The sequence below is a fragment of the Vibrio ostreicida genome, assembly GCF_013074385.2.
Classification (GTDB): domain Bacteria; phylum Pseudomonadota; class Gammaproteobacteria; order Enterobacterales; family Vibrionaceae; genus Vibrio; species Vibrio ostreicida.
Genome location: NZ_JABEYA020000007.1, coordinates 57,193 through 171,212 on the forward strand (window position 1 = coordinate 57,193; position 114,020 = coordinate 171,212).

At 45.0% G+C, this 114,020-nt stretch carries 114 protein-coding genes, 4 tRNA genes, 4 pseudogenes, 1 riboswitch and 1 other annotated feature (2 of these 124 only partly in view); of the genes and pseudogenes, 52 read left to right on the forward strand and 70 right to left on the reverse strand.

Going from position 1 to position 114,020, the window contains the following annotated elements; all coding sequences use genetic code 11:
• Window positions 1-839, forward strand: partial view of an MATE family efflux transporter gene (locus HLM86_RS11645; protein WP_076587564.1) — the 3' portion only. The gene continues 502 nt to the left of window position 1, outside the view; 839 of the gene's 1,341 nt are visible here — the last part of the coding sequence; the start codon falls outside the window, past its left edge; the stop codon is at window positions 837-839.
• Window positions 840-875: 36 nt separating this feature from the next.
• Window positions 876-1,334 carry a hypothetical protein gene (locus tag HLM86_RS11650; RefSeq protein ID WP_170882895.1) on the forward strand — a complete coding sequence of 153 codons (459 nt, stop codon included), beginning with the start codon at window positions 876-878 and terminating at the stop codon, window positions 1,332-1,334.
• Between the two features lie 314 nt (window positions 1,335-1,648).
• On the opposite strand, the pseudogene HLM86_RS20345 reads toward HLM86_RS11650, so the two are convergent.
• Window positions 1,649-1,774, reverse strand: a pseudogene (locus HLM86_RS20345) (transcriptional regulator); the annotation flags it as partial.
• Between the two features lie 89 nt (window positions 1,775-1,863).
• Between HLM86_RS20345 and HLM86_RS20350 the strand changes: the two are divergent.
• Window positions 1,864-2,013, forward strand: a pseudogene (locus tag HLM86_RS20350) (aminoimidazole riboside kinase); the annotation flags it as partial.
• Between the two features lie 177 nt (window positions 2,014-2,190).
• On the opposite strand, the gene HLM86_RS11665 reads toward HLM86_RS20350, so the two are convergent.
• Both HLM86_RS11665 and HLM86_RS11670 read right to left on the reverse strand, forming a co-directional pair.
• On the reverse strand, window positions 2,191-2,817 hold the full coding sequence (locus HLM86_RS11665; protein WP_254868799.1) for a cytidine deaminase: 627 nt from the start codon (window positions 2,815-2,817) through the stop codon (window positions 2,191-2,193).
• Between the two features lie 209 nt (window positions 2,818-3,026).
• Window positions 3,027-3,660: pseudogene (locus HLM86_RS11670) on the reverse strand (IS5 family transposase); the annotation flags it as partial.
• Window positions 3,661-4,184: 524 nt separating this feature from the next.
• Here HLM86_RS11670 and HLM86_RS11675 point away from each other — a divergent pair.
• Genes HLM86_RS11675 through HLM86_RS11695 form a run of 5 tightly spaced genes read left to right on the forward strand, consistent with a single transcriptional unit; the run spans window position 4,185 to window position 6,840 of the window.
• Window positions 4,185-4,691: a helix-turn-helix domain-containing protein gene (locus tag HLM86_RS11675; protein ID WP_170882897.1), complete on the forward strand. Its 507-nt coding sequence runs from the start codon at window positions 4,185-4,187 to the stop codon at window positions 4,689-4,691.
• Window positions 4,678-4,998 (forward strand): hypothetical protein, encoded by a 321-nt coding sequence (locus HLM86_RS11680; protein ID WP_076586854.1) that lies wholly within the window; start codon window positions 4,678-4,680, stop codon window positions 4,996-4,998. The genes HLM86_RS11675 and HLM86_RS11680 overlap by 14 nt, the downstream gene beginning before the upstream one ends.
• Window positions 4,999-5,001: 3 nt before the next feature.
• Window positions 5,002-5,634 carry a queuosine precursor transporter gene (locus HLM86_RS11685; protein ID WP_076586856.1) on the forward strand — a complete coding sequence of 211 codons (633 nt, stop codon included), beginning with the start codon at window positions 5,002-5,004 and terminating at the stop codon, window positions 5,632-5,634.
• Window positions 5,612-6,337, forward strand: a complete 726-nt coding sequence (locus HLM86_RS11690) for a metallophosphoesterase family protein (protein WP_170882898.1) — start codon at window positions 5,612-5,614, stop codon at window positions 6,335-6,337. The genes HLM86_RS11685 and HLM86_RS11690 overlap by 23 nt, the downstream gene beginning before the upstream one ends.
• Window positions 6,334-6,840, forward strand: coding sequence for a DUF2165 family protein (locus tag HLM86_RS11695; protein WP_170882899.1), 507 nt, complete (start codon window positions 6,334-6,336; stop codon window positions 6,838-6,840). Before HLM86_RS11690 ends, HLM86_RS11695 begins: the two co-directional genes overlap by 4 nt.
• A gap of 66 nt (window positions 6,841-6,906) precedes the next feature.
• Here HLM86_RS11695 and HLM86_RS11700 read toward each other — a convergent pair.
• A pseudogene (locus tag HLM86_RS11700) lies at window positions 6,907-7,041 on the reverse strand (phenylalanine--tRNA ligase subunit beta-related protein); the annotation flags it as partial.
• A 375-nt stretch (window positions 7,042-7,416) separates the two neighbouring features.
• On the opposite strand from HLM86_RS11700, the gene HLM86_RS11705 reads away from it, so the two are divergent.
• Window positions 7,417-8,925 (forward strand): DUF3360 domain-containing protein, encoded by a 1,509-nt coding sequence (locus HLM86_RS11705; protein ID WP_170882900.1) that lies wholly within the window; start codon window positions 7,417-7,419, stop codon window positions 8,923-8,925.
• A 534-nt stretch (window positions 8,926-9,459) separates the two neighbouring features.
• On the opposite strand, the gene HLM86_RS11710 is transcribed toward HLM86_RS11705, so the two are convergent.
• From HLM86_RS11710 to pheS, 12 genes are all read right to left on the reverse strand, one after another.
• Window positions 9,460-10,251: a metallophosphoesterase gene (locus tag HLM86_RS11710; protein ID WP_170882901.1), complete on the reverse strand. Its 792-nt coding sequence runs from the start codon at window positions 10,249-10,251 to the stop codon at window positions 9,460-9,462.
• Window positions 10,251-11,189, reverse strand: a complete 939-nt coding sequence (locus tag HLM86_RS11715; protein WP_170882902.1) for a DMT family transporter — start codon at window positions 11,187-11,189, stop codon at window positions 10,251-10,253. The genes HLM86_RS11710 and HLM86_RS11715 overlap by 1 nt, the downstream gene beginning before the upstream one ends.
• Entirely contained in the window at window positions 11,186-11,746 is a 561-nt protein-coding gene (locus HLM86_RS11720) for a hypothetical protein (protein WP_170882903.1), read from the reverse strand. The genes HLM86_RS11715 and HLM86_RS11720 overlap by 4 nt, the downstream gene beginning before the upstream one ends.
• Window positions 11,685-12,446 (reverse strand): ATP-grasp domain-containing protein, encoded by a 762-nt coding sequence (locus tag HLM86_RS11725; RefSeq protein WP_170882904.1) that lies wholly within the window; start codon window positions 12,444-12,446, stop codon window positions 11,685-11,687. The genes HLM86_RS11720 and HLM86_RS11725 overlap by 62 nt, the downstream gene beginning before the upstream one ends.
• Window positions 12,447-12,452: 6 nt before the next feature.
• Window positions 12,453-13,232, reverse strand: a complete 780-nt coding sequence (locus tag HLM86_RS11730) for a TIGR01458 family HAD-type hydrolase (protein WP_170882905.1) — start codon at window positions 13,230-13,232, stop codon at window positions 12,453-12,455.
• 19 nt (window positions 13,233-13,251) lie between these two features.
• Window positions 13,252-14,100 carry a hypothetical protein gene (locus HLM86_RS11735; RefSeq protein ID WP_170882906.1) on the reverse strand — a complete coding sequence of 283 codons (849 nt, stop codon included), beginning with the start codon at window positions 14,098-14,100 and terminating at the stop codon, window positions 13,252-13,254.
• 2 nt (window positions 14,101-14,102) lie between these two features.
• Complete coding sequence (locus HLM86_RS11740; RefSeq protein WP_217702169.1) at window positions 14,103-14,903, reverse strand: hypothetical protein; 801 nt, start codon at window positions 14,901-14,903, stop codon at window positions 14,103-14,105.
• Window positions 14,855-15,139, reverse strand: a complete 285-nt coding sequence (locus HLM86_RS11745) for a hypothetical protein (RefSeq protein WP_170882908.1) — start codon at window positions 15,137-15,139, stop codon at window positions 14,855-14,857. Before HLM86_RS11745 ends, HLM86_RS11740 begins: the two co-directional genes overlap by 49 nt.
• The gene (dcd, locus tag HLM86_RS11750) at window positions 15,136-15,717 is read right to left on the reverse strand and encodes a dCTP deaminase (RefSeq protein ID WP_170882909.1); all 582 of its coding nucleotides are present in this window, start codon (window positions 15,715-15,717) and stop codon (window positions 15,136-15,138) included. Before dcd ends, HLM86_RS11745 begins: the two co-directional genes overlap by 4 nt.
• A gap of 14 nt (window positions 15,718-15,731) precedes the next feature.
• Window positions 15,732-16,253 carry a dCTP deaminase gene (locus tag HLM86_RS11755; protein ID WP_170882910.1) on the reverse strand — a complete coding sequence of 174 codons (522 nt, stop codon included), beginning with the start codon at window positions 16,251-16,253 and terminating at the stop codon, window positions 15,732-15,734.
• 679 nt (window positions 16,254-16,932) lie between these two features.
• Window positions 16,933-19,338, reverse strand: coding sequence for a phenylalanine--tRNA ligase subunit beta (gene pheT, locus HLM86_RS11760; RefSeq protein ID WP_076586867.1), 2,406 nt, complete (start codon window positions 19,336-19,338; stop codon window positions 16,933-16,935).
• 18 nt (window positions 19,339-19,356) lie between these two features.
• Window positions 19,357-20,340, reverse strand: a complete 984-nt coding sequence (pheS, locus tag HLM86_RS11765; protein WP_076586869.1) for a phenylalanine--tRNA ligase subunit alpha — start codon at window positions 20,338-20,340, stop codon at window positions 19,357-19,359.
• Window positions 20,341-20,623: 283 nt separating this feature from the next.
• On the opposite strand from pheS, the gene HLM86_RS11770 reads away from it, so the two are divergent.
• The gene (locus HLM86_RS11770; RefSeq protein WP_076586871.1) at window positions 20,624-21,727 is read left to right on the forward strand and encodes a PQQ-dependent sugar dehydrogenase; all 1,104 of its coding nucleotides are present in this window, start codon (window positions 20,624-20,626) and stop codon (window positions 21,725-21,727) included.
• A gap of 1 nt (window position 21,728) precedes the next feature.
• Here HLM86_RS11770 and HLM86_RS11775 read toward each other — a convergent pair whose 3' ends face one another.
• The gene (locus HLM86_RS11775) at window positions 21,729-22,307 is read right to left on the reverse strand and encodes a TetR/AcrR family transcriptional regulator (protein WP_076586873.1); all 579 of its coding nucleotides are present in this window, start codon (window positions 22,305-22,307) and stop codon (window positions 21,729-21,731) included.
• Between the two features lie 139 nt (window positions 22,308-22,446).
• Between HLM86_RS11775 and HLM86_RS11780 the strand changes: the two genes are divergently transcribed.
• Window positions 22,447-23,487 (forward strand): alkene reductase, encoded by a 1,041-nt coding sequence (locus HLM86_RS11780; RefSeq protein WP_076586875.1) that lies wholly within the window; start codon window positions 22,447-22,449, stop codon window positions 23,485-23,487.
• A gap of 93 nt (window positions 23,488-23,580) precedes the next feature.
• On the opposite strand, the gene HLM86_RS11785 is transcribed toward HLM86_RS11780, so the two are convergent.
• The 7 genes from HLM86_RS11785 to uvrY all read right to left on the reverse strand — a co-directional run bounded on the left by HLM86_RS11785 (window position 23,581) and on the right by uvrY (window position 27,317).
• Window positions 23,581-23,656: transfer RNA gene (locus HLM86_RS11785), tRNA-Gly, on the reverse strand.
• 16 nt (window positions 23,657-23,672) lie between these two features.
• Window positions 23,673-23,759 (reverse strand) — tRNA-Leu (locus HLM86_RS11790).
• A 62-nt stretch (window positions 23,760-23,821) separates the two neighbouring features.
• Window positions 23,822-23,897, reverse strand: a tRNA-Gly gene (locus HLM86_RS11795).
• A 3-nt stretch (window positions 23,898-23,900) separates the two neighbouring features.
• Window positions 23,901-23,974: transfer RNA gene (locus tag HLM86_RS11800), tRNA-Cys, on the reverse strand.
• Between the two features lie 232 nt (window positions 23,975-24,206).
• Window positions 24,207-24,764, reverse strand: a complete 558-nt coding sequence (pgsA, locus tag HLM86_RS11805; RefSeq protein ID WP_076586876.1) for a CDP-diacylglycerol--glycerol-3-phosphate 3-phosphatidyltransferase — start codon at window positions 24,762-24,764, stop codon at window positions 24,207-24,209.
• A 76-nt stretch (window positions 24,765-24,840) separates the two neighbouring features.
• A complete protein-coding gene (uvrC, locus tag HLM86_RS11810; RefSeq protein WP_076586878.1) occupies window positions 24,841-26,673 on the reverse strand; it encodes an excinuclease ABC subunit UvrC in 1,833 nt (610 codons plus the stop codon).
• Window positions 26,673-27,317 (reverse strand): UvrY/SirA/GacA family response regulator transcription factor, encoded by a 645-nt coding sequence (gene uvrY / locus HLM86_RS11815; protein ID WP_076586880.1) that lies wholly within the window; start codon window positions 27,315-27,317, stop codon window positions 26,673-26,675. Before uvrY ends, uvrC begins: the two co-directional genes overlap by 1 nt.
• Before the next feature lie 447 nt (window positions 27,318-27,764).
• Between uvrY and HLM86_RS11820 the strand changes: the two genes are divergently transcribed.
• Window positions 27,765-30,128, forward strand: coding sequence for a DNA polymerase II (locus HLM86_RS11820; RefSeq protein ID WP_076586882.1), 2,364 nt, complete (start codon window positions 27,765-27,767; stop codon window positions 30,126-30,128).
• A gap of 18 nt (window positions 30,129-30,146) precedes the next feature.
• On the opposite strand, the gene HLM86_RS11825 is transcribed toward HLM86_RS11820, so the two are convergent.
• The gene (locus HLM86_RS11825; RefSeq protein WP_076586884.1) at window positions 30,147-30,914 is read right to left on the reverse strand and encodes a nucleotidyltransferase domain-containing protein; all 768 of its coding nucleotides are present in this window, start codon (window positions 30,912-30,914) and stop codon (window positions 30,147-30,149) included.
• A gap of 135 nt (window positions 30,915-31,049) precedes the next feature.
• Here HLM86_RS11825 and efpL point away from each other — a divergent pair, with 135 nt between their 5' ends.
• Both efpL and HLM86_RS11835 read left to right on the forward strand, forming a co-directional pair.
• The gene (efpL, locus tag HLM86_RS11830; protein ID WP_076586886.1) at window positions 31,050-31,616 is read left to right on the forward strand and encodes an elongation factor P-like protein EfpL; all 567 of its coding nucleotides are present in this window, start codon (window positions 31,050-31,052) and stop codon (window positions 31,614-31,616) included.
• Between the two features lie 2 nt (window positions 31,617-31,618).
• Window positions 31,619-31,939, forward strand: a complete 321-nt coding sequence (locus HLM86_RS11835; protein WP_076586888.1) for an HI1450 family dsDNA-mimic protein — start codon at window positions 31,619-31,621, stop codon at window positions 31,937-31,939.
• 121 nt (window positions 31,940-32,060) lie between these two features.
• On the opposite strand, the gene ihfA is transcribed toward HLM86_RS11835, so the two are convergent.
• On the reverse strand, window positions 32,061-32,357 hold the full coding sequence (gene ihfA, locus HLM86_RS11840) for an integration host factor subunit alpha (RefSeq protein ID WP_076587566.1): 297 nt from the start codon (window positions 32,355-32,357) through the stop codon (window positions 32,061-32,063).
• 565 nt (window positions 32,358-32,922) lie between these two features.
• On the opposite strand from ihfA, the gene HLM86_RS11845 reads away from it, so the two are divergent.
• The 6 genes from HLM86_RS11845 to HLM86_RS11870 all read left to right on the forward strand — a co-directional run bounded on the left by HLM86_RS11845 (window position 32,923) and on the right by HLM86_RS11870 (window position 35,661).
• Window positions 32,923-33,165, forward strand: a complete 243-nt coding sequence (locus HLM86_RS11845) for a hypothetical protein (protein ID WP_076586890.1) — start codon at window positions 32,923-32,925, stop codon at window positions 33,163-33,165.
• A 139-nt stretch (window positions 33,166-33,304) separates the two neighbouring features.
• Window positions 33,305-33,856: a septation protein A gene (locus HLM86_RS11850; protein WP_076586892.1), complete on the forward strand. Its 552-nt coding sequence runs from the start codon at window positions 33,305-33,307 to the stop codon at window positions 33,854-33,856.
• An 86-nt stretch (window positions 33,857-33,942) separates the two neighbouring features.
• The gene (yciA, locus tag HLM86_RS11855) at window positions 33,943-34,341 is read left to right on the forward strand and encodes an acyl-CoA thioester hydrolase YciA (RefSeq protein WP_076586895.1); all 399 of its coding nucleotides are present in this window, start codon (window positions 33,943-33,945) and stop codon (window positions 34,339-34,341) included.
• A gap of 111 nt (window positions 34,342-34,452) precedes the next feature.
• Window positions 34,453-34,749: a YciI family protein gene (locus tag HLM86_RS11860; RefSeq protein WP_170882911.1), complete on the forward strand. Its 297-nt coding sequence runs from the start codon at window positions 34,453-34,455 to the stop codon at window positions 34,747-34,749.
• A 1-nt stretch (window position 34,750) separates the two neighbouring features.
• Window positions 34,751-35,149, forward strand: coding sequence for a GspS/AspS pilotin family protein (locus tag HLM86_RS11865; protein WP_076586899.1), 399 nt, complete (start codon window positions 34,751-34,753; stop codon window positions 35,147-35,149).
• Window positions 35,150-35,436: 287 nt separating this feature from the next.
• Entirely contained in the window at window positions 35,437-35,661 is a 225-nt protein-coding gene (locus HLM86_RS11870; protein ID WP_170882912.1) for a hypothetical protein, read from the forward strand.
• Between the two features lie 51 nt (window positions 35,662-35,712).
• Here HLM86_RS11870 and HLM86_RS11875 read toward each other — a convergent pair whose 3' ends face one another.
• Complete coding sequence (locus HLM86_RS11875) at window positions 35,713-35,961, reverse strand: DUF1289 domain-containing protein (RefSeq protein ID WP_076586905.1); 249 nt, start codon at window positions 35,959-35,961, stop codon at window positions 35,713-35,715.
• Window positions 35,962-36,135: 174 nt separating this feature from the next.
• On the opposite strand from HLM86_RS11875, the gene HLM86_RS11880 reads away from it, so the two are divergent.
• From HLM86_RS11880 to HLM86_RS11900, 5 genes are all read left to right on the forward strand, one after another.
• Complete coding sequence (locus HLM86_RS11880) at window positions 36,136-36,576, forward strand: META domain-containing protein (RefSeq protein WP_170882913.1); 441 nt, start codon at window positions 36,136-36,138, stop codon at window positions 36,574-36,576.
• A gap of 197 nt (window positions 36,577-36,773) precedes the next feature.
• Window positions 36,774-37,916 (forward strand): ABC transporter substrate-binding protein, encoded by a 1,143-nt coding sequence (locus HLM86_RS11885; RefSeq protein WP_170882914.1) that lies wholly within the window; start codon window positions 36,774-36,776, stop codon window positions 37,914-37,916.
• Window positions 37,917-37,943: 27 nt separating this feature from the next.
• A complete protein-coding gene (locus tag HLM86_RS11890; RefSeq protein ID WP_170882915.1) occupies window positions 37,944-39,650 on the forward strand; it encodes an ABC transporter permease in 1,707 nt (568 codons plus the stop codon).
• Window positions 39,616-40,263, forward strand: a complete 648-nt coding sequence (locus tag HLM86_RS11895; RefSeq protein WP_076586913.1) for an ATP-binding cassette domain-containing protein — start codon at window positions 39,616-39,618, stop codon at window positions 40,261-40,263. Before HLM86_RS11890 ends, HLM86_RS11895 begins: the two co-directional genes overlap by 35 nt.
• Window positions 40,256-40,861 carry a CDP-alcohol phosphatidyltransferase family protein gene (locus HLM86_RS11900; RefSeq protein ID WP_170882916.1) on the forward strand — a complete coding sequence of 202 codons (606 nt, stop codon included), beginning with the start codon at window positions 40,256-40,258 and terminating at the stop codon, window positions 40,859-40,861. The genes HLM86_RS11895 and HLM86_RS11900 overlap by 8 nt, the downstream gene beginning before the upstream one ends.
• 75 nt (window positions 40,862-40,936) lie before the next feature.
• Here HLM86_RS11900 and HLM86_RS11905 read toward each other — a convergent pair whose 3' ends face one another.
• The 3 genes from HLM86_RS11905 to HLM86_RS11915 form a co-directional block, all read right to left on the reverse strand.
• On the reverse strand, window positions 40,937-41,869 hold the full coding sequence (locus tag HLM86_RS11905; RefSeq protein WP_076586918.1) for a class I SAM-dependent methyltransferase: 933 nt from the start codon (window positions 41,867-41,869) through the stop codon (window positions 40,937-40,939).
• Between the two features lie 12 nt (window positions 41,870-41,881).
• On the reverse strand, window positions 41,882-42,577 hold the full coding sequence (locus HLM86_RS11910; RefSeq protein WP_170882917.1) for a TIGR01621 family pseudouridine synthase: 696 nt from the start codon (window positions 42,575-42,577) through the stop codon (window positions 41,882-41,884).
• A gap of 113 nt (window positions 42,578-42,690) precedes the next feature.
• Window positions 42,691-44,121 (reverse strand): sodium-dependent transporter, encoded by a 1,431-nt coding sequence (locus HLM86_RS11915; RefSeq protein WP_076586922.1) that lies wholly within the window; start codon window positions 44,119-44,121, stop codon window positions 42,691-42,693.
• 403 nt (window positions 44,122-44,524) lie between these two features.
• On the opposite strand from HLM86_RS11915, the gene cls reads away from it, so the two are divergent.
• From cls to HLM86_RS11935, 4 genes are all read left to right on the forward strand, one after another.
• On the forward strand, window positions 44,525-45,979 hold the full coding sequence (cls, locus tag HLM86_RS11920) for a cardiolipin synthase (RefSeq protein ID WP_076586924.1): 1,455 nt from the start codon (window positions 44,525-44,527) through the stop codon (window positions 45,977-45,979).
• Between the two features lie 83 nt (window positions 45,980-46,062).
• The gene (locus HLM86_RS11925) at window positions 46,063-47,268 is read left to right on the forward strand and encodes a cystathionine beta-lyase (RefSeq protein WP_170882918.1); all 1,206 of its coding nucleotides are present in this window, start codon (window positions 46,063-46,065) and stop codon (window positions 47,266-47,268) included.
• A gap of 230 nt (window positions 47,269-47,498) precedes the next feature.
• The gene (locus HLM86_RS11930) at window positions 47,499-48,422 is read left to right on the forward strand and encodes an esterase/lipase family protein (protein ID WP_076587568.1); all 924 of its coding nucleotides are present in this window, start codon (window positions 47,499-47,501) and stop codon (window positions 48,420-48,422) included.
• A 1-nt stretch (window position 48,423) separates the two neighbouring features.
• Window positions 48,424-49,284: a lipase secretion chaperone gene (locus HLM86_RS11935; protein ID WP_170882919.1), complete on the forward strand. Its 861-nt coding sequence runs from the start codon at window positions 48,424-48,426 to the stop codon at window positions 49,282-49,284.
• A gap of 22 nt (window positions 49,285-49,306) precedes the next feature.
• Here HLM86_RS11935 and HLM86_RS11940 read toward each other — a convergent pair whose 3' ends face one another.
• From HLM86_RS11940 to pspA, 7 genes are all read right to left on the reverse strand, one after another.
• Window positions 49,307-49,864, reverse strand: a complete 558-nt coding sequence (locus HLM86_RS11940; RefSeq protein ID WP_076586932.1) for a DNA-3-methyladenine glycosylase I — start codon at window positions 49,862-49,864, stop codon at window positions 49,307-49,309.
• Between the two features lie 62 nt (window positions 49,865-49,926).
• Window positions 49,927-53,028 carry an efflux RND transporter permease subunit gene (locus HLM86_RS11945; protein ID WP_170882920.1) on the reverse strand — a complete coding sequence of 1,034 codons (3,102 nt, stop codon included), beginning with the start codon at window positions 53,026-53,028 and terminating at the stop codon, window positions 49,927-49,929.
• Window positions 53,021-54,106, reverse strand: coding sequence for an efflux RND transporter periplasmic adaptor subunit (locus HLM86_RS11950; protein ID WP_170882922.1), 1,086 nt, complete (start codon window positions 54,104-54,106; stop codon window positions 53,021-53,023). Before HLM86_RS11950 ends, HLM86_RS11945 begins: the two co-directional genes overlap by 8 nt.
• Before the next feature lies 1 nt (window position 54,107).
• A complete protein-coding gene (locus HLM86_RS11955) occupies window positions 54,108-55,139 on the reverse strand; it encodes an efflux RND transporter periplasmic adaptor subunit (protein WP_170882924.1) in 1,032 nt (343 codons plus the stop codon).
• A gap of 147 nt (window positions 55,140-55,286) precedes the next feature.
• The gene (gene pspC, locus HLM86_RS11960) at window positions 55,287-55,706 is read right to left on the reverse strand and encodes an envelope stress response membrane protein PspC (protein ID WP_170882926.1); all 420 of its coding nucleotides are present in this window, start codon (window positions 55,704-55,706) and stop codon (window positions 55,287-55,289) included.
• Window positions 55,669-55,902 (reverse strand): envelope stress response membrane protein PspB, encoded by a 234-nt coding sequence (pspB, locus tag HLM86_RS11965; RefSeq protein ID WP_076586946.1) that lies wholly within the window; start codon window positions 55,900-55,902, stop codon window positions 55,669-55,671. The genes pspC and pspB overlap by 38 nt, the downstream gene beginning before the upstream one ends.
• A 139-nt stretch (window positions 55,903-56,041) precedes the next feature.
• Window positions 56,042-56,710 (reverse strand): phage shock protein PspA, encoded by a 669-nt coding sequence (gene pspA / locus HLM86_RS11970; RefSeq protein ID WP_076586949.1) that lies wholly within the window; start codon window positions 56,708-56,710, stop codon window positions 56,042-56,044.
• A gap of 208 nt (window positions 56,711-56,918) precedes the next feature.
• Between pspA and pspF the strand changes: the two genes are divergently transcribed.
• The 7 genes from pspF (at window position 56,919) to HLM86_RS12005 (ending at window position 64,093) form a co-directional block, all read left to right on the forward strand.
• Entirely contained in the window at window positions 56,919-57,920 is a 1,002-nt protein-coding gene (pspF, locus tag HLM86_RS11975; RefSeq protein WP_076586952.1) for a phage shock protein operon transcriptional activator, read from the forward strand.
• 124 nt (window positions 57,921-58,044) lie between these two features.
• Window positions 58,045-59,664 (forward strand): ABC transporter substrate-binding protein, encoded by a 1,620-nt coding sequence (locus HLM86_RS11980; protein ID WP_170882929.1) that lies wholly within the window; start codon window positions 58,045-58,047, stop codon window positions 59,662-59,664.
• The gene (locus HLM86_RS11985; RefSeq protein WP_170882931.1) at window positions 59,664-60,626 is read left to right on the forward strand and encodes an ABC transporter permease; all 963 of its coding nucleotides are present in this window, start codon (window positions 59,664-59,666) and stop codon (window positions 60,624-60,626) included. The genes HLM86_RS11980 and HLM86_RS11985 overlap by 1 nt, the downstream gene beginning before the upstream one ends.
• On the forward strand, window positions 60,613-61,500 hold the full coding sequence (locus tag HLM86_RS11990) for an ABC transporter permease subunit (RefSeq protein WP_076586956.1): 888 nt from the start codon (window positions 60,613-60,615) through the stop codon (window positions 61,498-61,500). The genes HLM86_RS11985 and HLM86_RS11990 overlap by 14 nt, the downstream gene beginning before the upstream one ends.
• Window positions 61,500-62,498: a peptide ABC transporter ATP-binding protein gene (locus HLM86_RS11995; protein ID WP_170882941.1), complete on the forward strand. Its 999-nt coding sequence runs from the start codon at window positions 61,500-61,502 to the stop codon at window positions 62,496-62,498. Before HLM86_RS11990 ends, HLM86_RS11995 begins: the two co-directional genes overlap by 1 nt.
• On the forward strand, window positions 62,495-63,280 hold the full coding sequence (locus HLM86_RS12000) for a peptide ABC transporter ATP-binding protein (RefSeq protein WP_076586961.1): 786 nt from the start codon (window positions 62,495-62,497) through the stop codon (window positions 63,278-63,280). Before HLM86_RS11995 ends, HLM86_RS12000 begins: the two co-directional genes overlap by 4 nt.
• A 27-nt stretch (window positions 63,281-63,307) precedes the next feature.
• Entirely contained in the window at window positions 63,308-64,093 is a 786-nt protein-coding gene (locus HLM86_RS12005) for a DUF2927 domain-containing protein (protein ID WP_076586963.1), read from the forward strand.
• A gap of 6 nt (window positions 64,094-64,099) precedes the next feature.
• On the opposite strand, the gene HLM86_RS12010 is transcribed toward HLM86_RS12005, so the two are convergent.
• Together HLM86_RS12010 and HLM86_RS12015 are read right to left on the reverse strand one after the other, a co-directional pair.
• Window positions 64,100-64,489, reverse strand: a complete 390-nt coding sequence (locus HLM86_RS12010; protein WP_076586967.1) for a DUF2750 domain-containing protein — start codon at window positions 64,487-64,489, stop codon at window positions 64,100-64,102.
• Between the two features lie 69 nt (window positions 64,490-64,558).
• A complete protein-coding gene (locus HLM86_RS12015; protein WP_076586969.1) occupies window positions 64,559-65,464 on the reverse strand; it encodes a manganese-dependent inorganic pyrophosphatase in 906 nt (301 codons plus the stop codon).
• Window positions 65,465-65,650: 186 nt separating this feature from the next.
• Here HLM86_RS12015 and HLM86_RS12020 point away from each other — a divergent pair, with 186 nt between their 5' ends.
• Window positions 65,651-66,868, forward strand: coding sequence for a putative manganese transporter (locus HLM86_RS12020; protein ID WP_170882943.1), 1,218 nt, complete (start codon window positions 65,651-65,653; stop codon window positions 66,866-66,868).
• 16 nt (window positions 66,869-66,884) lie between these two features.
• Here HLM86_RS12020 and HLM86_RS12025 read toward each other — a convergent pair whose 3' ends face one another.
• The 3 genes from HLM86_RS12025 to HLM86_RS12035 form a co-directional block, all read right to left on the reverse strand.
• Window positions 66,885-67,376: a hypothetical protein gene (locus tag HLM86_RS12025; protein WP_076586973.1), complete on the reverse strand. Its 492-nt coding sequence runs from the start codon at window positions 67,374-67,376 to the stop codon at window positions 66,885-66,887.
• Entirely contained in the window at window positions 67,360-68,154 is a 795-nt protein-coding gene (locus HLM86_RS12030) for a winged helix-turn-helix domain-containing protein (RefSeq protein ID WP_076586975.1), read from the reverse strand. The genes HLM86_RS12025 and HLM86_RS12030 overlap by 17 nt, the downstream gene beginning before the upstream one ends.
• Window positions 68,155-68,288: 134 nt before the next feature.
• Complete coding sequence (locus HLM86_RS12035; RefSeq protein ID WP_170882944.1) at window positions 68,289-69,707, reverse strand: EAL domain-containing protein; 1,419 nt, start codon at window positions 69,705-69,707, stop codon at window positions 68,289-68,291.
• Window positions 69,708-70,231: 524 nt separating this feature from the next.
• Between HLM86_RS12035 and HLM86_RS12040 the strand changes: the two genes are divergently transcribed.
• A complete protein-coding gene (locus tag HLM86_RS12040) occupies window positions 70,232-71,203 on the forward strand; it encodes a GlxA family transcriptional regulator (RefSeq protein ID WP_076586979.1) in 972 nt (323 codons plus the stop codon).
• A gap of 303 nt (window positions 71,204-71,506) precedes the next feature.
• Window positions 71,507-72,247, forward strand: coding sequence for a winged helix-turn-helix domain-containing protein (locus HLM86_RS12045; protein ID WP_076586981.1), 741 nt, complete (start codon window positions 71,507-71,509; stop codon window positions 72,245-72,247).
• A gap of 93 nt (window positions 72,248-72,340) precedes the next feature.
• Here the strand turns inward: HLM86_RS12045 and HLM86_RS12050 are convergent, their stop codons facing one another.
• Window positions 72,341-73,222 carry an EAL domain-containing protein gene (locus tag HLM86_RS12050; RefSeq protein ID WP_170882946.1) on the reverse strand — a complete coding sequence of 294 codons (882 nt, stop codon included), beginning with the start codon at window positions 73,220-73,222 and terminating at the stop codon, window positions 72,341-72,343.
• Window positions 73,223-73,696: 474 nt separating this feature from the next.
• Here HLM86_RS12050 and HLM86_RS12055 point away from each other — a divergent pair, with 474 nt between their 5' ends.
• Together HLM86_RS12055 and HLM86_RS12060 are read left to right on the forward strand one after the other, a co-directional pair.
• On the forward strand, window positions 73,697-75,652 hold the full coding sequence (locus tag HLM86_RS12055; RefSeq protein WP_170882948.1) for an alkyl/aryl-sulfatase: 1,956 nt from the start codon (window positions 73,697-73,699) through the stop codon (window positions 75,650-75,652).
• 9 nt (window positions 75,653-75,661) lie between these two features.
• Window positions 75,662-76,117, forward strand: coding sequence for a hypothetical protein (locus tag HLM86_RS12060; protein WP_170882950.1), 456 nt, complete (start codon window positions 75,662-75,664; stop codon window positions 76,115-76,117).
• 132 nt (window positions 76,118-76,249) lie between these two features.
• Here the strand turns inward: HLM86_RS12060 and hisIE are convergent, their stop codons facing one another.
• The 9 genes from hisIE to HLM86_RS12105 form a co-directional block, all read right to left on the reverse strand.
• On the reverse strand, window positions 76,250-76,900 hold the full coding sequence (gene hisIE / locus HLM86_RS12065) for a bifunctional phosphoribosyl-AMP cyclohydrolase/phosphoribosyl-ATP diphosphatase HisIE (protein ID WP_009848800.1): 651 nt from the start codon (window positions 76,898-76,900) through the stop codon (window positions 76,250-76,252).
• Complete coding sequence (gene hisF / locus HLM86_RS12070) at window positions 76,897-77,670, reverse strand: imidazole glycerol phosphate synthase subunit HisF (protein ID WP_170882952.1); 774 nt, start codon at window positions 77,668-77,670, stop codon at window positions 76,897-76,899. The genes hisIE and hisF overlap by 4 nt, the downstream gene beginning before the upstream one ends.
• Window positions 77,652-78,389: a 1-(5-phosphoribosyl)-5-[(5-phosphoribosylamino)methylideneamino]imidazole-4-carboxamide isomerase gene (hisA, locus tag HLM86_RS12075; protein WP_170882954.1), complete on the reverse strand. Its 738-nt coding sequence runs from the start codon at window positions 78,387-78,389 to the stop codon at window positions 77,652-77,654. The genes hisF and hisA overlap by 19 nt, the downstream gene beginning before the upstream one ends.
• 43 nt (window positions 78,390-78,432) lie before the next feature.
• Window positions 78,433-79,047, reverse strand: coding sequence for an imidazole glycerol phosphate synthase subunit HisH (gene hisH, locus HLM86_RS12080; RefSeq protein WP_170882956.1), 615 nt, complete (start codon window positions 79,045-79,047; stop codon window positions 78,433-78,435).
• A 9-nt stretch (window positions 79,048-79,056) separates the two neighbouring features.
• Window positions 79,057-80,145, reverse strand: coding sequence for a bifunctional histidinol-phosphatase/imidazoleglycerol-phosphate dehydratase HisB (gene hisB / locus HLM86_RS12085; RefSeq protein WP_076586999.1), 1,089 nt, complete (start codon window positions 80,143-80,145; stop codon window positions 79,057-79,059).
• Window positions 80,146-80,274: 129 nt separating this feature from the next.
• Complete coding sequence (gene hisC / locus HLM86_RS12090) at window positions 80,275-81,315, reverse strand: histidinol-phosphate transaminase (protein WP_170882958.1); 1,041 nt, start codon at window positions 81,313-81,315, stop codon at window positions 80,275-80,277.
• A gap of 9 nt (window positions 81,316-81,324) precedes the next feature.
• The gene (hisD, locus tag HLM86_RS12095; protein ID WP_076587003.1) at window positions 81,325-82,626 is read right to left on the reverse strand and encodes a histidinol dehydrogenase; all 1,302 of its coding nucleotides are present in this window, start codon (window positions 82,624-82,626) and stop codon (window positions 81,325-81,327) included.
• The gene (gene hisG, locus HLM86_RS12100; RefSeq protein ID WP_170882959.1) at window positions 82,626-83,522 is read right to left on the reverse strand and encodes an ATP phosphoribosyltransferase; all 897 of its coding nucleotides are present in this window, start codon (window positions 83,520-83,522) and stop codon (window positions 82,626-82,628) included. The genes hisD and hisG overlap by 1 nt, the downstream gene beginning before the upstream one ends.
• A 40-nt stretch (window positions 83,523-83,562) precedes the next feature.
• Window positions 83,563-83,696: a sequence feature (His leader region), on the reverse strand.
• Between the two features lie 176 nt (window positions 83,697-83,872).
• Window positions 83,873-85,474 carry a Na+/H+ antiporter NhaC family protein gene (locus HLM86_RS12105; protein WP_076587007.1) on the reverse strand — a complete coding sequence of 534 codons (1,602 nt, stop codon included), beginning with the start codon at window positions 85,472-85,474 and terminating at the stop codon, window positions 83,873-83,875.
• A gap of 110 nt (window positions 85,475-85,584) precedes the next feature.
• A riboswitch (Lysine riboswitch) is annotated at window positions 85,585-85,767 on the reverse strand.
• A 586-nt stretch (window positions 85,768-86,353) separates the two neighbouring features.
• Here HLM86_RS12105 and HLM86_RS12110 point away from each other — a divergent pair.
• Entirely contained in the window at window positions 86,354-86,761 is a 408-nt protein-coding gene (locus HLM86_RS12110) for an H-NS family histone-like protein (RefSeq protein WP_076587009.1), read from the forward strand.
• A gap of 74 nt (window positions 86,762-86,835) precedes the next feature.
• On the opposite strand, the gene HLM86_RS12115 is transcribed toward HLM86_RS12110, so the two are convergent.
• Both HLM86_RS12115 and HLM86_RS12120 read right to left on the reverse strand, forming a co-directional pair.
• Complete coding sequence (locus HLM86_RS12115; protein WP_076587011.1) at window positions 86,836-88,140, reverse strand: inosine/guanosine kinase; 1,305 nt, start codon at window positions 88,138-88,140, stop codon at window positions 86,836-86,838.
• 210 nt (window positions 88,141-88,350) lie between these two features.
• On the reverse strand, window positions 88,351-88,620 hold the full coding sequence (locus HLM86_RS12120; protein WP_076587013.1) for a hypothetical protein: 270 nt from the start codon (window positions 88,618-88,620) through the stop codon (window positions 88,351-88,353).
• A 184-nt stretch (window positions 88,621-88,804) separates the two neighbouring features.
• Here HLM86_RS12120 and mnmA point away from each other — a divergent pair, with 184 nt between their 5' ends.
• From mnmA to purB, 3 genes are all read left to right on the forward strand, one after another.
• A complete protein-coding gene (gene mnmA, locus HLM86_RS12125; protein WP_076587015.1) occupies window positions 88,805-89,926 on the forward strand; it encodes a tRNA 2-thiouridine(34) synthase MnmA in 1,122 nt (373 codons plus the stop codon).
• 30 nt (window positions 89,927-89,956) lie between these two features.
• Window positions 89,957-90,574: a high frequency lysogenization protein HflD gene (gene hflD, locus HLM86_RS12130; protein WP_076587017.1), complete on the forward strand. Its 618-nt coding sequence runs from the start codon at window positions 89,957-89,959 to the stop codon at window positions 90,572-90,574.
• Window positions 90,575-90,718: 144 nt separating this feature from the next.
• Window positions 90,719-92,089, forward strand: coding sequence for an adenylosuccinate lyase (gene purB, locus HLM86_RS12135; RefSeq protein ID WP_076587019.1), 1,371 nt, complete (start codon window positions 90,719-90,721; stop codon window positions 92,087-92,089).
• Between the two features lie 85 nt (window positions 92,090-92,174).
• Here the strand turns inward: purB and HLM86_RS12140 are convergent, their stop codons facing one another.
• The 9 genes from HLM86_RS12140 to htpX all read right to left on the reverse strand — a co-directional run bounded on the left by HLM86_RS12140 (window position 92,175) and on the right by htpX (window position 99,266).
• The gene (locus tag HLM86_RS12140) at window positions 92,175-92,702 is read right to left on the reverse strand and encodes a DUF3833 domain-containing protein (protein WP_076587021.1); all 528 of its coding nucleotides are present in this window, start codon (window positions 92,700-92,702) and stop codon (window positions 92,175-92,177) included.
• A gap of 1 nt (window position 92,703) precedes the next feature.
• Window positions 92,704-93,252: a chalcone isomerase family protein gene (locus HLM86_RS12145; RefSeq protein WP_342745380.1), complete on the reverse strand. Its 549-nt coding sequence runs from the start codon at window positions 93,250-93,252 to the stop codon at window positions 92,704-92,706.
• Window positions 93,209-93,733 (reverse strand): DUF2878 domain-containing protein, encoded by a 525-nt coding sequence (locus HLM86_RS12150; protein WP_076587025.1) that lies wholly within the window; start codon window positions 93,731-93,733, stop codon window positions 93,209-93,211. Before HLM86_RS12150 ends, HLM86_RS12145 begins: the two co-directional genes overlap by 44 nt.
• Window position 93,734: 1 nt before the next feature.
• On the reverse strand, window positions 93,735-94,973 hold the full coding sequence (locus HLM86_RS12155) for an SAM-dependent methyltransferase (protein WP_076587027.1): 1,239 nt from the start codon (window positions 94,971-94,973) through the stop codon (window positions 93,735-93,737).
• Window positions 94,966-95,793 (reverse strand): DUF1365 domain-containing protein, encoded by an 828-nt coding sequence (locus HLM86_RS12160; RefSeq protein WP_083949305.1) that lies wholly within the window; start codon window positions 95,791-95,793, stop codon window positions 94,966-94,968. Before HLM86_RS12160 ends, HLM86_RS12155 begins: the two co-directional genes overlap by 8 nt.
• Window positions 95,793-97,067, reverse strand: a complete 1,275-nt coding sequence (locus tag HLM86_RS12165; protein ID WP_170882960.1) for an NAD(P)/FAD-dependent oxidoreductase — start codon at window positions 97,065-97,067, stop codon at window positions 95,793-95,795. The genes HLM86_RS12160 and HLM86_RS12165 overlap by 1 nt, the downstream gene beginning before the upstream one ends.
• Window positions 97,068-97,078: 11 nt before the next feature.
• On the reverse strand, window positions 97,079-97,804 hold the full coding sequence (locus tag HLM86_RS12170; RefSeq protein WP_076587031.1) for an SDR family NAD(P)-dependent oxidoreductase: 726 nt from the start codon (window positions 97,802-97,804) through the stop codon (window positions 97,079-97,081).
• Window positions 97,801-98,220 (reverse strand): nuclear transport factor 2 family protein, encoded by a 420-nt coding sequence (locus tag HLM86_RS12175; RefSeq protein ID WP_076587033.1) that lies wholly within the window; start codon window positions 98,218-98,220, stop codon window positions 97,801-97,803. The genes HLM86_RS12170 and HLM86_RS12175 overlap by 4 nt, the downstream gene beginning before the upstream one ends.
• Window positions 98,221-98,402: 182 nt before the next feature.
• Window positions 98,403-99,266 carry a protease HtpX gene (htpX, locus tag HLM86_RS12180; protein ID WP_076587035.1) on the reverse strand — a complete coding sequence of 288 codons (864 nt, stop codon included), beginning with the start codon at window positions 99,264-99,266 and terminating at the stop codon, window positions 98,403-98,405.
• 320 nt (window positions 99,267-99,586) lie between these two features.
• Here htpX and HLM86_RS12185 point away from each other — a divergent pair, with 320 nt between their 5' ends.
• Window positions 99,587-99,754 carry a hypothetical protein gene (locus HLM86_RS12185; RefSeq protein WP_170882961.1) on the forward strand — a complete coding sequence of 56 codons (168 nt, stop codon included), beginning with the start codon at window positions 99,587-99,589 and terminating at the stop codon, window positions 99,752-99,754.
• A 59-nt stretch (window positions 99,755-99,813) separates the two neighbouring features.
• On the opposite strand, the gene bioD is transcribed toward HLM86_RS12185, so the two are convergent.
• From bioD to bioB, 4 genes are read right to left on the reverse strand one after another with little or no spacing between them, the layout of a single operon-like run.
• On the reverse strand, window positions 99,814-100,500 hold the full coding sequence (gene bioD, locus HLM86_RS12190) for a dethiobiotin synthase (RefSeq protein WP_170882962.1): 687 nt from the start codon (window positions 100,498-100,500) through the stop codon (window positions 99,814-99,816).
• Window positions 100,497-101,300, reverse strand: coding sequence for a malonyl-ACP O-methyltransferase BioC (bioC, locus tag HLM86_RS12195; protein ID WP_076587039.1), 804 nt, complete (start codon window positions 101,298-101,300; stop codon window positions 100,497-100,499). The genes bioD and bioC overlap by 4 nt, the downstream gene beginning before the upstream one ends.
• The gene (locus tag HLM86_RS12200) at window positions 101,300-102,460 is read right to left on the reverse strand and encodes an 8-amino-7-oxononanoate synthase (RefSeq protein ID WP_170883002.1); all 1,161 of its coding nucleotides are present in this window, start codon (window positions 102,458-102,460) and stop codon (window positions 101,300-101,302) included. The genes bioC and HLM86_RS12200 overlap by 1 nt, the downstream gene beginning before the upstream one ends.
• A complete protein-coding gene (gene bioB / locus HLM86_RS12205; protein ID WP_076587042.1) occupies window positions 102,432-103,484 on the reverse strand; it encodes a biotin synthase BioB in 1,053 nt (350 codons plus the stop codon). Before bioB ends, HLM86_RS12200 begins: the two co-directional genes overlap by 29 nt.
• A gap of 127 nt (window positions 103,485-103,611) precedes the next feature.
• Between bioB and bioA the strand changes: the two genes are divergently transcribed.
• Window positions 103,612-104,892: an adenosylmethionine--8-amino-7-oxononanoate transaminase gene (bioA, locus tag HLM86_RS12210; protein ID WP_170882964.1), complete on the forward strand. Its 1,281-nt coding sequence runs from the start codon at window positions 103,612-103,614 to the stop codon at window positions 104,890-104,892.
• Between the two features lie 99 nt (window positions 104,893-104,991).
• Here the strand turns inward: bioA and HLM86_RS12215 are convergent, their stop codons facing one another.
• Both HLM86_RS12215 and HLM86_RS12220 read right to left on the reverse strand, forming a co-directional pair.
• Complete coding sequence (locus tag HLM86_RS12215) at window positions 104,992-105,651, reverse strand: DUF2057 family protein (protein ID WP_076587047.1); 660 nt, start codon at window positions 105,649-105,651, stop codon at window positions 104,992-104,994.
• A 77-nt stretch (window positions 105,652-105,728) separates the two neighbouring features.
• Window positions 105,729-106,754: a porin gene (locus HLM86_RS12220; RefSeq protein WP_170882966.1), complete on the reverse strand. Its 1,026-nt coding sequence runs from the start codon at window positions 106,752-106,754 to the stop codon at window positions 105,729-105,731.
• Between the two features lie 518 nt (window positions 106,755-107,272).
• Between HLM86_RS12220 and dinG the strand changes: the two genes are divergently transcribed.
• From dinG to HLM86_RS12245, 5 genes are read left to right on the forward strand one after another with little or no spacing between them, the layout of a single operon-like run.
• Window positions 107,273-109,342: an ATP-dependent DNA helicase DinG gene (gene dinG, locus HLM86_RS12225; protein ID WP_170882968.1), complete on the forward strand. Its 2,070-nt coding sequence runs from the start codon at window positions 107,273-107,275 to the stop codon at window positions 109,340-109,342.
• A gap of 17 nt (window positions 109,343-109,359) precedes the next feature.
• Window positions 109,360-110,139, forward strand: a complete 780-nt coding sequence (locus tag HLM86_RS12230) for a sulfite exporter TauE/SafE family protein (RefSeq protein WP_076587053.1) — start codon at window positions 109,360-109,362, stop codon at window positions 110,137-110,139.
• Window positions 110,136-110,684, forward strand: a complete 549-nt coding sequence (locus HLM86_RS12235; protein WP_076587056.1) for a primosomal replication protein — start codon at window positions 110,136-110,138, stop codon at window positions 110,682-110,684. The genes HLM86_RS12230 and HLM86_RS12235 overlap by 4 nt, the downstream gene beginning before the upstream one ends.
• Window position 110,685: 1 nt before the next feature.
• Window positions 110,686-110,850, forward strand: a complete 165-nt coding sequence (gene rsmS, locus HLM86_RS12240; protein WP_076587059.1) for a pleiotropic regulatory protein RsmS — start codon at window positions 110,686-110,688, stop codon at window positions 110,848-110,850.
• Window positions 110,847-111,983: a cupin domain-containing protein gene (locus HLM86_RS12245; RefSeq protein WP_170882970.1), complete on the forward strand. Its 1,137-nt coding sequence runs from the start codon at window positions 110,847-110,849 to the stop codon at window positions 111,981-111,983. The genes rsmS and HLM86_RS12245 overlap by 4 nt, the downstream gene beginning before the upstream one ends.
• Window positions 111,984-112,036: 53 nt before the next feature.
• On the opposite strand, the gene HLM86_RS12250 is transcribed toward HLM86_RS12245, so the two are convergent.
• Window positions 112,037-114,020: the 3' portion of a methyl-accepting chemotaxis protein gene (locus tag HLM86_RS12250; RefSeq protein WP_170882972.1), read on the reverse strand. It continues 134 nt past the right edge of the window; only the last 1,984 of its 2,118 coding nucleotides appear in the window; its start codon lies beyond the right edge, outside the window; the stop codon is at window positions 112,037-112,039.

Genomic DNA, 114,020 nt, shown 5'->3' on the forward strand with positions numbered 1-114,020 from the left:
TCAACGTACCTATCAGCTATTTGCTTGCTTTCCAGCTAGAATTAGGCTTGGCAGGACTTGGGGCGGGTACTGCTTTGGCAGCGTTTATCGTAATGCTAGGCTACGGCTACTGGGTGTTTAAACGCCCTGAATACATGCCGTTCGCACCGTGGAAAAATACACAAGAATACTCACTATCATTGCTTAAACCTTTACTGGCGATGGGTTTACCTATAGCACTGGCTGCGCTTCTTGAACACGGCCTGATTTACGGCGGTACCTTGATGGCAGGCACCATCAGCATCGCCGCGCTCGCATTGCACCAAATTCTGCTGCAATGCCTAAGCTTCACTTGGAACATCAACTTTGGTTTCTCTCAAGCCGCAGCAATTCTGGTTGGGCAGGACTACGGTGCGGAAGACTATGACGGTATTAAGCGTACCGCCCTACGTAGCTTTGGTCTGACGACAGTGATCAGCGCAGTGCTGGCAGGTGTGTTTATGTTATGGCCTGCGCTGATCGGCTCCATTTTCAATCTGGATGCCGAGCTTTCAACACTGCTCGTCGCCGTTCTTTGGGTAATCGCGCTCTCTTTTATTGTTGACGCATGGCAACTACTGGCGATTAACCTGCTTCGCGGTATGAAGATTGTTGTTGGCCCGACTGTCGTCACCGCTGTTGGCTACTGGCTGTTTGGTCTGCCTACTGCATGGCTGCTACTGCCAGACTTTGGTTTAGGTGGCATCTGGGGCGGTATCGGTATTGGTCTAGGTGTAACTGGTGTACTGCTACTTATTCAGCTACTGTTGGCGATTAAGAAGCAACGCAATACAGATCCTCTTGCCCTAGCCATGGGTTAGTCGGTAGTATCGCTTCAACCATGAGTGAGAGAAGCGATGACAGACCTCGATATTGAATTTGAACACATTTTTCTGGAAGTAAAAGCCGAACGCTGGCACAGCATCGAACGATTCTATTTTAGCTATTTTTGCTTCCGGGAAAATTACCTCACTAAGAAAGGCAAGCCAGATTGGGAACTCGCTCGTCAGCGCTGCCTACGTTCCAGCTCCCTCACTATCATTAAACACGCTGAGCTTGAACCGCTGGTTCCACACGATGTGATCACCGGAGAAATTAAACGTTACTGGCGAGATGGTATACTCACGCCGCGCGCATTACGTCGAATTCTGGATAACTTACTTCACTATGTAACTATTTCTAAGCAAGAGCTCGCAGAACTAAAAAAAGCTGGCCTACAGAAGGCAATGCCAGCTTGTTGGTATAGCAGTAAAACAAAAAAATCAAATTTAAGGTTTAAAACTCTGAATATCTGTATTGAACTTCACAGTCAATAACGACTAGCTTGAGCCGTGAGAAAATTGAACTTGCGTTATATCGACCCAGTTTTGTATTCCAACATAGTCATTCGTTGGATCAGTTAAACTCCCACTTGTCTGTTGACTAAATATACCATTACCTGGAGCGTAATCGACACTTGGCGATGTTTCAGCATCATTTATCGTTATATTTACGGGAGTGGAAGGGGTTATGGCTTGAATTTGTTGTTTCATCTCCGCCCATATACTGCTGTTACTTGTGACATTTAGGTCTTTATTAAGCCGAAAGCCGAGTGATCTTTCTGTGACAACATTATCCTTGGTTAATGTGTAAGTTCGCAGTCCTGTTCAACCGAGTCAATTTTTACAGGTAAACAATCCAGAATGTCGTAGTTATCGAAGGTCGCCAAGCGAATATCTTCACCCAGCATGTTCTTCTCGGTCAAAAAACGCAAAACCCATGTTCTCTAGGTCTGGAATAACTAACCCTACGGTATAGGTCTGCTTAGACTTGAGCGCTCTGGCGTAGATACTCAGCTTGTAATAATTGTCTCAACATAATAACTGGCAGCAACTGGAAGTCATTTAGTCTGCAGTAAAATGGGCCAACGGCTGTGGCGCACTTGCCACTACGCAGAAAGGCGAGATGACTGCCCTACCTTGCTATCAGGCACTTGAAGAATATATCCAGAAGTAGTGGAAAAGAAGCTCTGGATAACAAAAAAGGCAGAAAAATCTGCCTTTTTTGTGTATCAGTCATAACCGCTAAAAATTAGCAAAGTAGGCTAGTCTGAAAATAGAGTGTTCTGATTTATTAGCTTCTAAAAAACTTCAACTGTATCTTTGTAAACGAGCTAACGTCGTTTCTTTTTACTTATAGATATTCAGTTAATCTTTCACCGGCTCGTTCTAAAGCAAGGTGTACAACCTTTGTAATTTCAGGGTACCCGTTATCAGGATCATCCCAGTCAACATTTTCAGGCAAAGCAACCTGTTCATTAATTTGGTGATCCATAACAATCTTGTTGTCCGATAAGTCCACCAGCTTTACATGAGTAGAGACATAACCTCTCGGTTGACTAAGCGGTATGAAGCCGTAATAGTCCCGAATAGTACCGGATGCCAAAACCTGAATAACAAGCAAATGACTTGCAGAGTATTGCTCTTTCAATTCGGCTAAATCATAACCGAAAAAACCATCCTTTTGCTGAGCTTTTGGAAGTTTATCAGCGTCAGAGGTTTTGTAATATTCTGGAAGTACTTCACTTGTACCGCCTCGCAGTTCAATTAGTTGAACAATAGCCGACTTACTTAGCTCAAACTTGTCATGGGATAAGGTATGAATATGCGATTCAACACCATCAGTGACAATCTCATTGATTGCCATATCAAGTAAACCTTCCCCACCCATGCGGTGCGCGTCCATCTCTGGAGGCTGAACAAATGCAATTGCGATATTTTTCTCTCCCCCCGTCTCCCAGAAGTTTGTTGGTATATCCATAGCCTTCTTAGATACACATCCCGAAAGGAATAGAACAAAAAAAAGACAACTGATCAGCTTTACAATTCTCATTGAGTTATTCTCTGGATTATTAAGAGAGCGCAAACTAATAACCAAGACATATAGACGCAATGATCAAAATACAATCGTGATTCAGGTCAACATTTTTTGAAAAACGCCGATTGGTTCCAGTTATTTTACAAGCAAAACGCTTCATTTCTGGGATGGCCCTTCTCCCAAAGAGCAGCATTCTTTCTAGGCGGTATTAACGGAGTACAACCTTCTTTTTCAGAGTCTCATGGCAGTTTTTTATGCCATAAGCGCCATCGGCCAAGACGGCAATGACCTTTCGGCGCAGAGAGTTGAACAACGTTGGTAGGACTTCACTATCACCAACATTGACAAGGCTGACTTCTGCACTAATCGCTTCGTGAGTATCTACAGCTAGGTGCAGTTTGCACCATGCTTTTTTACTTTCCACTCACCCTCGCCAAAGACTTTGAGGCCTGTAGAGTCAATGGCTATATGACAAATAGCCCCTCTAGAATTATTGCGATATTTGATCGGAACCGTCTTCGAGCGTTTACTCATAAAGGTGTGGTCAGGGGACGTCAGAGGCACATTAAATAATTCGAAGACCGAGTCAATAAAGCCTTGAAGTGCCCGTAGTGGCAGAGAGAAGATGCCCTTAATCATCAAGGCAGTTTCAATCACTGTATCTGAGTACTGGAAGCCTCTACCACGCTTACCATGATGGGTTTTGCATTGCCATGCCTCATCTATCCAGAACGTAACTGAACCACACTTGCAAAGAGCCTTATTGTACTCCGCCCAGTGAGTTATCTTCTTTTTTGCTTAACCCATGTCACCGCCGTTCTACCCATTACAAAGGATCAGAGCGCAGGATTTGACAAAGGTTCAACTGATTTAGGCAAAAACGCCCTTGTGCACTATCAGCCATAAAGATATTGTTGACATTTACAACGGAAATAAGGTCGTGTCTCTAAAAATTCGATATTCGAGCCTATCACACTGAATAAAGAGTATACGCCAATAGTCAAACATCAAAAGTTTTCAGAAATTTGCACTTAAGTGAATTCTTACTCTTGTATCATCTTGCCTATATTGAGGTCCGATTCTTACATAGACAAGCTAAAATACAAAATAATAATTCAAACGACATTGATTACCTTTCAAATCTTGTACTCCGTGAGGAAGTTAATGCTTTTCAGATCACCTAAATCATTGAAAAATGGACATTGATACTGGATTAATTTTGCAAAAACATTTAGATTTGTGTAACAAACTTAAATAAAGGTGATTTGTTTAATTATATAAGAATCAACATTAAGCCTGACTGAATAATAATGATAGATAAAATAATAAACCTTATAGCCAGAAGTAAAAAAGGGACTGGTGGAGTTAAGTTGCTTGCCCAAGAAATGGGGATTAAGTACAGTACGCTGTACAGCCTATATTCTGGCAAGAATAGTAACCCCACCATTGATACGGTTGGAAAGATTTGTGATTACTACAACATCACTTTCTCCGATCTTTCTGATGAAGCAGAAACACCTCATCATTTTGATTCTTTACACCCTGAAATTGTCAGGCTGTCTCAACATGAAGGTGTGGATATATTCATTAAAAACAATCACCTTATTGATACTTTACCCAAAAACAGCCAGTTGATCTTTGAAAAATTCACACCTCCTTTGAAAAACAAAAATCACTATATTTGTCTCACAGAAACTGGTGAAATTGTCTTGAGAAAAGCCATTGAAGAAGATAATAACTTTTTATTTATCTCTTCCAATAGAATATTTCACAAGAATGATTGTCCAATAATGCAACTTAAGAATGTCAAAATATAACTTTTTCAAAATAAGAATAAAACGTTCTCGACTCTATTCTATCGATGGATTGGTGGGGTTTATAGATAAAGAGATTTTTCGACACGCTTATATTGACAAACACGACGTCGATCTTCACAACGGAAAGTATTCAATTTCTGACAAACGGATCCGTGCGATCAATGTAAAAGAAAAAACCATCGAAATGGAAATATCTGATATTCCAGTGACTGTGACGATGAAAAGCCTGCTTACCCCTTCAATCAGACAAGAGCTCAATATTAGTAATGAAAACTTTGTCGCTATCTATCGCCAAATGGAGCAATAATCAATGAACGTACTAGAAAGATCGACCATGCTTGCGACTCTCGGTCTGTGCTGTTTCCTAACCGCTTCCAACATGGCTGCAGCAAAAGCGGTTGAATTCTTCGGTATCCACCTAACTGCGGGATTCTTCACCTATCCGTTTGTTTACCTCTTCTCTTCCATCATCATGGCGACACGCTCTCCAGATGTGTACTTCAAATGTATTACCTTTGCCTATTTCGGTTATCTGTCGTTTATCAGCCTGATGTACATTGCAGCGATTCTGCCCGGCGTCAACGCCGAGTCGACTTACAACAAGAGTTTTGACCTAATCTACAGCCTAAGTAACTACCGCATTTATTTATCCTCATTGTGCGCCTACTTCGTTTCCATGTTTTTGTTTGGTGTACTGTTCAACTCACTGAACATTGAAAGCATCGCAATCAGAATTGCGTTGGCGACACTGATCGTCGCCCTCGCCGACGTAAACCTATTCCTAATCCTTGCCTTCTGGGGCGTGAAAGAAAGCAGTTTACTGCTGGATATTATGTTCTGGGCAAGCATTAAAAAACTCGTCGCACAGCTAGTTCTATTGGGTCCTACCCTCTTAATTATCAATCTTATCAGGAATAAACATGAATACTGTGTTTCAAATTAGCGATTGCCATTTGAGCGATGAGTCGAGCTTCCAAAATCTAGAAAAGGCGTTGAGTGTTGCAAACGCTGATAGCGACTGCGACACTATTCTACTCACAGGTGATATCTGTTGTGGCCCTAAACCAGGCGATTATACAAAACTGCTAAGCTTTGTTTCCAAACACGTTAATAACAAACAAGTTTACGCCATTGCGGGTAACCATGACGATATCGTTTTGATGAAAAATGAGCTGAAAGGCTCTTTGATTCAGGTGGTGGATCAATGTGAGATTGCAGGGCGTGATTTCATCTTCCTCGACTCAAGCCAGAAGCCTATTGATGCTCGACACCCTCTCGGCTCAGGCAGAATAGACAATCGTGGAATCGCTCACCTGAGAAAGCAAATCCGCAAAAAAAAAGCCCCCATTGTGGTCATGCATCACCCAATCATACGTGTTGGGTCAGAGTGGATGAAAGCCATCTGCCTTGAGAACGACCAGCAAATATTCAATATCCTTAGGCAATCTGGTGTCAGAGAGGTTATTTGTGGCCATGGCCATGATCATATCACCTGCACCAAAGAAGGCATCACACAGTACATGGCGCCAGCAACCGCTTATGGATTTGATCACTCTATTCCAGAATACAATCGAAGTGAACGTATCGGAATGAACAAATTTACTATTTCAAAACAAACAATAACTGTAAATGAGGTTGTGCTATGAGATTAAGCTTGGTTCTCGATATTTCGAAAGCCGTTGTCGCGATGTATGTAGGGTTATTCTGCGTGCTGGTCAGCTATAATAATGTGATTGACTACAATACAAACTTCCAGTTTGTCCAGCATGTATTGGCTATGGACCAGATGAAGGCATTTTTTACAGGCGATAACCTGTATGGACGTGCCATCACTTCTACAACACTTCACACCGTGTTTTACAATCTGATCATCGCACTTGAATTCCTTGCGGGCGCTTTGTGCGTTATCGGTGCTGTAATTATGTTCTTCAAACGTGAAGCGGACGGATTCTCCAAGGGTCAGGCTTTCTATGTGGCCGGTGTCACCGTCGCTTTAGGTGTGTGGTATTTCGGTTTCGGTGTGGTTGGCGCTGAGTGGTTCTCGATGTGGGCAAACTCATGGAATGGCCAGATGAAGGCATACACCTTCGCTATGTTTATCATTCTTACGTTGATTTATGTCCTGATGCCAAGACCAAATAACGACTAGTTCATTACTAATAGCAATAAAAACCCTGCTGATTGAGCAGGGTTTTTTCTATCTAATCACAAGTAATTAGTCGCGTAGCGACGCACCAAACTTCTCAGATACGTGAGCCACGATAGCGTCAACCGCACCAGTAATATCAGCATCTTCTAGCGTACGCTCAACTGACTGTAGCGTCAGTGCAATTGCTAGGCTCTTCTTACCTTAATATCTAACCTCTTCATACTTTCAGGCTAACTCTACGACTAATGTCTAACTAACTGAGACTATTTGTTTTTTTCAGTTTGGTTTAAGGTACTAACAACTTCAATAATTGCGTTTATTTATAGGGTAATTTGTTCTTTATCTTTAACAGTGAACCTCAAGCTTTTTACACCAATACCAACGATATTCTTGCTTGTTTCCGACCCTATTCTTAGTCAGTCATCTTCACTTTTTAATAATAACTCAAGTTACACCTAATAAAGATTTGTCGCATTCTTTGTAGCAAACACTAACTACTCCGCTACCTCTTAATACCGGGAGTAAGTTACGTTTGTTGGAACAACACACCTCAGAGTGTGAACGAAAGGAATCAAAATGAGCAGTACTTTAGAGTCCGTACATATAAGAACAGATAAGCCTCAAGCCAGTGAGGATGAACTAACTTATGAACAACAACACAAACCAAGCTCTGAATTTGAGTCCCGAGAGCAGTATCTAGAGCACGAATTGCAAATCATGTCACCTAAACGCTGGCGTCCAAACTTGCCGTTTAAAGATTATCGATTTGAGATTGAAGACACCATCCCAGCAATGGCGGCGACCATTGGTAAAGTGGTAATGGTGGGCGCTATTGCAGCAACCTTTGCCGGAGCTCTAGGGCTAAACGAAGGGTTTATTCTAGAAAATGTTCGTTATGAATTACTTATCGCATCAGTTTTCATTATTCTTTTCTCTGGTTTTTTATTGCCAACCGCCAACCTCGCAGGTACACACGGCCCACTCATCCCTTTAATTCCGATTGTTGTTGCCGCTGGCGGACACCCGATGGCCTTTGGCTTGCTGATTGGCGCTTTTGGCTTATTGTTGGCCATCAGTAAAGGTGGCAGCATGTTGGCAAATCTCACCAGTAAAGGTGTGTGTGGTGGCTTATTGCTCTACCTAGGCTTTGTTGGGACCGTTTCTCAAGTCAAAAAGCTATTTGCTTGGGCTGAAGGCATTGGTATGAGTCACATTGCTTTCGTCGTGATCTTTTGTACCATTATTTTGTATGCGCTATTGGAACATTTCCGTAAGCGTTGGCTAGCAGTACCTCTTAGTTGCTTGCTGGGTGGCACGTTAGCTTTTGCGATGGGCGCACCGTTTTCTTTCCAAACCGAGCCTGGTTTGCCTCATATGAACCCTATGTATTGGTGGGGAGAAGATACTGGTTGGATGCTTGGCCTACCGACAATTGAACACTTCATGGTGGTATTGCCGTTTGCTATTTTAGCAGTGGCTATGTGGTCACCGGACTTCTTAGGACATCAGGTCTTCCAAAAAATCAGCTACCCGGAACGTACCGAAAAAGTACACATGAATATTGACGATACCATGACCACGGCTTCTATTCGTCAAACGTTTGGTTCTTTGCTCGGTGGCACTAACTTTACCTCTTCATGGGGGACTTACATCGTACCAGCGGCTATAGCTAAACGCCCTATTCCTGCTGGCGCTTTGCTGACGGCTCTGTTTTGCATCATCGCTGCAATTTGGGGCTACCCGATGGATTTAGCTATCTGGCAACCTGTACTTTGTGTTGCACTAATCGTTGGTGTATTCATCCCATTGCTAGAAGCTGGCATGGAAATGACGCGCGAAGGGAAAACCACTCAATCTGCCGCGATCGTTGTATTTTCATCAGCGCTGGTAAACCCTGCATTTGGTTGGTCGCTCACTATGCTGTTAGACAACTTAGGCTTAGTCGGTTGTAAAGAACGTAGCGGTGAACTGAGCAAGATGAGCCGCTGGGTGTTGCCAGGCATTATGTTTGTTGTACTAACAAGTGTGATGGCGTTGGTTGGTCTTCTTCCAGAGATACCAGCGATTATTCCAAGCTTTCGCTAACCGTTAGACGCGAGTTAAAGCCAATGGGTATTTAACTTCTCGGCCATCTCCGAAAAACACAAAGGCCTCGCTATTGCGAGGCCTTTGATTTTCTTAGGAGATGATCAGTCAACTCATTTCTGCCCCATTCAGAGCTTGCGCAACAGTACACATGGAAGTCCAGCCAGAAATTAGCCCAACTTTTACTAATGACAGGTTGAGCGAAACCGATGCACGGGATCTTCCAATTTCGTTCCCAAACGGTACGCCCAAGCTGAAATCAGCGTTTGCATTGTTATGCAAATTTGCTAGGAGCGATACCGCGTAAATGGACATAAGCGCTCGGGCAATTCGGGCATAACTTCCTCCTGAGATAACTTTTAGTGTGGCAAAAACCTGTAAGATAAGGAAAGTAACTTCTCAATCCACGTACTCTTAAGCGCTGGTCATCACTAAACGAATGCATCTATAGAGACTTTGAGTAAAACACGATTTCGATAAAAAACTCCAAAGGTGTTGGACAATCCAACACCTCCCCACACCAAGTTTCTTGTTTCACTTTATTAAGCTTTGAGGTTTCAAATTGCTGGAGACAAAAGAAGATAAATGAATAACTTGAGTATCAATCTCACCGTCAGCCCGGAATACCAATTCACGATACCCAGGCCCGAGTTCTGCGACTTCCGCTTTCTCACGACCTTGAACAAACTGAACACAAGTTGAAGGACTGCCATAGAAAGCGACCCCCTCTTGTATGGCTGAGAACGTTTGGTGGATGTGTCCAGTGATGACTGCCCGAATAGCAGGGTAGTCTCTCAACCAGGCAAGAAAGGTATCCCGGTCGCGTATTTGGTACTGATCTATCCAAGCACTACCGGTTGGAAGAGCGTGATGGTGCATAAATAATGCAACATGTTGTTCTGAGTGGCGAGTCAATAATGATGTAATTCTTTGGTACTCGTCAGTTCCAATGCCGCCATCATCAAAACCTTGTCGATGAGTATTCACGAAGATAAACAACCAATTACCCAAACGCAACGACTCACAGTAAGGCATGCCTTTCAACTCACTCGTCATATTCTCAAGGTTGTCATGGTTACCAGGCAGGCAATGTGGTTCGTGCACATTATGTTGATGGCATAACGCCTTAAAGTGTTGGTATGACGCGGGAGAGCCATCCTCTGAAATATCTCCCGTGACTACCACTGCATCCGCAGTGGGCGCATTGATCGCCCGCATAGCTTGTGATGATGACTGGTAAGTATTTACGTCTTTTAATTCAAACGAGAGATCCTCTGCTAAGTGTAAGTCGGACACTTGGATTATTCGAACGTCGTTATTAGCCATTAGTTTCTTCCTTCATCCGATTTATTTGAGAAGGGGAGCTTTACACTACTTACTAGAAAGTTGTTGACGGTCGACACCACAATGATAACGCACCCTATTACCGACCATAACGAGAGCGATAGTCTGGAATCGAACCCTTGAAAACAAAGCGTCATCAGTGGGCCAAGCGCTAACAGCACTGAAACGGTGAAAGGTGATGAGTTAATAATCCCTTTCTGAAGGAGCCATAACGGGACGAGAACACCAAAAATCCCAACCAATAACAACCCAAACAGGTCTGGTATAGTTTGAACCGTCAAACTCGGACCATTAAAAGCAGCAAAGCCTGACACTGCTATTAATAGGTAGAAGCGATGAGCCATCAGTTGGCTTGCATCCCAATTCTTGTCTGCTAATCGTTTGGTTGAGAGGGTGGTTAGCACTTGTCCGAAACCACCGATGAGAGCTGCGACCAAACCAACCACGATATGAGTTTGACTGACATTTTGCACAGCGGATTGCTCCGACACGGATGCCCAAGCCAGTACGATGGCCCCAATAATAATCCCCGTGGAGGTGACCACCTGACGCAATGACATTGCTTGTAAGAGGATGAGACCACTCAATACGACAAACAGTGGCCCAATGCCACCCATTAACGCACTGACGATCGCAGGTTCGATATAGCGCAGCGCAAAGTAGTAACCAATCCAGCTCAAACTACTCGCAATATTCAGCAGCAGTAAGGGCCTGATCGAATCACGAGAGATACGGGTTGCTTTGGAACTTTGTGTGATCCTTAGGCGCAACAAGAAAAAGACACTTGTCGCTAAAAAGCTCCAGAACAATAAGGTAAACGGATGCAAGGTTTGAAGTAACCATCCTGATAACACCGCGTTGGCGTTCGCCATTAGTAAAAATGCTAGCACGAACAGCGCGCCAGTTTGCGAATGACTCATGAGCTTTCCTTTACAAAGTGCGCATCTTCATACGCTGAATCGGTATAGAAATCAATTCGTATCTCCTCAAACAGGCGACTCGCCAACTCAATGGCTTCTTGCTGAGATTGGCCAGTCACACCAATATAACCAAACATATCGTTACCCTCGGGAGGACGACGATGTACATCCCCAGGTTTTGCGAGGATGGCCAAATTAAACACTTGTGGATGATTGGTAACGAGATCAGGCACGCGAATATCTTTGATACGACCTTGTCGACTCAGCATCGTTAATCCCACGGCAACTTTTCCGGTCGGAGGCAAGGTTGCGCGCGTTGGTAGCTGATTTGTTGCGACTAGGTAGGCTGTTGTTATTGGACAATAGTCGTAACTTAGTTGCGCCATCTTAGAGAGGCTACCTCCTCCGACCCGCGCGGCGATTTCAACAATATAGGGGAGCCCCTGGTGGAAGCGAAGCTCGGCATGGACTACACCATGTGTTATGCCCTGAGCTTCAACGCCGGCTTGCAAGGCTGCATGCAGTGGGTGTTCGATACAAGTCGTTATCAAAGACATCGAGTTCAACAGAGAGACGATCTGCAATAGAACCGATATGAGCTTTCCCCTCGAAAACCCAGGCTTCGATACAGTGTTCAGAGCCAGATAGATACCCTTCAACCAACATGGCGTTTGGCCCTAGGGCTTCACTGATCGCTTCATGGACACAATAGGAGTAGGCTTGATTGGCCGCACTCGCAACGGGAAAGCGATCTTTGAGTGTCTGCTCATCACGGATTAGGTATACATGTTCTGCATTGCCGCCTAATGTGGGTTTAATGATCACCGGGTAGCCAATAGTTTCAGCGGCCTTCAATCCAGACTCTAGCGAATAACATAACTCGAATTCTGGACTGGGTGCTCTATGGGCGTGATGCGCTTGCCGCATGTAGTATTTATTCCGGCTTTTTGCCGCAGCATCTAACGAAACGCCAGGTAACAATAAATCGTCCGCGATCGCAGCGGCCGACAAAACAGAGGCCTCATCAGTGGTGATTACTGCAGCAAACCCGATCTCCTGATGCCATTGACGAGCTACTTCAACCACTGTGTCTAATGTCTGGGTAGGCAGATATTTCACCCCGGCAAAATGGGGGTATACCGATGCTTGATGTGCCATAGTAAGATGATAAACCTCTGCCCCATTTTGGCGAAAAATATCATAACGAGCATCAAACACAGTGCCCCGAGAAGTGACTTCGATATTCAAGAGTTTCATTTTTTCTTACTCCTCGCTTGCACACATAGTGATTACATCACCGACATTATGTAGCAGGCAATCACTACTCAGGTCATGCTCACTCATCTGTTCCGGTTTAAATTTACCCGTTGTCACAAGGAACCCTTGGAGACCCGCTTGTTTGGCTCCCAGGATATCACTGGACACATCATCTCCAATCACAATGACTTTTTGCTTAGGTAAGCTCATGGATTGCAGAGCCCCCTGAAACATTTGCGGCGCAGGTTTCCCCGTCACTATGGCTTCCTGATCACAAGATCGTTCCAGAGCCAGGGTAAAAGCCCCGCTGTCTAGCCACGTTTTACCATCTCTAAAGAAAAAACGATTTCGGTGAAATGTGATCAGTTGGGCACCATTTCTCATATAGTTGAAAACGCGATTCAGCACGTCATAGTCAAACCCTTTATCCAAATCGCCCATGACAACAAAGGCAGGGTTCTCGGTTGTCTGCGCTATCCCAGCAAACTGATCCTCAATCTCTTCAGGGATCGCAAGATAGCCCGCTTTACCAACGTAGTTTTGCTTAAGAAAATGGACACACGCGCCCACTGAGGTCAGAATCTCGCTATCTTGGACTTCAAAACCTAACTCTCTTAGCACCTTCCCCAATTGCTCAGGTGTTCTTCCTGTCGTGTTGGTAACAAACCGTAGTTGTACACCCATGCTGCGAAGACCGTTCACAGCGTCTGTTGCCCCAGGAAGAGGCTGATTATTGAGAATAAGTGTGCCATCAATATCAAAAATAACACCTTTAAATTGAGTCATAGGAAAAACCTCCTCCGGGCTAAGAAATGATCATTAAGCCTGCATAGACCAGCATAAATACTGAGAAGACATGCTGAAAAAAGTGTTCATTCATCGATTTGAAAATTCGATTACCAATGCTTAGGTACGTGACCGCGGCTACCCCACATGAGATCGCGGTTGTCGCGCTTACCTCTAAGACATTGAGTACACTCAATGTGCTAAGTTGCACCAATCCAAACAACAAATACCCGGTTACAATCCAACTCAAGACCTCTTTCTTATAGTTGTGTTTCGACACCGCATACGCAGAAAGCAGACTGCCACCCATATTTGAAAGGCCATGTACCGCGCCCATGATGAACAAATACGACCGAGAATGACGGGTAATGAATGCCTGTAAACGATTCGAAATGCGAGTGGAAAAACGCGACAGAGCAGCAAAGAGCAGAATCGCTGCGATCCCTTTTTCGTAATAGCATTCGAAGTTATTGCTGAGCAGGTAGTGCTCTTTGAATAATGAGCTCAATGCATCAAACAATGTGCCTTTGTTGACGTCTAGCGGCAGGGCAGGCTGCTGATAAAATTGCGTTGTGAACACTTCAACTCTGTGCACTAAGTGCGTAACTGTGGCTGCTGAACCATCCAAAGACACTAGCGCTAGAGGGACAGTACGCTCACTAAGGTTGGCTTTTTCCACTTGATCGCTGACCGGTGCAAAGTCCGAGTCCAGAATTGGTGATTCTATTGCAGACACATCGCAGAGTACGGTTCTATGCGATAAGTTGTACTCCTCAGGGAGAGATAGAAAATACAACGTTTTTTCTGCTTCTGAAGGGTACTCGTCGTGACGAATCTTCCAACTGCCTAAAACAATAAATTGTGCCATGATTACTTCCCTTCTTGTTGTTGAGCCAAATAGGTATTACGCGCGAAATCGAGTTTAGAAAATAAGTCTTGTTCAAACTCTATGCCTTGCTGGGTCAAGAAATCTTTTACGTAGGCACAAATTACTTCGTACTCATCCATGACTTTTTGGAAGTCAAACATTGTACGAGAGCGGCAGTACTCGACTTCGCATTGAGAAAACGCGTATTTCTCAGGCTCGTCCAAATTCCGGCAAATATCGAAGTACACGCCGAAAATATTACCGGTGTCGAGTGACTCAAAGTTCACATCAAATCGCTTTCTACGAAACGGAGCCATGCGCTTGACTTCGCCTTGCGCCAGTTCCGTTGCTTTGCTTTCAAATTCGGCATCGCTTAATTCGCAGTCATAGTGGATGGTTTCTTTTCTTAGTTCTGTGTTCTCCTCAAACCATTTTTGCTTTACAGCAACTTTGCCGTTTGTTTGTGGAATAAACGAGATGTAGCCTTTCGATGCAGGTTCGATGACTTCAAATAGGTGATTATCGTAATCAAATACCTGAATATCCATATCCAGTTCAGGTACAAAACCAGGCAGTTTTCCTTCAAGATTAATCGAACGATACAACGCCGTATTCAAAGCCCATGTGTCAGGAATATTTTTAAAGGTGTACTTTCGTTCTAATTCCATATCGTGTTTCCAGCGGGTGTACCAACACGTATCATTGAGGAGATGACGGTATTTCAATAATCGAGGGTAAGCTTGCTCTAAGGCGGTTACACAGCGAGTCCATCCGCTCTCTGACGCCTCTGACTCCCACGGCATCTCTGCATACTTGAGGAAAATCGTTCCGTGGTGCGCCGTATCGTTGAAGTGATCATGATATGTTGTTCGATGTTAGTTACGGCGAGCTTTACTTCGTAAAAGTGCTCTAGCCATGTCGACAACTCTTTTTCTGTAACTAACGTCAGTGGAGGCACAGGGTGGTGTTCGGAGAGCATTGCCATATGTCGGAATTTACCTGGTAAGCCTTCCATAGAGTGAAGCATCTCAGTCATCATACGGACTCCACGCAATCGACTAAGGATGGAACTTCCATCTGGTTTCGTTGCTTCAGTCTATCGTGAAAGTCGATATGTATACGCGACTCAATCGGTCCATCCGCACTTTGATATTTGCCGTCATACAACTCAACCTCACCAGAGGTATGCCAGAACATCATTTGACCAATATTCATGCCGTAATACACTTTAACCGGGTGAATACAAAACAGTTGAATAGTCCACTTTCCAACAAAACCAATATCACCAAGGGGCGCGGAGAGGTTGATGAACATCCCCATACGAGCAACAGATGAACGAGCAGCGTAGGTTGGTACAAAGTTTTCACTGCCCATTGTTTCAATCGTCTCGGCGAGATAAAGTTTGCGAGGTTGCAAAACCAGTCCGTCATCTCCAAGGGTTATTTCGTCGACCGGGTTCTCTTTCGCAGGGTCGATCAAATCATTTCGGTATACTTTTAACTTTCTACCCAAACGGAAGTTATAGCTGTTTGGGTTTACATTCTCTTTTAAAAACGGCGAGACAATAATCTCCTTACTATTGACTCGTTTTTCTATCTCTTTACCTGTTAAAATCATCAGTTTTCCTCACATTAGCCTTTAAAGTCTTGATGGATCCTCGACGCAATTACATTTCTCGACCCTTGGTAACGTCCTGCGTAATGGGATAAGTCACCGAAGTTCTCCCAAAAACAAATTTTGCCTATCTTCATACCGGGATAAACGACAATGGGTTGGGCTACTAAGATTTCTAGAGTCCAGTTAATCATCGCACCGGTATGGCCAAGAGGCGCACTGGTTTGAATGAACATTCCACATCCCGCAGTAGAAAAATTGGCGTAAAGCTCGCTAGCACAGGTGTGACTGCCCATTTTTTCGAGCGTGGACGCCAGATAAAAACAATCTGGGTTCAAGACATAGCCCGTGGTAGGAATTTTGATTTTTCGATTCTTGTTCTGTACCAAGGAATCAACTACATCATTGGTATATTCGATCAACGTATCACTTAAATGAAATGAATAAGAATTCACATCTAGATCGTTTTCATCAAATGGAAATATCTCAACATCCCCACTTTCAACTAAAGTTCTTATTTTTCTTGAAGTAAGAATCATTTTAAAGGATCATCTTCATATATCTTAAAGGAGACGAGCAAAATCTGATAAATTTAGCGTAATCACAATACTCGTCGATTAGTTTATTTTTCAATCAATATGATTGATAAGGCAACCTAAATCGATCAATGTATAATCAACACAAGCAAGTATGATAAACATCAGAGTTATTCTTGTAAAGAAATAAAATTCACATTAATTGCATTGATATTCTCCAAATTAAGAGTTCGGTCAATCCTGATTGACAAAAAAGTGTAGTGGTACTTCAGTTTTGGGATTAAAACTAATCAAAAAATAGGCTGTGTTTTGACCTGATATTCAGAAATGTAGGGCAAGTTATGATGGGATTTATTGGTTAAAAACCAAACTATCACGCTTATGAGGCAAGGCTATTTAGAGCGTTAGTTAGATACCGCATTCTTTGTGGTGAATCCAGCATAAAGTAAATCTGCGAACACAGCTCTCTGATGCAAGCTTTTGTAAAACTCCTATCAAAATCGCCACTTGAAGCAACGTTAGTATCCTGCATTTTGGGATACAAAAAGTTATTCAAGGACAGCTAAATTAGAAAAACCACTGATAAGTTTATGTCCAATTGCGAGTTAGCACCCTACTCTTTATCCAACAAAAAAGGCCTCGCTATTGCGAGGCCTTTGGTTTTCTATCTAATCAGTAGTGATTACTCACGCAAAGACGCACCGAACTTCTCAGATACGTGAGCTACGATAGCGTCAACCGCACCAGCGATGTCTGCATCTTCAAGCGTGCGCTCTACAGATTGTAGTGTTAGTGCGATTGCTAGGCTCTTCTTACCTTCTTCAACGCCTTTACCAACGTAAACGTCGAACAGTTTCGCGTCTTTCAGGAACTCGCCACCTTGCTCTAGACACGCTGCAACGATGTCGCCAGAAGCTACTGCTTCATCAACAACGACCGCGATGTCACGACGGTTAGATGGGAACTTAGAAAGCTGAACTGCTTCAGGAATCACTTTAGTGTTGATTGCAGACCATTCCACTTCGAATACGATAGTACGGCCGTTTAGACCAAACTTACGCTCAAGCTCAGGATGAACGGTACCAATCACACCAACTTGCTTGCCATCAACGATAATAGCTGCAGATTGACCTGGGTGAAGCGCAGGATTCGCTGCTTTGTCTTCAGCTGAAAGCGCTGCGAAAGAGTAAGCTACTTCGTTTGCTGTTAGCTCAAGAACCGCTTCTAGATCGCCTTTCAGATCAAAGAAATCAACGGTGTTAGTTTCAATGTCCCAGTGCTCTTCGCTGCGAGTACCTGCGATAACACCTGCAAGCATAGGCTCTTGGCGCATACCGTTTTCAGCAGACTCACAAGGGATGAAACGTAGGCCGTATTCGAATAGACGAACACGTGGCTGTTGACGTTTCTGGTTGTGAACCACAGTGTTTAGTAGACCTTGGATTAGGCCTAGGCGCATTGCTGACATATCCGCAGAGATTGGGAATGGCAGGATTAGCGGCTCAACACCTGGAACAACAAGCTTTTGCTGCTCTGGTTCAACAAAGCTGTAAGTAATCGCTTCTTGGTAACCACGGTCAACCAGTAGGGTACGAACGCGTTTAAGCGGAATGTTCGCTTCAACGTGGTCGTGCATCTTAAGTGCTGCTGCTGGATTTTGGTTAGGAATGTTATCGTAACCGTAGATGCGACCGACTTCTTCAATTAGGTCTTGCTCGATAGCAATGTCAAAACGCCATGCCGGCGCTGTGGCGACCCAGCCAGATTCGGTTGTTTCTACCGTTAAACCTAAACGTTCTAGAATTTCAATCACATCACGATCAGCGATATGATGCCCAAGCAGGTTATCTAATTTAGTCCGACGTAGTGCGACTGTATTTGGCGTTGGTAAGTCAGTTTCAGATTCAACCGCAACGACGGGAGCCACTTGGCCTCCACAAATTTCCACGAGCAGTTCTGTTGCACGTTCCATGGCACTTGCTTGCAATGCGTAATCCACACCGCGCTCGAAACGCATTGACGAATCAGTATGCAGACCGTAGCTACGTGCGCGGCCACGAATATGGTCTGGTGCAAAGAATGCGCACTCCAACAGCACATCTTTCGTTTGATTGGTCACACCAGACTCTTCACCACCAAAGATACCAGCGATAGCAAGCGCTTTGTTTTGGTCTGCGACAACTAGGGTATCTGCGTTTAGCTCAGCTTCGTTGCCGTCTAGAAGAGTGAGCTTCTCGCCCTGCTCTGCCATACGTACTACGATGCCACTTTCAATCTTAGCTAGATCGAATGCATGCATTGGCTGGCCTTGCTCTAGAAGAACAAAGTTAGTGATATCAACAACTGGATCGATAGAGCGAATACCACAACGGCGCAGTTTCTCTTGCATCCACAGTGGCGTTTCCGCTTGAACGTTTACGTTCTTAACCACACGGCCAAGATAACGTGGACATGCAGCAGGTGCTTTCACTTCGATAGAAATCGTGTCGTCAATCACTGGCGCAACTGGGTTAACCGCAGGCTCAGTCACGTCAGTACGGTTGAGTACGCCAACTTCACGCGCCATACCACGGATGCTGAAACAGTCAGCGCGGTTAGCCGTTAGGTCTACGTCTACCGTTACGTCGTCAAGACCTAGGAATTCGCGGAAATCAGTACCGATTACAGCGTCTTCTGCTAGCTCCATGATGCCATCAGATTCAACGTCAATACCTAGCTCAGAGAATGAACACAGCATGCCGTGTGATGGTTGACCACGTAGTTTTGCTTTTTTGATTTTGAAATCGCCGGGCAGAACAGCACCAACGGTCGCAACCGCAACGTTGATACCTAGGCGGCAGTTAGGTGCGCCACAAACGATGTCTAGTAGTTCTTCCGCGCCGACATCTACTTTAGTGACACGTAGTTTGTCAGCGTCTGGGTGTTGACCACACTCAACCACTTTACCGACTTTAACGCCAGTGAAAGAACCAGCAACAGGCAGTACGTCGTCTACTTCTAGACCCGCCATTGTGATTTGGTGTGTAAGTTCGTCAGTCGATACCGTAGGGTTTACCCACTCACGAAGCCAAGATTCGCTAAATTTCATTGTGATGTATCCCCTGGATTACTTGAACTGTTTTAGGAAACGAAGGTCGTTCTCGAAGAACGCACGAAGATCGTTTACGCCGTAACGAAGCATAGTTAGACGCTCAACGCCCATACCAAATGCAAAACCAGAGTATTTCTCAGGGTCGATACCAACGCTGCGAAGTACGTTCGGGTGGACCATCCCACAACCTAGAACTTCAAGCCATTTACCGTTCTTACCTTTCACGTCAACTTCAGCTGAAGGCTCAGTGAATGGGAAGTAAGAAGGACGGAAACGAACTTCAACTTCTTCTTCAAAGAAATTACATAGGAAGTCGTGCAGGATGCCTTTAAGCTGTGCGAAGTTTACGTTCTCGTCGACTAGCATGCCTTCCACTTGATGGAACATTGGCGTGTGCGTTTGGTCGTAGTCGTTACGGTAAACACGGCCCGGTGCGATGAAGCGGAATGGTGGTTTACCCTTTTCCATCGTACGGATCTGAACGCCAGACGTGTGAGTACGTAGCATGAGATCTGGGTTAAAGAAGAAGGTGTCATGGTCAGTACGCGCTGGGTGATCTTCTGCGATGTTCAGTGCATCAAAGTTATGGAATGCATCTTCAATCTCAGGACCAGACTCAGTGTTAAAGCCTAGCTCACCAAAGAACTGTTCAATACGTTCAACGGTACGAGTAACAGGGTGAAGACCGCCATTCTCGATACGACGACCCGGCAGGGTAACATCGATAGTTTCTTCAGCCAGCTTCGCTTCTAGCTCTGCACGTTGCAGTGCGTCTTTGCGTGCGGCAATCGCTTGTTGAACTGCCCCCTTCGCTTTGTTGATCTCTTGACCAGCAGTACGGCGCTCTTCTGGTGGCAGTTTACCTAGGCTTTGAAGTTGAGCCGTTAGCTCACCTTTCTTACCCAGATACTGAACACGCACTTCATCAAGTGCGACTAACGAATCTGCAGCGTCAATTGCCGCGTTCGCGTTAGCAATGATCTCTTCTAGATGTTGCATCGTTTCCTCATCTACCTTTGGTTGTATCCACAAGGTTTCCCGGACGGGATTTTTAGTCGTTTTAATAGCGCTACATAGTAACCAAAGCGACGTCTAAATCCAATCTGAAATCCATATTCCTTTCTTCCATCAGCAAAAAAACACGGGTACGATTCGCTGACATCATTTTGTTCCCTCATTGTTTGTCGCTAGCGGGTGACGATAAGAGTCACTAAGGTCTATTGGTCAATGCTTCCGCTGACCATGCTACACTCAGACAGAGTGTGACAATCAAGATAAATCGATGCAAAAATTCCTCCCTATTTTTATCCTTGGCGTCATTGCCTTAAACACCGCAGTCAAGGCGAACAACTATGAGACCGAAACCATTGCGACAGATCTCCGTGTTCCTTGGGGAATGACATTTGTCGATGCCGACACATTACTGATCACCGAAAGAAACGGTGGGATCCTCTCGATAAACATACTCACGGGTAAAAGGTCGACCATGCTAAGCATACCGAGTGATCTCGTTGCTCAAGGTCAAGGGGGATTGCTCGATATCGCGGTATCGCCTTTTGAAACCGGTGTCGTGTACCTGACCTACAGTAAGCGTATTGGCCACGTTACAGAAACAGCATTGGCCTCTGCAAACTTCCTTGATGGGCAACTGTCAGAGTGGCGCGATCTCTTAGTGACTCGCTCTGCTTCTGCAACCCATCGCCACTTTGGAAGCCGACTTACCTTTGATAACCAATACATATTTATGAGCGTCGGCGACCGCGGCGAAAGAAACAACGCTCAAGACCTTGCGACCCATGCCGGAACCATTCTTCGCCTGATGCCAGATGGTTCAGCGGTTCAATCGAATCCGTTTTATGACCACCACAATACCCAAGCCGAAATATGGAGCTTCGGCCATCGCAACCCTCAAGGACTTTACTTTGACACACATACAAAACGTCTTTGGGCCATAGAACATGGACCCAGAGGTGGAGATGAAATTAACCTGATTAAAAAAGGGGCAAATTACGGCTGGCCAAAGACTTCACATGGCCAAGAATATTGGGGGCCGATTGCTGTAGGAGAATCGCGAGAAAAACAGGGTATCGAGTCTCCAGTCAAAGTCTATGTTCCATCCATCGCCCCGTCCAGTTTGCTGCTTTATAGAGGAGGCAACTATCCTGAGCTCAATGGAAAGCTATTGGCCCCCGCTCTTAAACTCACTCATATCAATGTCATTACGCTCGACAAGAATAATCAAGCGGTAGACGAACGTCGCATTTTAGACGGCCTTGGAGAGCGGATTCGTCACATCATTGTAAGCCCTAACGACAAACTGATATTCAGTACAGACAGAGGCAATATCTATCGTTTAACACCCACAGCCCGACAGCCAGCGGAATAAACTAAAGCTTAAGATACTCCAGCAATTCATCCTTTAGGCCGCGTAATACGCCCTCTTGAGGCTTGGTATGAGATAACGTTCTTATTCCGTATATCCCCATAACGAGAAACTGAGCCAGTTGCGCAGCTGACTTATTGAGGGTGAGATCACCACTTTGCTGCCCTTCTTTAATCTTTGCTTCAATAGATTGTTGCCAATCTTGAAGCATTACCCCAATTAAGGTTTCTATCTCATCATCTTGCTGAGCCAATTCACTCAATGACTTTTGCAGTAAGCAGTCTTTGATAGTATCCGTTTCACATTCGTCAACAACGTTGCTGAGGTAAGCAGCTAAACCACTTAAGATCGTCGGCTGGCTATCAAATAAGAGAGTAAACTCTTTGGTTCTGTCATCACAGTACTGGGAAAGAGCCGCAATCAATAAACCTCGTTTATTTTCAAACGCGCAATAAAGAGATCCAGGGTGGAGTCCAGTCACCGCTTTAAGATCTTGCATACTCGTCTTAGCGTAGCCTTTCGCGACAAACGCCTCCATCGCAAATCGTAGTACTTCTTCTCGATCAAACTCTGCACTGCGCATGTTTCTACATTATCCAATTGACCATTATTTGGGGATTTTACCGCATTTTGAATGAACATTCAAAATACTAGTTGAACGCCTATTCAAAATAAGATAAGTTGAATGGACGTTCAAGATAAGACATCAATGAAGGAACAGTATGGATATTCTATTTCAACCCGCCGAGCTCAACAACACTATCACACTCAGCAATCGCATTATTATGGCTCCCCTAACCCGATGCATGGCTGATGACGCTTTGGTGCCGACCAAAGCCATGGTTGATTACTATGCGCGTCGAGCCGACACCGGCTTGATCATTAGTGAGGCAACCATCATACGACCTGATGGGCAAGGCTACCCTAATACTCCGGGCATTTACACTAGCGAACAGATCCTTGGTTGGCGAAAGGTCACTGATGCGGTCCACAGCAAAGGTGGTAAAATCTTTGTTCAGCTGTGGCATACCGGCCGCGTCGCCCACCCTTACTTTTTCGATGGTGATTTTGTTTTGGCTCCTTCTGCCCTTGCTATTAAAGGGACAGTTCCACGAATGCGTGAATTAGAATATACGTTACCAAAACCTGCCACTGGGGAAGAGATAGAGCAACTCGTAAAGGATTACAAACAAGCCGCGATCAATGCAATGGAAGCGGGATTTGATGGCGTGGAAATACACGGAGCAAATGGCTACTTGATCGATCAGTTTCTCCACTTTAGCAGTAACCAGCGTAATGATGAATTTGGCGGCAGCCCCGAAAATATGGCCCGTTTTCCACTTCAGGTAATCGATGCCGTCATTGATGCCATTGGCCAAGACAGAACCGCATTGCGTCTCTCTCCAGGGGCCTACTTTAATATTGACGAAGACCCTCAAGATCGTCAGGTGTTTGATTACTTACTTCAGCAACTAGAAACCCGAGATATCGCCTATCTTCACGTTGGCGTTTTTGACGATAGTTTGGCATTTGAATACCTCGGAGGCACAGCCTCTGAGTACATACGCACGCACTACAGCAAAACACTCATGGGAGTAGGTGGTTTTACGCCTGAAACGGGCAGCCAAGCATTGCACGAAGGTCGGTTTGATTTACTGGCAATAGGTAGGCCATTGATCGCAAATCCTGATTACGTTGCTAAAATCAAACAAGGCTCAGAACTCACTCGTTACTCCGACGAAATGCTCGCCGAACTGTACTGATCACTCAAGATAATGGGGGCCCAATGCTAAGGCCCTCTTTAAGAAGAAAGAATAAAAAAAGCCCTAGACGATGGTCTAGGGCTTTCAATATTGTGGAGCGACACACGAGGTTCGAACTCGTGACCTCAACCTTGGCAAGGTTGCGCTCTACCAACTGAGCTAGTGTCGCATTATATAAGGTTAGATGGTGCCCCGGGCCGGACTTGAACCGGCACAGCGCGAACGCCGAGGGATTTTAAATCCCTTGTGTCTACCAATTCCACCACCAGGGCACACAAATCTAAATTTGTGATGGAGACACCATCTGGATACTAAACTGTTAATATCCTAAAACTGGAGCGACACACGAGGTTCGAACTCGTGACCTCAACCTTGGCAAGGTTGCGCTCTACCAACTGAGCTAGTGTCGCAAATGGAGGCGCGTCCCGGAGTCGAACCGAGGTCCACGGATTTGCAATCCGCTGCATAGCCACTCTGCCAACGCGCCTTACTTGTCCCAGAAGCCAAACTCTATGTTTACCTTCCTCTTGGGTACGGAGAGAATTGTACGGATTCGGACTACTGAGTCAACCCTATTTTTAATTTTTTGAATCGTTTGTCTAATTAACACTCAAAACCTTCCAATTTTCTCAGTTTACTATCAGAAATCGTTAGATTTTAACTAAGTAAACAAGCAAAAACTGAGGCTAGGAGTAGCATACGGCCTAGGCTGATTTGGTTTAATGATGTTCTTCATTAAGTAAATCATCTTTTGCGGCAAGGAGGTACTGCGCCATAGACCAATAGGTCAGCACAGTTGCAATATACAGCGTCGCGTAGCCAAGCCAGACCATCCAATCGTCGTATCGCCAGATAAGGACCCAAAGAGCAAACATTTGGCTAAGCGTTTTTACTTTGCCCACCCAAGAAACCGCAACGCTGGCTCGTTTGCCAATTTCAGCCATCCACTCTCGAAGCGCAGAAATGATGATTTCGCGTGCAATCATGGTGACCGCAGGAATAGTGATCCAGATAGAATGGTAATATTCCGTGACCAAAATAAGCGCTGTTGCCACCAAAACTTTATCCGCAACCGGATCAATAAAAGCGCCAAAACGGGAAGTTTGACCTAGCTTTCTCGCAAGCATTCCGTCCAGCCAGTCAGTAAACCCTGCAACCCAGAATACCATTGCTGCCGCAAATGGTGACCAACTGTATGGCAGGTAAAAAACCACGACAAATACTGGAATAAGGAAAAGTCGTAACAAAGATAAAATGTTAGGGATATTTAAACGCATATTTATTGGGGCTCTTATCGTTTGCGTATTGCTCTGTTCACTGCTCAAACAGGGCTCTTATGGTGCGGGATTTTTCCTATTGTTTCAATGCTTGATAAATATTTTCTGCTAAAGAAACACTGATGCCAGGCACTTTAGCGATTTCTTCTACCGTTGCGCGCTGAAGTTCCCGCAATCCCCCCATGTATTTAAGCAAGGACTGACGACGCTTAGGCCCAACTCCTTCGATCCCTTCTAACACACTGGTTTTTCGAGTTTTTCCACGCTTTGCTCTATGACCTGCTATCGCGTGATTATGACTTTCATCACGAATATGTTGCATTAAATGCAGAGCCGGAGCGTCACTGGGGAGATGAAACTCCTCGCCATCGGACGAGAGTAATGTTTCCAACCCGGGCTTTCGGGTGACACCTTTCGCAATACCAATCAAACGAGGTCGTTTAGGCCAATCTATCCAGTATCGGGTGATAATCTCCAATGCTCGGTTCAGTTGCCCTTTACCACCATCAATAAACACGATATCTGGTATTTTGTCCACCTCAAGCTGTTTAGAGTACCTACGGTCCAATGCCTGTGCCATCGCGGCATAGTCGTCACCACCTGTAATACCGCTGATATTATAGCGGCGATACTCTTGCTTAACTGGGCCTTCATGATTGAACACTACGCAAGAAGCTATTGTACTTTCCCCCATAGTGTGAGAGATATCAAAACATTCCATGCGCCCAATCGGATCCATAGCCAATACGTCACCAAGCTCTTTGAAACGCTGAGAAATGGTCATCTTATGATTAATTTTTGTGGTAATTGCACTTAAGGCATTGGTGTTTGATAGCTTAAGGTAGCGTCCACGCATGCCCTTTGGACTTATATGAAATTGAATATTGCGGCCAGCAATATCACTCAAAGCTTGCCCTAAGGATGGCAAGTCATCGAATAAAGAATCGTTGATGACAATCCTGCCTGGAATGGTACGAGATTCATTATGATTGAGATAATACTGTGTTAGAAAACTGCTAAACACCTCTTTCTGATTCGTTTGATTTGGTATTTTAGGAAAATGACTGCGGCTTCCTAAAATCTTACCCTGACGTATCATCAAAATATGAATACAAGCGACGCCCTTTTCTTGCGCAAATCCCAATACATCCATCTCCTCTTGCGAGTTATCACAAACGGACTGTTGTTCCTGAACGCGCCGAATCGCCTGTATTTGGTCTCTTAAAACCGCAGCGTCCTCAAACCTAAGTGACGCACTGGCCGCTTCCATTTTTTCTACCAACATAGTCAGTACTTGTTGATCTTTTCCCTGCAGAAATAAGCGTACTAAATCCACCAGTTCAGTGTAATCTTCATCAGAAATAAGCCCACTGACACAAGGTCCAGCACAACGACCAATTTGATACATTAAACAAGGGCGAGTGCGATTCCGATACACCGTATCTTCACATTGCCTTACAGAGAAAATTTTTTGAATGAGGTGTAAGGTTTCCCGAACCGCACCCGAATCAGGATAAGGTCCAAAGTACTCGCCTTTGCGCTTTTTTGCCCCTCTGTGCATTGATAACCTTGGATGCACGTGTCCGCTGATAAAAATATAAGGATAGGATTTATCGTCACGCAACAAGACGTTGTACTTAGGAAGGTATTGCTTTATGTAGTTATGCTCAAGAATCAATGCTTCCGTTTCAGTGTGCGTAACGGTCACATCGATTTTGGCGATATTACTGACTAAGGCTTGAGTTTTTTCACTGTCAACTTTACGACGAAAATAACTGGAAAGGCGTTTTTTGAGATCTTTCGCTTTACCCACATATATGATCACAGCCTCAGCGTTATACATCCTGTATACACCGGGCTGATTAGTCACCGTGCGCAAAAAAGAAACCGAGTCAAACGTCGTATTCACTACAACGTCTCGGTGTTTAACATTCCATGACGAATAGCGAGATGAGTCAGCTCAACATCACCACTAATATCCAGTTTGCTGAACAAGCGATAACGATAGCTATTAACCGTTTTAGGGCTGAGATTGAGTTGCTCAGAGATGTCTGTCACTTTCTGACCTTTTGTAATCATCATCATGATCTGCAACTCACGCTCAGAGAGATCGGCGAATGGGTTTTCAGAAGCTGGTGAGAACTGACTTAAAGCCATTTGCTGAGCAATCTCTGGAGAAATATAGCGTTGACCGCTATTCACCACACGAATCGCGTTGACCATTTCATCTGGCCCTGCTCCTTTAGTCAGGTAGCCAGACGCTCCTGCCTGCATCACTTTAGTCGGAAACGGATTCTCCGTATGAACAGTTAACACGATAATTTTCAAATCTGGGTTGAAACGCAGGATCTTCTTGGTGGCTTCCAAGCCACCAATACCCGGCATATTCATATCCATCAAAATGACATCAGCATGATTGCCTCGACACCACTTCGTGGCGTCTTCACCGCTTTCAGCTTCCCCTGCTACGTTCATTCCACGGACGTCTTCAATAATACGTCGTATCCCTGTGCGAACCAGCTCGTGATCATCTACAAGGAAAACACTTATCAAACTTGTATCTCCACACTTTTAAATTTTGGCTCTACACCCACTCTAGCCAGTGGACGTTTCATTAATGTGCATTCTAACTCAAATTGCACCGTTTTCTTACCCTGAATATGTGCTCAAACGCAAACTTTAGCAAGTACTTATTTTTGTATCTGCTGTCACCCATGCAATAAACATAAAAATCAATAGCTTGTTAAGCAAATCATGAGTCTTACTTAAAGCATGGACATCCGCTCAAAAGCTCCCCAGATTCATTGTAATTATGAGTAATACGACTTAACTCTATCCACTAAAATATGTACAGCCGCCGCTCCACTGAATTTCTTGGGTAATACAACCCATCATCGCGTTCTCGATAGGGATATCTATTATTAATCAATCTGCAGATTATGCTAAGCTGATGAGACGCAATATCAATGAACCTATCGTTTCCATTTCAGAGCAGTACTCATGTCTATTCAACACGGTTTTTTACTCACTCGACACGCTAGAGATATTGCTGGCTCAACGCAAATCGATTTATGGTTAACCACAGACCAAGGGCCAGTAGCGTTGTCGATAACCGGTGAAAGACCTGTATTCTTTATTGCTCAATCCGAGTTAGCTTCGGCGCAAAACATCGCAATCAGCGCCTCAATCTTTGCCGAAATCACCGCCCTACCTCTGCGGGATTTCAACGGTATAGAGGTGGCGGCGTGCTACTGTCGAACCGTAAAAGAAAGCCGATTATTAGTCCAAAGATTTAAAAACCAAGAGATCAATGTGTTGGAAGACGACATCCGTCTTGCTGATCGTTATCTGATGGAGCGCTTTATCAAGGGAGGGATTGCATTTACTGGAACGCAAAACACTCAGTCCAGCTTTACGCAATTCTCAAATGTTCGCTGCCGCCCAGACAACTACACCCCAAATATGAAGGTGGTCTCTCTTGATATCGAATGCTCAGAGAAAGGGATATTGTATTCAGTGGGGCTTGACAGTCCCATGGATAGCCGAGTCATTATGATAGGCAGACCAGAAATCGCGGAAACAAAAATTGACTGGGTTTCTACTGAGAAAGATCTTCTCATTGCCCTTTTAGCTTGGTTTGAAAAATTTGACCCCGATATCATTATTGGCTGGAACGTTATTGATTTCGATTTTCGTTTGCTGCATAAACGAGCCGAATGGAATCAGATTAAACTCACGCTAGGGCGAGGAAAACAAGCCAGTTTCTTTCGCATATCAAAGACAACCAATCAGGCGTTTATTTCGATTCCCGGACGCGTTGTTATCGACGGTATCGATGCCTTAAAAACCGCCACCTACCATTTTAAAAGCTGGTCCTTGGAATCGGTTTCTCAGCAGCTACTCGGGGAAGGCAAACAAATTAATAATGTTCATGATCGCATGAATGAGATCAACAATATGTTCAGGCGTGACAAACCTTCACTGGCAAAATACAACCTAAAGGATTGTATACTGGTTAATAAGATCTTCGACAGTACTGATTTACTGGAATTTTCTATCGAGCGCTCAAGGTTAACTGGCATCGAATTAGATCGTGTCGGAGGCTCTGTCGCTGCCTTTACCAACCTCTATTTACCCCAAATCCATCGGGCCGGCTACGTGGCCCCAAACCTCGATGCTCAAAACTGGGTCGCGAGTCCAGGGGGGTATGTCATGGATTCGGTACCCAATCTTTATGACTCGGTGCTGGTCCTTGACTTCAAAAGCCTTTACCCGTCGATAATACGCTCATTTCTTATTGACCCTTTGGGCTTGATTGAAGGGTTAAAGTTAGAAACGGGCAAACTGGAACATCAAGCTGTAGAAGGTTTTAGAGGGGGTCAGTTCCATCGCCATCAACACTTTCTTCCAGACATGATTGAGACACTTTGGGCGGCAAGAGATACAGCAAAGCGCAATAACGCCATGGCCTTTTCACAAGCGATCAAGATCATCATGAATTCATTTTATGGTGTCTTAGGTTCTTCAGGTTGCCGCTTTTTTGATACACGGCTGGCATCAAGTATTACCATGCGTGGGCACGAAATCATGAAACAAACCAAACAGTTGATTGAAAGCCGTGGGTATCACGTTATTTATGGTGATACCGATTCAATCTTCGTCTCTCTAAACGGCCAGTGCTCGCAGAGAGAAGCCGACAAGATCGGGAATGACTTGGTTAACTATATCAACACGTGGTGGAACGAGCACCTCAAGGAGGTTTACAATCTTACTTCGATGTTGGAAATCGAATATGAAACCCATTATAAGAAGTTTCTTATGCCGACCATTCGCGGTCAAGAAACGGGCTCGAAGAAGCGCTATGCTGGACTGGTTGGAGAAGGAAACGAAGAACAACTTGTTTTTAAAGGCCTAGAAAGTGCCCGTACAGATTGGACACCGCTCGCGCAGCGTTTCCAACATCAGCTCTATTCCATGATTTTCCGCAATCAGGACCCAAGTCATTACATCAGAGATATCGTCGAGCGGACCTCGTCAGGTGAATTTGATGATGAACTCGTTTATCAAAAAAGGCTGAGAAGGCGATTGCATGACTATCAAAAAAACATCCCGCCTCAGGTTCGTGCAGCACGTTTAGCGGATGAAATCAACGGCCAACTTGGCCGCCCACTTCAATACCAGAATAAAGGCAATATCGAATATGTCATCACTCTGTCCGGTCCAGAACCCAAAGAGTACCGCCGAAGTGAAATCAACTATCAGCACTATATTGATAAGCAACTAAAGCCAGTTGCCGATGCTATTCTACCTTTTGTTGGTCTCGACTTTGCTTCTCTAAGTGAGCCACAACTCGGGCTATTCTAATCGGTACAATAGACGTTGCTAGCCAATTTTGAACTCCGTCTTTTTGTACTGTTGAACTAACCATTCGCCAAACCCATCTAAGATGCCAATGACCGAGCGTTTGGCGATAACCCGTCCAGATAAAAGGATGCCCAGTCTTTCAATCTCAATTTTCTTTTCCGGAAAATAGCGTAGAAAGTGGCTCCCACATTCAATCGGATCGTCAAACCAATTTTTATCTTTGTACATGACAAGTGAGTAGCTTGCTCGAAGTAGTTTTTTCGCTATGATTTTCTGTGTTTTAATTTGCTCTTGCTCTGATGCAGAGCGAACGATGCGGTTTCGATAGACGGAGACCCAATCTTCCACATCCATATTCCAGTGCTTCGCGATTTCCCAACTCGGCTCGTAGTCACCAAAACATTCAGATAGATCCTCACCGTACACACACACTGAGCAATGACGAAGCTGAAATCCCCACGAAAAAATGCTGTCTAAACTGGCAACGTCTTGAACTCGCGTATTTTTCAATGACACTTCAGTAATAAACGGATGAGACTTTTGAAAGCGCCATTTAATGGAATTAAACAACGTTGTTCTGGTGTCACTAAAACTCTCATGCGTCACCACAAGGACATCTAAGTTCGATACATTCGGCTTGCCTCGCTTGCGTGCGATGCTACCGTAAATGTAAATGCTATGAAGATTGTCTGCGAGCCCTCCTTTAAGAAAAGTGACAAGATCATGGATGGCCGGCTGATACCGTTCCTGAAAAGGTTGTTTAGGGTCGATGACTGAAAGATGCATTTCTTTGATAACAATATGTTTAGTCGTCAGATACCCTAATGTTCGCCTACAAGGTGATACGAATCAAGATATTCCTTCCGTCAGACACTATGTATATAATACAGAGACTCGATTTGATATTAAGGAAATACCTGTATGCCAAAGGCAAGTGAGCTAAAAAAAGGTTTTGCGATTGAATCTCAAGGCAAGACGCTGTTGATTAAAGACATTGAAATCACCACGCCTGGAGGTCGCGGAGGCGCAAAGATTTACAAGTTACGCTGCAATGAGCTTTCAACGGGCACACGAGTTGATGAACGTTTCAAGTCAGATGATGTCGTAAACACGGTAGACATGCATAAACGTGGGGTTTCTTTCTCCTACATCGACGGAGACGAGTATATCTTTATGGACACTGAAGATTACAGTCAATACACATTCAAGCGCGCGGAAATCGAGGATGATTTACTGTTGATCACTGAAGAAATTCAAGGTCTACACGCGATTATTGTCAATGGTAATGCTGTTGGCTTAGAGCTTCCTGCTTCAGTCGAAATGGTGATTGAAGAAACAGATCCATCAATAAAAGGAGCTTCCGCGTCTGCACGCACCAAGCCAGCTCGCTTTTCTACTGGCCTAGCCGTTCAGGTGCCTGAGTATATTGCAACGGGTGATCGCATCATCATCAATACAGCAGAACGCAAATACATGAGTCGAGCTTAATCATGACTGAACTTATTTCATACGACGATACCATCGAAACCGCCTATGACATCTTTTTGGAAATGGCGCCAGACAGCCTAGAGCCCGCCGACGTTATCATTTTTACAGCACAATTTGATGAACATGGTGCCGCTGAACTGGTTGAAATCGGAGACGATTGGTCTGAGGAGGTCGGCTTCGACGTGGATAAAACACTCTATGCCGAAGTACGGATAGGACTGGTCAATGAAGACAATGATGTCTTGGATGACATTTTCGCAAGATTATTGATATGTCGTGACCCAAGTCAACAATTTTGCCATATTCTTTGGAAGCGAGACTGAAACGTCCAAATATAAGGAAAAATGACAGCTAAAAGACGAATCACGACCTTTTTCGTCTTTTAGCCGCTTAGCATTTTCCAACGACAACGCAACCGCGTTTGGAGCAGAGAGTGCCTTCTCGTTAGTCTTTTAAGCCCGTCGTTTCTACGCGGGCTTTTAATTTCTGGCCTGGGCGAAAAGTAACCACGCGACGAGCACTGATTGGAATGTCTTCACCCGTTTTGGGGTTTCGACCTGGACGTTCGTTTTTCTCTCGAAGATCAAAGTTACCAAAGCCAGACAGTTTTACCTGTTCGCCACTTTCCAGAGCCTTACGAATTTCTTCGAAAAACGCTTCAACCGTTTCCTTGGCATCCCGTTTACTGTATCCGAGCTTTTCAAACAGGTTTTCAGCCAAATCGGCCTTTGTGAGCGCCATAAAACTTTCCTCAAAGCTGTATTTAACATTGCTGCCAAAACGGCAGCGCCAAAGCATTTTGTCCAGCCAATCAACAACATATCGGCTTTACTTGGGAAAGTGTATGCCAACCTTATGATTTTCGCCAACTTTTTTATTAATTGAACGCAAAATAACCCGTAAAATCAGCACTATAGAGCAGTTTCAATTTAGAATATTACCTCCGGATAACGCTAGTATTAGTCAAAACCTCAAAAGATTTATCTATATTTTTGAATATAAATCGAATGATATTCCCATTTAATGACAAAAAAGTTAATACCTTAAATCACTTAAAATCTTCAGGGAATCTCGTTCAGTCACCGCCCATTTGTGGGCAACTTGTCCAAAAGACTCAGAACAAGGCCGTATCGCCCGTTGACACACTTGAATAATGAACCTATTTCATCGCACTGTCTTTTGGGGCACAAGTCTTTCACTAGAAGGCTCCAACTTTGGCACTCATTATGCTTAAGCAAACAAAGTGGCAAAATTTTGTCTTGCCGCATTCAGGCCTTAGGGCCTGTCAAGTTAATGGAGGCTGTTTATGAACATTCATCGCCATACTTATTATCGACTGATTCATCATGGCATTAAGAGTTTACTCGTTGAACGAATTGGGCATTTTACTGAGAACGAGTATCACGACTACCTCAATCATATGACGGGCAAATCCAGCTGTTTTTCGATGACGGATGAGGAGTTACAAGTGGCTGTCATAAACCTGAGGGATGAAGGCTACCTCGGTGACATGAAAGTGCCACACAATAGCCTCCGAATACCTCAGTAATGCCTTTACGTCAGTTTGGAATTTATCCTCTGAGCTGACGGAATCAACAGAAGTTTGTTTCAGATTGTCTCTAAAGGCTTTGTCAATCATCCATATTTCGTTAGACTGGAGGTAATTTTAGAATTTGCAGATCGAAAAAATGAAACAACTGATTGATTTTATTCCACTGATTATCTTTTTTGCCCTTTACAAAATGTACGATATTTATACGGCTACTGGGGCGCTGATTATAGCCACAGCAATCCAAGTGGTTGTGACCTACGCTATTTACAAAAAAGTTGAAAAAATGCAATTAGTCACTTTTGTCATGGTTGCTCTGTTTGGTGGGATGACTATTTTTCTGCATGATGACAACTTCATTAAGTGGAAAGTCACCATTGTTTACGCTCTCTTTGCCATTGGCCTAGCGGTTAGCCATGCGATTGGTAAGTCAGCCCTTAAAAGCATGCTGGGGAAAGAAATCAGCTTACCTGATGCGGCATGGACTAAAATCACTTGGGCTTGGGTTGCGTTCTTTTGTTTTTGTGCCGGCCTGAATATTTATGTCGCATTTGAGTTGCCTCTCGATGTTTGGGTGAACTTCAAGGTATTTGGCTTACTAGCAGCAACTTTTGGTTTCACTCTGTTGACAGGAATTTACATCTATAAGCATTTGCCTAAGGATAAATCTCAGGCAAATTCTGGTGAATAGCGCTCCTTTATTGATATAATTGTTTTTTATCTTCTTTGAGTTAGCAGCGGCCATTTGGCCGCTGCTTCGTTTTTATGGATATCGATATGAGCCAACTAACCACCTCTCCGCGTGGGCAATTACTTCTTCGTACCTTAGCCATGCCTGCTGATACCAATGCCAATGGTGATATTTTTGGTGGCTGGATCATGTCCCAACTCGATCTTGCAGGTGGTATTCTCGCCAAGGAAATTTCGCGTGGAAGAATCGTCACAGTATCCGTTTCCAGTATCACGTTTAAAAAGCCCGTTAAAGTTGGCGATGTCGTTTGCTGCTATGGCGAATGTACCAAGATTGGCACCACTTCGATGAGTATCGACCTTGAAGTATGGGTAAAACCTGTCAAAGAACATGGTGTAGAAGATCGTTTTATGGTTTGTGACGCAACATTTAACTACGTGGCTATTGATAGCGAGGGCAGACCTAGACCCATCAAACCACACTGAATTCACAATTTAAGTTCGGACACCCTATAAAAAACTGTTACATTCTGTAGAGTTAAATAGAATCACTCAATAAGCAACCTAGGTTGCTTATTTATCAAAAGGACATTAAATATGTGGTATGTAATTTTTTCTCAGGACGTGGACCATTCATTGAACAAACGACGCGGTGCGCGCTCAGCTCATCTAGAACGTTTGCAACTTCTTCAATCTGAAGGGCGTCTGCTGACTGCGGGCCCCATGCCCGCTATTGATAGTGAAGACCCCGGAGAAGCCGGATTTACAGGTTCGACCGTGATTGCCGAATTTGAGACGTTAGAGCAAGCGCAACTATGGGCGAACGCGGATCCGTATATTGAAGCGGGTGTCTATAAAAACGTCATTGTTAAACCTTTCATAAAAGTATTCTAGAATGAAACTTTACATCGCTTTAGCGCTGCTTAGCGCTTCAATCCTATCCGGCTGCGCTTCACAAGAAACACAAAAACAACGTGAACTCGAATTACTCGCCAGTAGCAGAGCCACCTTGTTATCATCTGAGTTACCAATGGAAGCTGGTCCTCTGTCGATTATGAGAGCCAGTGCAAAGGGAACGATGATTGAGATCATGATGGTGTACAATCAAGACGCAAATGGAGCAAAACCCCTCAAGCAGGTTATGCAAGGCAGTATTAATAGTTATTGCACCACCCCAGACACTAGGAACAATTTGGACGTTGGGCTGAGTTATCGACTCAAAATGCGCAACAGTCGAGGCCAGCTTATGGTCGATGAGGTCATTACGTCAAAAAACTGTTTGTCAAAACAATAAAGATTGTCCCCTCATCGAAATCGAGACCTTGTTTACAAGGTCTTTTTTTACCAGCCATTTCTGGTTCGTCATCAAGCGATGTTATTTATGAATTTTTTGTGACAAGTTAAACGACCGTCTTTCAGATTCGAATCTCCTAACTGTTTAATCAGTTTCACAATACCTTCATGAGAGCCCACGAAAAACATGTTTTTTTAGCCACATGGCGGCCTGACAGACATTCACCCACCATTGACGCTGATTGATTTGCCTTCTAACTTTTTTAAACAAGTAAGGGAGGATCACCTATGAAACGTGCCAGCAATTCCTATCGTCTCCAACTGATAAAAGAAGTCGCCACACGGCAAGAGCGTTTACATTGCGAAGATCCCATGGTCAATTACATCCAGCAACTTTTGGACGATTCTAAATCCGACCCCTTTCAACAATCCAAAAATAGCGCGCGATTCAGTGGCAGTCACTTCGATGACAATACCGGCGGGTGGATCAGTGATAAGTGGGGCGTTAAATAAGGCGTTGTCGACCGTTCTCGTAGACAGTGACCGATTGCACTGAGGGGTTCGTTAGAATAGAGGTTGTTGGGGAGAAGCATCATCGAGGTCATTGTCTTGACTCGACCCACTTTTTAACTGTTTCCGGCGATAACGTTGCCGACACAATTTAATAACGTGAAGCTGCTCAGACGGAGACATATCTAACCAAGTAAAACGTTCTTCACGTTTACGCATACAACCTTTACAGTAACCTTTTTCGTCAAGGCTACACACGCCAATACAAGGGCTGGGTACTAAAAAGAATTCTAGTTGCTCCATCTGAGCCTCACCTATCATGACAACAATAACGATCAATACGCTATCACCTGGAGCCCGATTAAGGCAGCACTTTACTTTATTATGATCGCACTCTAAGCATAACGCTATTATGACAGAAGCTACGCTTTTTAAATTATAATCGAGGCCAATTCGTCAAATTCGGAGCCCATCAAAATGAAATCTAAATCACAAACGATGCTTTTAGCACTCTCTCTTTCTGTTCTCGTCACTGCCTGTGCCAACAACCAACACTCGCAAACCGTAGCCAGTCAAGATCTCCAACACCACAGTTGGGAGTTGGTGAGTATGGATGGAAAAACGCTTGCTCTAGAACAACATCAAAAAAGACCCACCCTTGAAGTAGGCGAAACGCTAATGACAAACGGCAGTGCTGGCTGCAATAATTTTTTTGGTCAGGCAGAACTCAAAAACAATCAGTTTCGGATTGATAAAATGGGCATGACCATGAAGATGTGTATGGGTGATGCCATGACACTAGAACGCACATTTTCTCAATCTTTATCCGAGTGGAGCAATATCACTCTTGACGATAACTTCATGATCCTGACAAACGAAACACATACTCTGACCTTTAGGTTGAATGACCAAAAATAATCGGATGGACAGGGGGAACTGGCCGTCGCCTAAATCTGCCGCTTTCCCCTCTCATTGACAGCTCCCTTCTTAATTACCCTACCGACTTTGCACCGAATAGATAAAAAGTTTTTATTTTTCAGTCATAATGAATAGAAATTGGCGATAGCACGGTCTATCAACAAGGTTCCATCAAGATACTAAAGACAAGGACTCTTATGTTAAGGCTGAACACGGTTATTTTTTCTTTGCTACTTTCTTTCAATAGTCTGGCTCAAGAAAGCTGGCAACAAACGGTCGAAGCCGCGAAAGGGCAAACGGTCTACTTTCATGCTTGGGGTGGAAGTCAGGAGATCAACAACTATCTTCGCTGGGCGGATAAAGAACTGCAAAAACAATATGATGTTACTCTCAAACACGTCAAAGTAGCCGACATTGCTGAAACAACGACTCGTCTGCTGGCAGAGAAAGCAGCAGGTAAAGACACCTCCGGCAGTGTTGATATGGTGTGGATCAATGGCGAAAACTTCAAATCAATGAAGAACAACCAGTTATTATTCGGCCCCTTTGTTGAACGTTTACCAAGCTGGAAGTATGTCGACAAAACCCTACCGGTCGACAGTGACTTCTCCGAGCCCACTGAGGGTTTAGAAGCGCCTTGGGGTGTTGGCCAGCTCGTATTCATTCATGATAAAATGCGCCTGAGCAATCCCCCCGCCTCGTTTAACGAATGGTTAAGTTATGCGAAAGCCTACCAAAACAAACTAAGTTACCCTAGACCACCTGCATTTCATGGTACGAGTTTTCTTAAAGCCGCGCTGATTGAACTCACCGCAAACGATCCAGCACTCATGAAACCAACCGATCAGGTCGATTTTAACTCGGTTACCGCCCCCCTTTGGCGCTACTTGGACGAGTTCCACAAAGTAGCCTGGCGCCAAGGAAAACAATTCCCAGCCAGTTCAGCAGAAACGCTACAGTTACTCGACGATGGTCAACTCGATCTTGCTATTACTTTTAACCCCAATTCCGTTTATTCTGCTCAGGCGAATGGCAATTTATCCGAGACCACATTGGTTTACGCGATGGATGGCGGTGCCTTATCAAACATTCACTTCCTTGCCATTCCATGGAATGCAAACACTCCTGAAGGAGCACAGGTCGCCATTAATTTTTTATTGAGTCCTGAAGCACAATCTCGCAAAGGGGATCTCATGATTTGGGGGGATCCCTCCGTATTGCAAAACCAGTACCTTAGTGGAAGTGCAAAAAACACAAAATTATTCAAGTCGTTGTCTGAACCCCATCCTAGTTGGCAAGCAGCGTTGGAAGCAGAATGGCAAAATCGCTACGGTAACTAACAGTTGACGACCAACAATGAGAACAAGATGCTAAGAGTCACCTACCTTATTCTGATATTGATATGCATTTTACCCACCTTCCCGGGGTTGGTCAGTGTGGTCATCTCCTCATTCGGTTATGTGCCCACCGTGGGTCTGTCTGACTTTTCGCTCTCCAGCTATCATGCTTTTTTTGACTGGCCTGGGATCTCTACATCAATCAGCCTGACTCTATTCAGTGCCATTGTTAGCACCTGTGTTTCCTGTTTAATGTGCTTTTCAATTTTACAAAGCCTGTGGCTCAACCGACACTGGCGCAAAGTCGAGGCTTTATTGTCTCCTCTATTGGCGATGCCTCACGTCGCTTTTGCCATTGGCTTCGCGTTTCTATTCGCCCCCACTGGCATGATGGCGCGTTTACTGGCCGCCCTTTTTGGGCTTAATGTCGATACACAAAATCAAACGTGGTTGATCCATGACCCCTATGCCTTGGGTTTAACGATTACCCTGTCATTGAAAGAAATACCATTTTTGTTGCTCATGAGTATTCCTGTTCTACAACAGATTAAAATCGACAGACTGTCTAAAATGAGTGCATCTCTAGGTTATTCACCGAGTCATATGTGGTGGAAAGTCGTACTACCACTATGGCTACCTAAAATGCGTTTCGCATTGTTCGCGGTGATAGCCTATGGCGCTTCGGTGGTCGACCTAAGTTTAATTCTTGGCCCCACAAACCCTCCGACACTGGCTGTCTTGGTATGGCAATGGTTTAACGACCCTGATCTCTCTCTCATTCCAAGAGCTGCATCCGGGGCAGTTCTTTTATTGATACTGGCCAGTAGTTTACTTGGTTTTGTTGTCATTATAGAAAAAATGACGCTGGGATATTTTGGTCGATGGCAATATTCAGGTCGATCTGGCGTTCGTTTACCGGGAAAAACCCTATTTACAGTGTCGACGTTACTCGCTTGTCTGATTTTTCCTTTGACGCTCCTATGGAGCGTGGCACATCGCTGGCGCTTTCCAGAAATCATCCCAACGAAATTCAGTGGTCGCTTTTGGAGTAACGAATGGATAAATATCTTGCCAACCATTCTTCAAAGTCTTGAAATTGCGTTATTAAGTGCGTCTTTCGCTCTTCTGTTCGCCGTTGTTGCTCAAGAATGTCGCGTTCGATTTCGTGTCTATTTACCAAGATACGTCATCGCACTTCCTATGGTTGTTCCGCAGCTTTCGATTCTTTTTGGAATTCAGATCACCACTTTATATTTGTCTGGTGACAGCTACTATATCTGGGTGATCTGGTCACACGTTTTTTTCGCGTTTCCGTTTGTCTACCTAGCACTGGATGGGCCTTGGCAAGGTTACGACAATAACTATACAAAAGCCGCCCTAAGTTTGGGAAAAACCCCTCTTTTGGTCTTTATTCAAATTAAAATGAAACTTCTTCTGCCCGCTGTACTTTATGCTTGGGCGGTCGGTGCGAGTGTCAGCTTGGCACAATATCTTCCAACCCTCATGTTGGGTGGAGGTCGTATCACCACGATCACGACAGAGGCGGTGGCTTTATCAAGTGGGTTTGATCGCCGTGTCACTGCAATCTATGCGATCTGGCAAGCAATCCTGCCGTTTGTTTTTTTCTTATCCGCCATTCTAATCAGCAAGCTCTCTTTACGACAACCTGTATACCAACAAACCACTAAGGATTCTAATACACATGACGCTGTGTCTCGAAAACCTCGCCATCCGTAAGTTAACCGGCGAGTCTCTGTTTTCCCATGTGAATATTGACGTTGCCGCAAAAGAGGTGGTGTGCTTAATGGGTCCAAGTGGATGCGGTAAGTCAACATTACTCAACCTGATTGCTGGTCATTTAAGTCACGAATTTGACTATTCAGGACGGGTTCTCTTAGACAACACCGACTTATCGCAACAAGAGCCTCACCTGCGTCAAGTCGGAATCCTATTTCAAGACGACCTACTCTTTCCACACCTCAACGTATGGCAAAATCTTGCTTTCGCTTTACCCAATATGATCAAAGGTCGTGATCGGCTGACGCAAGCAATGTCAGCTTTAGAGAAGGTTAACCTAGCAAAACTTGCTCACTCATTCCCCGATCAAATTTCAGGTGGACAAAGAGCACGTATCAGTTTGCTAAGAATGCTGTTAGCCAAGCCTAAATTAGCCCTGCTTGATGAACCATTCAGTAAGCTGGATAAAACATTAAGAGTTGAATTTCGTGACTGGGTCATAGCGCAACTTATTGAAGCGAGTATCCCAACGTTGATGGTCACGCACGATATCGACGACGTGCCGTTAAATGGTCGCGTCATATCATGGCCATGGAGAAACGACCATGCTTGACAAATTTAGTATCAAAATCATTCGTTCTCCCCTCGCCTTAGTTGCGGCTGGTTTAGACCGATTGAATATTACTGCAAACCAGACAACCGTAACGGGTTTTTTTCTTGGTTGCCTCGCGTTACCTTCCCTCGCCTTACAAGAATATAATGCCGCCCTGTTATTTATTATCCTTAATCGAATTTGTGACGGTCTCGACGGCGCATTAGCTCGCCGCCACGGAATTACAGACGCGGGGGGGTTTCTCGATATCAGCCTCGACTTTATCTTTTATTCTTTGATACCTTTTGGGTTCGTTCTTGCCAATCCCGAACATAATGCTATCGCAGGCGCATTTTTGATCTTTGCCTTTATCGGGACGGGATGCAGCTTCCTAGCGTTCGCGGTCATGGCGAGCAAACGCAACATTGATAATCCCGTCCATAAAAGTAAATCGCTCTATTATATGAGTGGGCTAACAGAAGGGACCGAAACGATCGCATGCTTTATTCTTTTTTGCTTGTTTCCTGAGTACTTTGCCATTCTTGCTTATGTGTTTGGATCCGCCTGCTGGTTTACGACCTTCACTCGGCTTTATTCCGGCTTTCACACTTTAAAATAGCATGGAAATCCTTTTAGGCTTCCTAACCGATGTCTGTTTAAACCTATCATAAAGAATGGCACATTCCGGAAATATTTAGCGAAATAGCATGACTTTAAGGCCGGCCTCACTATCCACATCTGCAAATTCAGGAGGGTTGGTTAGACGCTCAACAAAATCAAGCGCTGGCGCTTCGTCTTTCATCGTTTCAATAAGGAAATCACTGCCAACCTGAGGTGAATTGACGCAAGCGAGGACTTCTCCTTGCTCAGATAAGAGTTCAGGTAAGCGCCGTAAGATCTTCTTGTAGTCGGTGGTTAACGCAAAACTGCCTTTTTGAAACGAAGGGGGGTCAATAATGACGAGATCATAAGGGCCCGTATTTCTGATTTTCCCCCACGACTTAAAGATATCGTGGCCAATGAACTTTACCTGCTTTACGTTGTGTTCATTCAGTCTATGATTATCTCGTCCTTTTGATAAAGACGATTTCGCCATATCCACATTAACAACCAGCTCAGCACCTCCTTCTATCGCTGCAACAGAAAACCCACAAGTGTAGGCAAATAAATTCAACACCTTCTTCTGCTTACTGTTGGCTCTCACCCAATCTCTTCCAAAACGCATGTCGAGAAATAGGCCGAAGTTTTGGTTTCGTCCAATATCCAATTGATATTTTAACCCAGACTCTCGTACAACTGGGCTAGTATTGAGTTCACCAACCAGCACTTCAGAAGGCGTCCCTTGGGCATAGCGATGTTGGATTACAATACACCGCCCGCCTTTCTCTTCCCAAACGGGCGTGGCCGACAGAGCAATCAGACCTTCTTGCAGAGCCCTAAGAAAATCGTCATCGATGTCTCTGAACACACTGACCAAAAGTTGTTTATCAACCCAATCACAGGTAATTTGTTCTAACCCGTGGTATCGACGTCCTCGGCCATGGAACAAGCGTCTGACTTCCCCTGATGTCGCCGACAAAGCATCGTGAATTCTCTCAAAAAAAATGGTGAGTTGTTCAGTCTTCATGCTGACTCCTATTTATGTGTTTATTTTTGGCCATGGGAGTGCCCAAGGCGATAACCAAGATTCAATCCCCTGACTCACAGGTGTTTGATTCCATTCTCGCCCAAGATAAACCTGTTCTCTAGGATCGCACACCGTTTCAAACTTTTGACCTTGGTAAACAAAGCGCAATGCAAAAGCATGAAGGTAACCTCGATCCGATACACAGGTAGGCGAATAAATAGGATCGCCAAGGATGGGTGACCCTACCGATTTTAATGCCACTCGAATCTGGTGCGTTTTGCCTGTATGCGGCTTGCACAGGAATAGACGCTCACCCGGCATCGCCGCAACGGAAAAAAACTGCGTCACCGCGGGGTTTTGTTGCGAACTGAGCAACTTCCACGCAGAACGTCGAGATGGGGTCATATCACCACGAATAAGCCCCTGTTTTTTTGAAGGCTTTTTACTGCCGATCGCTAGATAGTATTTCTCAACACTACGCTGAGCAAACTGCATAGAAAGTTCTCTTGCTGCAATGGCGTTTTTGGCGAGGAGTAAGAGTCCAGAGGTCATTTTATCCAGTCGATGCACCAGATAAAGTTTATCGTCACCTGTGATTTGGGCAACCTCTTGCAACAACATCGTTTCCCCATTGTCTTTATGGACGGAAACATTGGGATGCTTGTTAATAACAACGAAGTCAGAATGGGAAAAAACGATATCAAACATAGGAAGGCTCCACTTTGGGAGCCAAATTATACCTGTTCTAATGGGCAATACCAGCACGAGATAGATCGAAAAAAGGGAAGCGGAACCGCTTCCCCAATCCTTCAATATTAACGTTACAGCTTTCTAGAGAAAACACCCGCTAGCGCGATAATACCAATTCCGAGCAGCATAATTTCACCTTTACCACTATCAAAGCCCGATTTGATGCCCATCAAGGCAACAATGGCAATCGCGACCGGAATCACGTATTTAACTAGATTGTACCAAAGGCCAAACAAAGGAAAAGAGACTTCTCCTCCGTTGGTGATTTCCTTTTCAAGTTCGCTACGGTTTAGACGCCAACCCGCAAAGATACAGACCAACATACCACCCACCGCCAAAAATATTTTATCCGTCAGAAGGTCAAAAATATCAAAAGCGCCATTATCAAATAGAGTTGGGCCCAATCCACCAAGAGACAAAGAAGCAAACACACACAAAATCGCCATCACGCAACTGGATAGCATAACAGCGACTGGACGTTTCATTCCTTTTTCATCAATAAGGTAGGCCACCACAACTTCTAGCAAAGAGATTGATGATGTCAAAGCAGCCACCGTCAGGCCAACAAAGAACAATAAGGCGAGAAGAAGTCCAACGAGGCCACCCATTTCGGCAAACAACTGAGGCACAACAACAAAAACAAGCCCCGGTCCAGCGGCAGGCTCCATACCAAAGGCAAACATAGCAGGAAACATAGCAATCCCCGCTAAGATAGCAACGCCTGTATCCATCGCGGTCACCATCGCGGTCGTTTTAACGAGGTTTTCTTTTTTCTTGAGGTAGGAGCCATAAGTCATCATACAACCCATACCCAAGCTTAAAGAGAAAAAGGCCTGTCCAAGTGCCGCAAGCACCACATTGCTGTCAACTTTCGTAAAATCTGGCTTAAAAAGAAACTCTAGACCGGCCATGGCACCTGGCAGCATGAGACCTTTCACCGACACAACAATTAGGATAAAAAACAGTAATGGCATCAGGATTTTTCCTGCTTTTTCTATGCCACCCGATATTCCTTTTATCACAATAACAATATTGAGAAGGAGATAGATTGCCATCCACATCAGCGGCTGTATGGGGTCGGAAATAAAACTCCCGAAGCTATCGCCTATCGTATCTGGTGTACTGAGTAGTCCCCCACCCACTTTGAATATATAAGCTAATGCCCACCCACCGACAACAGGATAAAAACCCATAATGAGTAAACCACTAACAACACCGATCACTCCCGTAAAAGTCCAACCTCTGTCGGTCGTTTTAAAAGCGCCAACGGCTGAAAGCCCAGTCTTACGACCGATAGCAAACTCGGTCAGCATCACGCTAAAACCAATAAAAATAACGAATATCAGATAAATTGCAACGAACGCACCGCCACCACTCTCTCCTGCAGTGTAAGGAAATTTCCATATATTACCTAAACCAACAGCAGATCCTGCTGCGGCCATAACGAAGCCTAATCTAGACCCCCAGTTATCACGGGATTGTGCACTTTTACTCGTAGTCACGGTTACTCCATCAAATCTTTTATCAGTTGTACTGTTTCCATTCGGGGTACCCATGAATGTGTAAATTAATAATTACAACCATGGAAAATTTGGATCAGCCCCACATCATGGCAAGTAAACCAGTTTACATTTACAATTGGAACCCCAAGTATTGTAAATTATCAACAATACACCTAAAAACACCTCCAACTGCCTACTTTTTGTCCGTTACGTGGAATTTAACATCTTGGTTACATTGGATTAACATAGTAATTCTCTTTTGCGACTTTATCCATCCATATGTGCCAAATCACACAGAAGTTATCGAGCGGATCAAATGTTTGTTGTTGTAACGCCCTGCTCGAATTACTATCTCAGTTAACGAGTCTAGTGACTCAAACGATTGATCTTATGGGATAATTGAATGGAAAAGTTCTACCACTTCCTTACATTAGCGGGTTTTGTCATCTACTGGATACTGGTTGCCGGTGTCACCCTACGGGTTGTTCTCAAGCGAAGAGCGGTCAGCGTTTCACTGGCTTGGCTCATGATCATTTACATTATTCCAATTGTCGGGGTTGGCTGTTACTTTTTATTTGGTGAACTCAATCTCGGCCGCAAGCGTGCTGAGCGCGCAAAAGTCATGCTCGCTCCTTTTGCCAAATGGTTCTCTCGCCTCAATGACTGTCTAGCGCATGATACTCAAAACTTCGGGCGTCATATCTATCGTATCGATGAATTATGTAACAATCGACTTGGGCTTCCCGCACTGAGTGGAAACAGTTTGTGTCTACAAAGCTCCCCGAATGACATTCTCCATTCGGTTATCGATGATATAGAAAAGGCAACCACCAATATTCGCATGGTGTTCTATATATGGCACCCTGGCGGCCTTGCCGACGCCGTCGCCTCTGCACTGATCCGCGCAACTAAGAGAGGGGTAAATGTAAAACTGCTGGTTGATTCAGCGGGCAGCCCTCACTTTCTCCGCAGTCACTGGGTGGGCATGATGCGTTCTGCGGGTGTTGAAGTGATCCAAGCGTTGGAGGTAAGCCCGTGGCGTTTATTCCTTCGTCGTCTCGATCTAAGACAACATCGAAAAATCATCGTTATCGATGATACTATCGCTTATACAGGGTCGATGAACCTTGTCGACCCTGCATTTTTTAAACAGGACTCTGGTGTTGGGCAATGGATAGACATCATGGTCAGAATAACGGGACCAACAGTCAATGTCCTTGCGGCTATTCACTGCTGGGATTGGGAGGTCGAAACAGGGTTTCGGGAACTGCCCAATTGGCCCGATTGTCAACCCAATCACAATGAACCTCAGCACCCCGTTCAGGTCGTCCCCTCTGGTCCTGGTATGCCAGAGCATCTCATATCTCAAGTCTTAACCCTCGCCATCAATCAATCTAATCACTCGGTACGTATTACTACCCCTTACTTTGTACCGAGTTCTGACTTGCTTGAAACGTTAAAAATGACCTCACAACGCGGCGTAGATGTGGAATTAATTATCCCAATAAAAAATGATTCTCTGATGGTAAAATGGGCTTCTCGGGCCTTTTATACTGAGCTTATGGAAGCGGGGGTAAAGATCTACGAATTCTATGGCGGCCTTCTCCATACTAAATCGGTGGTTATCGATCAGCAGTTTTGCTTAGTGGGTACCGTCAATATGGACATGCGGAGTTTGTGGTTAAATTCAGAGCTCACCCTCGCGGTTGATGACGAGGTCTTTACTAAGCAAATGTTTCAACTTCAGAAAAAGTATATGGAAACGGCCCATTTGGTTAACTTATCGCAATGGAACAAACGTTCGATGTACTCTCGATTTCTAGAACGTGTTTTCTACTTATTCAACCCTTTACTGTAAACCCAATCTTATCTTTCTGACTCTTGCTATTCCTTGCCCACCATGGTTTAAATAGGGCAAGTAATCTAAAGGAAGGACGAACAATGTCTGATGGTAAACAAACCCAAATGGTCGCTGCGGGAAGAAGTAAACAGTGGACCAAGGGCGTGGTAAATCCACCAATCCAACGGGCCTCGACAGTGGTTTTTGATACGGTTGCTGAAAAACAGTACGCAACGTCTAATAGAGCCAATAAAACCCTATTTTATGGACGCCGCGGTACCCATACTCACTTTGCCCTTCAAGATGCGATGGTCGAAATTGAAGGTGGTACTGGCTGCGCGCTCTACCCATGTGGCACCGCGGCCATTTCAAACGCCATTCTTTCGTTTGTTGAAACAGGTGATCATTTGCTCATGGTCGATACTTGTTACGAACCCACTCGCGACTTCTGTGACAAAATTTTAAGAAAAATGGGGGTGGAAACGACCTACTATGATCCTGTGATTGGTGATGGGATTCGCAATCTAATTCAACCGAATACCAAAATTCTATTTCTCGAGTCCCCAGGATCTATTACGATGGAAATTCAGGATGTGCCGACTCTGGCGAGAATCGCTCACGAAAGCGATATCATTGTCATGTTGGATAACACTTGGTCCGCGGGCGTCAATTTTTCTCCCTTTGAGTATGGTGTCGATATTTCAATTCAGGCTGCCACCAAATATATCGTAGGTCACTCTGATGTCATGCTTGGAACCGCAGTTGCGAACGAAAAACACTGGGATCAATTGCGTGAACAAAGCTATCTCATGGGTCAGTGTGTTTCCCCAGATGATGCTTACTTGGGCCTCAGGGGCATTCGAACGTTGGATGTACGACTTCGCCAACACGCAGAAAGTAGCCTGAAGGTCGCACAGTGGCTTCAAAGCCGTCCGGAAGTGGATCATGTCCGCCATCCGGCTTTGAACGACTGTCCAGGACACGAGTATTTTAAACGCGATTTTTCAGGCGGAAATGGGCTATTCTCGTTTGTCCTCAAAACCAGCTATCCAAGAGCAACCACTGCCCTACTCGATGGTATGACTCACTTTAGTATGGGTTACTCATGGGGAGGGTTTGAGAGCCTAATATTGGCCAATGAGCCAAAAAGCTTTAACAACCTGAGAACCGTCGCCAATCCCAACTTCGACGGTACGCTCATTCGGCTTCATATTGGGCTGGAAGCTGTCGACGATTTAATTGCCGACCTTGAAAAAGGCTTTGAGAGGTATGCCACTTTGCTTCCTAATCAGGATTCAAGCCGATAACTCGGATTAAGTGAATAGGCCCCCAAACGGGCCTGTTTATTTTCCCATTATTTACTTTACTATCAGTAATTTACCAAGCCAATGTTGTTAATAGAATGTGTTTATTTTAACATCTGGATCACAAATACATCGATCGTTTTTTATACAAGTTTCGCTTAGTTCCAAACTTCTAATAGTGTTTAATTACTCATCAGAGGTCAAACCAGAGGGAACGAGTTTTGAAACAAAAAATAAAAGCCGCTTTACTTTGTATTTGTAGCTTAGCACTTTCGGCAACAGCCAGTCACTCAAGTGCCAGTGGTTACACACAAACAAAATACCCCATTGTCCTAGTACACGGACTGTTTGGGTTCGACACCCTTGCTGGCCTCGATTATTTCTACGGTATTCCCCAAGCCTTGACGCGAGGTGGAGCCAATGTCTACGTCGCACAAGTTTCAGCGATCAATAGTACTGAAGTTCGTGGAGAACAGTTGCTCAAGCAAGTCGAAACACTGCTCGTGGTGACCGGAGCAGACAAGGTCAATTTAGTCGGTCATAGCCATGGCGGACCCACAGCGCGTTACGTTGCATCTGTCAGCCCTCACCTCGTCGCATCAGTCACCAGTATTGGTGGAGTCAATAAAGGGTCCAAGGTGGCAGATATTGTACGGGGCACAATTCCTGAAGGATCTATTTTAGAAAAATTAGGCGTAACGCTCGCGGGGGGGTTGACGACATTAATTAACTTCTTGTCAGGTGGCAGTGATTTAGAGCAGGAAGCGCTGGCCTCTTTAGCCGCATTAACGACCGAAGGGTCTCTCTTATTCAATCAACACCACCCAGAGGGTATTCCCTCGACTGCATGTGGTGACGGAGATTGGCTCGCAGACAACGGCGTTTACTATTATTCATGGACAGGCTCCCGAACTTTCACCAACCTTCTCGATCCAACAGATGCAGCCATGACCCTTCTTGGATTAGCATTTGGTGAACCCAACGACGGCTTGGTGAGCGCTTGCAGTACCCACCTTGGGAAGGTGATCCGTGATGACTATAAGATGAATCATCTCGATGAAATTAACGGGCTGATCGGCATTCACCATTTATTCGAAACGGATCCCGTCACCCTCTACCGCCAACACGCTAATCGCCTCAAGTTACAAGGTTTATAGTATGAAAAAGACCGTACCCACTCTGATACTGTTGATCGCCGCCATCAGTGCTGGGACGGTCTATTTTTTTAACGACAATGCCGATACCAGCCCCATTTCTGTGCAAGCCAACTCCCAACAAGATACGGAGGTAGATGGTTCGTCACAAAGAGACTTTTTTGACTATACCCTGAGTAGCTTAGGGGAGCAGGAGCTCGATCAAATCAAAGCCAGAGTAGAAAAGAATGATTTTGTGACAAACGGAGTGACTTTAGATCCGGTTCTCTTCGACAGATTTTTAAAGTATAAGCAAGCACTTACGAGTCTAAACCCAATAACGACACTAAAGCTAACATACCTCGATCTGGAGCAATTTCATCAACAAATTATGGCACTGCAACAACACTATTTTTCCGAAGAACAGATTCAAATGCTGTTTGAAGAAGAAAACAGGCTAAGGCAACTGTCTATCGAGAAATTACTGATAAAAAGTGAGCATCTCGATACGCCAACCCAGTTACAAAAGTGGCGTGAAGCACTCGCAGACCAACCAGAGTACATTCAGAAAAGTGCGCGCAACAATGAGTTGTTGATAAGCTTGACCCAATCATCACAACTGGACTTGCAGCTCAAACACTTAACCCGAGTGGAACTTGTCGGAGAAGTCGTAGCTGGTCAGCTCCTCGACTTAGACAATCAGCACCAGCAGTTTTCTGCCCAGTTCGACGGCTATCTCATAGAAAGACGCACTGTTATAGCGGATCCCGCCTTAACGGATGAAGACAAAAAAGGTCACATTGACGCGTTGAGGCAACAATATTTTGCCTCTTCTCAGCAACGTCGGGTTCAAGCGCTAGAACGTATCCATGATAACGGACATTAAGCAGAGTCAACGCATGTACTTTTCAACGGTACTTTTTACAGCAATTGACGAGATGATCGTCAACCATGCCTACCGCTTGCATAAAAGCATAGCAAATCGTTTCACCAACAAACTTGAAGCCGTTCTTTTTCAGAAATCGGCTCATGGCCCTCGATTGTTCAGTGGACGTTGGCACGTCAGTCATACTTTGCCACTGGTTAATGACAGGGCGCCCGTCAACAAATTGCCACATCGCATTCGACAGGCTGCCATACTCATCTATCAAAGACAAAGCCGAGCGAGCATTATTAAACACCGACTGAATTTTGCCTTTGTGTTTTACTACATCGTAGTTAGCAATAATCACATCCGCTCGAGCTTCACCGTATTGCGCTAACCTATCTAGCTGGTAATCCTCAAATGCAACTCGATAACCCTGACGTTTTTTTAGGATAGTTAACCAACTTAATCCTGCTTGAGCGCCTTCGAGAGTAATAAATTCAAATAGAGTCCGGTCGTCGTATACTGGTACACCCCATTCTTTATCATGATATTCACGTTCAAGTTCGTGATTCATTGCCCATGCACATCGAATATCCATGATGTTCCTTCTTGTAAAGTGCCCCTGACCAAAATGCAGGGGCAAGATCATATAACGCTGAGTTAACTTGGCACTCTAACGCGGTGAAAAATACGGTACAGGACCGGTACGACTATCAGCGTAAGCACGGTCGCAAAGCCCAGTCCAAACATAATAGTCACAGCCATTGGCTTGAAAAAAATGTCTGGTAATAATGGAATCATACCCAATATCGTTGTAATGGCTGCCATGCAAACTGGACGCACACGGCTCAATGCCGCTTCGACCACGGCAACATAAGGGTCCTTGCCGGATTGCATCTCAATTTCGATTTGATCAAGCAATACTATACCATTTTTCAATAACATACCGGATAGGCTCAAAAACCCAAGTAGCGCCATAAAGCCAAAGGGAGTGTTGAGTACCAAAAGGCCAGTGGTCACACCAATGATCGCTAGTGGAACCGTCAGCCAAATAATGAGCGGCTCCTTTACGGTATTAAACAATAGCACCGTGACGAGGAACATAAATAGATAACCCATTGGCATCGTCGTAAACAAAGAAGCTTGGGCATCGCGTGATGACTCATATTCACCTCCCCATTCTAATGAATACCCTGAGGGCAACTCAATCGCCTCGATTTTGGCTTGAAGTCGTTTTTGCAATGTCGCCGCCGTCTCTTCCCCCAACAGGTCTGGGTCAGCCATAACAGTCAGCATTCGTTTCCGATTTTTGCGCACGATAATGGGGTCTTCCCAGCGCATATCGTAGCCCAGTGTCACTTGCTGCAATGGTATATATTCACTTAACGCAGGACTCCAAATCTTCATCCCTTCAATATTTCGAATATCTACACGTTCTTGTTCCGGCAATCGAGCAACTATCGGCATTAACGTGGTGCCATCACGATATACTCCAACGGATTTCCCAGAAAAAGACATCGCCAATAAATCATCAACATCCGACTTTGTGATACCGTAACGTCTGGCTTGACCTTCGTTAAACTGAGGCTCGAGTATTTTCGTTCTTTCCCGCCAATCATGACGGATGTTACTCGCCCCCGGATCCGCACTCATAATGTCTTCAACTTGTCGCGCGATGCCACGTAATATCGTCGGGTCAGAGCCAATAATCCGAGCTTCAATTTTTGCTCCACCACCTGGGCCAAGTTCTATCTGCTTAAGTTTGTATTCAATTTCAGGGAACGTTTTCTCAAGATGGACCCTAAATTTCGCCATCAAATCCGATAACTGTTTATAGTCGGTGACTCTGGTTGTGATTTCACCGTAAGCGGCATAACTTTTTTCAGGCGCATAGGTCAGCATAAAGCGTTGCAAGCCTTTACCCGCGGTGGTGGTAATATGATCGACACCTTCTTGATCTGATAACCACGCTTCCAAAGCTTTGAGCTTAGTATTCGTGGCTCTAATGTCTGTGCCTTCGGGTAACCAAATATCCGTTTGGAATATGGGCGTGGTTGAAGAGGGGAAGAACGCTTGCTTAACAAAAGCGAAACCGTAAATACTCACGATCAGACCCAATACGGAAACAGCAACAGTGAGCCAAGCTCGCTTCATACAAAATTCAAGAAATGATTTATAGATCATAAAAATCATTCCATTGTAAGGATCGTTGTTTTCACCTTGGTTTTTGAACGTCTGTCCTTTGAAGAACAAATCTGCGAAAAAAGGCGTCAGTGAAATAGCCGTGAACCAGCTGAGCATCAATGAAATGAGCAACACGCTAAACAAAGTCCCGCAATACTCACCTGTCGCATCTTCCGACAAACCAATCGGTGCAAAAGCAGTAACCGCTATAACGGTTGCACCAAGAAGTGGCCATTTGGTTTGAGTAACGATATCCGTAGCTGCCTGAATCCTTGTCCGACCTTTTTGAGTGCCTATCAGTATCCCTTCCACAATCACAATCGCATTGTCCACCAGCATCCCTAAGGCAATAACCAGCGCTCCCAATGAAATCCTCTGCAAATCGATCGCAAAATAATTCATAAAGATAAACGTGCCAAGCACAGTCAGCAGTAGAATGAGCCCTATCAATAAGCCAGAACGTAGGCCCATGAAAAACAACAAAACGATAATCACGATCGCGACAGCCTGTCCCAAGCTGACAATAAAACCACTGACGGACTTATCCACTTCTTTGGGCTGGCTGTATACTTCGGAAATACCAACGCCGACTGGCTGCTGATATTTGAGTTCTGCTAAACGCCGATCAAAGCGTTTACCCACTTCCACAACATTGACACCTTGGGCAAAAGATACGCCGACATTCAGCGCTAATTTACCATTGAATGTCACTATGTTATCCGGCACATCAACAAAACCTCGCTTAATCTGCGCAACGTCACGCAAGTAGATAAGCCCCTGAGCACCACTTTCAGTAATGATTAAATCACCCAGCTGATCAACATTTTCGAACTCTCCTGTCGGTTGAATTCGGATATATTCACTGCCCACTCGAATTGCCCCTGCATCAGAGACCACATTCTGAGTCGACAAAAGGTTAAAGACGGTCGTAGGTGACAAACCTAAACTACTAAGCCGCTTCATTGACACTTCAATGAATACTTGCTCTTGTTGCTGCCCAGATACCGATATTTTACTCACTCCATCTATTAGCTCCAGCTCTCGTCGGAGGTAATCGACATAGTCCAATAGCTCTTTATAGCTATACCCTTCTCCAGTCACAGCAAGCAAAATACCGTAAACGTCCCCAAAGTCATCAATGATTTTAGGATCATTGACACCGGGTGGTAACTGACCTTTTAGATCATTAACTTTACGGCGCAATTCATCCCAGATTTGAGGCAAATCATCCGGTCCGTAGTTATTTTTCATCGTGACGGTGATCTGAGACAAACCTCGACTAGAAATGGAGTTAACCTCATCCACATACATCAATTGCTGAATCGCTTTCTCGATGGGGTAGGTCACCTCTTCTTCTACCTGTTGAGGTGTCGCTCCAGGATAGGAGGTCACCACCATGGCATCTTTAATCGTAAAGGCTGGATCTTCGAGCTGCCCAAGACCAAAAAAGGCAGCCACGCCTCCAATAAGAAAAATAAGTGATATCATCCAACTGATGACTCGATTGCGAATAAAGTAAGCCGCAATACCTGTTATATGCTCATCTTTTTCACGTGCTGGATTATTCGATTCACTCATTGCCTATCTCCTGATCAACGACGTCCACTTTGGTTCCCTGCCTCAGTTGAGAAACCCCAGCAGTCACGACCTTTTGGTCCTGCTCAAGGCCTTCCAGAATTTGTAAATCTCGCTTTGATACTTTACCTATGGTCACTTGCTGTTTTGATACGGTATTGTCCGCCCCAAAAACCCAAACATATTTATTACGCCTATCGAGAGGATCGCCATCAGCATTAAAAACGGCTTCAATAGGCACCAAGACACCAGCTCTCATGTTAAGGCCCGCATTCTCACCCTGTGAAGTCACTTCCACTGCCATACCGTCAAGAATTAATTCCTGTTGAGGCATGGGTAACGTAAGAGTAACGGTAAAGGTCCCTGTCTTGGGATCGGGCTCGGTAGTAAACTCTTTGATAGATGCGGAGTATTGGTTTCCACTGGGCACTTTTACCAAAGCTTGAACTTGAGAAAACGTTTCTGGGTCAGGTTGATTGACATACAACCGGTCAGGGAGCTGAATAAGAACTTCAACCTCATCTAAACTATGAATATTGACCATTTGTTGGCCAACCTGAATATTTTCAAATTGTTCAACATTCACTCGTGAGATAATACCGTCAACCGGTGCCAGTAACTGAGTAAAAGACAGCCTCAATTTAGCCAACCGTAATTCTTCATAAGCAATTTGGCGGTTGGCTTCAATCTCGTCAAATTGCGACTTGGCAAGCAACCCCTTGTTTACGAGCGGCCTAGAGCGCCTGTACTGACTGTCAACAACACTAAATTTGGCCGTCGCATTATCCACATCCAGTTGGTAATCCGTTGGGTCTATTTCGGCAAGCACATCTCCCTTTTTGACCTGATCACCTTCTTTAACATTCAATTGATTGAGCTCCCCTGCAACTCTAAAGCTCAAATGAGATCGTTGTGCGGCATTGGCTACCGCAGGCAGGTAGAGGTTTTCATCCCCAATGCTAGGGCCAATTTGCTTGATTTTGACTTTGGGTAGGCCAAAGTCAACATACTGCGGCTCACCACCACAGCCCGCGAGAATTGCTGCGGCGGTGACAATGCCTAATCGTATCCACTGCGTCATATTACAATCCTCTCTCTTTGATCCATTCTCTGACTTTTATACCTGACTCAATACCGTTGACACCCGATATAATGATCCTATCGCCATCATTGATACCGCTTTCTACCTGCCGCTTTTGATTGAGTTCAATCGCTGCTTTTTCAACGATACCGTCAGGCCTAACACGCCAAACACAGAATTTTCCGTCTTCCTCGAAAATCGCAGAAGCGGGGATTTGTGTCGCGCCACTAGAGTCAACCTTGACATCGACTTGCCCTACCATACCGGGCAAAATACCAACATCACTTGGCCGCTCCATCACCATAGTGACCTTGTAGGAGCCCGTTTTTGGATCCGCTTCTGTATCTATTTCCTGAAAGGAGAGCTCATACCGCTGTGCCGGGAAGGCATCAAATTTCATGGTCGCGGTGAGGTTAATGCCGCTAGCGAAACGATTCAGTAAATGGTCAGGAAGTTGGAACACAATTTTCAATAACTGATTGGTTTGAATATTCATCACACCTTGCTTGGCTGCAATGAACTCGAAATTCTCTGCCGGAATAATAGAGATGGTGCCATTGTAAGGGGCGACAAGTCGGGTATAGCGCAATTGCGCGCTGGCTTGCTCCAATGTTGCTTTGGCGGAATTGTGATTCGCCTTCGCTTGGTCATAATCTTGCTCGGAGACGACTTTGTCATCGCGCAGCTTTTTATAACGTTGAAATTGCACATCTGCCAAACGAAACTGAGCTTGAGCCTGCTTCTCCAACAAAGAGTATTCGTCAGGATTCAGTGACGCCAGCACATCGCCTTTACTCACCGCTTGTCCTGCAAGGACATCAATAGATTGAAGCTGGCCAGGAACACGAAACGCCAGCACCGCTTTATCTCCCGCTTCAGATGTCGCTGGAAATTGCCTTTCAAATTGGGTATTACCCACTGTCACGGTAAACAGTTTTGCTGGTCTGGAGTCGGGTTCGGGGACAGGAGGAAGCGCCTCACCACAACCATTGAGGCCAATGGCGATGGTGAGAAGTGCGAAAGTTTTGTGCATGTCAATCATCCGTTTGTCACTGGTAGCTACAAAGATAGATGAATGATGGCGTCACTGCCAGAAGGATACCAGTGAATTGTTATGAAAATTAATCATTTGCTAACATTAATCCCCTACAAGCACTGAAGGATAATGGTCACCACTAAGTTATAAATTTTTGAACGCTTTATCGACTTTAAACGTTTCAGAAGTGACATAAGCTTCCAGTCCACGAACCTTATATTCAAGCGTATCGAAGTCTTTTTCTATCGTATCCAACAAGGCTTCAGGCGTCTGTCCTTGTTGCCAAGGCTTACTTTTGAGCTTATGTTCTTGCTCTGACTTGATCGATTCCACGTAATTAGCGGGTTGTTTTTCCAACATCAACGTCATTGCAATATAAGCAAGTAAAACAAGGAAGCTCCCCCCCAGTAAAGCAGCGGAGATGACTAGAATTCTAATCAACCAAACCTCGGTTCCAAAATAATTGGCGATACCAGCACACACACCCGTGATTTTTCCATTTACGGGATCTCGATACAATTCACGCCTATTCATAGCGACGTCTCCAGTTGGGCGTTTCTTCATCTAAGATCCGTTCTAGGGTGTCCACTCGCTTTTTCATGTGCTCTGCTTTTTCTGACAGGTCTTTCAACCGTTGAAAGTCATCCTCGGTCAATCCTCCGGCGGTTTTCTTTTTACTTCGGTAATGAAGCAGCAACCACAAGGGGGCAACAAAGATCAAAAAGACAATCAAAGGCCCTGCAATAAAAAACGACGACATAAGCGACTCCTAAAGGCAATACAGTTTAAGCCTCAACTCTGCCTTAAACTGTTATAAATTCAAATAATTAAAGTAATGCATTCAAAAAATAATTAAAGAAGGTTTTGGTGAATCTACTCACGCGCCCATTCTTTCTCCGTTATTTTTTTTCTTTCATTTTGTTTTTGAGATTTTCGAGTTCTTTTTCAATGTCGTCCTGAGCTCTGAGCTCCGCAAACTCTTGATCGAGCGATTTACTGTTGCCGCTCTGAGAATAAACCTCCGCTTCCGCTTCAAGTTCATCAATTTTTCGGGAATATTGATCAAACTTTGCCATGGCTTCCGATGCTCTTGCCGTATGAAGGTGTTTCTGAACATCTCGACGACTAGAAGCGGTTTGCGAACGAATGGCTAAGGCTTGTTGCTTTGCACGGGTTTCGGCAATTTTACTCTCCAACTTGCCTATCTCTCCCGTCAGCTTTTCAATGGTCTCATCCACCAACGTTTGCTCCGTTCGAAGGCTCTTCAACACATCCTGTAACTTCTGTTTTTCAATCAAAGCCGCGCGAGCAAGCTCTTCACGCTGCTTAGTCAAAGCGAGTGTTGCTTTTTCCTGCCACTGGTTACTTTGCTCTGCGAGTGTCTCAATTTTTCGTAGTAATTCTTTCTTATCAGCAATCGCTTTGGCGGAATTGGTTCGAACTTCAACCAATGTATCTTCCATCTCTTGAATAATGAGGCGGATCATTTTTTCGGGGTCTTCCGCTTTATCGAGTAGTGCGCTTATATTGGAATTTACAATATCGGCGAAACGAGAAAAAATACCCATAATTTGGCTCCTTCAACTGTGCTCAAACGTCATTGATGACTTGGTTAAATCAAATATTTTAGTGTCCATGATGGACATATTATCAAGATGCATGCCAGATTTTATTATCATAAAAAACAATGATTTAAATAAAAAAAATCTACAGCCGTTGCATTGAGTAACGTTTTTTACTAACAATAGGTAAATTTGACCACATGGAACGACGGGAATGCAACAAAACCTTATCGGCGAGTCCCCTGCTTTTCTTACAGTACTGGATAAAGTCTCAAAACTGGCGGTCATCAACCGCCCCGTTCTTATTATTGGTGAACGTGGCACAGGCAAAGAACTGATTGCCCAACGAATACACTATCTGTCGAAACGATGGGACCAGCCGCTTATCTCACTCAATTGTTCAACTCTGAGTGAAGGTCTGATTGATTCAGAGCTGTTTGGACATGAGCAGGGAGCGTTCACTGGGTCGAAAGGAAGGCACAAAGGCCGATTTGAGCGTGCCGAAGGTGGCACATTATTTCTCGATGAACTGGCCACAGCCCCACTCCTGGTTCAGGAGAAACTGCTAAGAGTTATCGAATATGGGCAGTACGAACGAGTGGGCGGTCATCAACTTCTCAATGCCGATGTACGATTAGTCTGCGCCACCAACGCCAACCTTGTCGACATGGCAAAATATGGTCAATTCAGGCCAGACTTACTGGATCGACTCGCTTTTGATGTGCTCCACCTTCCCCCACTTCGAGAGCGACAAGAAGACATTCTTCAACTCGCCGAATATTACGCAATAAAAATGTGTCGCGAACTCAACTACGACTATTTTGTTGGTTTCTCACCGAGCGCAGAGCAAGCAATGCAACATCATCAGTGGCCGGGTAATGTCAGGGAGCTCAAAAACGTGGTTGAACGAGCGGTATACCAGCATGGTCAAGGCCAGCAACCGATTGAGCACCTGATTTTCGACCCTTTTTCCAATCAATGGTCAGCCCCAAGTGAAACAACCCAAGAGAATATTACGTCTCTTTCTGCCCCTCTTAGCCAGATTGAATTTCCCATCGATTATAAAGCTTGGCAGGAAAACCAAGACATTGCCTTACTCAACGTTGTGCTTGAGAAAAGCAAATTTAACCAACGCAAAGCAGCCGAGATGCTTGGATTGAGCTATCATCAGCTTAGGGGAATGATCAGAAAATACGACCTGTCTAAGGTTTGTTGACGACGCCGACCCTAAGCCGCTAATAGATGTCATAAAAAGCGTAAAGTAATCATGGTAAACCACTGAGATATTGAGGCATAATCTACCACTCTGTTATGCGTTGTCTCTGGCAATTGTTCGTTCTATGAAAGCATTCTTCAAACTGACATTAAGTATCTTTGGCATCACCTTGCTTGCAGGCTGTGGTGAAAAGCTAGATCACAATAAAATTCGCCAGAATGGCTTTGTCTATTGTGGGCAGGCCGGTCCCATCAGTTTTAACCCTCAACTGGTCGAGAGCGGCATTTCTTCAGAGACACTCAGCCCTCAAATCTTCGATACGCTTCTGACTCTCGATTCAGAAAACTTTAAACCGACACCAAACCTTGCAAAAAGTTGGTCAGTTAATGATGAAGGCACAGAGTATACATTTAACCTGCGTGATGATGTCGAGTTTCAGACCACCCATTGGTTTACCCCGTCTCGACCAATGAATGCACGTGATGTCGTTTTCAGCTTTCGGCGCATTATTGACCCCTCCAATGCTTTCCATTATGTCGGTAGTGGTCTTTATCCTTGGTTCAGTGGGATCGACATTCAAAATTTGCTTATCGATGTCCAAGAGATGTCTGAATATCAAGTTCGGTTTAGGTTGAGCCGTCCGGACAACACGTTTTTGCCCAACATTGCCACCAGTCATGCCGTTATCCACTCTGCCGAATACGCAGCGTCTCTTTCAGAAACGGACCAAAAAGAAAGGCTAGATACTCACCCAGTCGGCAGTGGCCCTTTCTATCTAGCTGATTATCAGGTCAATGATTTAATCCGGCTAAAACGTCATGACCGTTACTGGAAGACCCACCCCAAAATGAAGCAAGTGGTGTTTGATATATCACATCGCGGTACAGGCACCTTGGCCAAACTACTGCGCAATGAATGTGATGTGTTAAATTCTCCGCTTTCAAGTCAGATTCCGATCATACGAGAGCACAGTGATATCACGCTAATGGCTAAGCCGGCGATGAATATTTCGTTTATCGCGGTCAATACGACGCATCCGGCACTCAAGGACGCACGTGTCCGCAAAGCGCTCAATTACGCCATCAATCGGCAAAATATTCTCGATTCGGTCTACTATGGAACAGGCACACTCGCCTACTCTGTTTTGCCGCCTAGCTCGTGGGCCTACCTCAAAGACAGTGTCCAAATTCGATACGATAGAAATTACGCGATAGCCCTTATGAAAGAAGCAGGATTCGCAAACGGCCTAAAGCTAACGATGTCAGTATCGCTTGAGCCACGAGCCTATAACCCCAGCCCACGTAAAACCGCCGAACTCATCCAGGCGAATTTGGCAGACATCGGAATTACCTTAACCTTACTGACCGATGATAGGTATGACCGGACCAACGTCGCCAACAATGCCAATATAGATATGTATCTGACAGGCTGGGTGGCCAATACCGGAGATCCGGATAACTTCCTAAGGCCCCTACTCTCCTGTGATTCGAAACGCGTGGGCCTCAATGTTTCAGGTTGGTGTAACTCAGATTTTGATTTCCTTCTTGATTTAGCGTTGGAGGTGGATAAACCGCGTTACCGACTTAACTTATATAAACAGGCCCAAAATATCTTAAACGAAGAGTTTCCCGTTATCCCTCTCAGCCATGGAATGCAATTCCAAGCTTATGACAATTCATTGCAGGGGTTTAAGGTCAACCCATTTAATGTGCAACCTTTTGATACTGTAGAGAGAGTGGAATAATGTTTCTTTACACACTGAAAAGGATCAATCTGTTTATCATCACTCTGCTGATGTTAACACTGGTCGGCTTTTGTCTCCTTAGGTTAGATCCCAGTTATCCTTGGGCTTCGCAAAACTTTTGGGTCGGTTGGAGTACCTACATCGTTGAGTTGACGCATTTAAATTTCGGCCTCAACAAGAGCGGTGTCCCCATTTCATCTGAACTGGCACTGGTATTCCCTGCGACGCTTGAACTTTGCCTTATCGCCTTCCTTATCTCTTTAATGGTGGGGATTCCAATCGGAACGCTGGCGGGAATGAAACAAGGTAAGTGGATTGATACCGCCATCTCCTTTACATCGATGTCGGGGTATTCCGCCCCCATATTCTGGGTGGCCTTACTGATGATTATGGCGTTTTCGCTTCACTTTGAGATGTTTCCTGTCGCAGGGCGCTATGATCTACTTTACGACATCGAACACATGACTGGCTTTGCCATCATTGACGCCTTTCTTGCTCAAGGCCAATACCGAGCCCACGCTCTGCAAAGTGTCCTAGAACACCTGATACTTCCTTGTTTAGTGCTGGCTTTAGCCCCAACAACCCAAGTGATCGGTTTGATGCGTTCTTCCGTCGCTGAAGTCATGAGTCAGAACTATGTCCGAGCGTCGAGAATCAAAGGCCTTGCTACACATGAAATTGTAACCCAGCATGTGCTGAGAAACGCCATTCCCCCGATCATCCCAAAAATTGGTGTACAGCTTTCCAGTATGCTTACTTTAGCCATCATCACAGAATCAATATTTAATTGGCCAGGGATAGGACGATGGTTGTTAGATGCGTTGTCCAACCAAGATTACGCCTCTATTCAAGCAGGGGTGATTGTTGTGGCGACATTAGTGTTAACCGCCAATATTCTTTCCGATTTGCTCGGTGCAATGGTCAATCCTTTAGTAAGGAAAGAGTGGTATGCTAAGCGATAATATCTATCAAGAAGAAAAGATTCCAACCCAGTTTGAACGATTCTGGCGCAGTTACCGAGAAAATAGCTTGGCGATGTTCGGACTCTGGTGCCTACTGTTTATTATTTTTATCACTTTGACCTCACCTTGGTTAGTCCCTCATGATCCTCAAGCACAGACGGGTGAGTTGTTAGTCCCTCCTTCTTGGGATCCACAAGGTACAATCGACTATTTTCTAGGAACCGATGATTTGGGCCGTGATATTTTATCGCGATTAATTGTTGGTTCCCAATTAACCTTTGGCGCCGCCGCCATTATTACGGTTATCGCAACAGCCTGCGGTTGCCTCATAGGTATTGTTGCCGGAATGACAAGAGGTTTTATATCAAGCCTTTTGAATCACCTTCTCGATACCGTCATGTCAATACCTTCATTATTGTTGGCCATTATCTTCGTGGCCTTTCTTGGCTTTGGTGAATTCAATATCTTGCTTGCTATCTGCCTTGCCCTTATCCCTAGGCTTGTCCGGTCTGTTTATATTGCTGTTCACACTGAAGTAGAGAAAGATTACATCATGGCCGCGCGCCTTGATGGCGCCAATGACTTTTATTTGTTGTGGAATTCGATTTTGCCCAATATTCTGGTCGTGATTGCGTCTGAAGTTACGTTGGCTTTATCTATCGCCATTCTTGATATTACAGCATTAGGGTTTCTTGGCCTCGGCGCTCAAGCTCCCAGTACTGAGTGGGGAGCCATTATCGGCGATTCTGTTGAGCTTATCTATCTGGCGCCTTGGACTGTCACACTGCCAGGTCTTGCCATTATGTTTGTCGTCATCACAATTAATTTGGTTGGCGAAGGCGTTCGTCAAGCGCTCAATGCGGGGATCGAATAATGCCGTTACTAGATATTCGTCATTTGACGATCGAAATTGAGACGCCTCAAGGGTTGATGAAAGCGGTCGACCGCATGAGCCTCACGATGAATGAGGGTGAAATCCGTGGTTTAGTCGGAGAATCTGGCTCAGGGAAAAGCCTAGTTGCCAAAGCCATTGTCGGAGTATGTAAAGACAATTGGAAAGTGACTGCGGATAGAATGCGCTTAGGTTCGATCGATTTACTGCAGCTGACCCCAAAAGAACGCAGAAAAGTCATTGCACGGGATATTGCGATGATTTTTCAAGAGCCCTCTACCTGCCTCGATCCTTCCGAGCAAGTGGGTAAACAGCTCATCGAGTCAGTTCCTTCCCGTTCTTTTCAAGGGAAATGGTGGCAACGCTACAAATGGCCACGAAAACAGGCGATCGCTTTACTGCACAAAGTCGGTATTAAAAACCACGAACGGATCATGTCTAGCTACCCTTATGAGCTTACCGATGGAGAATGCCAAAAAATCATGATCGCCATGGCCATCGCGGCCAAGCCTAAGTTACTTATTGCCGACGAACCAACCAACGATCTTGATCCCATTACTCAGTCACAAATTTTGCGTCTACTCAGCCGTATGAATCAGATCAATAACACCTCAATCCTGCTGATTGGGCACGATCTGACAACGATTACTCAATGGGCCAATAGAATTACCGTTATGTACTGTGGGCAGTCTGTCGAGTCCGCCGACACACACAAAATCTTGGACACACCAAAACACCCTTATACTGTCGCATTACTTCAAGCGATGCCAGATTTCAGCAGGCAAATTCCGCACAAAGAAAAACTTCAGTCCTTACCCGGTAGTATCCCACCTTTGCAACATTTACCCATCGGGTGTCGCTTGGGCCCACGTTGTCCTCATGCCCGCCGCCAATGCGTCGAAATGCCCTTGACCAAACAGGTAAAGAATCATAAGTTCGCCTGCCATTTCCCAATGAATATGGAGAAGAAAAACGCATGAGTTCTCTACTGGAAGTCAGTCAACTGAGCAAAACCTTCGTCACGCGTTCCGGCCTATTCAAAAAGCAAGTACAACACGCTGTTAAGCCGATAGATTTTCAGCTCGAAGCTGGAAAAACGCTTGGATTGATTGGACAAAATGGGTCGGGTAAATCGACGTTAGCACGCATGCTAGCTGGCATGATCGAACCGACGTCTGGTGAAATTCGTGTTAATGGGGAACGACTGGAGCATAAGGATTATTCGACTCGCTGTAAGCTGATAAGGATGATCTTTCAAGATCCCAATACATCTCTCAACCCTCGCCTACAAATAGGCCGTATCCTAGAAGGTCCCTTAAAACGCAATACCAACATGACTTATGAAGCACGTATGAAACGAGTCAAAGACGTCCTTCTGAGGGTCGGGTTATTGCCAGAACATGCCTATTTCTATCCTCAAATGTTAGCGGCGGGCCAAAAGCAACGTATTTGTCTTGCTCGTGCATTAATTTTACAACCTTCGATTATTGTTGCGGACGAAGCATTAAACGGACTCGACATGGCAATGCGTTCACAGATTATTAATCTATTCTTAGAATTACAGGAAGAAATGGGCGTCTCTTTTATATATGTGTCTCAGCACCTCGGGGTGATGAAGCACATCACTGACACCGTGATGGTCATGCACGATGGTGAAGTCGTTGAAGCGGGAGACACACAGCAAATATTAACGTGTCCAGACCACACCATCACCCAGCGAATGGTCGAAAGTCATTTTAACAAAGCAACCTGTTTCAAGTAACCCAGACGATAACAGCAGGAAACTTTCATGCTAAGAATAGTCACTGGCTTAGTATTAGTGATTCTGAATACGCAATATTGTTTCGCTTATACAACGGTCAAGACCTGGCTAGACCCTGATTTTGTCCGGCAGGCTTTTCTCGATGTCGCATTGAAAAATGAATACTCACACGGTAATAAACCCTTAGTGAAATGGACCCAACCAATAAAAATATGGGTCGAGCACAAAGTCGCCGATCAAAGCCTTCATGACGAATTGACCAATGCACATATACGCGATCTTTCTGCAATCACCAACCACTCGATAGAACGTGTTACCAGCCGGAATCAAGCCAATATCGTATGGATTTATACTCGTGAGTCAGATTGGATGGCTGATATTCAACGTGAAATCGGTAAGAGCGCCGTTCAAAATGCCCAAGGCGCTTTGTGTAAAGCGGGGTACAGAATCAATGCCACTACCCATGCTATCGACTCCGCAGCGATCATTATACCTGTCGATCAGGCTAGGGAACACGGTAAATTGCTCGCGTGTATTGTCGAGGAGATCACTCAAGTGATGGGCTTGCCCAATGATACAGAAACAGCCTACCCCTCTATTTTTAACGATGAAACGCCCGAAGATCTGCTTTCTCCACTCGACGTCGTGTTGCTGCAAATGCTTTATGAACCATCACTTAAACCTGGGATGGGTAAAGCGCAAGTGAAAGAAGCGACCGAGGCTATACTCAAGCGTTACCAACGCCAAGGCGTACTTAAGCAGGCGGTCGCCGTTTCCAAATCAACCGAACTGTTCCAACTTACTGGTTACTAAGAGGGCCTAGCGTTTCGCCTCTTGTTTTTTTAATTCAGATTCAAACTCGTCAGGGTAAAGAACAACCCCTTCTTCGTTTTGATTAGGAAACACCACGACAGCCAGTTCGTCATCTTCAAGGCCATAGGTCCATCGGCTAAACCATTTCGCCGTCGAAATAGATTCAGCACGACAATGAGCCCAACCTTCTGTCGCCCACTGATTCGCAAATTCCTCATTGGGCCAGACAGGAATGCAATCTTCATCTTCTGTGTTGAGCATAACGCAACCATGCTCATCGGTGAGAATCCACACCTGTTTGTTTTTAACCATCTCTTTAATGGTATAACTGAAGCGTTCATCTTCACGCATGTTTAAAATGGTATCGATCTGCTGCTGTGAAAGGGATTGTGTCATCTGCTTATTCCTCAACGAAAGAAAACGCCCAGAGGCAAGCTTTGGGCGTTGGTGTTGGAAAATCTTGGCTTAAGAAAGCTCTGCCTGTAACCAAGGCCAGCCCTGCTTCTTACGGCTTAGCGTATTTTCCATCATCAGCATGCCATCTTGCTCATGCGACATTAGTTTATCGGCCCACTCACCTTTGTATAATAGACGAGTTTGTGCCGTTGTAATGTCAGTCAGCATAACCGCTGCAAAGGCCAAACCCTGCTCTGTACACCGACGTTCAAGATCCGCTTCCAATGCTTCTATCATACCATCAACTTGTTCGAGAGTGGCCAATTCAACCTGCCCGACCACAACGTCACGACCATTGAAAGGGTAACCTTTAAGATCTTTTTCCACTAACTCATCAGCCGATAAACCCTCAATATTGGTTTTCGCAATCAACAAGTCTTTGATGAAGCTATCGACATCGCACACATCTGCAATATTCGCCAATTCTGCAACGGCATCTCTGTCTTTCTGAGTACAAGTCGGCGATGCAAAGCCCACAGTATCTGACAAGATCGCCGACATCATCAGTTTTGCGATCTGCGGTGTGATTGGGTGCCCTTCAATTTTGAACATATTGAACAAGACAGTATTAGTACAGCCAACAGGCCAAATCCAAGCTTCCATCGGGTTGACCGTCATTACATCACCCAAGCGGTGATGATCAACAATGCCCAAAATTTCGGCTTGTGCCACATCATCTGGTGCTTGCGCCAAATCTGAATAGTCAACCAACCAAATCTTTTCACCCGCTACGGACGTACGAAGTTCGGGAACCTCAGCATTCGCCACTTCAAGAATATGTTGGGTTTCACGATTAATCTCACCTTGACGAATTGGCATTGCTTCTTCGCCACGTGCTTTTAGTAACTCAGTGGCAACTAATGCGCTACAAATACTATCACTATCAGGGTTCTTGTGACCTACAACTAGAATCATCTTTTTTCCTATACGACTTAAATAGGCCCGAATTTTGGGCAATTACTCACAAAGGCGAATACTTTACCTGAAATTTCAAATTTGTCATTGGTTAGCCAAAATAAAAGCCCCAGTGACAAGTTTTTGGTTGCAAATTATATTATCTGAATTATATTGATAATAATTCGTATTTGCATCAAAGATACAATGGACTCGATCAGACTCTCTCGGACAATATTAGGCTGGTTTTCTTTTTCTCAGTTCAAGCCTGCTTACAAAAGACTGCTTTTACCCATTAGCTTACTTGCTTTGGTGCTAAACCCGACCACCCGCGCACTAACTGTCACCACACTTTCTGATGCGTTTTGGGCAGTCTCGACCTATGTTGCTTTTACATTAGCGATCTACCACTACTTATCGCTATGGATGAACAAAGAAACCAAACTCGTGAAGTTGTATCAGACTTCACGCAACCATCAAGTCTTGTTCGCTGCCTTGTTAGGAGCGTTACCTGGATGCGGCGGCGCTATTATTGTCACTACGCAATTTATCAGCGGACGTGTTGGCTTTGGTGCGATAGTTGCGGTACTCACCTCGACCATGGGTGATGCAGCCTTTTTGTTATTGGCCAGTCAGCCCGATATCGGATTGGCCGTCATTGCCATTGGTATTTTGGTCGGGAGCCTATCTGGTCTTGTTGTCAATGCGATCCACCGCGATGATTTTCTTCGCCCGAAGACCACATCCCCTGTCGATGCGCCATTTCCAAGAGACTCAGAGAGCCATCGACAATGCTCTTTTCTGGAGAGAAAAGCCATTAATGTTCAAGGCGAATTTTGGAAATGGATCATTATTCCCGCAACCATAATTGCGGTATTGGGCTCATTTCAAATCGACATTAACGCGCTCATTGATTTACCCGCAATGAGTATGGAATGGTTAGGCACAGGGCTTATCATTGTCAGCATGCTGTTGTGGTCTCTAACCCAAGAGATTAAAGATTATGAGTCGACCGTTTCAGAAGACTCGAAAACAATGTCTTCACATCCACTTCAAAAAGCGGCTCAAGATACCAATTTCGTCACCGCATGGGTTATCCTTGCTTTTATGGTGTTTGAGCTGATCACCTTTTTTGCTCAAATCGAACTCTCTGAAGCCTTTTCCGGCTGGGGGGGATGGATGCCACTCATAGGTTTAGCGATAGGCTTACTTCCTGGCTGCGGCCCTCAGATACTGGTAACCAGCTTATACATTTCCGGTGCCGTCCCACTTTCAGCACAATTGTCCAATGCCATTTCAAACGATGGAGACGCCCTGTTCCCGGCCATTGCATTGGCCCCCAAAGCCGCGTTGGCCGCTACTATTTACTCAGCGATTCCAGCCCTATTTGTCGGTTATGGGTACTATTTTTTGTTTGAGATATAAAAACGGCCCTACAACACTACTTATTGATGTGTCTTAAGCATCTTATACTGGTGGTGGTTAAACTAGAAAAACAAAGGTTATTTTCATCATCGTGAATAATTTGCAGATAATTGTCGTTGTTCAGCCCCACGACGTGAGCTTCGGCGTCAATAGGCGTTGAGTTTTCCAATGACTCGCCTCTTACTTGAAAATTACCTATTTTCATAATGTTATTAATATAGATATTGAAATCAAAAATAATGAAGATTTTCTTCTCACCATCATTAATGTTACGCGTGGTGATAGAGGGAGAAAAGGAAAGTTTATCTAGTGATAACGTGTGGTAGTCCCGAAAGTTCACCACGTCACCGTTGGCCTTAAAGTACAGATTATTGCTAAACAAGAGGGAGTCGGGATCCGATTTTATAAACTCAGGTGTCGCAGCACGTTCGAGTAAAAATACAATCGAAGAAGTCATCACCACCAAGGTGACGGCAATCATTAACAATCTGCTATCGACAGATTTCATTCATACTGTCCTCTAGAAAATAAATATTTTCCTCAGCGGTAAATGTGAGATTTTTCACTCGACTCTCCCCTGTTTCTTCGTGATGGTAGATACATGAAAGGTAGATATCATGAGGGGTGACTGAAAGCATCACCGCGGTGATCGGTGCCGTCGTGTTATTCTTTTTAAACTGAGCGATAAACTTGTACAATTTTTCTGTCTTTGGGTTATCAGCGTAGGTAAAAGTGATATTTCCTACTTTTTGCTCAACCCAGTGATTGAGGGTCAGTCGATTTTTTAAGCTGACGTTGTGGACGATACTCACCAGCTGAGCGGATGCTATCAACAACAACAAAACCGCAAGTATGCGCGTCACCGTCGGCCGAAACTGGTTTTTCTTTGACTCGGGGCGATCATAGCCCAAAGCGACAACGTCACTTGGGGCCTCTAGACTGGTTAGGTTGATCAGTTGAACCACATCCTTAAGTATCAGATAACCGCCGTTTGGCACGGTGCGTATGTATTTTTGATCTTTCCCATTGTCGCCAAGCGCCAATCTGATTTTAGCAATACTTTGAGTGAGGCTGGATTCTGAGACAATACGTCCACTCCAAGCTTGCTCTAGCAACATTTTCTTCGATACAACTTCGCCGCTATTCTCAACCAAGATCTCAAGAACACGGCAATCTGGTCTTTTCAACCTTTTTGTTGTGTGCGTAGAAAGGTTAACCAGTTGATCCCGTTCAAGAGGGTTAAGCCGCCATCTATTTGATCCCATTTGGTCACACTCACCTACCACCACCGCCTCCTTTGGCAAGTAAACTTGCTACTGTCTGCCAAAGAGTATAGTCAACTCTCTATCAGTTTTCATTTAATGCCATAATTATCAATAATATAAATATAGGGTCGACCAAACCAATGCGCTACAAAGCGTCAACGAAAAATAGGGAGTGACCTTAAACCGCTTACTCGACCTAACTGAGTACCTTGAACGATCAAGCACCCTTTTGCTGGTAATACTTTTAATTCTGACGCCGTCTCTACATCTGTGACCCACAACGTCATATTTTGCTGTTCGCAGGTTCGAATTAAAAAACGCATCACTTCGTACGACACGCTATCTTTAACACTTTTGCTTATGTAGTCACCACTCACCTTGAAGTATGAGAAAGGCAGCTTACATAATTCCGATAGATTCCCATATCCATCACCAAGTACCTCAGTCGCAAATTCAACGCCAAGAGCCCTAAGTTTATTCATCATTTCCGTTACATTAGCCGTTATCACTGTACCTGTAGGGATAGACAGGAGTAACACTAAGGATACCCCGAGTCCCCTCATCTCTTGTGTGATTGAGGAAAAGTCATCATAGAAGGCGTCAAAGCTCAAATCGTTAATTGAAATAGGCAAAGAGAGGCAAGCCTCTTTGATTTCTGCGCCTTCTCTACTCAGACTTTTCAGCATTTCCATCGTCAACTTGTAGTTTAGTCGCGGCGTCTTCGACACTATTTCCCGAATAGAAGCATTGCTATAGCTAGGCAACGCAGGCCACTTCCAATCCATTGACCACAACACCACATTGCTCTGGTTGAGACCCGACTTAACTGGCTGACCATTCCAAGAGAATGCGGGATGCATAACACTCAATCCGTTCTTTAAGGATTCCGTGACTTTCCTTAGAGTAAGGTGATCTTGATAAGCTGATTCTTCATGAGGGTAGTAGTGCGTGGTGGTACGTTGAGCTTGCTTCAAACCAAACTTAAGCCTCCGAAGTAACCCTTGATCTTTTTGAGAAAATTGCTTGTTTGAGAAGGTGATACTCGTTAACGAGTAGTCCAGAACACGACCCGACTCCTTCACATCAATCGATTGAGGTAGTGCCATTTCTACACGCTCTTTTTGCGCACTTTGCTGTTGCTGCGTCCAGGGTTCGGCCTGGCTAAACACCAAAATATGGTATTTGTCTTCCAATAAACCCATGAGATAAGGCGACAACTCAGAGGACAATTGACTATGAATCCTTTTTTTAATATCCGTTTGGGTTGCGATATTGAGATGTTCGTAATATTCCGCGCAGCCGCCCACACAAACAGCAAATACATTGAAGTAGGCATCATCATCGACTGATATATTCGTCAGTTTGCTTTTGATGTAATCGTAGTTGGGCAACGCACTGTCTTTGCTGAAAAATGGCGCAAGGGAGAGTCGTTTCTTTTCCTTTTGTAACTGCTTTAATACTTGGCTATGTAATTGTGTTACCGATGCAGAGCGCAAGTAAAAGTAGATCGATGGTATCGCAGCAGACAAAAAGGTGAACGCCAAGACTATGAGATTCGTCCCGCCTAAAGTCATATCTAATCACCTATAGTTAGTCAACGTTAGCGATTCGCTTCCTTCCGCCAGCATTGAATAAGAAGTAAACATTGGCCACCCATTTTATCGACGTTATCCTTCATTTCAGGCCGTGGTTTAACGTCAGCGAGCGCACTATCCAGCGCGCTCCGTCGTTGCAATTGTACAGCAAAAAAATGTGACATTAGTGCCATTTTTAAATGTAAAAGGTGACAATTGAGTCAATTAATCACTAATGAGAAATCCTGAAAATTTCTCCTAACGATAGAGCGCCCTTCTCGAATAATGCCAGTCAAAAAATAGGTTAATCACTCTAATTAAAGAGGAAAATCGTATTAAAAACACAAACGAGAATTTCATGAAAATTATATTAACCTACTGATTATATGAAATTAATTAACTCTCACACAAAACCTTCCTCTTGATAGGGCACAGACGAAAGATCATAAGAGTTAATTGGCATGTAAAGGCAGAATCTAGGAAATTACTCCCCTCATTTCATAGATTTTAAAAAGTACTAGGCAATGATTAAAAATTCTCTAACCGCACCATTGCGTATCGCTGTTTTCGTCATCGAAGGGTTCGCTATGACCTCGGTTTCTGGTCCGATAGAATGCCTACTCTCAGCCTCTCAATTGGCGGGAATGCCTAAGCCAAAAATTGACTATGTCTCACCGACAAATTCAACCGTGTATTCCTCCAGTGGTTTGCCCATTGTCCCGACCACTGAGTTAGCCTTAATCAGTCAAAGCGATGTCGTTGTGATCAGTTCTTGTGGCGATCCACAGGCAAGGCTTTGGGAAATCGACAATCATCATAAAACTCATCTCAGAAGACTTTGTCTGTCGGCTCATGTGATCGCCTCCTGTTCGGGAAGTTTTGTCCTCGGACATATTGATGCTCTAAAGGTGGCCACCACCCATTGGTTGTATACCAATTTTTTCAGAGCTCAGTTCCCCAATATAAAACTGATGCCTCAAGAGCCCATTACCCGTGACAATAATGTCATTTGCGTATCTGGGACGAACAATTTTATGAGGGCGACCATGCTGATCGTTGATGAGATATTTGGTCGGTTTCAAAGGCAAAAGTGTGAAGAGTTGATCTCCAGTACGATTGACGACATCCAACAAGCATGTTTATCAAATAGGATCGACTATCGCCAACACAATGATAACGTCATTCACACTCTTCAGAACTGGATGCATGCGGCGAATCCGATGCAACTATCGGTCGCGATTTGTGCTGAAAAATGTCACCTAAGTGAAAGACAGATGAAACGACGTTTTAAGGCTGCAGTGGGTGAGCCTCCGATGAGTTATATTCAGCGCATCAAACTCGCCACAGCAAGAGATAAGTTAGACCGTACCAAGTTGACCATTGAACAAATCAGTTACCAAATTGGCTATTCAGACCCAAACCACTTTAGAGAGTTGTTCAAAAAGTTCTTTGCTATGACACCCACTGAATATCGTAAATCAGCGCAAGCATTCTAAACCGGTTGGGTATGAAAAAGGGAGCTACCCATGCGCTAACGCGAGTCGTTCAAATGTTAGCGACAAGGGCCATAGAAATACATCACTGAGTGATACGCTCACCTCGTTTTCTTGAATTACATCGCTCAACGAAACATAAGATTATTGCAAGGACAAACAGGACATAACCAATCCACATTTATGCCATCTAGTGCTTTTGAGATTGTATTTTGTTAATAATATCAATATATATAGACGCACCTTGTCCATATCCAAAACGTACTCACTAAAGAGCGTTTCTAGTCTGGGGGACTCAAGTACATCATGTGGAATTTTGATCCGCTCGCCCGATATCAGCTCCAACACATACCTGATGGCCATCAACGCAAACTAAAAACACCCGAAGCAAACGTGTTGGAGTTACTGCTGGTAAATGAAGGAAATGTCGTCAGTAAAGAATCTTTGATCAAAGCAGGCTGGGGTACGCGTCCAGTTTCTAGTTCAAGCCTACCTCAAGCGATTGCGCAACTTCGTTTAGCGCTGGGTGATAATGGTCGTCAACAGAATGTGATAAAGACTTACCCTAAATCAGGCTATATGGTGCTCCCCAAACAAATCACAATGCAGCTGACATCTTTACCCACCTTCACCAAAAGTGAAAAGAAACCCTTACCCCAAAGAAGCACATTTCCTCTCTTTTGGGTGAAAAAGGCCAACCACACTCTGCTGATGGCTATCGTGTTACTGATGATATTACTGGTGGTACAAGACGTTTATCGTGACAACGACCCCTCATCAAGGCTCTCATATTACCAATTCGATAAAGGACACATGATTTCAGATAATCACCCACAAAGTCTCATTCTTTTCGAACAACTCAAAAATCGTCGACATAGGAAGATCCAGACCCTGTTTATTTTTAACAAAGTACAGAAAACGGCTGTGACCTGTTATGTTCTCTCTCCTTCTCACGATACTATCGAAATGAAGACACTCTATTACGACCATCAAGAGCATTGGCTTCCTGTGATCACAAACATCAACCAGCAGTGCCAAATCCCTTAGCTGGATGTTCAATCAGACGATTAACACACTTTGCTTAATCAATGGGTTTGGAAGACTAACGAAGGGCCGGTAAAGCAGTGAACCTAGCCCCAATCAGTCTCGGTGTGTGTTCGTGTTCATCGTAGCGAACCATTCTTCCTTGGGTCGTGGTTTAGAATAGTAATAACCTTGGACACAGGCTTTTGAACATATGACATTTTTTACGAGGTGGTGCTGTTCCAGTGTCTCAATGCCTTCAATGACCACAACAACATCATACAAAAGACAAAGTTCAACAATTTTCTTTAATGCGGAGAGCTTTGAGGCGCTGAGTTCGATACCATCGACCAAATGTTTATCAATTTTTATGACCGACAAAAATGGTAAGCCCAAAGCACTAAAATTGGCATACCCGACCCCCACGTCATCGAGCGCAATTCTGATTCCCAAGCGACTCAGCAACTTAATATTGTTTGAGAACTCTTGGGTCATTTGAATTTTGGTCGTTTCCGTGATTTCCAGTATCAGATGTTGGCGTATTGCAGGGCAACCCATCGTCAACTGCGCTAGATAAAGAACGAAATCCGGTTCATTAAGATCATCAAAATTGACATTCATTGAGACATAATTAAATGATGATCCAGCGCCAAGCATTCCCTGAAGATCATTCACGACCATTTTTGCAATATTCTGGCCGAATTGGCGTCGCAAATGGGGGTTACTTTCGATGATCGGAATAAACTCATCAGGGCTCATCACCTCGGGATGCTTCCATCTCGCTAAAGCTTCAAAACCAATGGGCTGATGTTCCGATTGCACTTGAAATATCGGTTGATAATGCACTTGAAAATTATCAAGTTCATAAAGAGTAGAATAGATGGCCTCGCGACTAACCCGATTCTCTCTCTCGCTTTTGCTGAAATCTTGAGAGCGGTGCTGCTCTGGAAGAACCGGAGTTTGGCCAGACTCAATAGACTTAAGAAATTTTCCAAACATTGACGAGACCTCACGATTAGAATCATCTTGCATCGATATACCGTTGACCAATCATCACGCCATTTACCCCGATACAATCTCACTTCACCATCGTTTAAGGTTGGTGAATACGGACGGGGAATGTAAGGTTTTTTCCTGTTCATGACCAGTGAAGTTATATTACCTTTTCACTTTAGAATAATTACTCCATATCTACCTATGGCCAGCACCTTAGCAAAGGTATGAACTTCATAGTCAATCATAAATAATCGCGATACCGACAAATCATTGGATACATTCATAATGTTTCGAGCATTTATTCGACAGCCTTTCTCAGTGGATGAAAAAAGCTGAACACAATCGATCATATCGCGATTGCACAACGGATATCACCTTGGCCACCCTCTGTTTACCACGGACTTTGATACAGGGAACAAAAACTCGACAAATAGTCTATATTAAATCAGGCTCATATAATCCTACAAAGGTATACAGATGAAACACTTATTAATCGGACTGCTTGCCATTACGGCAAGCTCCTATGCACTCGGGTCAAACTCAAAACCCGCCACTCAAGCGACAATAGAGACCAACAAAGCTCTGTATAAATCCCTCCCTTTTAGCAATAAAAAAGACTTTGACAATGCCCAAAAAGGATTCATTGCCCAACAAGATGTTGTGACGATAAGAAATGAACAAGGTGACGTAGTTTGGGATCTTGAAGAGTATAAACAGTTCATCACACTGGACGCCGAAGCACCTGATAGTGTCAACCCTAGCCTTTGGCGCAATGCTCAACTGAACATGGTCAACGGCTTGTTTAAAGTAGCGGACGGGATCTATCAAGTTAGAGGATACGACCTCACCAACATCACTTTTATTGAAGGCCAAACAGGGTGGATTGTATTCGATCCTCTCATTTCTCAAGAAACAGCAAAAGCAGCGCTCAACTTTATCAATACTGAATTAGGCGAACGCCCCGTGAAAGCGGTGATTTATAGCCATAGCCATATTGATCACTTCGGTGGAGTAAGAGGGATCGTCAATGAAGAGGATGTCAAATCCGGCAAAGTTCAGATCATCGCCTCCCATGGGTTCACTGAACATGCCGTTTCAGAAAATGTAATCGCCGGAAATGCAATGGGGCGCCGCGCCATATATATGTACGGAGCACTACTTCCAAAAAATGACAAGGGCAGTGTTAATGGTGGACTCGGACAAACGACTTCAACAGGCCTTGCGACGCTTATTCGTCCTACACTTATCATCGAGAAAACTGGCGAAGAGCATACCATTGATGGTGTAAAAATGGTTTTTCAATACACGCCTGGATCCGAAGCACCAACAGAAATAAACACTTGGTTTCCCGACAAAAAAGCCTTGTGGATGGCAGAAAATAGTACCAACACAATGCACAATATTTTGACATTGCGAGGCGCTCAAGTTCGTGATGCATTAAAATGGTCATCCTATCTCAATGAAACCATTGAAATGTGGGGTGACGAGGTGACGGTTAAGTTTCAAAGCCATCATTGGCCGATGTGGGGACAAGATCAAATTGTTGACTACTTTAAATTGCAACGCGATATGTACAAGTACACCCATGATCAAACGGTGCGCTTAATGAATCAAGGTTACATCGGTTCAGAAATATCAGAAATCATCAAGTTTCCTAAAGAAATAGAAACTAACTGGAATACTCGTGGCTACTATGGAACGCTAAGACACAATAGCCGAGCCGTGTATCAGCGTTATATGGGCTGGTACAGTGGCAACCCATCCGATCTCAATAACCTGCCTCCGACAAACGCCGCGGTTAAATATATTGAGTACATGGGGGGAGAAAGTGCCGTCATCACCAAAGCACAGGAAGATTTCTCCAAGGGAAAATATCGTTGGGTTGCGGAGGTTTTAAAGCATGTCGTGTTTGCCAACCCACAGAGCAAACGCGGCAAGCGTTTACTCGCAGATACCTATGAACAGCTCGGTTATCAGGCCGAATCTGGTCCATGGCGTTCTGTCTATCTGCAAGGCGCATACGAACTTAGAAATGGTACACCATCTTCAGGCGGAACCAACACTGCGTCACCTGACATCATCAAAAATATGCCACCAGAAATGTTGTTCGACTACCTCGCGGTGCGACTTCTCCCAGAAAAATCAGCAGGCAAGGATTATACGCTGAACATTGATTTCACCGATCTTGATCAACAGTATACTCTCTATATCGAAAATTCTGTCCTTAATCACACCACTAAGCTAGACCCTAAGCCTAATGTGTCACTGACCTTGACGAAAGAAGCGCTCGACAATGTTCAGCTTGGCTTGGTGACATTAGAACACGCTATTTCAAATGGTGATATCAAGATCAGTGGCAATAAACAAGTCTTTAAAGATTTCGTCGCCATGCTAGACACATTTGATTTCTGGTTCAATATCTCGACACCATAGGAGACGGTCATGAATGGTGGAGTATGGTTACTCGCATTCACTATTAGCTGCACGAGTTTCGTCACTCGTGCTTGCACTTACGATGGTCAGTTTCGCAACCCATTTGCCGAAAGTTATCCCGGCTCTATTGATGTTGCCATATCAACCTTTGATGCATTAAACACAGGACGTATACAAGACGTGAAACCATTGAAAGGACAGCAAGGCCTGACACGTGCTAGTTGGTGGTTAAAACTGTTCATCAATAAATATGAGAACGAACTCAAATCGGTCACTTATATCTATTTAATCGATAGCCACCTTTGGTCAAAGGTATCAAGAGATAACAGGCTTGATATCCATATACCAACGCCGTTTATGGAAAAAGAGCCCGTGTTATTACTGAGCGAAGCCGCATTAAATGCGCTTGTAAACGGCAACGTCGACTTAAATGGCGCAAAAATATTGGGCATTGCTCGGTTTTAGTGACAAGAGTAACCAGATAAGTTTGTATCACAAAGATAGGGGCGTATCTGGAGATCTCGATAAATATGAATTGAAACGCCCATTAGCCATCAAAACCCATTGGGCTGTAATGGCTTATGGGCGTTGTTCACGTTATTTATGGCGCTCTTTTAATTTGTTCACCACATCGTTCATCGATAAGCCTTGGTCTTGAAGAAGAACCATCAAGTGGTAAATCAAATCTGCTGATTCACACACTAATTCCGCCTTATCGCCCGACGTCGCCGCAAGCGCGACTTCAACGCCTTCTTCGCCCACTTTTTGCGAAATACGCTTGGTGCCACGGGCATAGAGACTGGCAGTATAAGAAGACTCAGGGTCTGCGTCCTTGCGGGCAGCCAGTAACTGCTCAAGCTGATGAAGCCACACCATCTGAGACTCTTCTTGCTTGTCTCCATCCCAACACGTTGTTGTACCTGTATGGCACGTTGGACCAATGGGATTAACTTTAACCAGTAAGGTGTCGCTGTCACAGTCCAAGGCGATATTTTGCAGTTGCAATACGTTGCCCGACGTTTCACCTTTCGTCCAAAGACGCTCTTTGGTGCGAGAGAAAAACGTCACATTACCTGTTTCACCGGTTTTCTCAAGTGCTGCTGGGTTCATGTATCCCATCATTAACACTTGGCTTGACTGGTAATCTTGAACAATCGCTGGCACTAAGCCATCGACTTTTTCCCAGTTAATACGCTCTGACAATGCGCCTACTTCTGTTTTTGATAAGCTTGCGGTTTCAAAACTCATAGTCGCACCTCTACATCTTGTTGTTTTAAATACTGTTTAAGTTCACCAATATTGATGACTTGCTTGTGGAATACCGAAGCCGCTAACGCGCCGTCCACGTTGGTCTTTTTGTAGGCTTCAGCAAAGTGTTCCATTGCGCCTGCGCCACCAGAGGCAATCAATGGCACATTACACACTTCACGCACCATGTTTAACTGATCGATGTCATAGCCGTTACGAACGCCATCTTGGTTCATCATGTTTAACACAATCTCACCTGCGCCACGCTTCTGGACTTCTTGCACCCAATCTTTGGTTTCCCATTTGGTTGCTTTCGTACGCGCTTCATCACCAGTGAACTGGTAAACCTGATATTTACCGGTTTCTTTATCGAAGTATGAATCGATACCGACAACGATACACTGCACGCCAAACTTATCAGCAAGGTCAGTGATCAGCTGTGGATTAGCCAATGCCGGCGAGTTGATAGATACTTTATCCGCACCAAACTCAAGAATACGCGCTGCATCTTGTGCGGACTTAATACCACCAGCCACACAGAAAGGAATATCGATCACCTCTGCTACGCGTTTTACCCAGCTCTTGTCGACGACACGGCCATCGCTTGATGCGGTGATGTCATAAAATACCAGTTCATCGGCGCCCTCTTCTGCATAGCGTTGTGCTAGCGGAACGATGTCACCAATAATTTCGTGGTTACGGAACTGAACGCCCTTAACCACTTGTCCGTCACGGACATCCAAACAAGGGATTATTCGCTTTGCCAACATGCAAATGCCTCCTCTGCGGTAAACTTGCCATCAAGTAGTGCACGACCCACAATCACACCCGCAACACCGCTGCCTTTAAGCGCTTCGATATCCGCTAGGCTGCCAATGCCGCCCGATGATTGGAATTGCACTTGTGGGTACTGCTTACAAAGATCAACATATAGCTCTACGTTTGATCCTTCTAGCGTGCCATCGCGTGAAATATCGGTACACAGCACGTGTTTAAGACCAACTGTGAGGTAGTCTTCAATCAGCGCTTCAATGGTCACGCCTGAATCTTCTTGCCAACCTGAAATCGCCACTTTACGTGTGCCGCTTTCGTCAATGTTGATGTCTAGAGCCAGCACAATTTTTTCCGCGCCGTACTTCTCCATCCAACCTTTCACCAACTCAGGTTGCTTAACGGCTGTAGAACCAACCACAACGCGCTGTGCGCCAGCTTCTAGTAGAGCAATGACATCTTGTTCGTTACGCACGCCACCACCAATCTGGATGTTGGCAGGCGTGCTAGCAAGGAGCTTAGCAATCAAGTCTAACTGACGAGCCGTTGTGTCTTTTGCGCCCGTTAAGTCAACAAGGTGTAACCAGCCAGCGCCAGCTTGGTGATACAGATTAAACTGCTCTGCTGGGTCTACTTTGTATTCTGTTACTTGCCCGTAGTCTCCTTGGAATAAGCGAACTACTTGGCCTTCAATTAAATCTAACGCGGGAATAATCATTTACATTCCTTATATGGCAACGTTAGCCGCTGCCTAATCCTTATTACAATTCCAAGAAGTTCTGAATCAGCTTAGAGCCAGCTTTCGAAGATCGCTCTGGGTGGAACTGAACCCCGTAGTAATTGCCACTTTGAACCGCCGCAGTGAACGGATTACCGTAATCACATTGTGCGATTGTGTCGTCGCCTACTGGCATTGCGAAGCTATGAACAAAGTAGAAGTATTCGCCTTCTTCAATGTCTTTAAATAGAGGGTGATTAGGTGTTGCCGTTACAGTGTTCCACCCCATGTGCGGTAATGGCAAGTCGCCCATTTCAAGTAAACGAACTTCACCATCACACAAACCTAGGCATTCCACTAACTCGTCAGCCTTTTGGCCTTTCTCTTGTGACAGTTTGCCTAACAGCTGCATACCTAAACAGATACCTAGCAGAGGCATCTCTACTTGCTTCACAAGGGTAACAAGGTCACGCTCTTGCAGGTTCTTCATTGCCTCACTTGCTGTACCTACACCGGGTAGGAATAGCTTGTCGGCAGCAAGAACCACTTCTGGTTCTTTTGAAATGTCAACGACGTACCCCAGACGTTCAATCGCAAACTTCACCGAAGAAACGTTGGCACAACCCGTATCAATAATAACGACTTTCTGCTCTTTCATACCGATTCCTTAAAGGACGCCTTTGCTGCTTGGTAACTCGTTACCTTCAACTTTGATTGCTTGGCGAAGAGTACGACCAAACGCTTTGAATAGGCTCTCAATGATGTGGTGATCATTATTGCCATCAGAAGAAAGGTGCAGCGTACAAGCCAACGTATCAGTTAGAGAGCGGAAAAAGTGAACCACCATCTCTGTTGAAAGATCACCCACTTGCTCACGGCTGAACTTAGCATCGAATTTCAGGTATGGACGGCCAGAAAGGTCTAACGCACACTGAGCCAAACACTCATCCATTGGTAAGCTGAAACCGAAACGGCCGATACCACGTTTGTCGCCTAATGCTTCTTTTAGTGCTTCGCCTAACGCAAGAGCGGTATCTTCTACTGTATGGTGATCATCAATGTGTAAGTCGCCCTTCACCGTCAGGTTCATTTGGAAACCACCGTGTGTCGCGATTTGGTCAAGCATATGGTCGAAGAAGCCCATGCCAGTATCGATCTTATTGCCACCGGTTTCATCAAGGTTTACGGCTACCTTGATATCGGTTTCTTTCGTGGTACGAACTACTTCAGCAACGCGTGCATTAACCGTCAGATCTTTAACGATTTGTGGCCAGTTAAGTGTGCCTTCGGTTTCCGCATCCGGGCCATATTGAATACCGCGGATCGCCATATTCTCTGCCAGTTGAAGATCCGTCATTCGGTCGCCAATCACAACAGAGTGTTGGAAGTCGACTTTACCGCCTTGTAGATACTCTTTAACCATACCCAGTTTGGGCTTGCGGCAAGAGCAGTCGTCTTCGTCAAAGTGAGGGCAAATAAGCACGTCGTCAAACTGAACGCCTTGAGATTCGAAGAACTCCATCATCATATTGTGTGGCGCATCGAACTCTTCTTGTGGGTAGCTATCGGTACCTAGACCATCTTGGTTAGTGACCATCACTAAGCGGTAACCAGCATCTTGCAAAGCAAGCAGGCTAGGAATCACTAGCGGTTCGAATTTTAGCTTGTCTAAACGGTCTACTTGAAAGTCCACGGGCGGCTCAACAATTAAGGTGCCGTCACGGTCGATAAAAAGTATTTTCTGTTGTTTACTCACTTGAACTTCCTTTTAAGTTTAAATCTGGTGGCCTAGCTAAAATCAAACGCTAGCCCAAAATATTGATTTCACTTGCCAGCCCAATTAATCAAATCAAACTGGCAACTATTATTACTGGTAAGCCTTTCGTCACTGATAAAAGTTACGAATGAATCCAAGTGTCTTTTCGCACTCTTCGCGGTTACCAATACTAATGCGAACACAGTCTTCAAGGGGTGAATTACGCAAGATGATGCCCGTGTCCCAAGCCGCTTTAAATAACTCATCGCCGTTTGGGAATTTAACCAGTAGGTAGTTACCCCAACCATCAAATACCGTCACTTGAGGCATGCCTAATAGACCCGCTTGCAAATACGCTCGGTTAGCACTTAAATCCAGAACTTGGAACTTAGCTCGCGCGAGTCCTTGCTCTGAAAGTGCTTGAACAGCAATGTCAGCAACAGGGATTGGCACTGGATAAGGAGCAATCACTTTCAACAGTACGTCGATCAGCGCTTTGTTTGCTAACGTAAAGCCACAACGTAAACCCGCCAAAGCAAAGGCCTTCGACAAGGTGCGCAGAATCGCTAGGTTTGGGTATTGCTCAAGCAAATCAACGGTTGACGCTTCTGGGCAAAAATCGATGTACGCTTCATCCATCACCACAATCGCTTTGTCTTGTGTCATTTCAAGCAGCTTGATGATGTCTTTACGGTCAACCAAATTACCGGTTGGGTTATTTGGGCTACAAACAAACACCACTTTTACGTTGTCGAGTTGAGCTTCAATAGCTGGAAGATCCAATTGCCATTCAGAAGTCAGAGGCACAACTTTGCGCTCAACACCAATCGTCTCTGCACTGATTGCGTACATACCGTAAGTGGGTGGGCAGTAAAGAATCGCGTCTTCTTTCGGCTCACAGAAAGCACGAATCAGCAATTCAATACCTTCATCAGCACCACGCGTTGTCAGAGTTTGCTCTGACTTCACGCCTGCGTATTGAGCGTAAGCGTCAATCAGCTCTTTTGGCTGACATTCGCTGTAGCGGTTAAGACGAGACAAGTTCAGATTATACTCGTTATCAAATGGAGACTCGTTGGCGTTCAACCATACATCTCCGCTGCCACCAATGCGTCTTGCTGACAAGTAAGGTGTCAGAGCCTGCACTTGTTTTCTTGCTAACTTTTCCATGCCCTACCCTTATTTCGCTTTATTTAACTTTTCAACTCGGATGGTCACAGCACGTTTGTGTGCATCCAAGCCTTCGGCTTCTGCCATTGTCACTACTGTTGGTGCTAGGCCTTTCAAACCTTCAGCTGTTAACTCTTGTACCGTCATTCGCTTAGAGAAGTCAGCCAAGCCTAGGCTTGAATACGTCTTGGTATAACCGTAAGTCGGAAGAACGTGGTTTGTGCCTGATGCGTAATCACCTGCCGATTCTGGAGACCAGTCACCAAGGAAAATTGAGCCTGCATTATCGAGCAATGGCAACAATTCACGTGGATTCTTGGTTTGAACGATCAAGTGCTCGGGACCGTAGAAGTTCGAAATCGCAATCGCTTGAGTGAGCGATTCAGCAATGATGATTAAGCTTGAAGCCAATGCTTGCTGAGCGATATTCGCTCGAGACAGTGCTTTCAGTTGCTTCTGAACCGCTTCTGTTACTTGGTCTGCAACCACTGGAGATGGCGTTACTAGTACAACCTGAGAATCAGGACCGTGCTCTGCTTGGCTTAACAAATCTGCCGCAATGAAGTCTGCATCTGCCGTTTCATCGGCTATCACTAACACTTCAGACGGGCCAGCTGGCATATCAATCGCCGCGCCGCGGAAGTCATTGCTGACTTGACGCTTTGCTTCCGTTACATAGGCATTACCCGGGCCGAAGATCTTATCGACTTTAGCCACACTCTCGGTGCCGTAAGCCATGGCAGCCACCGCTTGGCCACCACCAACGTTGTAAACCTCGTCGATCTTACAAAGCTGAGCGACATACAAGATTTCATCAGCGATGGGCGGAGGTGAACAAAGCACAACCTTACGGCAACCGGCGATTTGAGCGGGTACACCTAACATAAGAACCGTTGACGGAAGTGGCGCACTGCCACCCGGAATATAAAGGCCAACAGTATGAATAGCACGTGTCACTTGCTCACACACAACGCCCGGCTGTGTTTCAACCTTAATGGACTGAGGCTTCTGAGCTTCGTGAAACTTAGCAATATTGCTGTAAGCTTGCTCTAACGCTTGTTTCATCTCTGGTGTTAGACGAGCACTCGCCGATTCGATCTCATCCGAACTGACTCGGATAGATTCTGGCGTCACACCATCAAACTTTGCGGTCAGCGCTTTAAGCGCGGCATCGCCTTCATTTCGTACTTTTGCAATAACATCAGAAACAGTCGCTGTGATGTTTGCACCTTCAGTAATAGCTGGACGCTCTAATACCGAGTCTTGCTGTGATTCACTTAAAGATTGCCAAACAACGGTTCTCATCGTCACTACCCCATCATTTTTTCGATTGGTAATACTAGAATCGAGCTTGCACCCAACTCTTTAAGCTGTTCCATTGTTTCCCAGAACAAGTTCTCTGTACTGACTAGGTGAACGGCAACTTTGTCTTTGTCTGTTGATAGTGGAAGAACCGTCGGATCTTCAGCACCAGGCAATAGTGCTTTGATTTGCTCTAGCTGAGAGGTTGGTGCGTGAAGCATGATGTACTTCGACTCTTTCGCTTGCTGAACACCCTGCATACGAGTCAGGAGTTTTTCAATCAATGCGGTTTTGTCTGCGTCGAACTCACCAACACGTTGAATCAGTGTTGCTTTAGATTGGAAAATCACTTCCGCTTCTTTCAAGCCGTTTGCTTCAAGCGTTGCACCGGTTGAAACCAAATCAGAGATGGCGTCAGATAGGCCCGCGCGAGGAGCAACTTCAACCGAACCTGTTAGCATACAAGTACTGAATTCAACGCCCTGCTCATCCATGTAGGCTTTCAGTAGTTGTGGGTACGTTGTCGCAATACGTTTACCCGCGAGATCTTGTGGGCCGTTGTAGACTTCATCTTTGTTGATAGCGATAGAAAGCCGGCAACCACCGAAGTCGAGGCGGCGCAGCGCAACAAACTGATTGGGTTCACCAAGCGCCTGTCGGTCCAGACGTACTTCTTCTAACTCATTCTCGCCAATAAATCCAAGATCGACAACCCCATCCATAATCAGTCCGGGAATATCATCATCCCGAACCAACAAAAGATCGATGGGCATGTTGAGTGAATGAACCACTAAACGCTCACCCATAATATTAAACTTAACCCCACATTTTTTAAGCAGTTCTTGGCATTCTTGACTCAAACGACCTTTCTTTTGAATGGCAATTCTTAGGCGCTGTGTTTGCATTGCTGTTATCCCTGTGCAAATTAATTTTTAAATCAGTAAAACTAAAAAACCCCCGAGAGGTTTGCTCTCCGGGGGTTTAGAATCTTATGTGTTCGACTTCTTCATCCGGGAGAGCGGGTCCCCCGGTCATGCGTACATCTCCCGAAAGACTAAAAGGGATGATGATGGTGATGGAAATTAATAACAAAATTACGCATGTTTAGTCGCTCAATTCTTTCATTGGTTTAAAACACACTAACCAAGCCAAGATTATTTTTCAACTAAAAAGTTAAGGATTTTCCATATTTGTACATGACAAATAAAAAGGGCGCCTCAGCGCCCTTTTTTGACTCAATATTTAAAACGAGCGGTTACGCTTTGGAACAGCGTGCCATTTTTGCTTTGGATAGCATCGACAATACACAACAAACACCGATAAAAGAGGCGCTTGAAGCGGCAAACGCGATCGCAACAGAAGCTGTGATCCCAAGCGTGATAAAGCCAACACTGGACACCGCAGCGACTGAAAGCGCATAAGGAAGTTGAGTCGCCACATGATCAATATGGTTGCAGCGAGCGCCTGTCGAAGACAGTATGGTGGTATCAGAGATAGGTGAGCAATGATCACCGAAAACCGAACCCGCTAATACCGCGCTCAACATCGGCAACATCAATGTAATGTCAGTGGCCCCTGCCATATCACCAGCAATCGGCAGCATTATACCAAATGTCCCCCATGAGGTACCGGTTGAGAATGCCATCAAGCCAGATAGCAAAAACAAAATGACTGGCAACCAATGGGGATTGATATTACCTTGAGCAAGCGTTGACAAATATTTACCCGTATTCATATCACCAATAACAGAGCCTATCGTCCACGCAAAGAAAAGAATCAAAATCGCGCCAAACATAGACTTAGCGCCGATCCAAAGCGTGCGTGATATTTCACCGAATGAAATCCGTTGCTTTACTACAGTAAATAACGCAACAGCAAGCCCGACTAAGCCGCCATAAATGAGAGACGCACCGACATCAGTGTTCTCAAAAGCGCCCAACAGACTGAATGCCTTACCATCAGCATGTAAAGCCTCACCACCTGTAAAAATCATTGAGGCAATGGTTGCGACAATAAGAAAAACGATGGGTAAAATCAGGTCAAAAACTTTACCACTCTCACTTTCTCTAATATCGAGCTCTTCATTGATATCATGCGCCTGCTGAACATTGTCATCTTGTTCATTTTCAAAGCCATGCCCTTGGGAAGCCGCAATCTCGTGAACACGCATCTTACCTATATCAAGGCCAAACCACGCCACAGCAAACACCATCAGCAGGGCAAATACCGCATAGAAGTTCATCGGGATCAAACGAACATAAGCGCCCAACGCGGAGTACTCTGTAATACCGTGTGAAACGAGAATACCCCCAATAATAGTCATGATGTAAGCCCCCCAACTAGAGGCAGGCATAATCACACACATGGGAGCGGCGGTAGAATCGAGGATATAGGCCAATTTAGCACGCGACACATAGAACCTATCAGTCACAGGACGCGAGATAGCACCGACGGCCAAACTATTAAAATAGTCGTCAACGAAAATAAAAACACCAAGAAAGGCGGCCAGTAATTTGGAACCACGTTTACTTTTAACGCGAGTCTGTGCCCATTCGGCAAAAGCCCGAGTCCCCCCCGAGAGAGTAAGCAGCGCAGTCATCATACCGAGTAACAGCAGGAAACCGACAATACTCATATTCCAAGTATTGATGCCACCGTCTTCAACCACCACACTGGAGACTGTCGAGCGGAGATAGCTCAGCGTATCACCAAATAAATAGTCGTTAAGGAGGAAAGCGCCAAGCGCTATACCAACACCGAGGGACACCAGTACACGACGGGTGATGATTGCCAGACTCAACGCGACCAATGGCGGTAGCAAGGAGATAGGAGATGATGCAAAATCAATTAAATTCATGATCTTCAAAAACCAGTAATAAGGTTAGAGATCTACTGCAGAAAAACGCAAGATGCTATATCTCGACATTTATTTGGAATGAGCGACGGGGGAGCAAGTACTCCACCCAACCCTACAGTAGCGCTCCATAGTTTCAAAAAAATTATAGACTATGGCAGTGTTACCCCTTTCGGGCGTAACCCCAGCGAGCCTCTTTGATCGGGAGACTCACTTCGGCAAAACAACCTTTCGTATCGCTCATTGGCATCACCCCAGCAAATACTACTTATTCATTTTGCGCCTCTACCGCGATCGCTGAAACTTAACACTACTATCGAGGTTAACCAACAGTAATGTAAACATAGCATCGCATTAGGTGGCGGCTATTGTACTTAGTTTAGTTACCATTTCAATACATTATTCTTGAAAATGCTTTGGCTATTATTTCACGACCAATACGTACTTTCATCATTGTTCATACTCTCGGCTAAAAATGGGATCGATTCCAAGATGGAGATTCCGACGAACTCGTTCTATGTTTGTATAAACACATTATTCATTTATCCATTGAATAAGAATATTTACAAAAAACATAGGTTATTAAGAAACAGTCAGTGTAAAGCTATAAAAATGTCAGGATATAATCAGAATCGTCAGAGTTCTCAATAAATACCCTGACATCTATGAAACTCATTCATTATTACTAGAAACAAAATCACAAAAAAAATTGATACTTTATGCAACATGGTTAACTTAATTAGCAAGAATTCTCTCAGTATCTAAGATTTTAAGTGTCCGTATAATAATTTTTTAAGGCTATTTAACTTGAAAATATTGTATTACGGATAATACAGGTTTAGTATTTATTCCATCGATGCTTTTAATAAAATAGGATATTACATGTCTGAACTAACGAAAACTCTATTAAACATTCGCAGCCTTCGTGCTTTCGCTCGTGAACTAACGTTTGAACAACTAGAAGAAGCTCTGGATAAATTATCGGTAGTCGTTGCAGAACGCAAAGAAGCAGCAGACGCAGAGCGTGAAGCGATGGCAGCGCAAGAAGCAAAACTTGCCGATATCGCTGACCAAATTAAACAGCTCGGTCTGGATAAAGACATGGTTATCTCCGCATTAGCAGGCGAAGCATCAGGGAAACAAAAATCAAAACGTGCACCTCGTCCAGCAAAATACAAATATATCGATGGCAGTGGTGATGAAAAAACTTGGACAGGCCAAGGACGTACACCTTCAGCAATACAAGAACAAATTGATTCAGGTAAGTCTTTGAATGATTTCCTAATTTAATCTTCCTGACTAAAAAAACACTTTCTTGCATATAAAAAGGCCTCGCAATTGCGAGGCCTTATCATTTAAGAAAATTAACGTTCCCAGTAAGCTTCTTCCAAACTATCTTCTCTTTCTGGTAAGCCTCTAGATAAGCGTGGAGAGTGTTGAACTAATACTTCATAACTCGCTCGGTTTGAATATTTACACACCTGTGAAAAAGAAGAATAGGTCAAAAATGTATGAGCATGCTTACTTGAATTAGGCACATTACCCTTATGATATTTATTCGCAGCCATATCGTGTAATAACGCAGACAACGCGGCATCCCCTGCACCATTGGTATTTTTAATTTTTTCAGGCCCCCCCATATAAGGGGCAATATGTGAATACACTTTAATTGGATTTTCACATGCGGCTTTCGCTGCTGGACGGCTAAATTCGAAGCGATTGAACTCCGCAATGCTGCCAGGCAACAATGGCAATGAAGTTTGTCGTTTCGCGGCTTCTTCAGTGTATCCAGCCATGAATAAGCCGATAGGGCCGGATGTACACAGAACCAAATCAACCCATTCAAGCGTTTTATCTGATGCTGCAAGGGGGTCTGACTGGCCAGTCAAAGCTTCGGCTTCATCTTCATTCATCGCCACCACACTCACATGATCACGCAAGAAGTCTTGCCAGAATACTGGGTCTTCCTGAATCACAAATTTGGTGCCCAGCGTCAGCACAACAGGAACAGCATATTTCTTCGCGTACTCGATCGCTTTTCGCGTTGCTTCCGGCATCGGGTCACCCGGTTTACAACGGACCAGATAGGCGGTCAACACTAACGCTGAAGCATTTTCAAAAATACACTCGGGAATACTCTCAGGGTGCAGTTGATTCATTTGCCCTTCACTAATGGCAAAAGTACGCTCACCATCATCGGAAATAAGCGCAAAGCATCGACCAATAGCACCGTCAACACCTTGTAAGTAGTTTAGATCCATACGGCTCGAGGTATTGCATAAATAGCGAAAACCGTAACTGCCTATTTTGATGTCTTGACTCATCACACCAAGCAGAGTCGACCTATCATCGGCAAGAACTGAATAGTTGTGAAGTGTATTACCAATCGTACCACCCGCATATTCGTTGCTAATCAGGTCATTTTCCTTCAGTTCAGTATAGAGCGCTTCTGCTGTCTCATCGTCGATCACCAATGAGTGGCCTTTACTTAACTGATACTTGGCAATTAAATCCGTGCTCACTTTCGCTTCTATATCAACCAGAGTTTGATCAATACCGATAATATGAGTCCGAGACATCTGCTTGCTTTCTTTAGACTGACTCACCAATGGATCACGAGCGTGGACAGGAAAATAGTGTTTAGATTTTCGTTGACCTGGAAACTTCATAACAAAATATTCTGAGTATGGAACAAAAGATGCCGGATTCTACCTCGCGCCTTCAGACGCGGCAATAAGGGGAATTATAGCAAACGATTGCACGACAAATTTAATTATTCAGCGGCTGGAGGTGGAAACCACCGAGCGGCAGCAATCACATCTCAAATGTCACAAAATCGTAGCAGGCCGTTCCAATCCATCATCGTACTTGGCCATCACTTAGTCACCCTCCATAAAACTGAGATCAGGCAGACGATCAAGGTTATCTGAATAGCGTTTGAGGTTGAACTGACTCTGATTTTTCATCACGTCAAATACTTCAATCGCGACCGCACATGCCATCATAGCAACGGCATCTTCCCTTTCTGTTCCTGTCATTGTCAGTCTCATAAGCGTTTCTTTTGTTTTTCGAGGTTGCCCATCAGACAGCTGGTTTTCTACGATTTCTATCAATTCGTCTTCTTCAAAAATTTGGGGCTCTTTACTCATTTTTATTCACTGATTCGCTTCTCACATGGCACAACTATGCCATAGATAAGATCGTTATACTTGATAAACCTTGTGCCCCAAACACAGTGCCACAACACACAATTGTGAGAACGCTCTCAGATCTGTCCCCTTGCCATGGTTTCTGTTAGAATTTGCTTCCAGTTAATTGATGTGGTGTTAAGTAATGTCCGAGAACGGTACTGACAACAGTAAAAAGAAAGTTATCGTGGGTATGTCAGGTGGCGTAGATTCATCCGTATCCGCTTATCTTCTCAAACAACAGGGCTATCAAGTTGAAGGTCTGTTTATGAAAAACTGGGAAGAGGATGACAACGAAGAATATTGTACAGCAGCCGAAGATTTGGCTGATGCGCAATCTGTATGTGACAAACTCGGAATCCATCTACACACAATCAATTTCGCTGCTGAATACTGGGATAATGTTTTCGAATACTTTTTGGAAGAATACAAAGCGGGCCGAACTCCCAACCCTGATATTCTTTGCAACAAAGAGATTAAGTTCAAGGCGTTCCTTGATTTTGCGGATGATGTCTTAGAAGCGGATTTCATCGCGATGGGCCACTACGTTCGTCGTACCTTCCCGACCAACAATGAACCGCCAAAAATGCTTCGAGGGCGCGACAGTAACAAAGACCAAAGTTACTTTCTGTATACGCTGAGCAGCGCGCAGGTAGACAAGAGCCTTTTTCCCGTGGGAGAGCTTGAAAAGCCAGACGTCCGTCGAATTGCAGAAGAACAAGATTTGATCACTGCGAAGAAAAAGGACTCAACGGGCATCTGTTTTATTGGAGAGCGTAAGTTTACCGATTTTCTCTCGCGTTACCTACCGGCTCAACCGGGCAAAATTGAAACACCAGAAGGTAAAGAAATTGGCGAACATCAAGGCTTAATGTACCACACACTTGGTCAGCGAAAAGGATTACATATTGGCGGACAAAAAGGGGGCGGCGGAAACGAAGAACCTTGGTATGTCGCCGATAAAGATCTGAAGAGAAATGTACTTATCGCGGTTCAGGGGGCGGAACATCCCTTACTGAAATCTCAAGGATTGATCGCCTCTCAGCTTCATTGGGTGGATCGTGAAGTAATTAAAGAAACCTTACAATGCTCCGTGAAAACACGCTATCGTCAATCTGATATACCATGTACTATCACTCCGATCGACAAAGATACGATCAAGGTGATCTTTGATGAACCGCAAATCGCTGTCACTCCAGGGCAATCCGCCGTTTTCTATCAAGGCGAGGTGTGCTTAGGTGGCGGTATCATCGAACAGCGGATTTAACAAAGTCGTAATTATCAGGAGTAAAATTAAGTGGCCAACACTCTTTATGACCGTACCATTGCATTTGCTGGAATTTGCCAAGCCGTCGCTTTAGTGCAACAAGTCGCGAAAAACGGTTGCTGCGACACTGATGCATTTGAAACCTCCATTAAAGCCATACTGAATACTCAGCCAAATAACACAGTCAGTGTCTTCGGCCGTGAGTCAGAACTTAAAATCGGTCTAGAATGCCTTGTTAAAGGTATCGATAGCACACCTTCAGGCAGTGAAATTAGCCGCTATCTTATTGGTTTAATCGCATTAGAGCGGAAGCTCAGTGGCCGAAAAGATGCGATGTCTCAGTTGGCCGACCGTATTCAAGTGCTAGAACGTCAGACTGAACATTTTGACTTGTTTGACGATCAGATGATCAGCAATTTGGCCAGCGTCTACCTCGATGTCATCAGCCCAGTAGGACCAAGAATTCAGATAACCGGCTCCCCCTCAATGTTACAGCAATCCGCAAATCAACATAAAATTCGAGCACTGCTGTTATCTGGTATCCGCAGCGCCGTGCTTTGGCGACAAGTTGGTGGGAAACGACGTCATTTGATATTCGGTCGCAAGGCCATGCTAGAGCAAGCAACAAAGCTGCTTGCCCGAGTATGACCCCCACTTTCACCTTAGCAGTGAGTAATCCAATTTTTTAAGCCAAGACAACCCAAGGGCAAACGTTTGCGCAATATGCGTGACAATGTTCCATGTTATTGGTATAAACGCACAAAATTTAGAAACACAATTCAGGAGAACATCATGGAACTGTCAGCATTGACTGCTGTTTCACCAGTAGACGGCCGTTACGGAAGTAAAACGATGGCATTACGCAGCATCTTTAGTGAATTTGGACTACTAAAGTACCGCTCTATCGTTGAAATTCGTTGGTTACAAAAGCTTGCAGCAACTGATGCAATCAAAGAAGTGCCAGCATTCAGTGCAGAAGCTAACCAGTTTCTTGATGAACTAGCCGCTAACTTCAGCGAAGAAGACGCTCTGCGTATCAAAGAGATCGAGCGTACGACGAACCACGACGTTAAAGCCGTTGAATACTTCTTGAAAGAGAAAGTTGCTGGCGTTCCTGAGCTTCACGCAGTTAACGAATTCATTCACTTTGCCTGTACTTCTGAAGACATCAACAACACATCTCACGCGCTTATGCTTAAAGAAGCTCGTGACACTGTGATTCTTCCAGAAATTCGTAACGTAATCGATGCTATCAAGGCACTTGCGAACGAGTACCGCGATATTCCTCTACTGTCTCGTACACACGGTCAGCCAGCTTCTCCTTCTACTATGGGTAAAGAGATGGCGAACGTTGCGTACCGTATGGAACGTCAATTCAAGCAAATCGAAAGCGTTGATATTCTAGCGAAAGTCAACGGTGCAGTCGGTAACTACAACGCTCACCTTTCTGCCTACCCTGAAGTTGAATGGCACCAGTTCAGCGAAGAGTTCATCACTGAATCTCTTGGCGTAACTTGGAACCCGTACACAACTCAAATCGAACCTCACGATTACATCGCTGAGCTATTCGACGCTGTTGCTCGTTTCAACACTATCCTTCTAGACTTCGACCGTGACGTTTGGGGCTATATCGCTCTTGGTCACTTCAAGCAGAAGACTATTGCTGGCGAAATCGGTTCTTCTACAATGCCACATAAAGTTAACCCAATTGACTTCGAAAACTCTGAAGGCAACCTTGGACTAGCAAACGCAGTATTTAGCCACCTTGCACAGAAACTTCCCGTTTCTCGCTGGCAACGTGATCTGACTGACTCTACGGTTCTTCGTAACCTAGGTGTTGGTGTTGGCTACGCGATCATTGCATACACTTCCACTCTGAAAGGTATTAGTAAGCTAGAAGTTAACCGTGAAGCACTACTTGCTGAGCTAGACAAGAACTGGGAAGTACTCGCTGAACCAGTACAAACCGTTATGCGTCGTTACGGCATCGAGAAGCCATACGAGAAACTAAAAGAGCTAACTCGTGGTAAGCGTGTCGATGGCGAAGGCATGCGTGCATTCATCGACGGTCTTGAAATCCCTGCAGACGAGAAAGTGCGCCTGAAAGAGATGACACCAGCGAATTACATCGGTCAAGCAATCGAGCTGACTGACAAGCTGTAATAACGATGGTGTTTACTGACGGGCCTAATAGGGCCCGTTTTTTACCCAGAAATAAAACAGGTCAGTCAACTACCGTCATTTCTGCTCAGTGTTTTTGAAAAAACAACGTGATTTTCCCCACTTCTACCCCCAACTTTCGAATGCTCGTTAAATTAAAAACGTGCTTGTCATCTTGCCGATAAAGCCAGTCGTCAAACGTCACCTCCACTTCTGAGCCATTCACGTTAAGGGTAAAGTCGTACTGCCAATGCAAAACATTACCCACTTCTTGTCCCTTCGCTACCCCAACAATATCATCGGCTTTGCCTTGGTAAAGACCCGAAATGCCCTTTTCGATCAACCAGATACGCTGATCAATTTCTCCGTCGTCAAAAACGAAATCTTCAACCAGTCTTAGGGTATTTCCCTCTACCGTTCCATTAATGGTCACTTCAAAGCGGCGAGTTTGTTTGCCTGTATAATCTTGAATCATCCCCCAAGCGGTCACATCACCTTGAAAATAGTCAAACAGGTTAAAGGTGGGAGACGTCTGTTTGTAGTCTTTCACATCAGCACTGCACCCACTGACGATCACAGCAATAAAGAGCCAAACCACAGAGACCCATTGTTTCATATTACTCACCAATTAGTTGTCGCCTTAAACGCGGATAGTCGGAATCTGGCGACAGCCAGATGGCAAGAAAGGCATCATTAAGATGGGGGTCATTGACAACCCCTATGAGCTGATTTTTGTCGCCTTGATCAGAAGAATGAAAGAATCGTCCAACCACACCATCCGTCACGTAGGTCAAATTATGCCCCCTTTCGATATCAGGAAAAATGCTTTCAAGTTGTGCGACCCATTCTGCGGTCTCAAGATAACCCAGCTTTTCCCATTGCTCCTGCGTCGCTTTTATCAATTGGCGTTGGCTAATGTCCCGTTGATAATTAATGGAAAGTGCCAAAGGATGAGGAGTGATATCTTCTCCTTGCTGATACCGTCCAGAAGGGGTCAGCAATTGGGAACGATAAACGTCGAAGAAAAGAACACTGAGTTGAGCATTGCCCACTTCCTTCCAATCCGACCAGTTTTTCGATTTTGACCCTAAGGATGCAGCGGCGAAATTGGAGAATACCGCACTAAACATCATGCTCAGAATGCACAACCGTTTTTTTAAGATCATAACCAAACACCTTGACGATAAGGGTCATCAACATTACCCATTCAACCAGTAAAACACACAGCGTATTCAAAGTATTAAGAGGGAATGCAACCGCGCCCAACTTATAACCCGCAAAATAACTCAACACCCCAGCGCAGCCTCCGACAATAGATACGAGTGCTATCGGGTATCGGGTCAATAGTGGTGCAAGAAAATACGCGTACCAAACAAAGATCAGCCAAAGTGCAACTAACCAAATGGGGAAGCCGCCTTGGTAAAAGCTGAAAAGACCAAACACCATGTTGCCAACGTCAACAACCACCCCGACCACAGACAACAACAACAATCGGAAAAGCTTAATCGACATTACCGAATAACTGTATATATAGGTTGCCAACACCATGACGACCAGCAACCATTGCAAGCTTTCTTTACCAAGAATCGCCACAAACCAGAGGCTTTGAAACCAACAAGAGTAAATAAGAAGACGCCACGTGCTCATATCAAGGTTTCTCAAATGTCATATGTACCGTACTAATACGCTTCGCATTAAAACCGCCTTCACAGTAGCAAAAGTAATAATTCCACATACGGATGAAACGCTCATCAAATCCGAACTCTCGCACTTTACCTTCCGCTGCATTGAAACGCTTTCGCCATTCTTTGAGGGTTTGAGCATAATCTAAACCGATATCAAATAGGTCCCTTAAAATAAGGTCACTGTGTTTCGTCGTCGCTTGAGTTAATGCCGTCACCGAAGGAAGGAACCCTCCCGGAAAAATGTATTTTTGTATGAAGTCGACATGGCTGGAATAATAATCATACCTTTGGTCTGCAATGGTGATCGCCTGAATCGCCATCAAACCGCTAGGGCGGAGTAAAGACTGACACTTTTCTATATACGACTGGAGGTATTCTTTCCCTACCGCTTCGATCATCTCTATCGACACCAACTTATCAAATGTCCCTTTCAAAACTCGATAGTCTTGTTTGAGCAAAGTTATTTGACCTTCAAGTCCTCTGTGCCTGATCTTTGTTTTGGTATACTCATATTGCTGCTGAGAAATCGTCGTCGTGGTCACTTTACAGCCAAAGTTCTCCGCCATAAAAATCGCCATTGCACCCCAGCCCGTCCCAATTTCAATAACATGGTCAGTAGACGTCAGCTTGAGCTGCTTACACAACCGCATCATTTTATTGATTTGCGCTTGTTCAAGTGTGTCGTATTCTTGTTCAAAACATGCCGCTGAATACAACATTTCATCGTCTAAAAAAGTGCTGTAGAGATCATTACTGAGATCGTAATGGGCACTGATATTGGCTTCCGCTTGCTTTTGGGTATTGCGATTAAACCAGTGGCCCCATTTATAGGATAAACGAGCGAGTAAACTATTGCGTTTTGCCATCGCATCCATTGTTTTCAAATTGAGTGCCATCACTTCTATTACGGTCGTCAAATCAGGGCTATCCCACCAACCGTCCATATAAGCTTCTCCTGCAGAGATACTCCCTCCTTTCAAGAGTCGCACATAAAAATCTGGATCTTTAACATCAATCACCGCATGCAGCCCACCGGTTTGACCAAATTCCATTACCCTTTTGGACGGTTCTTCTTGGTATGACTCTATCAAAGTCAACGCTCCAAAAGACAGCCTAGATAGAAAATTGACTATCAGGCTCCGAGAGGTTTTCTGTATGGCACTTAATGGTTTTGGATAAGGCAAAGTTTGGGCATTAATCATAGTGTTGCTCCTTAACCTCTTGTCTTAATTTAGTCTGTTCAGAGCTTGGGGTTAGTTTATTGTCAGCATCGTCATGGCCAGTCTCGTTCGTCTGCCGATTAGAATCAGGGTGAGGATAAAAGGGCGCCCCTTTACGCCAGAGTTTGAAAGCATGCCAATAGATACCCAATAGCATCTTTATCGCCATGGAGGGTGTCGACATCAAGTGAGTTGCCAAGTTTCTTGACGTGAATGGCTGCTTAACCATACTCAGGGTCGCATCAAATTCCTTGTGTTCTCGATGGCATTCGAGGTGCACTGATAACGCGTTATTCAAAGGCTTTAACTTCCATCGATATTCTTGGTTAATCGGATTAAAAGGAGAAACATGAAACGCTTTGTCATGTCTCCATTGCTTATCATCAGCAGGTATGGCGTAGTAATGCTTTTGATTCCAAGGCGTATTACTGACTTCCGCAAGAACATAACGCCAAACACCTTGATGACTATAAACATAGTAGAAGTTGACTGGACTGAAATAGAGCCCCAGATAACGTAGGTGGATAACGGCCTCTACACGCCCAGTTAACCTTTCTTTTGTCAGCTCGAAAACTTTGTCTAACACCGCTTGTTTCAAGTCCCCTTTCCCGACGTAGTCCGAGCGTTTAAAACGCGCCCAATGCCACCACTTTTTCCCAAACCCCCATACGCTTTTCTCCACATCATCAATATGGTCCAGATCCAGACAGGGCATAAAGAGCGGGTAGACAAGTCGATGCAACATGGGCGAAAATCTCCTGTGCCTCACTTGCCCGACCAACAAAGCACTCGTGTTTTTCATCACGCAGCCCCTCGATGAAGTGCATCACGAGCCTCAATGTCCATGACAACATCCAATGCACTCCTGACACCATCTTCGTGGAAACCGTTATACCAATAAGCCCCACAAAACCAAGTATGATGAGCGCCATTGATTTCAGATCGCCTCTGTTGGGCACGCATGGATTGCTGACTAAATACAGGGTGATGGTAGGTAAATGTCTTCACAATCTTTTTCTTATCAATCTGATCGAGGCTATTGAGTGACACACAGAAGGTCACAGGCGCATCAATATGCTGAAGAATATTCATGTTGTACGTCAACATCGGCGGGCGATGCTCCTCGCCTGCAGACCCATCCAGCCAATAGTTCCACGAAGCCCAAGCCTTTCTACATTTCGGTAATAGCTGGTCATCAGTATGCAGCGTCACCTCGTTGGCCTGATAGTCAAGCTGGCTCAAAATCTCCTTTTGGGTGGTATCTGCCTCTTCAAGCAACGCAAGAGCCTGATCGCTATGACAAGCAAAAATCACTTCATCATAGCGGTGACGTTGCCCATTGACCTCAACGCTCACGCCTCTTGCATCACGCTGAACGGATCGAACGGGTGTAGAGAGCTGTATTTTTTCGGAAAAAGCTTCAATTAAAGGCTTGATATACGCTCGCGAGCCACCTTCAATAACGTGCCACTGAGGTCGGTTTGTCACATCCAATAAGCCATGATTTAGAAAAAAACGCGCAAAAAAAGACAGCGGAAACGCTCTCATATCCGCTAACGTTGACGACCAGATCGCCGCCCCCATGGGTAAGATATAATTGTCACAGAAATAATGGCTAAACCCATGCGTCGTGAGAAACTGCCCTAGCGTTAGTTCACTATTTTTGTCCGTTTCAACCGCTTTTTTGACGCGCTTATTGAAGCGTAATATCTCGTAAATGAAGGCATAGAATCGCGGATTAAGCCAGTTTCTTTTTTGCGCAAACAAGGTCGACAAGGTATGGCCATTGTATTCTAGACCACAGTCATCATTACGAACACTGAAGCTCATCTGCGTCGGCCGACCTACAACACCAATTTCGGCCATTAATGCCATGAAATGAGGATAAGTCCTGTCGTTATAAACAATAAATCCGGTGTCGACAGCATACTGTTTTCCTTGATGTGTGACATCAATAGTCGCCGTATGCCCACCAATGTAGTCGTTGGCTTCATACACAGTAATATCGTGTTTTTTATTAAGATAGTAGGCACAGGTAAGCCCTGAAATTCCCGTCCCGATGATTGCGATTTTCATTTCAGCCCCCTCTAATTAGACATTTTTTTTGCGCTGATTAAATACTGCCAGCGATAGGGCAAAGCGCCAAACAGACGCAGCAGTAAAGTAAACCGCTTGGGAAAATAGATATGAGATTTTCCTTTTTCTAACCCTACTCGTATCGACATTGACGCTTCTTCTGTGGAGACCATCATAGGCATTTTAAACGTGTTTTTGTCCGTCAGTGGGGTCTTAACAAAACCGGGGTAAATAAGGGAAACTGCGACGCCCTTTTTACCCAGATCCAGTTGTAATGCTCGCCCCAGATAGCTCACCGCTGCTTTTGATGCGCCGTATGCTTCAGCTCGCGGCAGGGCGACCTCACTTGCAATGGACCCGACCAGAGCAAGTCTGTCTCCCACCTTGAAGCCATGCTGACAAGCTTCTATCACATTGACGACACCCAAAACATTAATATCCATCACACGCTTGACTAACGCCGCGTCCATAACGCCATGATCGATATACTCACAATCCCCAGCATTCAAAATCCACAAGTTGGGTTGCTTGTCCAGTTTTGACAGCATGTCTTTGGTTTGAACAAGATCGGTAATATCAAAACTTATTGTCTCAATCAGCGGCGAAAATTGACGCAGGTTGTCAAGCGCTGAGACGTTTCGACCGCATGCGATCACCTGCCAACCACTCAACGCATAATCTTTAGCCAGTTGCTTGCCGATCCCCGACGTCGCACCCGTGATCAAAACGCAGTTCATTGCCCCAACCTCTTCTTGATGGATTTTATTACCGTCCCAAGTAATGGGAGGTTCTCATACAGCATTTCGCCTAAATCAAAGTAGTCTCGATGATACACTACCCGCCCCTGAGCAAACTTTAAGTGGCTGACACCATTGACTGTTATCGCCTGACCACTTTGCAGTTTTGGGTGCTCCAACGTCATCACCCAAGTCAGGAACCCAACCTCCCCTAACTGCTGATGTTCTTTGATGTCAAACTGACATCGATTCACATTAGTGTACAACGTATCAAAATAGGCCTTGAGTGAACTCCACCCTTCGAGTCGATGCGCGCCGTCTTCAAAGATGACATCATTGTGGTACACATCATGAAGCAGGTGCAGATTGTTTTTGTTCAATTGCTGATAGATATGACCGACTGATTCGACGTCCATGCATCCCCCAATGTTGTACAAAATATTTTTTTGTATAATGCATATCAGAATAGATGAGCGCTGATCGTTATACAAATATTTTGTCTGTAAAAGTTTAATCAGGTTTTTACTACGGCCAATCAGGTCGGTAGGATCAAAAAAGGCCCGAGATAAACTCAGGCCTTTTAAATTAAATCATTTGGTTAGCTGTTTCGAAGGGCTTCAATACGCTTATCTAACGGAGGGTGACTCATAAGCAACTCAGTCACCGAACGTTTACCATTGATACCAAAGGCCATCATCGAGCCTTCAAGTTGCGACTCATGACTGATTTTGAGGCGTTCAAGTGCGGCAATCATTTTGTGCTTACCGACCAACTGTGCCGCCCCAGCATCGGCGTGGAATTCACGATGACGGCTGTACCACATAGTGATAAAGCTCGCCAAAAAACCAAATACCATTTCAAGTACCATAGAGACACCAAAGTAAACAAGGACATTACTCCCCCCTTCTTCTCTATCTCCATTGGAAGACACCATATTTGCAATAAAGCGCGATAAAAAAATGACAAAAGTATTCACCACACCCTGCAGTAACGTCATGGTGACCATGTCACCGTTGGCAATATGGCTGACTTCATGAGCCAGCACCGCTTCCGCTTCATCACGAGTCATGTTGTGCATCAAACCCGTTGACACTGCGACAAGAGAATCATCACGTTTCGCTCCGGTAGCAAACGCATTGATGTCAGAGGCCTCGTAAATCGCCACCGTTGGCATACCAATACCTGCCTGATGCGACTGACGACGCACCGTTTCTAACAACCAGTGTTCCATCTCATTTCGTGGGCTTTCAATCACCATTCCTCGCACTGAGCGCAGCGCCATACGCTTCGACAGCATCAAAGAAATAAGTGAGCCACCAAAGCCAAACACGGCCGCCATAATCAATAAACCAGACAAACTGCCTGGTTTTAGGCCGGTCACGGCATAGACAATATTTAACACAACACTCAAGACCAAGATAACGGCCAAGTTCGTTGCCAAAAACAACATTACACGCTTCATTATTTTTCTCCGAAACTAAAAGCTTTCTCTAATTTTTAAACCCAAAATGATTATTTACAAAACCACTTCAAACATATCGTTGTCGCTAAAGCGTTTATTTATGGTTACTAGATACAGTCTATCCCTTTCCAACACAAGGGCTAGGCACAAATTGAAACATTTGTTTTCGACAAAACAACCAAGATATTCACATGGTGAATATTGGAAACGAAAAGCAAAAGCTTTGATAACAATGCGTTAGACTTTGGTCTTATTGTAGCTGGATTTGTTCGTGGTAAATTGAGGACAAAGTAAAATCCACAGGCAAAAGGACAAAAATCATGGTTGAGGCTAGCAACTATCAAATGGCAATTGACTTACTTTGTTGCCATCTTGGGATTTCACAGCAAGATGCAATGGAACAACTCGGGCTGGCTTCAAAGCAAGAGAATCAAAGCCACATCTCGGATATGCAGCAAGCATTGGTGGGCATAGACGTAGAAAAGTAACCACACCCGCTCAGTATTGTGAAAGTAAAGGCTGCCAACGGGCAGCCTTTACTTGTTGATTATTCCTTGGCGACCAAGGCGTCAACATCAATATACTTTCCTAATTTTTTGTGCTTTATGCTCGGGACATAAGGAATTTCACCCAACTTTGGCGCACCAATTTTCTCGCCTAGCATCATAATAATATCCGTATAATGCTCAGTATCCGGATGAGTCAGATTCGCCACCCAGCCGACCACATCAAGGCCATCCGCTTTAATCGCCTCCATGGTCAGCATAGCGTGGCTCAGGCAACCAAGCTTAATACCCACAACCAACACAACGGGCAGCTTTTCTTGCTGAACCCATTGCGACAAACAATCGGATGCACTGATCGGAACTCTCCATCCTCCAGCGCCTTCAACCAAAACAACATCGGCTTTGTCCTTGTGTCTGGCCAGCGCTTCACTCAGAACCGAATATTGTATCTCCACGCCCTCTTTTTGCGCCGCGATATGGGGAGATGCGGGTAAATGAAGCGCGTAAGGATTGGCATCTTCATAGTCGACATCCAATGTCGAAGCACTTTGAAGGTAGAGCGCATCAGAATTACGATACCCCTCACCCATATCTTGACTCCCCGCGGCAACGGGCTTGTAGCCAATCGTTTTAAATTCTTTGTCCGCCAACGCATCGAGAATAGCTCTCGAAACGACGGTTTTGCCAACGTCAGTATCCGTCCCTGCAATAAAAAATGCATCAATCATAGATAAATTACCCCTAAGCAAACCTGATAAGTAGCCGGCACAAGGCCCTGCTGGTTCCGGTACAACTGATACGCTTTCTCCACTTGAATCAAAGAATGACGACGCGTTAACCCATGAGAACGGCCACTCACATAGTTGGCGCCAATCCCTTTTAGGTCACGCATCAAAGAAAATGCACTGTCATACCAGACGGTGATAGCGGGCAAGTCTAAATCATGCTCGCTGCAATCCGCTTGCGCTAACGCAATGTTTACCTGATTGAGCGTGACAAAATGATTGACGTGTTGATATGAATCAATTGATGCCCAAGCGCGTTTGAGTTCTTTGAGAGAACCCTCCAGCAAGGTCGAAAACACCAACTGCCCACCGGGTTTCGTCACCCTGCGCATTTCTTTAAGTGGTCTCGATAAGTCCTGGCACCACTGAAGTGCGAGACTCGAGAAGACATAGTCAAACGTATTGGTTGCCATTGGCAGAGACTCTGCATCACCTTGCTGGTAGATAACGTCTTTCTGACCACATCGTGTCTTGGCCATAAGCAACATTTCAAGGGAAAGATCGCAACACACAACATTCGCGCCCCGTTGGCGAAGTTCTTCAGAAAAAAAACCCGTCCCGCAACCTAAATCCAATACCCTTTTACCACGCAGGTCATGGGGCAATTGCGCCAAGAGCTGATGGCCTACATCTCTCTGGAAAGAGGCGTGGGCATCATAGGTATGCGCTGCCCGACCAAATGCTTCTGCGATCGCGGTTTTATCATCAAGGCCGACGTCGAGATCAACAATCGCCTGCTCCATTAATTCACCTTTTCCATTGTTTTCTCAAAATCATGGGCCAATGCCCTAATATGCTGACGTGTATGATTGGCAGACAGTGTTATCCTTAAGCGTGCGCTATTATTGGCCACCGTCGGAGGACGAATCGCCGTCAGCCAATGACCCGATTGCTTAAGAGCTTCAGACGCTCTCAGCGCCCGTTGTGACTCTCCCAGCAGTAAAGGTTTGATGGGTGTGGTCGTCATCTGGTAACCCTCAAATTGGCCAAAATACTGGTCGTATTCATCTTGCAGCTCCGCCAATTTGTCTCTGCGCCACTGTTGGGTGCGCACCATATCTATCGCGTAGGTAAGGGCGTAAGCTTGGGAAGGAGGCAACGCCGTAGAGTAAACGTGGTGGCGTGCAAATTGGGTTAAGTAATCACCCACTTCCTCACTGCACAGTATTGCCGCCCCAGAAAGGCCGAGCGCTTTGCCAAAAGTGACCACCAATAAATCAGGCTGAATACCCGCGCAATAACAACTACCCCGCCCTTGTTCACCCATAATGCCGACCCCATGAGCATCGTCCACCATAAACCAAGATTTATCTCGCACGAGCGTATTCATCTCCGCGAGTGGCGCTAAATCACCGTCCATACTAAACACGCCCTCTGTCACCACCAAGGCCGGTCCCGTCATTAACTTTTGCAAATGATCAGTGTCGTTGTGGCGGAAGCGCTTCATCGTCGCCGGAGAAAGCAGCCCTGCTTCCATTAACGATGCATGATTGCGCTTATCCTGTAACAGTAGGTCGCCCTTCTCTAACACACTGAACAACAAGGCTTGATTGGCAGAAAAGCCCGAACTGAACAAAATGGCGCGTGAATACCCGAGCCAGTCGCAGAGTGCAGATTCGAGGTTTTGATGGGCCGGAGAGAAGCCCGTGACCAAGGGCGATGCAGCACTGCCATTGCCAAACAGGCTCAATCCTTTGCTCCACGCTTGAGCCAGTTGCTTGTCCGCCGCTAGCCCAAGATAATCATTGCTCGAAAAGTTCACAAAAGACTGGTTGCCACGGTGTAAACTGACCGTATTCCCCGAACAAACTGCCTGCACACTTCTCGACAAATCGTGCGCTTTTCGGTGTTGTAGGGCTTGTGCTATTCGATGATTAAACGGTAGCATCGTAAAACAAATCATCGGCCTCAGGTCTTGCAGCAACACGCTCCACAACCCTGTCTAACAAATCATTTTCTTCGATTTCATCCGGACGTTGCGATACTTGTTGGCTATTGATACCCAGTTTGTTAAACAACTGCATATCTTTATCTTCGGTCGGATTTGGCGTCGTCAGCAACTTACACCCATAAAAGATCGAATTTGCCCCCGCCATAAAACAGAGTGCCTGCATTTGCTCATTCATATTTTCACGACCTGCGGACAGCCGCACAGCCGACTGTGGCATCATAATACGAGCAATGGCAATAAGGCGAATGAAGTCAAAAGGCTCAACATCCTCGACTTCTTCTAAGGGCGTACCTTTGACCTTAACCAGCATATTGATAGGGACACTTTCTGGTTGAGTGGGAAGGTTGGCTAATTCGATCAAAAGACCGGCCCTGTCGTTAGTACTTTCTCCCATGCCAATAATGCCTCCCGAACAGATTTTCATACCGGCATCACGAACATGTGACAGGGTGTCTAATCTGTCTTGATATGTGCGGGTAGTAATAATGCTGCCATAAAATTCAGGGGAGGTATCCAGATTATGATTGTAATAGTCTAGACCTGCCTCAGCCAGCTCTTCGGCCTGTACCGGAGTCAGCATCCCCAAGGTCATACAAGTTTCCAGCCCCATCCCTTTGACGCCTTTAATCATTTCCATGAGGTGTGGCATATCTCGTGATTTAGGGTTCTTCCATGCCGCGCCCATACAAAAACGCGTCGAGCCCGCATTTTTCGCTTTTTTGGCGGCATCAAGTACCTGTTTGACTTCCATTAAACGCTCTTTTTCAACGTCGGTTTGATAGCGAGCACTTTGCGGGCAGTATTTGCAGTCCTCTGGACAGGCTCCCGTCTTGATCGACAACAGCGTACTAACCTGCACATGATTGGTTTGCTGATACTGACGGTGAATAGTTTGAGCTTCGAACATAAGATCCATAAACGGCTTTTCCATCAGTTGCCTGACTTCAGACACCGTCCAGTTATGACGCACTTCCACATGAATTCCTTACGATGGTTATTGGTTTATTAACTTGGCTAGTCTAACTCTAGGGGTTAAACTGTCAACACAATTAAAAATCAAAAGTTTACAACTGATTAAAAAGAAACCAATACGAGCGTTTATTATGGATCTAAACTTCGATCGCAGCCATATCTGGCACCCCTATACTTCAACTCTTACACCACTGACTTGTTATCCAGTCGCTCGTGCACAACAAGTCTTTATTGAGCTCGAAGACGGCCGTCAATTAATTGATGGCATGTCGTCTTGGTGGTCCGCCATCCATGGCTATAACCATGAACACCTCAATCAGGCCGCCCAAAAACAACTCGAAAAAATGTCTCATGTCATGTTTGGCGGGCTCACCCACGAACCCGCCATCAACTTGTGTAAAAAATTGCTGACGCTGGCACCCGATAACCTTGAGCATGTATTTCTCGCTGATTCTGGATCCGTTGCTGTTGAAGTCAGTCTAAAGATGGCATTGCAATATTGGCATGCAAAAGGCGAAAACCGGCCTAAGTTCTTAACTCTCAGAGATGGCTATCATGGTGATACCTTCGCCGCCATGTCCGTCACCGATCCGGAAAATTCAATGCATGCCCTTTACAAAGGGTTTGTCCCCGAACATATCTTTGCGCAATCACCCAACACTGGATTTTCCAAGCCGTGGGCAGACACTGATCTGGATGATTTTGAAGCAAAAATTATCCACCATCATCATGACATTGCCGCCGTGATCCTTGAACCCATTGTTCAAGGGGCTGGAGGCATGCGGATCTATCATCCTACCTTTTTGCAAGGCGTACGCCGCTTGTGTGATCGATACGGATTGCTACTGATCCTCGATGAAATCGCTACAGGATTCGGTAGGACAGGTAAAATGTTCGCTTGCGAACACGCCAACATTAAGCCCGACATCTTGTGTGTTGGTAAAGCCTTAACCGGTGGGTATATGACGCTGTCAGCAACACTGGCATCGAAAGAGGTCGCCGATACGGTCTGCTCAGGGCAAGCTGGGTGCTTTATGCACGGTCCAACCTTTATGGCTAACCCACTCGCTTGTGCCGTCGCCACAGCCAGTATGGAACTGCTAGAACAAAATCACTGGCAAGCCCAAACTCAATCCATTGAGGCGGCTTTTGCTGAGCTTTTACCGCCACTGAACACCTATAAACGGGTTGCGGACGTGAGGTGGCTTGGAGCAATTGGTGTGGTCGAAACCACTTCCCCCGTCAATATGGAGAAAATACAAGCGGTGTTTGTGGAACATGGGGTGTGGATACGGCCGTTCGGCAAGCTCATTTATATGATGCCACCCTTTATTAGTGAGCGCTGGCACATAGAAGCCTTAATCAATGCCGTCACCGCAGTATTGCAGCAACGAGAATGTTTTATTGAATGAGTGATGCCCAACGAGCTTCCATTGCTGAGTCGACGAGAGTAGCCACTCAAACTTCCTTGGTATAAAGGCTTCCTTCTGGAAGCCTTTATCTTAAAAATTTTAGTTTTGATCAATCATCCAACGCTGAAAGTTTTTACGCTCTTCATCGCTGGCCCGCAGATACCAGAGTTTGAGCTTTAACGTATTTTCCGTTTCCGCCACACCGGCAATGATCGTGCTCGCTTTGGCGCCTGATGCATTGGGTAACGTCTGCTCCAGCTTAGCCAGTTCCGTTTTTAGTTCGACTACCTTACCAGAATCAAACACCAAGCCGCGCTCTTTGTTATAGGTCTTAACCAACTCGGGAACATTGGAGTATGGAAACACGCCTTCCGCAGGAGGCAGTAACTCTTGGTGGTCTTCAACCACTTTTCCATCAATTTTAAATTGAAAGATCGGTTGTTTTTTATCGACCCATCGTTCGATTTTGTTCAGCTTAGTGGAGAGTAATTCCACTTCTAGTGTCTGGGCCGTGGCTAGGTCCAAAGTCACGATGTAGGGGCGAGAAGAATAATATGTGCGCTTATGGCCATCTCTAAGCTTACCGCTAAACTCGAACACAAACTGATTGTCACCCTCAATTACATTATAGGTTTCCTGCTTAACGGTTTTGCCATTGAGGACTTCAGTCCCAATACCATTGGCTAAATCAATGTCCACAGCCAACGCCGAAAACGAAGCTGCCGAAGCCAATAGTGAAACAAATAGAGGTTTGAGCATGTTCAAATTGTGGTTCCTTTTATAACAGAAAAGCCAACGCTAACGCGTTGGCTTTGATAATTCAAATTAACAAGTAATTAGAATGTGTAGTATGCACCTAGGATGAAGGTATCTGCATCTTGGTTAGTAAGTGCTGCGAAGTCGTTTGACGTGTCAGCTGCTTGGTATTCACCAAATAGCGTAACATTGTCCATAACTGCGTAGTCAACACCAACAACTAGGTTTCTCATCTCACCATCAGCGTTAGCGCTAACAGAAGAAGTTACTGATTCATCGTTGTTCATTACAGCGAACGTTGTGTAAAGACGAGTTTTTTCAATTGTGTAAGAAGCTGCTAGGCCGTAAGCGTCGCCTTCGTAGTATGCAGCTGTGTCTGCAAATAGACCCCACTCGTTGATGCCTTCGTAACGACCGTAAGTTGCCGCAAAGTAGAAGCCTTCAACAGTAGCAGATGCAGAGATACCAGCGATTGAGTAATCAACGTCTGCAGCTTGCTCGCCATTTACGTAGCTAGCACCAACGGTAAAGATGTCGTTGATAGCCCAGTCAAGAGACACACCGTAAGTGTTGTCGATAGTTTCAGATGACTCTGTGTTTACGTCAGCAACAAATACTAGACCATCAGTTAGCTCAGACTTGAATACAATGCCGTTGCCGTTTGATTCGTTACGGTGACCACCAGCAGTACCAAAGTACTTACCTTCGTTAGTGATGTCGTCTTTCTCGATAGCATCCATAGAAGAAGCTAGGTCGCCAACTTCACCAACTGCTACACCCCAAGTGTCAGTTTTAACACCGATGTACATGTCGTCAAATGATGCATTGTTTGTTGTTTTAGCGTCGTAAACGTCTGTACCAGATTCGATTTCGAAAGAAGCAAAGCTTGTTAGGGAATCATTAACTTTGTGCTCTGCATCAAGCTGGATTTTACCCCAAACTGAAACAAATGGGTCTGTTTTAACGTCATTTACGTCAGTTGTTGCAAGGTAAGCATCAACTTCACCTTTTAGAGATACGTTAGACGTATCTGTAGAGTAAATCTCAGCTGCATTTACGTTTGCTGCCGCTGCTAGAACTGAAAGAGCTACTAGAGTCTTTTTCATAATAATCCACTGCCTTTTCTATAGAATGTAGGAAATCCGCTGCTCGGTTTCCTTTATGTTTTTTGATGACAACTCAGAACTCTAAATTGGCCAGATGTCGTCATCACTAAATTTCGCTGCCTAGATTGCAAAAGAATCACTTAGCTGTCAAATCTTATAAAAAAACAAATAAAAAACTATAAATATCATTAAATTCAATAAGTTAAACAGATTGCACAGCAATAATTGAACAGCTTATAGTCAAAATAACTAAACTATCATTAATAATGATATCTAAAGTTCTTAATATTAAACGCTGATAAACGTTAATATAACGTTAATATAAAGAATAAAACTCTGGCGGTAAATCATTTGTGGAGAGATAAATGTTTGTAACCGAACATTTACTCTAACCTTTTGAAGGTTCAGTTTTTTTTGTGAAGAAGATCTATTTTTGGAGCAAAAATCTTCTAATTCGTGAACTACTTATCAATAAACAAAATGTGATAACATCGCCTTTCTTCAGTTAAGGCCACAGTATGAATACCAGTAAAATTCAGCAATCGATTCGATCAAGTTACCAAAAGCTCCATACTCAACTGGACCACTTTGTACCACGCCGAGCTCAAAACTATTTAGTCGCGGAGATAGCTAAGTCTCTGTGCGGCGGTGATCATAAGTCAACGCGGATGATCGTTGCAGAGGCTGGGACCGGTATCGGAAAATCGCTTTCCTATCTCATGGCCACCATACCTGTCGCCCTGTTTAACCATCGTAAGGTCGTCATCTCTACCGCCACCGTGGCCCTGCAGGAACAATTGATCAATAAAGATTTGCCCTTATATCGACGTCTAACGGACAGAGAATTCTCCTTTATTTTGGCCAAGGGCAGGCAAAGATACTGCTGCGCAGCCAAACTGTCGGCGGTATGTGGTCAAGAGGGGCAGATCCCTATGTTTGACAGCAAACCCAACAAGAAAGACATTGAACAACTTGAGCTAATGTATCAAAAGCTATCGACTCGTCAGTGGGATGGCGATCGAGATGCCTGGCCCAAACCCATCTCTGAACCGATCTGGCAATCTATCGCCAGTGACAAGCACAGCTGCAATAATAGTTTACCCGAGCATAGGGATTGTCCATTTCAAAAAGCCCGTTCAGAGTTAGATAAAAATGACGTGATTATCGCTAACCACAGTTTGGTCATGGCTGATGCGGATCTAGGTGGGGGCGTCATACTGCCTGAGCCAGAGAACACCATCTATGTGTTCGATGAAGCGCATCATCTTCCACACGTTGCTCGCGACCACGCGTCAGCCTCTGCCAGCCTGAAAGGCGCGGCCAGTTGGCTTGAACGTCTCAACCAAGCGGTAACCAAGTTTGCAAACCTAGCCGATGAAAAGCGCGTTGCACGTTTTCGCAATGAGCTCCAAACCTCACTGCAACAGCTCATCCCTACACTAACGCAGCTCGCGACTCGATTTAACGCCGATCAGTTTGAGGACAAAATCTATCGTTTCGAGAATGGTGAATTACCAACGTGGCTTGAAGAGGAATCAAAACAGCTTAAAGTTCTCAGCCAAAAAGGCGCACAAGCGGTCGGGAAAGTCACCGATTTAATCGCCGAGCGAGTCAAAGAGGGCGAGTTGGCCAACAGACTTGCCGAACCTGCGTTGGCGGAACTGGGCTTTTATATGCAGAGAATGGATAATTTAGCTCAAGTCTGGAAACTGATGGCAGAGCCTCAACGTGAAAAAGGCGCCCCGTTGGCAAGATGGCTTGAAATCGCCCCAGATCGAGACGACGATTTTGTGGTTAACGTTTCACCGTTGGAAGTAGGCTGGCAATTGGATCAACAACTCTGGAGCCGCTGTATTGGCGCTGTGCTTGTGTCAGCCACATTGAGGGCACTCAATTCATTTCGCTTTTTCTGCCGTCAAGCAGGCATTAGTGAGAAGCCAGAGGATGGGGTAAAATTTCTTGCCCTCGCGTCACCATTTGATTATGCCAACCAAGCCGAGCTGCGTGTGCCTAAAATGGACTATGAACCTCAGGCGCCACAATTCACTCAGTGCTTAATTGAAAAGCTGCCAGCATTGATCCAAGAACAAAAGGCTAACCTTGTGCTGTTTTCTTCGTATTGGCAAATGAATCAGGTCACGGATGCCCTGTCAGACACGTTTGTCAAAAAAGGGTGGTCCTTACAAGTCCAAGGTAAAGCCTCGCGTTCAGAAATTCTAAAAAAACATAAAACCTTGGTTCAATGTCAGAAGACCAGCATACTTTTTGGCACCGGCAGCTTCTCTGAAGGCCTTGACCTACCGGGTGAATTACTTGAAAACTTGATCATCACTAAAATCCCCTTTGCTGTTCCTACTTCTCCTGTTGAGCAAGCCCACGCCGAATACATCGAAAGTAAAGGAGGAAACCCTTTTATGCAGATCACCGTCCCTGAAGCGAGCAAAAAAATGATTCAATCCGTTGGGCGCCTGCTGCGTAAAGAGCGGGATTCTGGTACAGTCGTCATTCTTGACCGTCGCATCGTGACTAAACGTTACGGTAAAGCCCTGATGGACTCCCTACCACCTTTTAAACGCGTTATCGAATAACGAGAATTAAGAAACCTATGGAATTTTTTGAACCAACGATGCTGTTGGTACTCGCGCTTGTTGCCTTTATTGCTGGATTTATTGATGCCGTCGCCGGTGGCGGTGGAATGTTAACCGTTCCAGCACTGCTTTCTCTTGGGCTGCCCCCCCATGTTGCCTTGGGTACAAACAAGCTGGCGGCGAGCTTCGCTTCATCGACCGCCGCACTGACCTACTATCGCAAGCGTTTGTTCAAGCCTCGCTGTTGGGGACGTGCGTTTGTCGCCACCTTAACGGGTGCAATCCTTGGGACCTTACTGGTGGATCTTATCTCAACACAGTGGCTCGAAAAGATTTTACCGATCGTCATTTTACTGGTGGCCGTCTATACGATCTGGCACAAAACGCCGAATTCAAGCAGCAATGAGATGCCAAAACCATGCCCTAAGTTCCGTCAGAAACAGTACTTGCAGGGGTTGAGTATTGGATTTTATGATGGTGTGGCTGGCCCTGGTACTGGCGCATTTTGGACCGTGAGCTCAATGGCGCTTTACCGTCTGAATATTTTATTGGCTTCTGGCCTGTCCAAAGCGATGAACTTTACCAGTAATTTTACTTCTTTAGTTACTTTTGCCATTCTGGGTCATATTGACTGGGTTTTAGGTCTAACAATGGGGGTCTGTTTGATGGCTGGTGCTTTTGTCGGTGCACATTCCGCGATCCGTTTTGGCGCCAAATTTATCCGCCCAGTGTTTGTCACCGTCGTCAGTGTTCTGGCTGTCAGGCTGGCCTATGACGCGTGGTTTGTCGCCTTATGACACCATTGAATCAACTTTCATCCATGTGGGAACAATTGCAACAGCAGGCCACTGAACTCGATAACACCCGAGGTGAATATTCTCAGCCTTTGTTTGATCGCAACTTATTTCACTGCGGAGCATCAAACCTTGTTCCCTGCGTCGAAGAGGCGATGGACACATTCATGCAACTCTCTCACGCACAAGAGGTAAAAACCCTAACGTGTGAACAGGTCGATTTTTTGTCCGAGCGTCTCATTTGTCAGCTCGGTGCAATTAAGCGAGAGCTCGCCACACAAACACTACGACGCTTTGAACCCGGCATGAAAAATACACCCCGCAAGCGCCTCAACGACCTTTACCAAAATCTCGCTCAGCACCAACAGTGGGAGAATCGGCTGCTTGCTTTAGTGAACAATACGGAATACACCTACCAACAGGCTTCTTCTAACGATAAAGCATTGGCTTTGCAGACTCACCAATCTGCAAAGCGACGTTTACAGCGTTGCCAACAAGCTAAAATAAAGATAGAAAAGCACATTACCTACAAAGAGCGAAACCAGTAACATGTCTTCCCCCTCTTCTGAACTGGATCAGGCACCAGATGAAATCAAACTCGCCGTTGATCTTATTTATTTGATTGAAAGCAATAATATAGACCCCAATGTCGCATTGGCTGCGATCAATATTGTTAAATCCGATTTGGAAAAAAAACTGGAGCAAACCTTATGAGTTACCCCTTCACGTTTGATATGGAGGCGTTCTTAAACACTTATTGGCATAAGCAGCCTACGGTCTTGAAAAAAGGGTTCGCTCACTTTGTCGATCCTATCTCGCCGGATGAACTGGCTGGCCTGAGCCAAGAAGAAGAGATTGACTCGCGTTATATCACTAACCAAAATGGCCAATGGCAAGCACAGCATGGCCCGTTTTCCGATGCCTTGTTTGACCATTTGCCTCAGTCACATTGGCAACTCGTGGTTCAAGCATGTAACCATTGGCACTCCGGTGCCGCCGAGCTAGTTGAGCCCTTCAGAAAACTGCCTCAGTGGTTGTTTGACGATTTGATGGTGTGCTTTTCAGCACCAGAAGGCGGGGTCGGTCCACACATCGACCAATACGATGTCTTTATTGTGCAGGGCAGCGGTAAAAGACGATGGCGTGTCGGTGCCTTCGATCAAGGTCAGTATCAGGAAACCATACAGGGTGGGGCTTTACGCCAGATAGAAGGCTTTGACGCGTTAATCGATCAAGTATTAGAACCCGGTGATATTTTATATATCCCGCCCGGATTTCCACATGAAGGGCACACCCTTGAACCCAGCATGAGCTATTCACTGGGTTTTCGTTCACCAAAAGAACAAGAGCTCCTGAGCAATTTTGCCGACTATATCCTCGCACACGATAAAGGGGATGTGCATTTACATAATCCTCAGATGACCTCACAAACTGAGCATGGCAAAATTTTAGCCCATGACGCAGATCAGCTGACCACCATGCTGAAATCTGCATTACAATCAGAACAGGATATCCGAGCGTTTCTAGGCAATACTCTCAGCCTATCGCGTCACCACCTTGATATTGTCGCCATGCAGACACCTATGTCAGTCGCTGAACTCAAAAATGACCTTGAACAAGGCTGCCGCTTACATAAAGTCTTAGGCCTACGTGCGTTGTATCACCAAGGGGAATATGAACAGGTCTACATCAACGGAGACCCTTATACCTGCGAGACAGAATCTCTCGCCCACCTTCTGTGTGACAAGGCCCATTTCTCTGCGCAAGATCTTAGCAGCACACTCTCGTCTAACCAATGGCGGCTGCTTGCGGAGTTAGTGACCCTAGGCTATTGGTATTTGGACTAGCATAGAGAAGGGCTTCATAAAAAATGAAGCCCTTTTCAGATCAATTCCAGCCACTAAACTTTAAACTGATTGACGAGAACTTGCTGCTGTTGCGACAAGTCACCAATTTGGCTGCTCACCGTTTCCGATTCTTCAGCCTGCGATAGGATTTGGGCACTCAGATCGCGAATATTGGTCACATTTTGGTTCACTTCAGTAGACACTGACTGCTGCTCTTCCGCTGCTTTAACGATTTGTGAGTTCATGTCACTGATCGAGGCAATAGCGTCGGAAATACGATTGAGTTCAGACACCGCACTTTCTACTTGCAACGCAGAACCGTTGGCCAGCGTATTGCCATCCTGAATCGCTTTGACCACATCTTCAGTGCCTTGCTGAACGTTGTCAATAACCTGCCTGATTTCCCCCACCGATGATTGAGTACGACTGGCAAGATTGCGGACTTCATCGGCAACCACCGCAAAACCGCGCCCCTGTTCACCTGCGCGTGCCGCCTCAATCGCCGCATTGAGAGCGAGCAGGTTCGTCTGCTCGGAAATGGCCTCAATAACCGTTAGTATTTCGGTAATGTTCGCGTTGTTTTTTGATAACTCTTCCACCACTGGCACTGCCGCCGTCATGCGCTTCACTAAACGAGTCATTTCCTGCTGCGATTGCTCTATGACCTGCTTACCAGAATTGGCCGCATCATTTGCTCTTTGCGCTTCCCCAACGGCCACTTCCGCATTCTGAACAACCAAGCCCGCCGTTTGCGTCATTTCTTCGGAAGCCGTCGCGACCAAATCAACTTCTTTAAACTGTGAATCACTGCTCGTTCTGGTCTGCTGTGCCGCGATCGTCGATTGCTCTGTTGTGGTGCCAATTTGCAGCGTTGTATCCACCACATCACGGATGATCGATTGCAGCTTATCCAAAAACTGATTAAACCCGATCGATAGCTGACCAATCTCATCTTGAGAGGCCACCGCCAATCGTTGAGTCAGGTCCCCTTCTCCAGAGGCAATATCTTCCAACCTTAGTGCGACTTCACGGATAGGTTTAACCAAACGCGACGCCATCATTGCAATCGTGGCAAGTCCCAAGACAACCAGCAATAACCCGGCAGTCACTTCCGTTCTAACGCTGGATGCAATCTGATCACCGATGGTCTTATCCAATGTATCAGCATCAGCCAACACACTCTTTCTTGGCATATCAAATAAAATACCCCAAGTCTGATTCGCGACCATTATCGGAGCGAACACATTCAACCAATCACCACCAGCACTCCATTGCGTTTTCACTTCCTGACCAAACATCAGATCCGTGAGTTGATCACTGGATAGCGTGCTGCTTGAAAACGCCTCACCCACTGATAATGAGCGGTCATCACTGGCGATCAAAGAACCATCAAGACTAATAATATTGACGAGGCCACTGCCATTAAAGAGTTGATCATCCGAACCTGACACAATCCGGTTTAACGGTTCAAGACGCAGATCAATCCCAAAAAAACCAATCACAGTGTCATCAATTTTGATAGGGACCGAGATAGAAGTCGCCAAGACACTGCCCCCATTTTGATCCACCAAACGAGGTGTCGTCACGCACGCCCCCCCACTTGATACTGGACAATAGAATCGCTCACTATTGGCGTTATCGGCGAGATCGGTTTCCGTCAGGACACTCGCGATGACGTTTTTACCATTCTCTGCCGTGACCCAATAGGGAGAAAAGCGCCCTCTGTCATTGGACCCAACGTATTCGGCATCGACATAATTACTGTCTTCTCCATCCAGCATGTTAGGCCGAAACACCAAATAGGCGCCTTGAATCGAGTCAAATCCCAGCACTGCGCGTCGGACCATCTCATCCAACGCGGTCCGAAGCTCTTCACTACTGCCAAAGTTTTCTTCAGTATTGGTTTTGAGAAACAACGCATTGGCAGCGAGCATCTCAGCGCGGTAGAGGGCTTCATTTAAGTATTCAGAGACTTCGGTTGCATTAAGTAAGGCTCGAGTTTCGAGCAGTTGTTCAGACTTATCAATAACCGAATCG

Excerpts from the sequence above, each read along its gene's own strand:
- HLM86_RS11720 (WP_170882903.1), bottom strand. The coding sequence starts at position 11,746 with ATGTCTTTGATAACGACTTGTATCGAACACCCACTGCATGCAGCCTTG.
- HLM86_RS12035 (WP_170882944.1), bottom strand. The coding sequence starts at position 69,707 with ATGACTTTAGGCGGGACGAATCTCATAGTCTTGGCGTTCACCTTTTTG.
- cls (WP_076586924.1), top strand. The coding sequence starts at position 44,525 with ATGGAAAAGTTCTACCACTTCCTTACATTAGCGGGTTTTGTCATCTAC.
- HLM86_RS12185 (WP_170882961.1), top strand. The coding sequence starts at position 99,587 with ATGGTTGAGGCTAGCAACTATCAAATGGCAATTGACTTACTTTGTTGC.
- hisC (WP_170882958.1), bottom strand. The coding sequence starts at position 81,315 with ATGGAAAAGTTAGCAAGAAAACAAGTGCAGGCTCTGACACCTTACTTG.
- HLM86_RS11845 (WP_076586890.1), top strand. The coding sequence starts at position 32,923 with ATGAACATTCATCGCCATACTTATTATCGACTGATTCATCATGGCATT.
- HLM86_RS11825 (WP_076586884.1), bottom strand. The coding sequence starts at position 30,914 with ATGCATCTTTCAGTCATCGACCCTAAACAACCTTTTCAGGAACGGTAT.
- HLM86_RS12040 (WP_076586979.1), top strand. The coding sequence starts at position 70,232 with ATGATTAAAAATTCTCTAACCGCACCATTGCGTATCGCTGTTTTCGTC.
- HLM86_RS12160 (WP_083949305.1), bottom strand. The coding sequence starts at position 95,793 with ATGAAAAACACGAGTGCTTTGTTGGTCGGGCAAGTGAGGCACAGGAGA.
- HLM86_RS11710 (WP_170882901.1), bottom strand. The coding sequence starts at position 10,251 with ATGGCTAATAACGACGTTCGAATAATCCAAGTGTCCGACTTACACTTA.
- HLM86_RS11725 (WP_170882904.1), bottom strand. The coding sequence starts at position 12,446 with ATGAAACTCTTGAATATCGAAGTCACTTCTCGGGGCACTGTGTTTGAT.
- hisF (WP_170882952.1), bottom strand. The coding sequence starts at position 77,670 with ATGTTGGCAAAGCGAATAATCCCTTGTTTGGATGTCCGTGACGGACAA.
- HLM86_RS11870 (WP_170882912.1), top strand. The coding sequence starts at position 35,437 with ATGAAACGTGCCAGCAATTCCTATCGTCTCCAACTGATAAAAGAAGTC.
- HLM86_RS12020 (WP_170882943.1), top strand. The coding sequence starts at position 65,651 with ATGGACTCGATCAGACTCTCTCGGACAATATTAGGCTGGTTTTCTTTT.
- HLM86_RS12175 (WP_076587033.1), bottom strand. The coding sequence starts at position 98,220 with ATGGACGTCGAATCAGTCGGTCATATCTATCAGCAATTGAACAAAAAC.
- pspC (WP_170882926.1), bottom strand. The coding sequence starts at position 55,706 with ATGAAGAAACGCCCAACTGGAGACGTCGCTATGAATAGGCGTGAATTG.
- HLM86_RS12230 (WP_076587053.1), top strand. The coding sequence starts at position 109,360 with ATGGAATTTTTTGAACCAACGATGCTGTTGGTACTCGCGCTTGTTGCC.
- HLM86_RS12200 (WP_170883002.1), bottom strand. The coding sequence starts at position 102,460 with ATGATTTGTTTTACGATGCTACCGTTTAATCATCGAATAGCACAAGCC.
- pheT (WP_076586867.1), bottom strand. The coding sequence starts at position 19,338 with ATGAAATTTAGCGAATCTTGGCTTCGTGAGTGGGTAAACCCTACGGTA.
- HLM86_RS11905 (WP_076586918.1), bottom strand. The coding sequence starts at position 41,869 with ATGAAGACTGAACAACTCACCATTTTTTTTGAGAGAATTCACGATGCT.
- HLM86_RS12235 (WP_076587056.1), top strand. The coding sequence starts at position 110,136 with ATGACACCATTGAATCAACTTTCATCCATGTGGGAACAATTGCAACAG.
- hisH (WP_170882956.1), bottom strand. The coding sequence starts at position 79,047 with ATGAAAGAGCAGAAAGTCGTTATTATTGATACGGGTTGTGCCAACGTT.
- HLM86_RS11680 (WP_076586854.1), top strand. The coding sequence starts at position 4,678 with ATGTCAAAATATAACTTTTTCAAAATAAGAATAAAACGTTCTCGACTC.
- HLM86_RS11910 (WP_170882917.1), bottom strand. The coding sequence starts at position 42,577 with ATGTTTGATATCGTTTTTTCCCATTCTGACTTCGTTGTTATTAACAAG.
- HLM86_RS12010 (WP_076586967.1), bottom strand. The coding sequence starts at position 64,489 with ATGACACAATCCCTTTCACAGCAGCAGATCGATACCATTTTAAACATG.
- HLM86_RS11900 (WP_170882916.1), top strand. The coding sequence starts at position 40,256 with ATGCTTGACAAATTTAGTATCAAAATCATTCGTTCTCCCCTCGCCTTA.
- HLM86_RS12170 (WP_076587031.1), bottom strand. The coding sequence starts at position 97,804 with ATGAACTGCGTTTTGATCACGGGTGCGACGTCGGGGATCGGCAAGCAA.
- bioD (WP_170882962.1), bottom strand. The coding sequence starts at position 100,500 with ATGATTGATGCATTTTTTATTGCAGGGACGGATACTGACGTTGGCAAA.
- mnmA (WP_076587015.1), top strand. The coding sequence starts at position 88,805 with ATGTCCGAGAACGGTACTGACAACAGTAAAAAGAAAGTTATCGTGGGT.
- HLM86_RS11850 (WP_076586892.1), top strand. The coding sequence starts at position 33,305 with ATGAAACAACTGATTGATTTTATTCCACTGATTATCTTTTTTGCCCTT.
- HLM86_RS12115 (WP_076587011.1), bottom strand. The coding sequence starts at position 88,140 with ATGAAGTTTCCAGGTCAACGAAAATCTAAACACTATTTTCCTGTCCAC.
- HLM86_RS11940 (WP_076586932.1), bottom strand. The coding sequence starts at position 49,864 with ATGGATATTCGATGTGCATGGGCAATGAATCACGAACTTGAACGTGAA.
- pspB (WP_076586946.1), bottom strand. The coding sequence starts at position 55,902 with ATGTCGTCGTTTTTTATTGCAGGGCCTTTGATTGTCTTTTTGATCTTT.
- HLM86_RS12015 (WP_076586969.1), bottom strand. The coding sequence starts at position 65,464 with ATGATTCTAGTTGTAGGTCACAAGAACCCTGATAGTGATAGTATTTGT.
- hisIE (WP_009848800.1), bottom strand. The coding sequence starts at position 76,900 with ATGAGTTTTGAAACCGCAAGCTTATCAAAAACAGAAGTAGGCGCATTG.
- HLM86_RS12220 (WP_170882966.1), bottom strand. The coding sequence starts at position 106,754 with ATGAAAAAGACTCTAGTAGCTCTTTCAGTTCTAGCAGCGGCAGCAAAC.
- HLM86_RS11665 (WP_254868799.1), bottom strand. The coding sequence starts at position 2,817 with ATGGATATACCAACAAACTTCTGGGAGACGGGGGGAGAGAAAAATATC.
- dinG (WP_170882968.1), top strand. The coding sequence starts at position 107,273 with ATGAATACCAGTAAAATTCAGCAATCGATTCGATCAAGTTACCAAAAG.
- HLM86_RS11820 (WP_076586882.1), top strand. The coding sequence starts at position 27,765 with ATGTCTATTCAACACGGTTTTTTACTCACTCGACACGCTAGAGATATT.
- HLM86_RS11705 (WP_170882900.1), top strand. The coding sequence starts at position 7,417 with ATGAGCAGTACTTTAGAGTCCGTACATATAAGAACAGATAAGCCTCAA.
- HLM86_RS11775 (WP_076586873.1), bottom strand. The coding sequence starts at position 22,307 with ATGCGCAGTGCAGAGTTTGATCGAGAAGAAGTACTACGATTTGCGATG.
- HLM86_RS12165 (WP_170882960.1), bottom strand. The coding sequence starts at position 97,067 with ATGAAAATCGCAATCATCGGGACGGGAATTTCAGGGCTTACCTGTGCC.
- HLM86_RS12025 (WP_076586973.1), bottom strand. The coding sequence starts at position 67,376 with ATGAAATCTGTCGATAGCAGATTGTTAATGATTGCCGTCACCTTGGTG.
- HLM86_RS11690 (WP_170882898.1), top strand. The coding sequence starts at position 5,612 with ATGAATACTGTGTTTCAAATTAGCGATTGCCATTTGAGCGATGAGTCG.
- HLM86_RS11715 (WP_170882902.1), bottom strand. The coding sequence starts at position 11,189 with ATGAGTCATTCGCAAACTGGCGCGCTGTTCGTGCTAGCATTTTTACTA.
- htpX (WP_076587035.1), bottom strand. The coding sequence starts at position 99,266 with ATGAAGCGTGTAATGTTGTTTTTGGCAACGAACTTGGCCGTTATCTTG.
- efpL (WP_076586886.1), top strand. The coding sequence starts at position 31,050 with ATGCCAAAGGCAAGTGAGCTAAAAAAAGGTTTTGCGATTGAATCTCAA.
- HLM86_RS11880 (WP_170882913.1), top strand. The coding sequence starts at position 36,136 with ATGAAATCTAAATCACAAACGATGCTTTTAGCACTCTCTCTTTCTGTT.
- HLM86_RS11985 (WP_170882931.1), top strand. The coding sequence starts at position 59,664 with ATGTTTCTTTACACACTGAAAAGGATCAATCTGTTTATCATCACTCTG.
- pspA (WP_076586949.1), bottom strand. The coding sequence starts at position 56,710 with ATGGGTATTTTTTCTCGTTTCGCCGATATTGTAAATTCCAATATAAGC.
- HLM86_RS12045 (WP_076586981.1), top strand. The coding sequence starts at position 71,507 with ATGTGGAATTTTGATCCGCTCGCCCGATATCAGCTCCAACACATACCT.
- HLM86_RS12245 (WP_170882970.1), top strand. The coding sequence starts at position 110,847 with ATGAGTTACCCCTTCACGTTTGATATGGAGGCGTTCTTAAACACTTAT.
- pspF (WP_076586952.1), top strand. The coding sequence starts at position 56,919 with ATGCAACAAAACCTTATCGGCGAGTCCCCTGCTTTTCTTACAGTACTG.
- HLM86_RS12055 (WP_170882948.1), top strand. The coding sequence starts at position 73,697 with ATGAAACACTTATTAATCGGACTGCTTGCCATTACGGCAAGCTCCTAT.
- HLM86_RS11780 (WP_076586875.1), top strand. The coding sequence starts at position 22,447 with ATGGATATTCTATTTCAACCCGCCGAGCTCAACAACACTATCACACTC.
- HLM86_RS11995 (WP_170882941.1), top strand. The coding sequence starts at position 61,500 with ATGCCGTTACTAGATATTCGTCATTTGACGATCGAAATTGAGACGCCT.
- HLM86_RS11755 (WP_170882910.1), bottom strand. The coding sequence starts at position 16,253 with ATGATTCTTACTTCAAGAAAAATAAGAACTTTAGTTGAAAGTGGGGAT.
- HLM86_RS12215 (WP_076587047.1), bottom strand. The coding sequence starts at position 105,651 with ATGCTCAAACCTCTATTTGTTTCACTATTGGCTTCGGCAGCTTCGTTT.
- HLM86_RS11955 (WP_170882924.1), bottom strand. The coding sequence starts at position 55,139 with ATGCACAAAACTTTCGCACTTCTCACCATCGCCATTGGCCTCAATGGT.
- HLM86_RS11990 (WP_076586956.1), top strand. The coding sequence starts at position 60,613 with ATGCTAAGCGATAATATCTATCAAGAAGAAAAGATTCCAACCCAGTTT.
- HLM86_RS11885 (WP_170882914.1), top strand. The coding sequence starts at position 36,774 with ATGTTAAGGCTGAACACGGTTATTTTTTCTTTGCTACTTTCTTTCAAT.
- bioC (WP_076587039.1), bottom strand. The coding sequence starts at position 101,300 with ATGGAGCAGGCGATTGTTGATCTCGACGTCGGCCTTGATGATAAAACC.
- pgsA (WP_076586876.1), bottom strand. The coding sequence starts at position 24,764 with ATGCGTTTAAATATCCCTAACATTTTATCTTTGTTACGACTTTTCCTT.
- HLM86_RS12050 (WP_170882946.1), bottom strand. The coding sequence starts at position 73,222 with ATGTTTGGAAAATTTCTTAAGTCTATTGAGTCTGGCCAAACTCCGGTT.
- HLM86_RS11925 (WP_170882918.1), top strand. The coding sequence starts at position 46,063 with ATGTCTGATGGTAAACAAACCCAAATGGTCGCTGCGGGAAGAAGTAAA.
- HLM86_RS12005 (WP_076586963.1), top strand. The coding sequence starts at position 63,308 with ATGCTAAGAATAGTCACTGGCTTAGTATTAGTGATTCTGAATACGCAA.
- HLM86_RS12140 (WP_076587021.1), bottom strand. The coding sequence starts at position 92,702 with ATGAAACAATGGGTCTCTGTGGTTTGGCTCTTTATTGCTGTGATCGTC.
- HLM86_RS12155 (WP_076587027.1), bottom strand. The coding sequence starts at position 94,973 with ATGATTAATGCCCAAACTTTGCCTTATCCAAAACCATTAAGTGCCATA.
- HLM86_RS11950 (WP_170882922.1), bottom strand. The coding sequence starts at position 54,106 with ATGACGCAGTGGATACGATTAGGCATTGTCACCGCCGCAGCAATTCTC.
- HLM86_RS11770 (WP_076586871.1), top strand. The coding sequence starts at position 20,624 with ATGCAAAAATTCCTCCCTATTTTTATCCTTGGCGTCATTGCCTTAAAC.
- HLM86_RS11695 (WP_170882899.1), top strand. The coding sequence starts at position 6,334 with ATGAGATTAAGCTTGGTTCTCGATATTTCGAAAGCCGTTGTCGCGATG.
- HLM86_RS12110 (WP_076587009.1), top strand. The coding sequence starts at position 86,354 with ATGTCTGAACTAACGAAAACTCTATTAAACATTCGCAGCCTTCGTGCT.
- pheS (WP_076586869.1), bottom strand. The coding sequence starts at position 20,340 with ATGCAACATCTAGAAGAGATCATTGCTAACGCGAACGCGGCAATTGAC.
- HLM86_RS11675 (WP_170882897.1), top strand. The coding sequence starts at position 4,185 with ATGATAGATAAAATAATAAACCTTATAGCCAGAAGTAAAAAAGGGACT.
- hisA (WP_170882954.1), bottom strand. The coding sequence starts at position 78,389 with ATGATTATTCCCGCGTTAGATTTAATTGAAGGCCAAGTAGTTCGCTTA.
- HLM86_RS11865 (WP_076586899.1), top strand. The coding sequence starts at position 34,751 with ATGAAACTTTACATCGCTTTAGCGCTGCTTAGCGCTTCAATCCTATCC.
- HLM86_RS11980 (WP_170882929.1), top strand. The coding sequence starts at position 58,045 with ATGAAAGCATTCTTCAAACTGACATTAAGTATCTTTGGCATCACCTTG.
- dcd (WP_170882909.1), bottom strand. The coding sequence starts at position 15,717 with ATGATTTTAACAGGTAAAGAGATAGAAAAACGAGTCAATAGTAAGGAG.
- rsmS (WP_076587059.1), top strand. The coding sequence starts at position 110,686 with ATGTCTTCCCCCTCTTCTGAACTGGATCAGGCACCAGATGAAATCAAA.
- HLM86_RS11740 (WP_217702169.1), bottom strand. The coding sequence starts at position 14,903 with ATGCCGTGGGAGTCAGAGGCGTCAGAGAGCGGATGGACTCGCTGTGTA.
- HLM86_RS11895 (WP_076586913.1), top strand. The coding sequence starts at position 39,616 with ATGACGCTGTGTCTCGAAAACCTCGCCATCCGTAAGTTAACCGGCGAG.
- HLM86_RS11935 (WP_170882919.1), top strand. The coding sequence starts at position 48,424 with ATGAAAAAGACCGTACCCACTCTGATACTGTTGATCGCCGCCATCAGT.
- yciA (WP_076586895.1), top strand. The coding sequence starts at position 33,943 with ATGAGCCAACTAACCACCTCTCCGCGTGGGCAATTACTTCTTCGTACC.
- HLM86_RS11650 (WP_170882895.1), top strand. The coding sequence starts at position 876 with ATGACAGACCTCGATATTGAATTTGAACACATTTTTCTGGAAGTAAAA.
- purB (WP_076587019.1), top strand. The coding sequence starts at position 90,719 with ATGGAACTGTCAGCATTGACTGCTGTTTCACCAGTAGACGGCCGTTAC.
- HLM86_RS11890 (WP_170882915.1), top strand. The coding sequence starts at position 37,944 with ATGCTAAGAGTCACCTACCTTATTCTGATATTGATATGCATTTTACCC.
- HLM86_RS12060 (WP_170882950.1), top strand. The coding sequence starts at position 75,662 with ATGAATGGTGGAGTATGGTTACTCGCATTCACTATTAGCTGCACGAGT.
- HLM86_RS11945 (WP_170882920.1), bottom strand. The coding sequence starts at position 53,028 with ATGAGTGAATCGAATAATCCAGCACGTGAAAAAGATGAGCATATAACA.
- HLM86_RS12145 (WP_342745380.1), bottom strand. The coding sequence starts at position 93,252 with ATGATCTTAAAAAAACGGTTGTGCATTCTGAGCATGATGTTTAGTGCG.
- hisG (WP_170882959.1), bottom strand. The coding sequence starts at position 83,522 with ATGCAAACACAGCGCCTAAGAATTGCCATTCAAAAGAAAGGTCGTTTG.
- HLM86_RS11860 (WP_170882911.1), top strand. The coding sequence starts at position 34,453 with ATGTGGTATGTAATTTTTTCTCAGGACGTGGACCATTCATTGAACAAA.
- HLM86_RS12150 (WP_076587025.1), bottom strand. The coding sequence starts at position 93,733 with ATGAGCACGTGGCGTCTTCTTATTTACTCTTGTTGGTTTCAAAGCCTC.
- HLM86_RS11685 (WP_076586856.1), top strand. The coding sequence starts at position 5,002 with ATGAACGTACTAGAAAGATCGACCATGCTTGCGACTCTCGGTCTGTGC.
- HLM86_RS11730 (WP_170882905.1), bottom strand. The coding sequence starts at position 13,232 with ATGACTCAATTTAAAGGTGTTATTTTTGATATTGATGGCACACTTATT.
- ihfA (WP_076587566.1), bottom strand. The coding sequence starts at position 32,357 with ATGGCGCTCACAAAGGCCGATTTGGCTGAAAACCTGTTTGAAAAGCTC.
- HLM86_RS11735 (WP_170882906.1), bottom strand. The coding sequence starts at position 14,100 with ATGGCACAATTTATTGTTTTAGGCAGTTGGAAGATTCGTCACGACGAG.
- HLM86_RS11875 (WP_076586905.1), bottom strand. The coding sequence starts at position 35,961 with ATGGAGCAACTAGAATTCTTTTTAGTACCCAGCCCTTGTATTGGCGTG.
- HLM86_RS12105 (WP_076587007.1), bottom strand. The coding sequence starts at position 85,474 with ATGAATTTAATTGATTTTGCATCATCTCCTATCTCCTTGCTACCGCCA.
- HLM86_RS12000 (WP_076586961.1), top strand. The coding sequence starts at position 62,495 with ATGAGTTCTCTACTGGAAGTCAGTCAACTGAGCAAAACCTTCGTCACG.
- bioA (WP_170882964.1), top strand. The coding sequence starts at position 103,612 with ATGGATCTAAACTTCGATCGCAGCCATATCTGGCACCCCTATACTTCA.
- HLM86_RS11835 (WP_076586888.1), top strand. The coding sequence starts at position 31,619 with ATGACTGAACTTATTTCATACGACGATACCATCGAAACCGCCTATGAC.
- HLM86_RS12120 (WP_076587013.1), bottom strand. The coding sequence starts at position 88,620 with ATGAGTAAAGAGCCCCAAATTTTTGAAGAAGACGAATTGATAGAAATC.
- HLM86_RS11745 (WP_170882908.1), bottom strand. The coding sequence starts at position 15,139 with ATGATGACTGAGATGCTTCACTCTATGGAAGGCTTACCAGGTAAATTC.